This window comes from Desertivirga xinjiangensis, from assembly GCF_024436435.1.
GTDB lineage: Bacteria > Bacteroidota > Bacteroidia > Sphingobacteriales > Sphingobacteriaceae > Desertivirga > Desertivirga xinjiangensis.
Genome location: NZ_JAFMZP010000001.1, coordinates 1 through 115,343, shown reverse-complemented (window position 1 = coordinate 115,343; position 115,343 = coordinate 1). Strand labels below are relative to the sequence as shown.

105 protein-coding genes and 1 tRNA gene (1 of these 106 running past the window's edge) are annotated in these 115,343 nt (G+C 41.7%); 48 read left to right on the top strand and 58 right to left on the bottom strand.

The annotated features are described in order from the left end of the window. From J3P37_RS00530 to J3P37_RS00520, 3 genes are all read right to left on the bottom strand, one after another. Positions 1-1,447: the 5' portion of a DUF5689 domain-containing protein gene (locus J3P37_RS00530; RefSeq protein WP_256009026.1), read on the bottom strand. It extends 116 nt beyond the left edge of the window; 1,447 of the gene's 1,563 nt are visible here — the first part of the coding sequence; it begins with the start codon at positions 1,445-1,447; its stop codon lies beyond the left edge, outside the window. A gap of 107 nt (positions 1,448-1,554) precedes the next feature. Beyond that, positions 1,555-3,105, bottom strand: a complete 1,551-nt coding sequence (locus J3P37_RS00525; protein WP_256009025.1) for a SusD/RagB family nutrient-binding outer membrane lipoprotein — start codon at positions 3,103-3,105, stop codon at positions 1,555-1,557. 67 nt (positions 3,106-3,172) lie between these two features. Next, positions 3,173-6,484, bottom strand: coding sequence for a SusC/RagA family TonB-linked outer membrane protein (locus tag J3P37_RS00520; RefSeq protein ID WP_256009024.1), 3,312 nt, complete (start codon positions 6,482-6,484; stop codon positions 3,173-3,175). Positions 6,485-6,812: 328 nt separating this feature from the next. Here J3P37_RS00520 and fabG point away from each other — a divergent pair, with 328 nt between their 5' ends. Both fabG and J3P37_RS00510 read left to right on the top strand, forming a co-directional pair. Beyond that, positions 6,813-7,556 carry a 3-oxoacyl-[acyl-carrier-protein] reductase gene (gene fabG / locus J3P37_RS00515; RefSeq protein ID WP_256009023.1) on the top strand — a complete coding sequence of 248 codons (744 nt, stop codon included), beginning with the start codon at positions 6,813-6,815 and terminating at the stop codon, positions 7,554-7,556. Positions 7,557-7,621: 65 nt separating this feature from the next. After that, a complete protein-coding gene (locus J3P37_RS00510) occupies positions 7,622-9,709 on the top strand; it encodes a vWA domain-containing protein (RefSeq protein WP_256009022.1) in 2,088 nt (695 codons plus the stop codon). An 8-nt stretch (positions 9,710-9,717) separates the two neighbouring features. Here the strand turns inward: J3P37_RS00510 and J3P37_RS00505 are convergent, their stop codons facing one another. The 7 genes from J3P37_RS00505 to J3P37_RS00475 all read right to left on the bottom strand — a co-directional run bounded on the left by J3P37_RS00505 (position 9,718) and on the right by J3P37_RS00475 (position 14,530). Then, positions 9,718-10,113 carry a hypothetical protein gene (locus J3P37_RS00505; protein ID WP_256009021.1) on the bottom strand — a complete coding sequence of 132 codons (396 nt, stop codon included), beginning with the start codon at positions 10,111-10,113 and terminating at the stop codon, positions 9,718-9,720. A gap of 80 nt (positions 10,114-10,193) precedes the next feature. Then, positions 10,194-10,508 carry an FtsB family cell division protein gene (locus J3P37_RS00500; protein ID WP_256009020.1) on the bottom strand — a complete coding sequence of 105 codons (315 nt, stop codon included), beginning with the start codon at positions 10,506-10,508 and terminating at the stop codon, positions 10,194-10,196. 41 nt (positions 10,509-10,549) lie between these two features. Further along, positions 10,550-10,981, bottom strand: a complete 432-nt coding sequence (locus J3P37_RS00495; RefSeq protein ID WP_439648950.1) for a methionine-R-sulfoxide reductase — start codon at positions 10,979-10,981, stop codon at positions 10,550-10,552. An 82-nt stretch (positions 10,982-11,063) separates the two neighbouring features. Then, positions 11,064-11,705: a hypothetical protein gene (locus J3P37_RS00490; RefSeq protein WP_256009018.1), complete on the bottom strand. Its 642-nt coding sequence runs from the start codon at positions 11,703-11,705 to the stop codon at positions 11,064-11,066. Next, positions 11,671-12,471 (bottom strand): metallophosphoesterase family protein, encoded by an 801-nt coding sequence (locus J3P37_RS00485; protein ID WP_256009017.1) that lies wholly within the window; start codon positions 12,469-12,471, stop codon positions 11,671-11,673. The genes J3P37_RS00490 and J3P37_RS00485 overlap by 35 nt, the downstream gene beginning before the upstream one ends. A gap of 213 nt (positions 12,472-12,684) precedes the next feature. Then, positions 12,685-13,440 carry a LytR/AlgR family response regulator transcription factor gene (locus J3P37_RS00480; RefSeq protein WP_256009016.1) on the bottom strand — a complete coding sequence of 252 codons (756 nt, stop codon included), beginning with the start codon at positions 13,438-13,440 and terminating at the stop codon, positions 12,685-12,687. After that, complete coding sequence (locus J3P37_RS00475; RefSeq protein WP_256009015.1) at positions 13,421-14,530, bottom strand: sensor histidine kinase; 1,110 nt, start codon at positions 14,528-14,530, stop codon at positions 13,421-13,423. The genes J3P37_RS00480 and J3P37_RS00475 overlap by 20 nt, the downstream gene beginning before the upstream one ends. 122 nt (positions 14,531-14,652) lie before the next feature. Between J3P37_RS00475 and rlmH the strand changes: the two genes are divergently transcribed. Then, the gene (gene rlmH, locus J3P37_RS00470; RefSeq protein ID WP_256009014.1) at positions 14,653-15,126 is read left to right on the top strand and encodes a 23S rRNA (pseudouridine(1915)-N(3))-methyltransferase RlmH; all 474 of its coding nucleotides are present in this window, start codon (positions 14,653-14,655) and stop codon (positions 15,124-15,126) included. Between the two features lie 265 nt (positions 15,127-15,391). Here the strand turns inward: rlmH and J3P37_RS00465 are convergent, their stop codons facing one another. Further along, entirely contained in the window at positions 15,392-15,892 is a 501-nt protein-coding gene (locus J3P37_RS00465) for a DUF5606 family protein (protein WP_256009013.1), read from the bottom strand. Positions 15,893-15,908: 16 nt separating this feature from the next. Beyond that, complete coding sequence (locus tag J3P37_RS00460; protein ID WP_256009012.1) at positions 15,909-16,349, bottom strand: peptidylprolyl isomerase; 441 nt, start codon at positions 16,347-16,349, stop codon at positions 15,909-15,911. A gap of 162 nt (positions 16,350-16,511) precedes the next feature. Here J3P37_RS00460 and J3P37_RS00455 point away from each other — a divergent pair, with 162 nt between their 5' ends. Further along, entirely contained in the window at positions 16,512-17,732 is a 1,221-nt protein-coding gene (locus tag J3P37_RS00455; protein WP_256009011.1) for an asparagine synthetase B, read from the top strand. Between the two features lie 59 nt (positions 17,733-17,791). Here J3P37_RS00455 and J3P37_RS00450 read toward each other — a convergent pair whose 3' ends face one another. From J3P37_RS00450 to lpxK, 3 genes are read right to left on the bottom strand one after another with little or no spacing between them, the layout of a single operon-like run. Continuing rightward, the gene (locus tag J3P37_RS00450; protein ID WP_256009010.1) at positions 17,792-19,765 is read right to left on the bottom strand and encodes a putative porin; all 1,974 of its coding nucleotides are present in this window, start codon (positions 19,763-19,765) and stop codon (positions 17,792-17,794) included. Further along, positions 19,766-20,581 (bottom strand): purine-nucleoside phosphorylase, encoded by an 816-nt coding sequence (locus J3P37_RS00445; protein ID WP_256009009.1) that lies wholly within the window; start codon positions 20,579-20,581, stop codon positions 19,766-19,768. It lies immediately after the preceding gene. Further along, positions 20,562-21,614 carry a tetraacyldisaccharide 4'-kinase gene (gene lpxK / locus J3P37_RS00440; RefSeq protein ID WP_256009008.1) on the bottom strand — a complete coding sequence of 351 codons (1,053 nt, stop codon included), beginning with the start codon at positions 21,612-21,614 and terminating at the stop codon, positions 20,562-20,564. The genes J3P37_RS00445 and lpxK overlap by 20 nt, the downstream gene beginning before the upstream one ends. Before the next feature lie 428 nt (positions 21,615-22,042). Between lpxK and pruA the strand changes: the two genes are divergently transcribed. The 11 genes from pruA (at position 22,043) to J3P37_RS00385 (ending at position 35,357) form a co-directional block, all read left to right on the top strand. Beyond that, on the top strand, positions 22,043-23,677 hold the full coding sequence (pruA, locus tag J3P37_RS00435; protein ID WP_256009007.1) for an L-glutamate gamma-semialdehyde dehydrogenase: 1,635 nt from the start codon (positions 22,043-22,045) through the stop codon (positions 23,675-23,677). A 7-nt stretch (positions 23,678-23,684) separates the two neighbouring features. Further along, a complete protein-coding gene (locus J3P37_RS00430; RefSeq protein ID WP_256009006.1) occupies positions 23,685-24,296 on the top strand; it encodes a 1-acyl-sn-glycerol-3-phosphate acyltransferase in 612 nt (203 codons plus the stop codon). A gap of 3 nt (positions 24,297-24,299) precedes the next feature. Then, positions 24,300-25,391, top strand: a complete 1,092-nt coding sequence (locus J3P37_RS00425) for a glycosyltransferase family 2 protein (protein WP_256009005.1) — start codon at positions 24,300-24,302, stop codon at positions 25,389-25,391. Positions 25,392-25,424: 33 nt separating this feature from the next. Then, a complete protein-coding gene (locus J3P37_RS00420; protein WP_256009004.1) occupies positions 25,425-26,273 on the top strand; it encodes a 4-hydroxy-3-methylbut-2-enyl diphosphate reductase in 849 nt (282 codons plus the stop codon). A gap of 51 nt (positions 26,274-26,324) precedes the next feature. After that, on the top strand, positions 26,325-26,993 hold the full coding sequence (locus J3P37_RS00415; protein ID WP_256009003.1) for a fatty acid desaturase: 669 nt from the start codon (positions 26,325-26,327) through the stop codon (positions 26,991-26,993). Between the two features lie 168 nt (positions 26,994-27,161). Beyond that, positions 27,162-28,178, top strand: a complete 1,017-nt coding sequence (hemH, locus tag J3P37_RS00410) for a ferrochelatase (protein ID WP_256009002.1) — start codon at positions 27,162-27,164, stop codon at positions 28,176-28,178. 141 nt (positions 28,179-28,319) lie between these two features. Continuing rightward, positions 28,320-28,904, top strand: a complete 585-nt coding sequence (locus J3P37_RS00405) for a TetR/AcrR family transcriptional regulator (protein WP_256009001.1) — start codon at positions 28,320-28,322, stop codon at positions 28,902-28,904. A 57-nt stretch (positions 28,905-28,961) separates the two neighbouring features. After that, complete coding sequence (locus J3P37_RS00400) at positions 28,962-29,651, top strand: TetR/AcrR family transcriptional regulator (RefSeq protein ID WP_256009000.1); 690 nt, start codon at positions 28,962-28,964, stop codon at positions 29,649-29,651. A 20-nt stretch (positions 29,652-29,671) separates the two neighbouring features. Then, positions 29,672-31,006, top strand: a complete 1,335-nt coding sequence (locus J3P37_RS00395; RefSeq protein ID WP_256008999.1) for a TolC family protein — start codon at positions 29,672-29,674, stop codon at positions 31,004-31,006. A gap of 4 nt (positions 31,007-31,010) precedes the next feature. Beyond that, on the top strand, positions 31,011-32,075 hold the full coding sequence (locus tag J3P37_RS00390; protein ID WP_256008998.1) for an efflux RND transporter periplasmic adaptor subunit: 1,065 nt from the start codon (positions 31,011-31,013) through the stop codon (positions 32,073-32,075). Positions 32,076-32,177: 102 nt separating this feature from the next. Continuing rightward, a complete protein-coding gene (locus J3P37_RS00385; RefSeq protein WP_256008997.1) occupies positions 32,178-35,357 on the top strand; it encodes an efflux RND transporter permease subunit in 3,180 nt (1,059 codons plus the stop codon). A gap of 166 nt (positions 35,358-35,523) precedes the next feature. Here J3P37_RS00385 and J3P37_RS00380 read toward each other — a convergent pair whose 3' ends face one another. The 3 genes from J3P37_RS00380 to J3P37_RS00370 form a co-directional block, all read right to left on the bottom strand. After that, complete coding sequence (locus J3P37_RS00380; protein WP_256008996.1) at positions 35,524-36,546, bottom strand: acyltransferase; 1,023 nt, start codon at positions 36,544-36,546, stop codon at positions 35,524-35,526. Positions 36,547-36,647: 101 nt separating this feature from the next. Continuing rightward, positions 36,648-38,051: a dihydrolipoyl dehydrogenase gene (gene lpdA / locus J3P37_RS00375; protein WP_256008995.1), complete on the bottom strand. Its 1,404-nt coding sequence runs from the start codon at positions 38,049-38,051 to the stop codon at positions 36,648-36,650. Between the two features lie 61 nt (positions 38,052-38,112). After that, entirely contained in the window at positions 38,113-39,270 is a 1,158-nt protein-coding gene (locus J3P37_RS00370) for a GNAT family N-acetyltransferase (protein WP_256008994.1), read from the bottom strand. A 95-nt stretch (positions 39,271-39,365) separates the two neighbouring features. Between J3P37_RS00370 and J3P37_RS00365 the strand changes: the two genes are divergently transcribed. Then, positions 39,366-41,021, top strand: coding sequence for a M1 family metallopeptidase (locus tag J3P37_RS00365; RefSeq protein WP_256008993.1), 1,656 nt, complete (start codon positions 39,366-39,368; stop codon positions 41,019-41,021). A gap of 39 nt (positions 41,022-41,060) precedes the next feature. Here J3P37_RS00365 and J3P37_RS00360 read toward each other — a convergent pair whose 3' ends face one another. The 4 genes from J3P37_RS00360 to J3P37_RS00345 all read right to left on the bottom strand — a co-directional run bounded on the left by J3P37_RS00360 (position 41,061) and on the right by J3P37_RS00345 (position 47,553). Continuing rightward, positions 41,061-41,765, bottom strand: coding sequence for a DUF2490 domain-containing protein (locus J3P37_RS00360; protein ID WP_256008992.1), 705 nt, complete (start codon positions 41,763-41,765; stop codon positions 41,061-41,063). Positions 41,766-41,846: 81 nt separating this feature from the next. Further along, the gene (gene odhB, locus J3P37_RS00355; protein ID WP_256008991.1) at positions 41,847-43,364 is read right to left on the bottom strand and encodes a 2-oxoglutarate dehydrogenase complex dihydrolipoyllysine-residue succinyltransferase; all 1,518 of its coding nucleotides are present in this window, start codon (positions 43,362-43,364) and stop codon (positions 41,847-41,849) included. A gap of 26 nt (positions 43,365-43,390) precedes the next feature. Continuing rightward, positions 43,391-46,183: a 2-oxoglutarate dehydrogenase E1 component gene (locus tag J3P37_RS00350; RefSeq protein WP_256008990.1), complete on the bottom strand. Its 2,793-nt coding sequence runs from the start codon at positions 46,181-46,183 to the stop codon at positions 43,391-43,393. Positions 46,184-46,278: 95 nt separating this feature from the next. Further along, the gene (locus tag J3P37_RS00345; RefSeq protein ID WP_256008989.1) at positions 46,279-47,553 is read right to left on the bottom strand and encodes a DASH family cryptochrome; all 1,275 of its coding nucleotides are present in this window, start codon (positions 47,551-47,553) and stop codon (positions 46,279-46,281) included. Positions 47,554-47,751: 198 nt separating this feature from the next. On the opposite strand from J3P37_RS00345, the gene J3P37_RS00340 reads away from it, so the two are divergent. Further along, positions 47,752-48,180, top strand: coding sequence for a CBS domain-containing protein (locus J3P37_RS00340; RefSeq protein WP_256008988.1), 429 nt, complete (start codon positions 47,752-47,754; stop codon positions 48,178-48,180). Positions 48,181-48,182: 2 nt separating this feature from the next. Here the strand turns inward: J3P37_RS00340 and J3P37_RS00335 are convergent, their stop codons facing one another. Next, complete coding sequence (locus tag J3P37_RS00335) at positions 48,183-48,530, bottom strand: (2Fe-2S) ferredoxin domain-containing protein (protein WP_256008987.1); 348 nt, start codon at positions 48,528-48,530, stop codon at positions 48,183-48,185. Between the two features lie 32 nt (positions 48,531-48,562). Here J3P37_RS00335 and J3P37_RS00330 point away from each other — a divergent pair, with 32 nt between their 5' ends. Both J3P37_RS00330 and J3P37_RS00325 read left to right on the top strand, forming a co-directional pair. Further along, positions 48,563-49,480 (top strand): TIGR01777 family oxidoreductase, encoded by a 918-nt coding sequence (locus tag J3P37_RS00330; RefSeq protein ID WP_256008986.1) that lies wholly within the window; start codon positions 48,563-48,565, stop codon positions 49,478-49,480. After that, positions 49,458-50,771 carry a cryptochrome/photolyase family protein gene (locus J3P37_RS00325; RefSeq protein ID WP_256008985.1) on the top strand — a complete coding sequence of 438 codons (1,314 nt, stop codon included), beginning with the start codon at positions 49,458-49,460 and terminating at the stop codon, positions 50,769-50,771. Before J3P37_RS00330 ends, J3P37_RS00325 begins: the two co-directional genes overlap by 23 nt. A gap of 51 nt (positions 50,772-50,822) precedes the next feature. On the opposite strand, the gene J3P37_RS00320 is transcribed toward J3P37_RS00325, so the two are convergent. Both J3P37_RS00320 and J3P37_RS00315 read right to left on the bottom strand, forming a co-directional pair. After that, a complete protein-coding gene (locus tag J3P37_RS00320) occupies positions 50,823-51,815 on the bottom strand; it encodes an FKBP-type peptidyl-prolyl cis-trans isomerase (RefSeq protein ID WP_256008984.1) in 993 nt (330 codons plus the stop codon). Between the two features lie 6 nt (positions 51,816-51,821). Beyond that, positions 51,822-52,289, bottom strand: a complete 468-nt coding sequence (locus J3P37_RS00315; protein WP_256008983.1) for an FKBP-type peptidyl-prolyl cis-trans isomerase — start codon at positions 52,287-52,289, stop codon at positions 51,822-51,824. Positions 52,290-52,468: 179 nt separating this feature from the next. On the opposite strand from J3P37_RS00315, the gene J3P37_RS00310 reads away from it, so the two are divergent. Then, on the top strand, positions 52,469-52,951 hold the full coding sequence (locus J3P37_RS00310) for a hypothetical protein (protein WP_256008982.1): 483 nt from the start codon (positions 52,469-52,471) through the stop codon (positions 52,949-52,951). A gap of 135 nt (positions 52,952-53,086) precedes the next feature. Here the strand turns inward: J3P37_RS00310 and J3P37_RS00305 are convergent, their stop codons facing one another. The 11 genes from J3P37_RS00305 to J3P37_RS00255 all read right to left on the bottom strand — a co-directional run bounded on the left by J3P37_RS00305 (position 53,087) and on the right by J3P37_RS00255 (position 65,139). Then, positions 53,087-54,661 carry a M28 family peptidase gene (locus J3P37_RS00305; RefSeq protein WP_256008981.1) on the bottom strand — a complete coding sequence of 525 codons (1,575 nt, stop codon included), beginning with the start codon at positions 54,659-54,661 and terminating at the stop codon, positions 53,087-53,089. Between the two features lie 383 nt (positions 54,662-55,044). Next, entirely contained in the window at positions 55,045-55,482 is a 438-nt protein-coding gene (gene rpiB, locus J3P37_RS00300) for a ribose 5-phosphate isomerase B (RefSeq protein ID WP_256008980.1), read from the bottom strand. 52 nt (positions 55,483-55,534) lie between these two features. Further along, positions 55,535-56,416, bottom strand: a complete 882-nt coding sequence (gene tatC / locus J3P37_RS00295; RefSeq protein ID WP_256008979.1) for a twin-arginine translocase subunit TatC — start codon at positions 56,414-56,416, stop codon at positions 55,535-55,537. A 74-nt stretch (positions 56,417-56,490) separates the two neighbouring features. Then, positions 56,491-57,840 (bottom strand): acetyl-CoA carboxylase biotin carboxylase subunit, encoded by a 1,350-nt coding sequence (gene accC, locus J3P37_RS00290; RefSeq protein ID WP_256008978.1) that lies wholly within the window; start codon positions 57,838-57,840, stop codon positions 56,491-56,493. 85 nt (positions 57,841-57,925) lie between these two features. Then, positions 57,926-58,411, bottom strand: a complete 486-nt coding sequence (gene accB / locus J3P37_RS00285; RefSeq protein ID WP_256008977.1) for an acetyl-CoA carboxylase biotin carboxyl carrier protein — start codon at positions 58,409-58,411, stop codon at positions 57,926-57,928. A gap of 134 nt (positions 58,412-58,545) precedes the next feature. Next, positions 58,546-59,535 (bottom strand): beta-ketoacyl-ACP synthase III, encoded by a 990-nt coding sequence (locus J3P37_RS00280; RefSeq protein ID WP_256008976.1) that lies wholly within the window; start codon positions 59,533-59,535, stop codon positions 58,546-58,548. 12 nt (positions 59,536-59,547) lie between these two features. Continuing rightward, positions 59,548-60,486, bottom strand: coding sequence for a phosphate acyltransferase PlsX (gene plsX, locus J3P37_RS00275; RefSeq protein WP_256008975.1), 939 nt, complete (start codon positions 60,484-60,486; stop codon positions 59,548-59,550). Positions 60,487-60,501: 15 nt separating this feature from the next. Continuing rightward, on the bottom strand, positions 60,502-60,693 hold the full coding sequence (gene rpmF, locus J3P37_RS00270) for a 50S ribosomal protein L32 (RefSeq protein ID WP_256008974.1): 192 nt from the start codon (positions 60,691-60,693) through the stop codon (positions 60,502-60,504). Between the two features lie 17 nt (positions 60,694-60,710). After that, entirely contained in the window at positions 60,711-61,256 is a 546-nt protein-coding gene (locus tag J3P37_RS00265) for a YceD family protein (protein ID WP_256008973.1), read from the bottom strand. 189 nt (positions 61,257-61,445) lie between these two features. After that, the gene (locus J3P37_RS00260) at positions 61,446-62,567 is read right to left on the bottom strand and encodes a hypothetical protein (protein WP_256008972.1); all 1,122 of its coding nucleotides are present in this window, start codon (positions 62,565-62,567) and stop codon (positions 61,446-61,448) included. Between the two features lie 10 nt (positions 62,568-62,577). Then, positions 62,578-65,139 (bottom strand): TonB-dependent receptor, encoded by a 2,562-nt coding sequence (locus tag J3P37_RS00255; RefSeq protein WP_256008971.1) that lies wholly within the window; start codon positions 65,137-65,139, stop codon positions 62,578-62,580. Between the two features lie 611 nt (positions 65,140-65,750). On the opposite strand from J3P37_RS00255, the gene J3P37_RS00250 reads away from it, so the two are divergent. The 8 genes from J3P37_RS00250 to J3P37_RS00215 all read left to right on the top strand — a co-directional run bounded on the left by J3P37_RS00250 (position 65,751) and on the right by J3P37_RS00215 (position 75,147). Further along, entirely contained in the window at positions 65,751-66,701 is a 951-nt protein-coding gene (locus J3P37_RS00250) for a hypothetical protein (RefSeq protein ID WP_256008970.1), read from the top strand. A 234-nt stretch (positions 66,702-66,935) separates the two neighbouring features. Further along, positions 66,936-68,324, top strand: a complete 1,389-nt coding sequence (lpdA, locus tag J3P37_RS00245) for a dihydrolipoyl dehydrogenase (RefSeq protein WP_256008969.1) — start codon at positions 66,936-66,938, stop codon at positions 68,322-68,324. A 136-nt stretch (positions 68,325-68,460) separates the two neighbouring features. Beyond that, positions 68,461-69,297, top strand: a complete 837-nt coding sequence (locus J3P37_RS00240; RefSeq protein ID WP_256008968.1) for an MBL fold metallo-hydrolase — start codon at positions 68,461-68,463, stop codon at positions 69,295-69,297. Positions 69,298-69,561: 264 nt separating this feature from the next. Next, positions 69,562-70,422, top strand: a complete 861-nt coding sequence (locus J3P37_RS00235; RefSeq protein WP_109415596.1) for a sigma-70 family RNA polymerase sigma factor — start codon at positions 69,562-69,564, stop codon at positions 70,420-70,422. Positions 70,423-70,510: 88 nt separating this feature from the next. Next, positions 70,511-71,113: an SGNH/GDSL hydrolase family protein gene (locus J3P37_RS00230; protein ID WP_256008967.1), complete on the top strand. Its 603-nt coding sequence runs from the start codon at positions 70,511-70,513 to the stop codon at positions 71,111-71,113. A 20-nt stretch (positions 71,114-71,133) separates the two neighbouring features. Then, positions 71,134-71,862 carry an esterase family protein gene (locus J3P37_RS00225; protein ID WP_256008966.1) on the top strand — a complete coding sequence of 243 codons (729 nt, stop codon included), beginning with the start codon at positions 71,134-71,136 and terminating at the stop codon, positions 71,860-71,862. A 69-nt stretch (positions 71,863-71,931) separates the two neighbouring features. Further along, complete coding sequence (locus J3P37_RS00220) at positions 71,932-74,505, top strand: BamA/TamA family outer membrane protein (protein ID WP_256008965.1); 2,574 nt, start codon at positions 71,932-71,934, stop codon at positions 74,503-74,505. Positions 74,506-74,514: 9 nt separating this feature from the next. Next, positions 74,515-75,147: a phosphatase PAP2 family protein gene (locus J3P37_RS00215; protein ID WP_256008964.1), complete on the top strand. Its 633-nt coding sequence runs from the start codon at positions 74,515-74,517 to the stop codon at positions 75,145-75,147. Between the two features lie 6 nt (positions 75,148-75,153). On the opposite strand, the gene J3P37_RS00210 is transcribed toward J3P37_RS00215, so the two are convergent. Further along, a complete protein-coding gene (locus J3P37_RS00210; protein ID WP_256008963.1) occupies positions 75,154-75,669 on the bottom strand; it encodes a hypothetical protein in 516 nt (171 codons plus the stop codon). A 134-nt stretch (positions 75,670-75,803) separates the two neighbouring features. On the opposite strand from J3P37_RS00210, the gene J3P37_RS00205 reads away from it, so the two are divergent. Further along, positions 75,804-76,394, top strand: a complete 591-nt coding sequence (locus J3P37_RS00205) for a methyltransferase domain-containing protein (RefSeq protein WP_256008962.1) — start codon at positions 75,804-75,806, stop codon at positions 76,392-76,394. 151 nt (positions 76,395-76,545) lie between these two features. Here J3P37_RS00205 and J3P37_RS00200 read toward each other — a convergent pair. After that, positions 76,546-76,618 (bottom strand) — tRNA-Phe (locus tag J3P37_RS00200). 326 nt (positions 76,619-76,944) lie between these two features. Between J3P37_RS00200 and J3P37_RS00195 the strand changes: the two genes are divergently transcribed. Then, positions 76,945-77,436: an ABC transporter ATPase gene (locus J3P37_RS00195; RefSeq protein WP_256008961.1), complete on the top strand. Its 492-nt coding sequence runs from the start codon at positions 76,945-76,947 to the stop codon at positions 77,434-77,436. Between the two features lie 7 nt (positions 77,437-77,443). Here J3P37_RS00195 and mtgA read toward each other — a convergent pair whose 3' ends face one another. The 4 genes from mtgA to rpsF all read right to left on the bottom strand — a co-directional run bounded on the left by mtgA (position 77,444) and on the right by rpsF (position 79,343). Then, a complete protein-coding gene (mtgA, locus tag J3P37_RS00190; RefSeq protein ID WP_256008960.1) occupies positions 77,444-78,175 on the bottom strand; it encodes a monofunctional biosynthetic peptidoglycan transglycosylase in 732 nt (243 codons plus the stop codon). Between the two features lie 78 nt (positions 78,176-78,253). Continuing rightward, entirely contained in the window at positions 78,254-78,697 is a 444-nt protein-coding gene (rplI, locus tag J3P37_RS00185) for a 50S ribosomal protein L9 (protein WP_256008959.1), read from the bottom strand. A gap of 17 nt (positions 78,698-78,714) precedes the next feature. Continuing rightward, positions 78,715-78,978, bottom strand: coding sequence for a 30S ribosomal protein S18 (rpsR, locus tag J3P37_RS00180; protein WP_256008958.1), 264 nt, complete (start codon positions 78,976-78,978; stop codon positions 78,715-78,717). Continuing rightward, complete coding sequence (rpsF, locus tag J3P37_RS00175) at positions 78,978-79,343, bottom strand: 30S ribosomal protein S6 (RefSeq protein WP_256008957.1); 366 nt, start codon at positions 79,341-79,343, stop codon at positions 78,978-78,980. Before rpsF ends, rpsR begins: the two co-directional genes overlap by 1 nt. Positions 79,344-79,565: 222 nt before the next feature. Between rpsF and J3P37_RS00170 the strand changes: the two genes are divergently transcribed. Next, the gene (locus J3P37_RS00170; protein WP_256008956.1) at positions 79,566-80,942 is read left to right on the top strand and encodes a methyltransferase RsmF C-terminal domain-like protein; all 1,377 of its coding nucleotides are present in this window, start codon (positions 79,566-79,568) and stop codon (positions 80,940-80,942) included. A 2-nt stretch (positions 80,943-80,944) separates the two neighbouring features. On the opposite strand, the gene J3P37_RS00165 is transcribed toward J3P37_RS00170, so the two are convergent. Beyond that, positions 80,945-81,307 carry a CoA-binding protein gene (locus J3P37_RS00165; RefSeq protein WP_256008955.1) on the bottom strand — a complete coding sequence of 121 codons (363 nt, stop codon included), beginning with the start codon at positions 81,305-81,307 and terminating at the stop codon, positions 80,945-80,947. A 6-nt stretch (positions 81,308-81,313) separates the two neighbouring features. Further along, on the bottom strand, positions 81,314-82,867 hold the full coding sequence (locus J3P37_RS00160; RefSeq protein WP_256008954.1) for an NAD(P)/FAD-dependent oxidoreductase: 1,554 nt from the start codon (positions 82,865-82,867) through the stop codon (positions 81,314-81,316). A gap of 90 nt (positions 82,868-82,957) precedes the next feature. On the opposite strand from J3P37_RS00160, the gene J3P37_RS00155 reads away from it, so the two are divergent. The 7 genes from J3P37_RS00155 to J3P37_RS00125 are packed head-to-tail and all read left to right on the top strand — an operon-like array spanning position 82,958 to position 87,530. Beyond that, the gene (locus J3P37_RS00155) at positions 82,958-83,548 is read left to right on the top strand and encodes a LemA family protein (RefSeq protein ID WP_256008953.1); all 591 of its coding nucleotides are present in this window, start codon (positions 82,958-82,960) and stop codon (positions 83,546-83,548) included. Between the two features lie 14 nt (positions 83,549-83,562). Next, positions 83,563-83,988: a TPM domain-containing protein gene (locus J3P37_RS00150; protein WP_256008952.1), complete on the top strand. Its 426-nt coding sequence runs from the start codon at positions 83,563-83,565 to the stop codon at positions 83,986-83,988. 60 nt (positions 83,989-84,048) lie between these two features. Next, on the top strand, positions 84,049-84,849 hold the full coding sequence (locus tag J3P37_RS00145) for a TPM domain-containing protein (protein ID WP_256008951.1): 801 nt from the start codon (positions 84,049-84,051) through the stop codon (positions 84,847-84,849). Positions 84,850-84,878: 29 nt separating this feature from the next. Beyond that, entirely contained in the window at positions 84,879-85,289 is a 411-nt protein-coding gene (locus J3P37_RS00140) for a hypothetical protein (RefSeq protein WP_256008950.1), read from the top strand. Further along, entirely contained in the window at positions 85,282-85,833 is a 552-nt protein-coding gene (locus tag J3P37_RS00135; RefSeq protein ID WP_256008949.1) for an NUDIX hydrolase, read from the top strand. The genes J3P37_RS00140 and J3P37_RS00135 overlap by 8 nt, the downstream gene beginning before the upstream one ends. 12 nt (positions 85,834-85,845) lie before the next feature. Further along, positions 85,846-86,652, top strand: a complete 807-nt coding sequence (locus tag J3P37_RS00130; RefSeq protein ID WP_256008948.1) for an MOSC domain-containing protein — start codon at positions 85,846-85,848, stop codon at positions 86,650-86,652. Between the two features lie 20 nt (positions 86,653-86,672). Then, complete coding sequence (locus tag J3P37_RS00125) at positions 86,673-87,530, top strand: bestrophin family protein (protein WP_256008947.1); 858 nt, start codon at positions 86,673-86,675, stop codon at positions 87,528-87,530. Positions 87,531-87,682: 152 nt separating this feature from the next. Here the strand turns inward: J3P37_RS00125 and dnaA are convergent, their stop codons facing one another. The 4 genes from dnaA to J3P37_RS00105 form a co-directional block, all read right to left on the bottom strand. Next, positions 87,683-89,110, bottom strand: a complete 1,428-nt coding sequence (dnaA, locus tag J3P37_RS00120; RefSeq protein WP_256008946.1) for a chromosomal replication initiator protein DnaA — start codon at positions 89,108-89,110, stop codon at positions 87,683-87,685. 98 nt (positions 89,111-89,208) lie between these two features. After that, a complete protein-coding gene (locus J3P37_RS00115) occupies positions 89,209-89,595 on the bottom strand; it encodes a hypothetical protein (protein ID WP_256008945.1) in 387 nt (128 codons plus the stop codon). After that, positions 89,561-89,749 carry a 5'-nucleotidase C-terminal domain-containing protein gene (locus J3P37_RS00110; protein ID WP_256008944.1) on the bottom strand — a complete coding sequence of 63 codons (189 nt, stop codon included), beginning with the start codon at positions 89,747-89,749 and terminating at the stop codon, positions 89,561-89,563. Before J3P37_RS00110 ends, J3P37_RS00115 begins: the two co-directional genes overlap by 35 nt. Before the next feature lie 211 nt (positions 89,750-89,960). Beyond that, positions 89,961-90,494 carry a DUF7935 family protein gene (locus tag J3P37_RS00105; RefSeq protein ID WP_256008943.1) on the bottom strand — a complete coding sequence of 178 codons (534 nt, stop codon included), beginning with the start codon at positions 90,492-90,494 and terminating at the stop codon, positions 89,961-89,963. 95 nt (positions 90,495-90,589) lie between these two features. Between J3P37_RS00105 and J3P37_RS00100 the strand changes: the two genes are divergently transcribed. Then, positions 90,590-90,937, top strand: coding sequence for a HesB/IscA family protein (locus tag J3P37_RS00100; RefSeq protein ID WP_256008942.1), 348 nt, complete (start codon positions 90,590-90,592; stop codon positions 90,935-90,937). 72 nt (positions 90,938-91,009) lie between these two features. Here J3P37_RS00100 and J3P37_RS00095 read toward each other — a convergent pair whose 3' ends face one another. The 5 genes from J3P37_RS00095 to J3P37_RS00075 all read right to left on the bottom strand — a co-directional run bounded on the left by J3P37_RS00095 (position 91,010) and on the right by J3P37_RS00075 (position 96,205). Next, the gene (locus tag J3P37_RS00095) at positions 91,010-91,750 is read right to left on the bottom strand and encodes a tyrosine-protein phosphatase (protein ID WP_256008941.1); all 741 of its coding nucleotides are present in this window, start codon (positions 91,748-91,750) and stop codon (positions 91,010-91,012) included. Next, on the bottom strand, positions 91,750-92,802 hold the full coding sequence (gene rfbB / locus J3P37_RS00090; protein WP_256008940.1) for a dTDP-glucose 4,6-dehydratase: 1,053 nt from the start codon (positions 92,800-92,802) through the stop codon (positions 91,750-91,752). The genes J3P37_RS00095 and rfbB overlap by 1 nt, the downstream gene beginning before the upstream one ends. A 70-nt stretch (positions 92,803-92,872) precedes the next feature. After that, the gene (gene galE / locus J3P37_RS00085) at positions 92,873-93,901 is read right to left on the bottom strand and encodes a UDP-glucose 4-epimerase GalE (protein WP_256008939.1); all 1,029 of its coding nucleotides are present in this window, start codon (positions 93,899-93,901) and stop codon (positions 92,873-92,875) included. Between the two features lies 1 nt (position 93,902). Continuing rightward, entirely contained in the window at positions 93,903-94,892 is a 990-nt protein-coding gene (locus tag J3P37_RS00080; RefSeq protein WP_256008938.1) for a UDP-glucuronic acid decarboxylase family protein, read from the bottom strand. Next, entirely contained in the window at positions 94,892-96,205 is a 1,314-nt protein-coding gene (locus tag J3P37_RS00075) for a UDP-glucose dehydrogenase family protein (protein WP_256008937.1), read from the bottom strand. The genes J3P37_RS00080 and J3P37_RS00075 overlap by 1 nt, the downstream gene beginning before the upstream one ends. Before the next feature lie 65 nt (positions 96,206-96,270). Here J3P37_RS00075 and J3P37_RS00070 point away from each other — a divergent pair, with 65 nt between their 5' ends. The 5 genes from J3P37_RS00070 to J3P37_RS00050 all read left to right on the top strand — a co-directional run bounded on the left by J3P37_RS00070 (position 96,271) and on the right by J3P37_RS00050 (position 101,521). Further along, entirely contained in the window at positions 96,271-97,512 is a 1,242-nt protein-coding gene (locus tag J3P37_RS00070) for a 3-deoxy-D-manno-octulosonic acid transferase (RefSeq protein WP_256008936.1), read from the top strand. A 56-nt stretch (positions 97,513-97,568) separates the two neighbouring features. Next, a complete protein-coding gene (murB, locus tag J3P37_RS00065) occupies positions 97,569-98,585 on the top strand; it encodes a UDP-N-acetylmuramate dehydrogenase (RefSeq protein WP_256008935.1) in 1,017 nt (338 codons plus the stop codon). 167 nt (positions 98,586-98,752) lie between these two features. Then, positions 98,753-99,292, top strand: coding sequence for a sigma-70 family RNA polymerase sigma factor (locus J3P37_RS00060; RefSeq protein ID WP_256008934.1), 540 nt, complete (start codon positions 98,753-98,755; stop codon positions 99,290-99,292). 196 nt (positions 99,293-99,488) lie between these two features. Then, positions 99,489-100,460 carry a polyprenyl synthetase family protein gene (locus J3P37_RS00055; RefSeq protein ID WP_256008933.1) on the top strand — a complete coding sequence of 324 codons (972 nt, stop codon included), beginning with the start codon at positions 99,489-99,491 and terminating at the stop codon, positions 100,458-100,460. Between the two features lie 2 nt (positions 100,461-100,462). Then, positions 100,463-101,521, top strand: coding sequence for a TerC family protein (locus tag J3P37_RS00050; protein ID WP_256009880.1), 1,059 nt, complete (start codon positions 100,463-100,465; stop codon positions 101,519-101,521). Positions 101,522-101,570: 49 nt separating this feature from the next. Here the strand turns inward: J3P37_RS00050 and J3P37_RS00045 are convergent, their stop codons facing one another. The 3 genes from J3P37_RS00045 to recJ are packed head-to-tail and all read right to left on the bottom strand — an operon-like array spanning position 101,571 to position 105,548. Then, positions 101,571-103,085: a GH3 auxin-responsive promoter family protein gene (locus tag J3P37_RS00045; RefSeq protein ID WP_256008932.1), complete on the bottom strand. Its 1,515-nt coding sequence runs from the start codon at positions 103,083-103,085 to the stop codon at positions 101,571-101,573. Continuing rightward, complete coding sequence (gene lptB, locus J3P37_RS00040; RefSeq protein WP_256008931.1) at positions 103,082-103,837, bottom strand: LPS export ABC transporter ATP-binding protein; 756 nt, start codon at positions 103,835-103,837, stop codon at positions 103,082-103,084. Before lptB ends, J3P37_RS00045 begins: the two co-directional genes overlap by 4 nt. Before the next feature lie 10 nt (positions 103,838-103,847). Next, positions 103,848-105,548, bottom strand: coding sequence for a single-stranded-DNA-specific exonuclease RecJ (recJ, locus tag J3P37_RS00035; protein ID WP_256008930.1), 1,701 nt, complete (start codon positions 105,546-105,548; stop codon positions 103,848-103,850). A 139-nt stretch (positions 105,549-105,687) separates the two neighbouring features. On the opposite strand from recJ, the gene J3P37_RS00030 reads away from it, so the two are divergent. After that, entirely contained in the window at positions 105,688-106,470 is a 783-nt protein-coding gene (locus J3P37_RS00030; protein WP_256008929.1) for an MBL fold metallo-hydrolase, read from the top strand. A gap of 134 nt (positions 106,471-106,604) precedes the next feature. Continuing rightward, positions 106,605-107,219 (top strand): DUF2652 domain-containing protein, encoded by a 615-nt coding sequence (locus J3P37_RS00025; protein WP_256008928.1) that lies wholly within the window; start codon positions 106,605-106,607, stop codon positions 107,217-107,219. Positions 107,220-107,228: 9 nt separating this feature from the next. Here the strand turns inward: J3P37_RS00025 and J3P37_RS00020 are convergent, their stop codons facing one another. After that, positions 107,229-108,437 carry a Pycsar system effector family protein gene (locus tag J3P37_RS00020; protein ID WP_256008927.1) on the bottom strand — a complete coding sequence of 403 codons (1,209 nt, stop codon included), beginning with the start codon at positions 108,435-108,437 and terminating at the stop codon, positions 107,229-107,231. Between the two features lie 90 nt (positions 108,438-108,527). Between J3P37_RS00020 and J3P37_RS00015 the strand changes: the two genes are divergently transcribed. Further along, entirely contained in the window at positions 108,528-109,430 is a 903-nt protein-coding gene (locus J3P37_RS00015; RefSeq protein WP_256008926.1) for an SdiA-regulated domain-containing protein, read from the top strand. Then, positions 109,420-113,175, top strand: coding sequence for a metallophosphoesterase (locus J3P37_RS00010; RefSeq protein WP_256008925.1), 3,756 nt, complete (start codon positions 109,420-109,422; stop codon positions 113,173-113,175). Before J3P37_RS00015 ends, J3P37_RS00010 begins: the two co-directional genes overlap by 11 nt. Before the next feature lie 60 nt (positions 113,176-113,235). On the opposite strand, the gene J3P37_RS00005 is transcribed toward J3P37_RS00010, so the two are convergent. Then, positions 113,236-114,969, bottom strand: coding sequence for a S8 family peptidase (locus tag J3P37_RS00005; RefSeq protein ID WP_256008924.1), 1,734 nt, complete (start codon positions 114,967-114,969; stop codon positions 113,236-113,238). Positions 114,970-115,343 lie beyond the last annotated feature (374 nt).

The following is a 115,343-nucleotide window of genomic DNA, read 5'->3' as shown; positions in this document are numbered from 1 at the left end:
TAGTGTCATAAACACCGCCGAAGGCCTGAAAATTCCCTAAGTTTGCAGGTTCGACGTAAGGAAAGCCGATAGTATTAGTTCCGGCACGATAATACTCCTGCGGAGCGCCAGTCGCCGGGTCTAACCTGTCATAAATATCGGTGGTTGTGATACGATAGCCCTCAACCGGCGGACCTGCACTATAGATCTGACCGCCCGTTCCAATAAAGATCACGTCTACGGGAACTGTATTTTTATCGACTACGGTACCTGTAAACACCGCTACCCCAGAGGCGTTACCGCTGTTTGCAAGCAAATTATTGGTTTTGTTTCCTCCAGCCAGGTTAGCCCCGTTCAGAAGGTCACTGGCATCCTTGGTGTAATCATATGACCGGATCCATTTAGACGATGATATATCAGAAGAGCCTGCCCCATTAATCTGTTTCTTCGTACCACCCACATAAAAATACTCGCCTTTAGCTACGGTACCCGACGTAAGATCGAATTTATAAGTTCTTGCACCAGCGGTAGCCCATCCATGTAACGGTGTGCCGTTACTCCCCGCATTATTAGTGGTCACAACAGAATAATTCTCGGTTGAAAAATTAATATCCCGCAAGGCTTTAAACTGAATGTATTCATAATCAGCATCAGTACCTATAGGATCCGGGCATATTCCTGAAATGACGAAAGCAGGCGGCTCAGGAGGCGAAAGGATCAAGACATCTGCCCCACTGCGCATTCTTAAGTGCGGAATAAGCTTACCGCTGGCATCTTCTGTCAATACAACCACACCAGTGTAATTACCGAATTCATTTGGCTTGTCATTTGCAAAGGTTGCTTCCGCATCTGTCCGCAAGACAAGATTGCCTGGCCCGTCGTTTAACACTTTATCTCCCGAATAAGTCTCATTCGGTCCTAGTACCGGATTGAACGTAGCTTTAGATACAGTGACCTGGGAACTTTCGTAAAGTTTCGGATCTGCCAGAATTTCTGCTGTAGTTGCCTTATTCGTCTGGATTACATTTCCGGATGATACTTTGACGATGTCTGATTCAGAAACCTCAATCACCTGAAGCATCCCGTTGCGCCGGGTAAGTGTTTTTCCCTCCACTTTCACGCGTACTAGATCACCCACCTTAAAATTTGCCGCTGCGGCGCCGGCTGCAATTGCAATCCCCCTGATAGAGTCGGCAGAAGATATTTTCCGGGCATTTTGAACCATCAGGTATCCATCAAGCATATTTCCGGAAGTATGATCTGAAACGACAACTCCTTGTATCGAATTGGCACCTCCCATGTTTTTGGTCGTAAGCACCACATCAGTTCCTTTATGGATCTTAAGCACATCAAATACAAAAATGTACGGACTGGGTACACCACCATCGTACGAATTTTCATCATCACAACCTGACCAGACAACAGCTGCGGCTACGAGAAGGAAACATTTGAATAATATCTTTTTCATTAGTGAAGTTTGTTCTTTAATGGTAATAGGCTTCGATAAGTCATTATATCTTTTTATAAGCAGCGGCTTATCAAGGTTTCATTTGAATAAATTGATTGCCCGTTGAACTATGGTTTCTGCCACCAGATTTGAGTATTAATCTCGTCCGGTCCCTGTATTGCTACAGCAGCATTATAGTTATCCGTGTTAGCTGTTTGAGCAATAACCGGGTAATACAAGCGCGCAGGCATCTTACCACCGTTTGAAAACGAGGTACCAGGCAAATCTGTCTTAAAAGCAGGATATCCGGTGCGACGCTGTTCTGCCCATTGTTGCGAATCAACCAGGAATAATGCATAGTACTTTTGCAGTTGAAGCGCTTCCAATTTATTTTCGAATGATTGTCCATCTTCCCAGCCGATATCTGCTGCGGTTATATGCGCTGATAAATTAGCGGCCGGATAAGCCGGAATCCAATATTGGATCATGTCTAAAATACCCTTGTTATAATATTCTTCTGCCGAGCCTGTTATCCATCCTCGCAAAACCCCTTCAGCAAGTATGAAATCAACTTCGGCCACATTCATAATAATGCCGGTATAAGGGTCATTCTGGAGCGTATATCCAGGGGTTTCAGTAGTACGACCTGGAACATTATCATGTGAGTAAAATGAGGATTCACCAGAACCTATACTGCCAGGAGAAAATCCACTTGGTATACCTACAAGGTTTCCTCCAACTCTGCTTATTCCCCATCGGTTAACGCCACCTCTGCCATAAGTGTTACTCACAACTGGATGGTTCCAGTTACGCAAATTATCTAAAAAGAATTGCGATAATGCGGATCTGAAATCAAGGCCCCGGATACTTGTATATGGCGACGAATATAATGCAGTACTAGTGACCGAAGTGGTCCAGAGCAGGTTTGCAGTGTCGTCATTTGTTTCCATGATCGGATACTTTACCGGGTTATTAACTATCTCTTTGAATTTGTCGATTACAGTTGCTGAAACTTCTGACTTTCCTGAAATACGAAGTAATAACCGCAGATATAGTGAATTGCCAAGCTTACGCCATTTTACAACATCTCCATTGAAAACCGGATCGCTGTCTTCTGGAATAGCTTTTGCCCCGGTTAACAGGGAATTAGCCTCTTCCAGGTTTTTGAACAGGTCGAGGTAAATGTCTTTCTGCCTGTCAAATTTAGCTTCAACAATCCCCTCCTTACCTTTGTTGGCCTCCGTGTAAGGAATATCTCCATAGGTATCTGTTAAAATGGAGAATCCGTAAGCTTCGAGAATTCTTGCAATACCCATAAACGAGTTACTCTGGTCCTCCGGCTGGCTGGCAAGCGCATAGATGTCGCGGACATTTGTTAACTCTGTATACAAACCATTCCAGGTATAATCAGCCCAGTTACGGCGAAAGTCATACCGGTTCACTGTTCCTTCGGCACTGCTGGTCGATACCGATACCTGCATAAGCTCATTGTTAAATGTCCGTCCCCGCAGCATGTTTACTGTAAGCAAGTTCACTAGTGAAGGTGCCAGCAATTTGCCAGGTTCTGTTGTTGGAACACCGATCGGGTCGGTATTCACTTCCTCGAAATCTTTACATGACGACATCAAATTGCCGGCAATTAAAGCGATACAGACTAATTTTATTTTAATACTTTTCATCAGAATATTTTTTTTATGGAGATGATCTGCATGAGCAAACATACAAACTTCATTTTTTCTTATTCTATTATATACCCACCACTAAGCGAAATCCATAAGTGCGTGTCGACGGAAGTTGCCCCACCTCAAAACCGGTTACAATATCAGTACCTGCTAAGGACCCGAACTCAGGGTCGAATACAGGCCATGGGGACCAAATGAACAGGTTACGTCCAAAACCACCGATCGTAAGCTTGCTCAGGCGCATTTTCCGTACAATACGCGTTGGTAACGTATAGGTGAGACTAGCTTCACGGAACTTAACAAAGTCGGTGCTGAACATAGAACCTTCAGCATTATCATAATAAGTCGCTTTATAATACGCTGGAACATCCGTTGCAATAACATCGTTCGGACGGAAGGAGCCATCGGCATTCTGCGCAACACCTTTACCAATGATACCATTATACCGGCCAGGAAGCGTAAGAGCAGACTTTCCGTTCTCAGCCGAACGGGCAATAGAAAAGGCATTGCCGACTGCTCCAAACTGGGCATCGAACAACACGCTCAAACTTAAATTCCTGTAGTTGAACTGGCTTCCCAAACTTGTCTTAAATTTAGGAATAGAGTTGCCAAGATAAACCGGATCGGGAGCAATCTGCGGCATTCCATCTTTGTATACAATGTCGCCATCAGGAGAACGAACAAAGCCAAGACCATACATATCTCCCATACTACCTCCCACGTTTGCAATTACCTGTGCGTTAGCGATCGGACTGTTACGAAGAACTACCGAGCTATCAACCAATTCCCTAATTTCATTTCTGTTGGCAGAGAATGTGGCAAAGGCTGTCCATTTGAAAGGATTTTTACCTTTTGTTTGAAGAGGCGTTCCGTTTACGCCGATTTCGATACCTTCGTTATCAACCCTTCCTGCATTAATAACAGCAGTTGCAAAGCCCGATGAGCGATCTAGTACGCGGCTTAGTATCTGATTTTTAGTATTTCCCTTGTATAAAGCTACATCGATATTTAAGCGGCTCTTAAGCATCCGGATGTCTGTTCCCACTTCGTAAGTTGTGGTCATAAGTGGTTTCAGATCCAGGGCAGGAAGAACTGTAGGATTGGCGGTCGAGCCGTTAGGATACAGTCCGTTAGCAGCAGGTGAATAATTATATGCAGTAAGATAAGGAGTGGTACTACCGCTACCTACCTGTGAGTAAGACGCCCTCAACTTGACAAAATCAAACACTTTTGGTAGATTCCAAAGATCTGAAGGAATAAAGGCCATGTTAACCGACGGGTAAAAGAAACTGACATCTGCATCCTTTAGTGGAGATGCTAAAACACTGCTCCAATCCTGACGACCGGTAACATCTAAAAACAAATAGTCTTTATACGATGCAGAGACAAGCCCGTATACACTGTTGAAATGGTATCTAGAAGTATCAGGAATCGAAAGTATTGGATTAAGGTTGTTAGACAGATCGTAAATTGCTGGCTCTTTCAAACCATCGGCCCGTTGTTCGTCTTTCCGGTATTCGTTTCTCAGCATGCTACCTCCTCCGGATATATTCAGCTGAACGTCTTTACTGAACCTGGTGTCATACTTCAGCAAAACATCAGCATTTTTCTCAAAAGTTATAGCATTCTGGATACGGTATGAACCTTGTGCGAATTTTGCTCCGGCAGCATCGTAAGGGCGTAGCTGCTCGGTTATATTCCTGTTTCTATCGAGCGAAGCACGTACTTGTGCGGTCAGTCCTTTTGCAAGCTGGTACGAAAGCTGGACATTTCCTACAATTCCTTTACGGTTTTGCGGGTTTAAATACTCATAGGATATTGCATAAGGCGACTCCAGAGTACTTGTGGTGATATTAATGAACGCGCGATCCTCTGACCCGCGAAGCCAGTATTCTTTATAATAGTTGGGGTCTACGTTTGGTTGTGAGAAATACACCCAGTACATGTACGATTGGTTACCAAAACCTGTCGTAGGCAAATTTTCGCTGGTTCTTCTATTATAAATAGCTTTACCCGTGAGAGTCAGCTTCTTAGTAATCTTAGAATTCACCGACAGAGCCACTTGATTGCGTTCGTACCCGGTATTTGGCGCGATCCAATTATTATCATTATGACTTATTGCCAGGCGCAGGTTTGTATTTTTTATGTTCCCATCTATGCTGGCAGTGGTATGGGAGTCAAAACCTCTTGTAAAAAAAGCATCTATTGGATTCTCTTTCGCTACCCAAGGAGTACGGGTAAGTCCGGTGTTCTGAAGCTCAGGATCAAACTGGAAGTAATATTGTCCGTCAAATTTAGGCCCCCATGCCGAGCTTGTCCCGTTAGTATTTGGCCCGTCTGCCGATGCGCCCCTCGAATAATAAGCAGCGCCACGAAGTCCTTGTCCGTATTCTCTCTGCAAATCCGGTTTCCGGTTAATGTCTTCAAATGATAAGTTAGAGGTAAGGTTGATGCTTACCCCTTTTTGTTTCCTGTTTCCGGATTTGGTTGTAATCAATATTGCACCGTTAGCGCCACGTTGTCCGTAAAGAGCCGATGCTCCAGGTCCCTTCAACACAGTTACACTTTCAATATCTTCGGGATTTAAGTCGGCAAGGGCATTTCCGTAGTCAACCGGCATGTTGTCACCTGATACACCATAGACTCCTCCTGATGGAGATGTGCTCCTTGATCTGCTGGAGCTGGCCACCACCCCGTCAATAACGATCAGTGCTTCGTTATCCCCGGTAAGATTGTTCTCGCCCCGAAGAATGATTTTATTAGAACCTCCCGGGCCACTGTTGCGAACAAGATTTAATCCTGCAACCTTTCCCGACAGAGCGTCTGTCCAGTTACTGGAAACAGCATTTGTAAGAGCCGTACTATCAACGACAGATACAGCGTAACCAAGGGATTTTTGTTCCCGTTTAATACCAAGTGCTGTAACCACAACTTCATTCATCGTATTTGAAGCAGATTTCATACGAATAGCTATAAGGTTCTGATTAGATGAATAGGTAGCAGTAAACGTCTCGTACCCGAGAAAATTAAACCGAAGTTCGGTGCCTTTGGGAACCCTGACCGTGAATGCACCGTTCCCATCGGTAATACCAAAGCTCCGACGTTGTGCGTCGGAAATAGATACTCCTGCCAAAGGCATCGAGTCACTATTATCGATCACGGTACCTTTCACAGTTATAATTTCCGCCTGCTGAGCAAACGATGAAATGACCATTGGCGGTGCTACCTGAGCGACGATCATCAATGGTAGAATGACATACAGGCGCATGTTCAGAGAACCGCCTAAAAAGCTTGCTCTCCATGTGCCAAACTGCTTGCTTAAATGCAGAGCGGTCTTAAAAAGCGCCGTACTACATTTAGTAAAAGTTCTGTTCATAATACAAAAAAGTTCTAGTCGGCTATTGCGTTTAGTGTCAATAACCGGGCGCAAAAGTGCATTGCCAATATTAACATCAGATTAGCTTTGTATTATGTTGAGCTTAACAAAATGGCCTTTTGAGACCGTGAGAAACGTTTTTTTGACGTAAGACAGTTTTATTCAGCTTAGTTAATAGAATTTCAAAGCTGCACAATAAATTCCCTCAGACATATTCGAGACTCATTCATACCTCCTGTCTTAAATACTGCGTGTTTAAGCAGTCGCCCATAGTTGGTTTTAATCTTTATTCAAAAATCTATACCTTCACCCCCTCAATAATATAACAATGAAATTACTTGAAGGAAAAACCGCTTTAGTTACCGGAGCATCAAAAGGTATCGGCCGTAAAATCGCTGAAAAGTTTGCCGAACAAGGGGCTAATGTTGCCTTTACATATTTGTCATCCGTAGAAAAAGGTCAGGCTTTAGAGCAGGAGTTACAGGCTCTGGGCACGAAGGTAAAAGGCTATCGCTCTGATGCTTCCAAATTTGATCAGGCTGAGCAACTAATCACCGATATAGTAGCAGATTTTGGCACAATTGACGTTGTGGTAAACAATGCCGGAATAACTAAAGACGGACTATTAATGCGAATGAATGAGCAGCAGTGGGATGAGGTACTTGAAGTTAACCTCAAATCTATCTTCAATGTAACCAAGGCTGCTTCAAAAATCATGATGAAAAACCGCAAAGGCGTTTTCATCAATATGAGCTCGGTAGTGGGTGTTCAGGGCAATGCCGGACAGGGTAATTACGCCGCCTCAAAAGCCGGAATCATTGGATTCTCTAAATCGATGGCGAAAGAGCTTGGCTCAAGAAATATTCGAACAAATGTAGTTGCTCCTGGTTTCATAAAAACTGAAATGACCGAAGTGCTCGATCCTAAAGTTGTTGAAGGCTGGGAAGCAGGAATACCGTTAAAGCGTGCTGGCGAAACGGAAGATGTAGCTAATGCATGCGTATTTCTCGCTTCTGATCTAAGCGCCTATATTACAGGCCAGGTTATCGCTGTTGACGGCGGCATGTTATAATCTCATAATATGTTATAAGCGTTATATATTTTCAATAAAAAGCGGCATATTTACGTTCAGTACATATGCCGCTTTTATTTCAGCTACAATTTACCACCCCTTCCGTTCTGTGGATAGTCTTCAGTCTTATTCTAGGACTGGGATATGCAGCCTTATTATATAAAAGTCCAAAGGCCGAACTGTCTACTGGTCTTACCCGGCTGCTTTTTGTTTTACGCGCGGTCGTGGTCGCCCTGATATGTTTCCTATTTTTTGCTCCCTATGTCAAAACCACCAATAAAATCCTTGAAAAGCCGTTGGTCTTTCTTCTGCAAGATAATTCTGCATCGATAAGTATAGCGCGGCCCGCAGGTTTCGACCTCTCAGCATATTCCCAGCAATTAAAAAACCTTGAGACAAGTTTAAAGAACGACTATGATGTGAGGACTTTAAGTTTTGGAAGCAAGGTTTCTGAGGGACTTAGTTCGGAGTATCCGGGAAAGGGAACAAATATTAGTGCCGCCCTTAAATACATTAACGAGGGTTTCTCAAATCGTAATATCGGGGCGGTTATCCTGGCCAGCGATGGCATTTATAACCAGGGCGGCAATCCGCAATACATAGCCAAGAACATCAAATCGCCAATTTATACTATTGCATTGGGCGATACGATACCAAAGAAAGATCTGCTGATCAGCAATGTCAATTACAATAAGCTGGTTTACCTGGGAAACGACTTTCAAATCGAACTGAACATTGAAGCGCACCAAAGCAAAGGCTCCGCTGCACGAATAATTGTAACGGGACAATCAGGCCCACTTTTCACAAAATCAATAAGCATTAACTCTAATGAGTACAGAGCTTCGATACCGGTTACATTGTCGGCCAGAAAAAAAGGCATCCAACGTTTCACTGCCACAATCACTGGTATTCCGGGAGAGCTTTCCAGGGAAAATAATACTCAAACCTTTTTTATAGAGGTTATAGACGGCAGGCAACAGGTATTTATTCTTGCAGCTTCACCACATCCGGATATCGCTGCACTGAAACAAAGTATTGAGAGTAATAAAAATTACGAAGTAAAATCGGGTTTCATCAACGACTTTAACAGGGGCGACCTCGGTCAGGCCGATCTCACCATCCTTCATCAAATTCCCTCACTTGCTGTACCAGGCTTGAACCTATCGTCGCTTCTCAACAAAAAGAATGTTTGGTATATTCTTGGCGCCCAATCAAACACCCAAGCGTTTGCATCGTCGCAAAACGTCCTGAACATTGTATCCGCGGGTGCTATTCAGGAAGTCTTCCCGACAGTGAATCCTCAATTTTATGAATTTACACTCAGTGAATCTACGGCAAAAAAATTGTCGGGGTTCCCTCCTCTACTTAGCCCATTTGGAAACTACACGTTAAAATCCCAGGCTTCAGTGCTGCTAACTCAAAAAATCGGAAAACTAGATACCGATAGGCCATTGCTTGCATTTTCCTCAGACGGAACAAGAAAAACCGCGGTACTTTCAGGGGAAGGAATCTGGCGCTGGCGATTGGAAGACTTCAAAGAAAATGGTGATCATGCCGCTATAGATGAGTTGCTTAGTAAAGCAGTGCAGTTCCTTTCGAGCAAAGAAGACAAGCGAAAGTTCCGGGTCTATGCAGGCCGCAATTCGTTCGATGAGGGAGAACACATAGTTCTTAATGCAGAGTTATATAATGACGCTTATGAACTGGTTAATACCCCGGAAGCCCGGGTCGTCATTAAAGATCGAACCAAAAGTTACCCGTTCACCTTTTCCCGTACAGACAAATCATACATTCTTGATGCGGGTGCTTTACCCCCTGGTGAATATTCTTTTAATGCGCAAACGCAATTAGGAAAAATCAAATATACGGCTGGCGGGCAGTTTGTTATTACACAACAGCAGGCTGAACTTAGCCAAACCACTGCGGACCATCAGGTGCTGTTCAACCTGGCTGATCAAAGCGGCGCCAAACTCATTCTTCCATCTGAGATAAAAAACCTTCCGGCTCTGATCAAAGAGAACGAGCTTGTTAAAACAATTTCATGGGAAGATAAACGCTTTGAGGAGCTGATAAATATCAAGTGGATATTTGCACTGATCCTTACGCTGATAAGCCTTGAGTGGTTTGGCCGGAAAAGGAACGGAACGCTATAACTTATAACTTAAGAAGGGCGAAGATAGAACAATCGGGTAGTGTTTTTACTTTTCCAGGTTCCTGTAATTCCCCCATCGGGTGCCTGCTTTCCGCTGAAACTAAAAATCGGCTGATTGTCTTTATTGAAACATATAAACGTCCAGGTCCTGAGCTCCGGATCAAAATCTCCTGTAACAGGATAAAATTTCCCACTTACCGACTCATAGTATGACCCTTTGTATTTTAAGACTTCTGAATTGCCTGCACCGTAGATAGAGGGAGTATGAACGGGCTGAAGCTTGATCTTTATGTATGATTTACCTTTTATTTCACCGATATATAACAGTTGCTGTGCTAAGCTATCAGTTACCGGTCTGTACTCTCCAGAGGTTAGTACGTCATTCTCCTGGGGTTGAGAGGGCATTGGCGACTGAGCCCTTGAAAGGACTGTAAAAAAAAATCCAATTAAAAATATAACAGCACGTAGGGGCATAACATCAGAATCTAAAATAAAGATCTCTCTTTTTTTACCTTCTCTTTTATGATAACGTAAACATCTTCATTTTCCTTCTTCATGAAATACTTTTCCCGGGCAAACTTTTCAAGCATTTCCCTGTTGGATGTCAGTTCTTCCAGATCCTTTTTAACCTGTGAAGTTTCGCGGGTGTAAAACTCCTTTTCCTCTTCTAACTTTGCCAACTGAGTCCGGTATTCATATTGGGATAAAAGGTCGTTTCTGTCAAAAAACAACATCCAGGCAACAAAGAAAACTGTCACCAAAAAATATTTATTGCTGATTACCCCAACTGTCCGTTTCATAATGACAAATATAGTATAGAGTCAGTCATTAAAGCAAGGCATCACTTTTTTTCATCCGGAATAAAACTCATAGAAACCGAGTTAACGCAATGTCTGGTATTTTTGGCAGTAAAACCTTCACCTAAAAACACATGACCCAGGTGACCACCACAGTTTGCACAGATGATTTCAGTCCGCATACCATCTGGATCGGGAATCCTTTTGACAGCTCCTTTAATCTCATCATCAAAGCTGGGCCACCCGCAATGAGAGTCAAACTTTGTTTCAGAACGATAAAGGGGGGCATTACACCGGCGGCAGATATAGGTCCCGGTTTCTTTGTTATTAAGTAGTTTTCCTGTTCCAGGGTACTCGGTCCCCTTATGAACTATAACTCTTTCTTCTTCAGGCGTTAGCTTATTATATTCCATCTTTTCTACTTTTGAATTGCCTTGTCCGGTAGATTTATCCTGTCCGCAGGATGTCAAGACCATAAACAAAAGACAAGTAAAAATACCGAAAGTTTTCATATCAGTTTTTAAAGATAACGTTTAATCCCTGATTTTTATTCTAACGCTAATGCCAGTCGAAGTTCATTCTCACACCGATTCCTAATTTGATGATATCTCCGAGGGACAAAACACCACCACTTTTAACCTGACTGACAAAATACAATTCGTTGGTATTAAATTCCGAATAAATGCTTAGTGATTTAATCCGTGAAGAATGCAGAAGCTTTTTTGTATTAAGGCTTAACTCTGTACTTAGCGAAACATGTGGCCTTATGGCCGGCGACCACCAGTAATAGCCTTTTACATATTGATCTTTATCCCAGGTAATTTCCCATTCTTCGCCGGCCGTATAACTAATAAACACTCCCGGGTTGGCCGGATAGACTTTGGCCCAATCATTTATATTAATTTCGAAGGGCCTGTAGTTAAACTTGGCTGTAACAATATGCAATTCTCCGCCCTTATTTTCGGGAACATATCCATACCTGAATTCTAATGCCCCTCTATTATTTTTGAACAGATCGTAGCCTACGCCTGCACTTAAATAGCCAATACTGCCGGCATATTGTAAGGCAGCCGACTCTGGCAACAAAGCTTTAATAGATTGACCTTTGGCTCGTTGACTAATTACAGTGGAGATGATCAGTAGCGAAAAAAGGTAAAAACCTGATCTAATATTTGATATTTTTATAACTGAGCGTTCCATTAATTATTTCTACTAGCAGAAATTCCCTGTTAATCATAGCATTGGTAACTACATAGGGAATGTTCTGATTATGTGGATAGTGAATACTATAACTATGATCATGCGCATAAAAAGCAGCCCGGGTTTTGGGATTCCCATTAATAACGTTGATATATTGTTCCGTTAGAGAAACATCAAAATCCCAGGACAAAGGCAAGATATGGGCAATTGCTACATAGTTATCTACTCCCGGTTCCGGTAAAAACTCCTCTGTCAGCCAGTTCAGATCTGGTACTCTGCCATTAAATTTGAATTCCCTGCTATTTGTATTATGACAAATGAATTTCGTACCATGGTATACAAATGAAAAATTGAGCTTTCCAAACATCCGTTTAAATACCTGGTCTCCATTTCCCACAAAATCATGGTTACCCACCACTGTTATGTATGGAATAGTAAGCTTTTCCAACAGCTCATTGATCTGTTCCATCTCTTCCAGCAGCCCAAACTCTGATATATCACCAGCAAGCAAAAGCATATCTATGTTAGGTATCTTGTTTACTGTATTCACAAGGTCCCTGGTATTCTTGTACTGACGCTGGGTATCGCCAGCCACAACAAAGCGTATAGTGTCGTCTGCCGGAGCCGCAAATAATTTATCCAGGTTTTTATTATTAAGATCTGTGGGAGTGTTTTTATCGAATGCCTGGTTGGGACTATACTCCAAATTATCGCATCCGCTTATTCCCAGAAGAAAGATTAGAGAAATATATATATATAGTTTCATTGTTGCCTTGACAATACGAAAGATCACCCTGTTTGATAACAGTCCGATTACAGAATTCTCATCAAAATTAGGTCCAACATGAGCAACACGAACAGGCAAAATGACCGAAGACGATTTTTTGACATCTGAAGCGGTCAAAATTCTCGCCGAAATGACAAAATATGAGGCATGCCAATTTTTCTTAAAGTTCAGACACGGTATCTATCCAGATATCTATCTATCTAACCAGTGTTTAAAGCTGCTGGCCTTTTCACGACTAATAAAGATCTCTTCATCCATTTTTTGATTTAGAATCACTTTTAGCTTGCCGTTAAAATAATTATGGATGCTTTTGATACTTTCCACATGAATAAGATGTTGCCGGTTCGCCCGGAAAAAGATCCCAGGATCCAACTGTTCCTCCAATTCGTCCATGGTTTGCAAAACAGGGTGTATGCTTCCATCTTTTAGAACTATATGTGAGATCTTAAACTCGGAATACATATAATCGATATCATGAACAGCAACCGTTTTATATCCGTCGTGGAGTGGGATGAGAAAACGCGACCTGTAAGCTACGTCCTGTTTCTTCATCAGGTCGGCGAGTTCATGGATCAGATCGTTTGACTGCAAAGGAGCAAGTTGTTCATATTTGCTTAAGGCCCCTGCAAGTTCCTGTTTATCCACCGGCTTCAGCAAATAGTCAATACTGTTAACTTTGAAAGCCCTGATGGCGTATTCATCATAGGCTGTAGTAAAAACTACAGGAGTTTTAAATTTGGCGGCTGAGAATATCTCAAAGCACAAGCCATCCGTCAACCTGACATCCATCAATATCAAATCCGGCTCCTTGTTACCAGCGAACCAATCTATGCTATCTGCTACGCTTTCCAGCATATCAAGAATCACCGCCTGCGGCTTGATCTCTTTTACCAGGTTTTTCAAGCGGTTAGCATTAAGCTGCTCGTCTTCAATGATCAGTATCTGCATGAACTCCGATGCTAAGTAAAGGTAGTTTAACACTGAATGTATCTTCAGTTTCTGTGACTTCGGGAACCCTGCTAGATAATAAACCATACCGGCTTCCGATGTTTTTCAGTCCAGTACAGGTAGAAGGGATATTGTAGTTGAGCCTTTGCAGGGAGTTTGAAATGATGAGATTTCCCTGGTCGTCATTACTTATCAAAATGTGCAGCGGTCTGGAACGCGAGGCTGTATTATGCTTGATCGCATTTTCGATAAGCAGTTGCAAAGTGATTGGAGGGATGCCTTTTTGACTCAGTTCATCCTTGATATTGACTTCCATCTTCACGTTCTCCCCCAACCTTATTTTAATAAGATAGAAATATGCCTTTGCAAAGCAGATCTCTTCTTCCACGGAAATAATATTCCTCTTTATATTAACGATCATGTAACGGTAAACCCGCGACAAGTTTTCAAGAAAGTGTTGCGCCAGACATTGATCTTCCTCTATCAGGGCAGATAGTGTACTAAAATTATTGAACATGAAGTGAGGATCCAGCTGCATTTTGAGCGACTGCAGTTGAGCCTCAAGAGCGATCTGCTTAAATTTTGAAGCTTTCAGATTGAGCTCAGCACTTTCCAGCAGTGCCGCCTTCCATTTCTGAAAGAAAAAGTTGCCTGTGAACACCAGACTAATCAGGATGGATAACAGGATGCTCACACCGAATGCCTGGCGAACAACGAGCTCATCGAGGTCTGTAGATATCTTAGTTTCGGCTAATGCCAGCAAACAGGCATGCAGGTACAAATATAACAATACAATTGTTGTGATGATCTGTATGCTGAATTGCACCAAAAATCTTGTTAGTGGATACGACACCCAGGAAAGCTTCGCATCCAGCTTCCTGGATATCAGCAAGCTGACTTCGGTGAGGATCCAGCAGAAGCCCAACACGAAGATCCACTCCGCAGCTATTTCGAAGCTGGTTCGTTTGAAGTATTCGGTCCACAGCCTGTAAGGATCGATCAGGAAAGTCAGCACATAAAATCCAAGAAAAACAGCTGGAATGATGATAAGCCTGAAATATTTATAAAAGTCCTTCTTTTGTTTTATCAAAGCATTCTTTAATTTTTATACTTAATATGGCCACTCAACTGGCCAAACAATGTATCCAGATCCTAAAAATAAGAATAAATAAATATATGCTTGTGCAGATGTTGCTTTACCTTTGTATTCTAATGAAAATTACACTTTTGGTTATAGGTAAAACGGAAGATAAATACCTTAAGGAAGGTATTGATAAGTACCTGAAGCGACTTAAGCATTATATCCGGTTCGAAATTATAGAAATACCTGAGCTGAAAAACACAAAAAATCTGTCTGAAGAACAACAGAAAACTAAAGAAGCCGAGTTACTGTCTAAGCATCTGTCGTTCAATGATCATATTGTTTTACTGGACGACAAAGGCGAAGAATTCACTTCCACACAATTCTCTGGATTTATCAACAAAAAGATGCTTGGCAGCCTGCAAAACCTTGTGTTTATTGTTGGTGGGCCTTACGGCTTTGATCCATCCCTTTATGCTCAGGCAAAAGATAAGCTATCCCTATCCCGCATGACCTTTTCGCACCAGATGGTTCGGCTTTTCTTTGTTGAACAACTTTACAGGGCCTTTACAATTTTGAAAGGCGAACCATACCATCATGAATAAAACAACGTTAAGCAATTATGATAGAAGGATTTAAACCGAGAAACTACCGCTATAAAGGTATTAATCCAGGTTCTGAGCAGAAACGCTTTTGGCTAGCTATTGTTATAGCCATTGTGCTGGCGGCCTGCATTATTTATTTATTTTAAGTCATTAGCGACCCTTCGTAAACTGTAGGACGGCTTTCAATTAGGAGTGTTGCACATGCGACACGCGTGCGCCAGCAACTGTTACTTGCCGGATCACGCGTGCCTCGTGGACCCTGGATCTAGCTATTATCAGCTGAACCAGCTTTTTTCTTAGCAGCTTTCTTCGGAGCTTTTACTTCTTCAACTGCAGCAATAACTTCTTCTTCAGGAACCTGCTGGTTCCCGTCTGCTACTTCTGCCTCTTCAGTAAATAAGGGCAACTCCTTAATAATGTTATACCAGGTGATGATCTTCTTCATATCGGAAGCATACACCTTTTCTTCATCATGATCAGGAGCTATTTCACGGAAGAAATCACGCAAAACTTTACCATCAGCCTTTGGATCAGGCACGGAAGCACTATCCTTCATTTTAGCAAAGATATCAACCAGTTTCAGATCTTCGTCCTCACCAAATACCGTAATATCTTCTAACGATGCAAGTTTAGCGGTTGATAAATTCACTACAAGCTTTACCTTCTGAGCATCCAAACTCTCTAGCACAAAACCAGATTTGTTTTGGCCTATCACTTTAAACAAGCCCGGTTTTCCTGAAACAGATACTATTCCTCTTAAATTCATATTATTGTATGGTCAATTACCCTTCTTCGATGATCTCGATGCCTAAAATCTTATCGCCCTGACGAATATCGTCAACCACGTCAACATTTTCAATCACTTTCCCGAAGCAGGTATGATTACGGTCTAAATGGGCGGTATTATTACGGCTGTGGCAGATAAAGAACTGTGAACTTCCTGTATCACGTCCTGCATGAGCCATAGATAATACACCTCTGTCATGGTATTGATTTCCACCTGTAAGCTCACATTTGATGCGTGTGCCTGAGCCGCCTGCACCAGTACCTGTTGGATCTCCCCCCTGGATCACAAAATCAGGAATTACGCGGTGAAAGGTCACACCATCATAGAATCCTTCTTTAGCAAGCTTCAAAAAGTTTGCTACGGTATTCGGTGCATCCTGATCATAGAACTGTACGGTCATGTCACCTTTTTCTGTTTTTATAATTGCTTTACTCATGTTTGTTCTTTTTAGATTAGAGCGTGCAAAGTTAATTATTTCAGTTACAATGCATCTAACCTTTTAAAAAATCGAAGATTAGAGGCCTTTTTATAACTTAGAGCAGCGAATTACGTTATTTATCTTATGCTTAAATTCCATTGTTTACTGACTCTGTTGTTAATGGCTTTTTGTTCAAAGGCTGCCTCAATTCTTATTCCAATGGATGAAAACCAGCAAAATCATCTCAAAGCATATGGGATTACATTCTGGACATTGAAAAACGGACAGGAAGCTGACTGGCTTTTAAATTACCGTGGAGGCAGCTTTATGATGAAATATGTAAAAGACATCGAAAACGAATGTAAGATCAGAGGAGTGTCGTATGAGGTGATTGCGGATGCAAAGGTAACCGCTATTCTCAACGAAATAACGGACCCTTCAGCTAACATGGATCTGGTGAAGTTAGAAAAAGCGCCTAAAATCGCCGTTTATTCTCCTAAGAACAAGCTTCCCTGGGATGACGCAGTAACCATGGTGCTAACTTACGCTGAGATCCCATATGACGTTGTTTACGATGAAGAGGTGTTAAAAGGCGAACTGCCTAAATATGACTGGCTGCACCTCCACCATGAAGACTTTACCGGTCAGTTCGGGAGATTTTGGTCTGTATACCGTACCGCATCATGGTATATCGAAGACGTTAAGCTTCAGCAGGCAACTGCAAGCAAACTGGGATTTAAAAAAGTCTCACAGATGAAGCTGGCCGTAGCTAAAGGCATCGCTAACTTTTGCTCCGGCGGAGGTTTTTTATTCGCAATGTGTTCCGGAACGGATAGTTTTGACATCGCCCTGGCGGCCGAAGGTGTCGACATCTGTGAAAGTATGTATGATGGCGACGGAGCCGATCCGCAGGCACAGGCCAAGCTGGATTTTTCAAAAACTTTCGCTTTTCAGAACTTTAAACTTGATCCGAATCCAGCTAATTACGAGTTTTCAAACATAGATGCCACCCCAACCCGCATGCTTAATCAAAGCAATGACTTTTTTACATTGTTCGATTTTTCAGCTAAATGGGATGTAGTGCCCGCGATGCTTACACAAAGTCATGATAAAGTGGTGAAAGGGTTCATGGGGCAGACGACGGCGTTTAGAAAAGAGTTGATTAAGCCGGATGTTCTTGTAATGGGAGAAACCAAAACTTCTAATGAAGCCCGGTACATTCATGGCGAATTTGGCAAAGGACAATGGACCTTTTACGGCGGACACGATCCGGAAGATTATCAGCATGCTGTTGGTGATCCCCAAACCGACCTGAACCTGCATCCTAATTCTGCAGGATACCGTTTGATTTTGAATAACGTATTGTTCCCGGCTGCAAAGAAGAAGAAACAAAAAACATAGTGGATTGAAAATTGGTACACGGGCACGCGTGCCCCGTGTGCTGGTTGCAACCCTCAGCTTTAATCGTAAAAATTCCACATTACCCCGAACTTAAATAAAGAGTTCGGCATTGGGTAGCGATTGACAGTATAATATCCTTTAGAAAACAAACCCTGATTAGCGTAATCATAACGCACAAAAATGTTTGCCCGGTTTAAGGCGAAACGCGCCCAAACGTCTACTATCGGGAAAGAATCAAATCGTGCAGGATTAGCATCGTTGTAAAACTGACTTACGTTGATTGCGTACGCCGGGGCGTAAAATTTCGAGTTCCAGCGAATATCGAAACCGGCATTTGCAGCAACCGACTTAGAAAACCGTCTCGCATAGTAAAAACTATTGTACGTATACAGATCCGGCGTCCTAAGGATCCGCCCAAAATCCGTTTTCTGAAGAGCAACAAAACTCTCCAGGTTAAATCTTCCAAACTGAAAATTTTTGTTTACCGTCACCTTCACCATATTTATCACATCCCCTGCCTGAACAGGTAAGATTGTACTATCTGGCTGCCCTTCGAAATAAAGGTATTTCCCGATCAGAAAGTACTCCGCCCTGGTTTTAAACTTAAATTTAGGGTTCAGGTAGGTGAAAGACAGGTTATTGACCTTGGTATTATCAAAGCTCTCGTTCCAGTTGTTATAAGTATAGTTACTCTGTTCAAAGATATGTTCCGGCGATTTATTCTGAATGTAAGCGCCAAGCACTATGCGACCAACAGACTTGCTTAACAGGAACTGGGTTTGGGCGTCATAAAAATAGTCGCCTGCATTGCGTCCCTGCGCTATCTGCTGGATCTTTCCGGCAATAGAAACCCGGTCGCTGAAACGATAGCCTATATCACCTTTCACCATCAGGTTCTGAAATGAAAACTTTTGATGGGTTACGTCGACCTGGGCTTGTTCATATCGATAAAGATCATGCTGTATGCCCACATCCAGTTTCAGCTCGTTCTTTATAAAGCTCAGAGAGCGTCCCCGGAGGTAAAAACTATACATAAACTCGTTACGTATATTGGTCACATTGGTCGAATCCTTTACCAGATCGGGCTCATCAAGTATATCCGGGAAAGCTTCGTAAGGGTCATCCTGGTTTTTATAAAACTTATAAGAATCTGAGGAATAGCTGAAAGCGTGAGATATCCTCTGCGTAGGTAAAACGTTCGATGCCGGATTTGCATTTTTGGCAGTATCTAGACGCCCCAGATAGTAAAACTGTTTCAGAAAAAAGTTTTTCTGCTTCCAGGTATTCTTTACCGCATCCCTGTCATTTAGTCTTACCGTCACGGGGATGTTATTATTTATATCTTCTTCAAAAATATTATCATTAATAATAGAGCCGTTCTCTGCAGCCTTTAATGTATTAAATATGGCATTAGCCAGTAAGTTGTACCTCTTTTTCGGCGATTCATACCATGTAAAAAAAGCACCGTTAAGATGATCCGACTTCTGATTGGTATAAAACCCTTCAGCCGTTATCCTGAAATAATTGGCTCCTATATTCCAGTTCGGTTTTATGTTCTGAGAATGTGTTACCCTGAACACTTGTTCGGCGCGTGTACCATTAACATAGTACATAGAAGTGTAGGGGGTCCGGGCTCTATAATATTTGAGCGAGTCCTGCGTAAGGCGATAAATATCAAGGGAATGAAACCCTGGATCAAAGCCAATGTTCTTCCTGGGTTCAAACAACATCTCCCGGTAGGCTAAACCCATATTGCCCAGACCTATGGTAGGCCGTTCAGGTACGACGAGAGGGTTGTATTGATGAAATCTGTTCAGGGTGGTATCTAAGGGGATTGTCTGAGTACTATCCTGTAGCAGACCTAGCGTCGTATACCTGATAAATTTCGCGGTAAAAATAACAGTATCCTGCTTTCCTTCCTCCAGCTTTCGCAGGGAGTCCAGTTCAGCATCTGCATCCCGGCCCACACGAACCTGAGCTTGTACTCCAAGCCCAAACAACAATCCGCAAACGAGTAAAAAAAGACACTTCATTTAAAATGAGCCAAGTAGTTCTTTAAGGATGAGAGTCATCTTCGGTTCAGCCTCCTCGGCCACTTTCAGGATCTGCTCCACAGAAACCGGCTCGAGCTCTTCATGATAACCTTCATCAGTAATGACTGATATTGCGAAGACGGGCAATCCCATATGTTTTGCCACTATAACCTCCGGTACGGTACTCATTCCTACAGCATCACCACCGATGATACGCAAGTAACGATATTCCGCCTTAGTTTCAAGATTTGGGCCCGCCACAGACACATAAACGCCGGTATGACACCTGATGTTATGCTGCTTAGCTATCTCTGAGGCTTTTTGTATAAACTCTTTGTTGTAAGGCTGACTCATATCAGGAAAGCGGGGCCCCAGCTCCTCATAGTTCCTCCCTCTCAGCGGATTATCATGCTGAAGGTTAATATGATCTTCAATGATCATCAGATCTCCTGTTTTTATGTCAGGGTTCAAGGCGCCACTGGCATTTGATACAAAAAGCTGCTTAATTCCAAGCATTTTCATCACCCGTACCGGAAAAGTGATCTGTTTCATATCGTAGCCTTCGTAATGATGCAAACGCCCTTGCATAGCTACCACCTTTTTTCCTTTCAACATTCCGAAGATCAACCGGCCTGAGTGAAATTCAAGCGTTGAGATCGGAAAATTAGGTATATTCGAATACATCAGCTTGTGCTGGATCTCTATTTCGTTTACCAGTGCCCCCAGGCCGGTCCCCAAAATCACGCCTATCTCCGGCTCAAAATCACCTATCCGGCGTTTAATATATTCGGTTGTACTATATATGTTTTGTAGCATATCTCTCTATCATCTCATTGAACCGCATAACATCAGGTTCATGTATTTTCGCCATAACGGGCAAGTAATAAACGGGCTGTTTAGCCAAAAGTTCTTTCAGCTCAGGCAGCTGCAAACGCTGCGCATCTTTTTCTGTGGTAATAATGATTTTATCCTTACCAGATGCTTCTTTGAAATCACTTACAAGTTTAAGAATATTTTTTTTGCTGAAAGGGTGATGATCCGGATAATCATAGTGTTTAACATTCTTACTGGTATTTTTTAGCTTCTCTACCAGGGGATATGGATTTGCGATTCCCGTTAGCAGAAAAACCAGGGTATCTTTATGAAGAGCCTGTACTGCTTCGGGCTGAACATCATAAACCGGGACCAGTCCTCCATATTCCAAATAAGAAAAAAACACTTGCTGGTTGTTGCAGGGCCTAAGTCTGTTGATGATCCGGTCCTTTTCCTGTTGATCAAGATTATCCGGAGTTTTAGTTATTACGATGATATTTGCTCGCTTCCTTCCGGAAAACGGCTCCCGGAGATTACCCGCGGGAAGCATGAGCAAAAATTCATCAAGTCGGGTATAGTCGAACAGCAGGATGCTTAATCCAGGATCCACGGCCCGGTGTTGAAAAGCGTCATCCAGCACAACCACCTCATGATTCTTTTGCAGGATATTAAGTCCGATAACTCTTTTTTCGGAAACAGCAACCGTAATATCCTTAAATTTCCTTCTAAACTGCATGGGCTCATCGCCTGCTTCCAAAGTTGTGTCCGTCTGCCCTACCAATCTGAATCCCTTTGTTTTCCGCCCGTAACCACGACTTAGAACTGCTACCTTGTGGCGCTCATTTAAAAGGCGAATAATATATTCCGCCATCGGGCTTTTACCAGCTCCGCCAACCGCCAGGTTACCAATGCAAATCACGGGGATATTAAACTTTTTCGATGAAAAGACACCTGAATCATAGGCTTTATTTCGTAGCCAGATAATTAGTCCATATAGAACCGAAAAAGGAAGCAACAAAAGTCGCAAATACTGCATGGCCGCAAAGATAGCGTTTTAGCGATTAGGGCGGCTAACTGATCTTCTCTGCCGAATTGTTCAAAATCTTTTCTGCGGCAGCTTTTCACGGACCAGCGCTGCCCTTATTTCGTCGTGCGCTCGACTGAAAATATTTGAAAGTGATCTCAAAGCTGCCTCCAGCAGATCATCGTCTGCCTGGTCACAAAGCTGCTCTGCTTTGGGCCCAGCAAAACGGAGTCCGAGACTCCTTTTATTTCTGAATCCTTAGAGCTCCTCCGGAACTCCTAAGGACAGACGAAAGCTTAAATAACGACATTGCGAGTTCGCCAGCAAGGGATGAACGTTTGCGCACAGGCAATAAGAAATCTGCTCCAAACTTTCATCTCCCTTTACGAGTTTCACTCATGCTGGTTTTTATGTAAGTTTGATCATAAGCGTCATCTGATATGAATAAAGGATTTTTTAAAGTGCCGGTTCCGGTTAATGAACCCGCCTTAAGCTATGCTCCGCAAAGTGCAGAACGGGAAAAACTTAAGCAGGCTATTGCTGAAGTGTACCTGCACCAGGCCGATATTCCGATGCATATTGGCGGCCAGGACGTTTATACCGGCCAGCGTATAGAGATCCGTCCTCCTCACAATCATAAACAGGTGGTCGCACAATTTCACCGTGGCGATAAAAGCCATGTCCTGGATGCTATTAATGCAGCTTTAACCGCTAAAGCTTCCTGGGAAACGCTTTCCTGGGAACACAGGGCATCCATATTTTTAAAGGCGGCCGACCTTATCGCCGGCCCCTATCGTTTCAAATTGAATGCACTCACCATGGTAGGGCAATCTAAAAATGCCTACCAGGCAGAAATCGACTCCGCCTGCGAATTGATCGACTTTTTGCGCTTCAACGTTCAGTACATGTCCGAGATCTATTCGCAGCAGCCCCCTGTTTCGCCGCGTGGTACATGGAATCGTGTAGAACAACGTCCCCTTGAGGGCTTCGTATTTGCACTAACCCCTTTCAACTTTACAGCCATCGCAGGCAACCTGCCTTCTTCGGTCGCTCTTATGGGAAATGTGGTAGTATGGAAGCCTGCCGATACCCAGATCCTTGCTGCTAACATGATCATGCAGATTTTTAAAGAAGCCGGTTTACCAGATGGAGTTATTAACCTGATATACGTGAATGGGCCCGATGCCGGAGAAGTGATTTTTAACCATCCGGACTTTGCAGGCATTCATTTTACGGGGTCTACCAAAGTATTCCGGGAAATCTGGCAAACCATCGGCAACAACATACATCTGTACAAAAGCTACCCTCGCATAGTAGGCGAAACCGGAGGAAAAGATTTCATACTGGTGCATGATTCGGCAGATGTAAAAGCAGCCAACACCGCCATTATTCGTGCCGCTTTTGAATACCAGGGACAAAAGTGTTCTGCCGCTTCGCGTGTGTATATCGCCCGTTCAGTCTGGCCTCAGATCAGAGAGTTGATGTTGGCAGACCTTTCTTCCTTAAAAATGGGACCTGCCGAAGATTTTAGCAATTTCCTGAATGCCGTTATCGATGAAAAATCCTTTGATAAGCTGGCTAAAGCTATTGACGAAGCGAAAGCAGATCCTACCCTTGAAATCATTTCAGGCGGGAACTACAATAAAGCCGAAGGTTACTTTATTGAACCAACGGTGATCGTCACCAAAGACCCGCATTATGTCACGATGTGCGAAGAGCTTTTTGGGCCGGTACTAAGTATTTATGTTTATGAAGATACCGACTTTGAAAAAACGCTTCAACTTATCGACCAAACATCCATTTACGCTCTGACAGGGGCTGTCATTGCAAAAGACCGCTATGCTATAGAGAAAGCCAGCCATGCTTTGCGCAATGCCGCCGGCAATTTCTACATCAACGATAAATGTACGGGTGCAGTAGTGGGTCAGCAACCTTTTGGCGGAGCCAGGGGTTCGGGCACTAACGATAAGGCCGGCTCCATGATCAATTTACTGCGCTGGGTATCATCAAGGGCGATAAAAGAAACCTTCGACCCACCTACAGATTACAGATACCCATTTATGCACGATAAGTAAATTGCATATGATAAAAAGGCTTGTATACATTTTCTTTAATAAATATATCAGTTTTTTAATTAGCCGGAACTTCGAATCCTTTACTTTCAACACTGTCACGTTGAATGAAAGCAAAGCTATTCTGCTTGTTGCTAACCACTTCTCGTGGTGGGACGGCTTTCTTATGTTCCACCTCAACAAAGTTTTTTTCAAACGAAGGTTCCATGTCATGGTAACAGATGAAAATTATAAAAACATATCTTTTCTAAAATATCTGGGAGCATTTCCGATAAAAAAACAATCGAGGGATATGTTACATACTTTGGTGTTGGCCGGACGACTGCTTAACGATAAAAACAACCTGCTTCTCATCTTCCCCCAGGGAAAACTATTCTCAAACCACCTGGAGCAAATAGAGTTTGGCAAAGGATTATCCAGAGTAATAGATCATTCTTCCAAAAATTTTCAATACCTTTTTGCTGCTACTTTCGTTGATTATTTTGACACACCGAAACCACTGGTAACTTGTTATCTGCAGAATCATGATTACGCAGACTTAGACAATTTAGCATTGATACAAAGTGCCTATAATGTTCACTATAAAAACTCACGGCAGCAGCAATGCCGGATTACAATATAAACGATGCTCATATTCTATGTTGTTTTTTTCTTTCTTATACTGAGGTTTACAGTTACGCTGTTCAATTTCATTTCTAACCCGAAGCTTACCGCAGCATCCAGAACCTATGATCATTTGGTTTCCATACTTATACCCGCCCGTAACGAGGAGGAACGCATAATAACATTGTTGCAATCGCTGAAAGATCAAAATTACCAGAATATTGAGGTGATCATCCTCGATGACGATTCTACAGACAATACTTTTGATGTGTGTTATAACTTCTGCCGAAGCGACAGCCGTTTTAATGTAATCAGGGGAGATGAACTACCTGAGAACTGGCTTGGAAAAAACTTTGCATGCCATCAGCTGGCCTTACAGGCAAAAGGTAAATATTTACTCTTTCTGGATGCTGATGAGATCGTTAAAGACGGGCTGATAAATAATACCTTACACCGAATGAAGATCGGCAAGCTAACTTTGTTAAGCTTGTTTGCTAACCAGATCATGGCTTCTGCGGGAGAACGTCTGGTAGTGCCCCTCATGCATTTTTTACTATTAAACACCCTCCCGCTTCGTCTTGTCCGGTTATCCGATAAACCAGCATTTTCCGCTGCCAGCGGCCAGTTCATGATGTTTGATGCTGCAAACTATCACAAGCATTTGTGGCATGCCCAGGTAAAAGATAAAGTGGTCGAAGATATCGAAATTATGAAACTCATTAAAGCTTATCGCTATAAAACGGAGTCGCTTTTAGCTAATGGCTATCTGTTTTGTCGCATGTATAGGGGTTATAGCGAGGCTTTGGATGGCTTTAGTAAAAACCTTCTTGCAGGGTTTGGAAATAATATAGCAGGCCTTCTTTGTTATTTACTATTGGTAATGGCCGGCCCTGTCTTTATAGCTATTTATTTGAATACCGGGCTACTTTCATTTGCCCTTACCTTAATAATCCTAAGCCGCATCATGATCTCATTTGCCAGTGGACAGAACGTATTTTTAAATATCTTTCTCCATCCGCTTCAGATGGTATCATTCATCATACTGTCAGTAATCTCAGTAAAGAAACACGTTACTAGAAAAGTTAACTGGAAGGGAAGAACTATTAGTACTTAATTTTCTCAATTTTTTTTTGTTTAATTTTGCATTATGGCTTATAATCTTCAGGTAAAGATAGATCAGGATTCAGGTTTCTGCTTCGGTGTAGTGTACGCGATAGATATGGCGGAGGAGATCCTTGACGAAGACGGATATCTGTATTGCCTGGGCGATATCGTCCACAACGATGAAGAAGTGGCACGTCTCAAAGCGAAAGGCCTCCGGATTATAAAGCATGAAGACCTGGAGTCTTTATCAAACGAAAAAGTGCTTATCCGTGCACATGGAGAAGCACCCGAAACTTACAAAGTAGCACTGGAGAAAAACATAACGCTTATTGACGCGTCTTGCCCAGTTGTGCTTAAACTACAGAATCGCATAAAAAACTCTCACGATGCAGAAGAGAAGATCCTCATTTTTGGCAAACATGGCCACGCTGAAGTGATCGGCTTACAGGGACAGACAAACAATGAAGCACTTGTTTTCCAGGACATCAGTGAATTAGATCATGCCGAGCTCCCCTCAAAATTTACGCTTTACAGCCAGACCACCAAAAGTACCGATAAGTTTTATCAGATCAAGGCTGAACTTTTAAGTCGTGGTTACGAAGTAAAAGCAAATGATACCATTTGCCGCCAGGTATCAAACAGGTATGACGACCTGGCTAAGTTTGTCAAAAACTTTGATAAGATCGTGTTTGTATCTGGAAAGAAATCATCCAACGGAAAAGTTCTTTACGAAGTTTGTAAACAGCATAACCCTGAGACCATGTTCATTTCCCAGCCGGAAGAATTAAATATCTCCATGTTCAATCCTGGTGATAGAGTAGGAATTTGCGGCGCAACTTCCACTCCCATGTGGCTTATGCAAAATGTAAAAACTCTCCTGGAGACTTTTTAGTTATATAAGCCCGGGGCAACACCGGCTTAATTTAACAATATACCGTTTTGCATGCAGTTTAAATCCTACACGGGCGTCTTAATAGCCATACTGCTTATAACCGCCTGGGCTGTAAGCCTTTGCCTGCTGTTAAGCTGGAACTTTTCTTTTAAAAATCCTCTTACCTATCTGGCGATCCTGCTGCAGATGCATTTATACACAGGCCTGTTTATTACAGCCCACGACGCAATGCATGGCACCATATCTTCCGACCGGCCCCTAAACAGAGTCATTGGTCAGATTTGTACTGGCTTGTATGCTGCGTTTCCCTTTAACAAACTGAACACAAAACATCACCAGCATCACCGCCACGTTCACTCTGAAGATGACCCTGATTATCACAATGGCAATTTTGTTTCCTGGTATGTTAGGTTTATGAAAGAATACCTTTCCATCTGGCAGATTCTCATTCTCGCGCTGATTTTTAATATCCTTAAGACCTGGGTAGATGAAATAAACCTGCTTCTTTTCTGGGTTATACCCTCTTTGCTGAGTACCCTTCAATTGTTTTACTTTGGCACCTGGCTCCCCCATCATGGCCAGCACGTCAATAAGCACCATTCACGTACACAAAAAAAGAATCATGTAGTGGCATTCCTGTCCTGCTATTTCTTTGGTTATCATTATGAGCACCACGATTCGCCTGGCACTCCATGGTGGCTCTTATGGAAACTTAAATAATTGTGTTTATTAAGTCAAAACCTTTCATCTTTTGATTGCTATATGTTCCGTCCATTCTATATTTGCATTCTGAATAAAAACCTTCATGAGCAGCGCTCACATACGGAGGATGAAAATGTTTGAAGGTTCTTGCAGCCTTTAAAAAACAATTAGACTTTCATAAAAAAGATGAGAAAACAAGGAGTGCTATTAGTAAATCTGGGAACGCCTGACAGCCCTTCAGTCCCTGATGTACGCCGTTATCTGGATGAATTCTTAATGGATGAAAGAGTAATCGACATTAATCCAATCAACAGAACACTTCTTGTTAAAGGCATAATTGTTCCCTTTCGGGGACCGAAGTCTGCGAAGATCTATCAAAAGGTTTGGTCAGACAAAGGCTCGCCGCTTCTTTATTACAGTGAAAGACAAAAAGAACTATTGCAGCAGGCCTTAGGAAACGATTATGTGGTTGAATTGGCCATGCGCTATCAAAGTCCGTCGATAGAGTCAGCGCTGGAATCGCTAAAGAAGAAGCAGGTGTTGGGCATAAAAGTTATTCCACTGTTTCCACAATATGCTTCTGCCTCAACCGGTTCGGTTAATCAGAAGATCATGGAAATTGTCAGTAAATGGCAAACCATACCGGATATATCCTTCATCAGCTCTTTCCATGATAATGAAGGAATGCTCGAAGTTTTTGCAGACAATGCAAGGAAACATCAGCCTGAAAACTTTGATCACGTACTCTTTAGTTTCCACGGCCTGCCGGAGAGACAACTGCTTAAAGCAGATGATACGGGTAAGTATTGTTTGCAGGTACCCGACTGCTGTTCGCGATTTAACGATGCAAATCGCATGTGCTACTCCGCTCAATCGCATGATACCGCACGGCTTCTTGCCCAAAAGCTGAATATTCCTAAAGAAAAATATACGGTTTGTTTCCAATCCCGTTTAGGTAACTCACCATGGAAGAAGCCTTACACGACCGACGTCCTCAAAGATCTTGCAGCGAAAGGCGCCAGGCGACTGCTGGTTTTCAGTCCGGCTTTTGTGGCCGACTGCCTGGAAACCCTTTACGAAATTGTAGAAGAGTACCATGACGAGTTTGTAGCCCTTGGTGGCGAAAAGGTACAGCTCGTTGAAAGCCTTAACGACAATCCAAAATGGATTGCAGCCCTGGAGAAAATGGTAAAGGGCTCATAACCCTTTACCGGCAAACCAACCTGGTGATGGGAGATCTTACTGTTTTTTCCTTCTTCATGTATCCTGTCATCTCAAAAAATTATATTTTTACAGCAAATGGAAAATCAGGACTTCCATTTCAAAATCCAACTTTTTAGGTAAATGGAAAATCAGGACAGGAAAAGAGAACAGATCATCGAAGCTGCAGTAAAACGTTTTGCTCATTTTGGTTTAGCTAAAACTACTATGACCGAAATCGCTTCTGACCTTTCCCTGTCTAAAGCCCTATTATATTATTACTTTCCTGATAAAATAAACCTCTACGCTGCAGTTTTAGAAAATATCATCAATATCGTAAGTACAGACATCGAGGAAAAAATGCGCAGCATTAAGGATCCACAAGAAGCACTTGCATTTTATATCGACCGCCGCCACTACTATATAAAAAAATACTATAACATCCTTGATTTCCTCCGCACTGCGGGAACCGACCTTCCTCCACAAGTGATAAAAACACTTGAAGATGCCAGGAACACCGAAGTCAGACAAATCTCTATGGCTATTCAAAAAAAGGAGATTGATCTGGCGAAGGCTACTGAAGCAGCCTCACTCCTGATCGATGCATTCCTGGGAATGCGAATGGCCTTATTTAGTAGGAAAAAAACTTTTCTTATAAACGATGAGGAATTTGACATCGTACTGCGCCGGCAAAAGCAATTAGGCCAGATCTTCATGAACGGCCTGTAACAAATCGTCATTAACCTGTAATCTTAACGACTTACCATTGCTTTTTCAATATTTCTATTGACTGCAATTTCTATTGTTTGTACTTTTGACTATTTAATTAAAAAAGTCAAACAGTCTAAAAGTAGAAAGGTAAAAGTGATAGAAGCTGCAGATAAAAAACGGGAGTTGATTTTAGACAAGGCCTTATTGCGTTTTGCGCATTTCGGCATCAATAAAACGACTATGAATGATATAGCAGAGGACCTGGCGATTTCGAAGCCATCGCTTTACTATTATTTCCCCGACAAGATCAGCCTGGTGATTGCTGTTGCAGAGAGAATTTTCAATGAGTTCTTTACCCGGCTTGAACATATAATACTCAAAAGCGCGACAGTGCAGGAAGCACTAAACGAGACTATTGAACTAAGAAAAATCTTCTTCAAAAAATACTTTATGCTCCATATAGGTGATACGCCTTCGGATATGAACCTTAACCACGAAGGGATTAAAGCACTTATGCAGCAGACCAGGGAAAAAGAAAATGTCCTTATCAAAGATCTTTTTGAGACTGGTATAAAGAGAGGCGAATTGAAAGCTAATGAAAGCAAACAAATCGCGGAACTCTATATGGACTCCATAATCGGTCTGGGTATGTGCGTGATGGGGAAACAGGAAAAGCAACTGATGCCGGAGAGCAAAGGCTTTGAAGAAGTATTAACGAAGCAGAAAGCTCTGACGGAGATCTTTCTGAACGGATTAAAAAACTAAACATCACGAATATAATAACAATGAACACAAAAAATTTTAAATCGATAAAGGTAGCATTGGTGCTGCTGGCGATCCTCAGCGGGAGCCTGGCGAATGCACAAACTGTTACCCTGACATTAAAAGATGCATTGAATTATGCGATTCAGAACAATGCCACGGTACGCAAGGCCAAGCTCGACATTGAGAATGGACGACACAGAGTAGCGGAGATACGAGCTGAAGCTTTGCCTCAGATTTCCGGTACAGGCAATTTGACTTATAATCCTGTCATCGGTCAGTTGGTAGTTGGGGACCAGGTTTTTCAAATGGGCCGGGAATGGAACTCGTCAGCAGGTGTACAGCTAAATCAACAAGTTTTTAACCAGCAGGTTTTTACAGGACTAAAAGCGGCAAAAGCCAGTGAAGATTATTATAACCTGAGTGCAAATTTGAGTGAAGAGCAGATCATTGAACAGGTTTCTGCAGCTTATTACCAGGTTTTGGTTAACAGAAGACAGCTTGCCGTTATTGAGACAAACATCAAAAACGCCCAAAGAACCGAGAGTATTATTGCTTCGAAATACAAAAATGGCCTGGCTAAGAAGATTGATCTCGATCGCGTGAAGGTGAATATTTCAAATTTAAGTATTGAAAGAGAGAAATTGTCTACCGCCATAACCGAGCAGGAAAACACTCTTAAGTTTAACATTGGTATGCCGGTAGAAAACACTATTATTATTCCTGAAATAGAATTGTCGACCATATCGACGGTTGCTCAGTTGCAGGATAGTATCAATCTATCTAATCGCATAGAATACAAGCTGATTAGAACTCAGGAAAATTTACTTGATCTTCAGAAGAAAGCCTATAAAGCTGAGTATTATCCAAGCCTGGCCTTAACCGGAAACTTCACGTCTACAGGACAAAGTGATGCTTTCGATTTGTACAGGTCAGGGGGAAGCGCCATTTGGTATGATGCTTCTTCTATCGGCTTAACATTACGTATACCCATCTTTAATGGCAACGCAACCCGTTCCAGAGTAAGACAGGCTGAAGTTGAAATTCAAAAAAACAAGGAGGATATCCGCAACACTGCTCAGACACTTAACCTGGAATATGAAAATGCAAAATTGAAGATCAGGAACAGCTTAAACACTATAAACTCTCAAAACGAGAACGTTAAGCTTGCCCAGGAAATTTATAACAGCACTCAAAACAATTACAATAACGGGCTGGCAACATTAACCGATCTTCTCAATTCTGAAGACGCTCTTACCTCAGCACAGAGCAATTACTCACAGGCCTTATTGAATTATAAAGTAGCTGAAATACAGCTAATAAAATCGAACGGAAACATAAAATCACTCTTAAACTAATACGATGACAAAGAAAGGTATAATATCGATAGTGGCAGTTCTTGCAACGCTGGCATTGATAATTGCGGTATTACAAAAAAATAAAAAGAAAAATGCGGAAACTACAGCTGTTGTAGCCGAAGGAAGCACTGGCGCAGTTGCTGTAAATGTTGAAAAAGTAGCGAAATCTGATATCAATCTTGATTTCAGCTCTAATGGCACTTTTGCTTCGAATCAGGATCTCACACTTTCAGCTGAGAATTCAGGACGTGTAACAAGGATCCTGGTGGATGAAGGTTCAAGGGTCAGCAAAGGGCAGGTCCTTGCCCGCATTGACGACGAGCTTCTTGACGTTGATGCACAAACAGCACAGGCAAACTATCAGAATGCTTTACGTGATCTTGAACGCTATGAAAGTTCATTCAAAACGGGAGGTGTTACACGGCAGGAGCTAGACAATGCACGCCTCAAAGTTCAAACCGAAAAATCAAAGGTTCAGTCTGCAAGCCGTAAATCAAACGACGCAAATATTAAAGCACCGATCTCTGGTATTATAAATAAGCGTTTTATCGAACAAGGCTCTTATGTAAACCCCGGTGCGCAACTATTTGAAATTGTGGATGTATCCAAACTTAAGCTTAAGGTTACCGCTAATGAGAACCAGGTAGTAAACCTGAGAATGGGCGACAGGGTAATGATAAAATCGAACGTATTCCCGAACAGCTCGTTCGGCGGAAGAGTGAGTTTCATCGCACCTAAGGCTGATGCCAGCTTGAACTTCCCTGTTGAAGTTGAAGTGAGCAACAGTTCAGGCAGCCAGCTAAAAGCAGGGATGTACGGAACCGCGGTATTTGACTTCCCCAAACAGAATGCGGCCTTAACAGTGCCACGTACTGCGTTTGTTGGCAGTGTAAATAGCAATAAGGTATATGTACTTGAAAACAACCAGGCAAAGGAGCGCCAGGTTACGGCGGGCAGGATCCTTGGAGACCGTGTTGAAGTGCTGGACGGAATTAAAGAAGGTGAAACGGTGATCACCAGTGGACAGATCAACCTGGTCGATGGCACTGAAGTGCAGGTAGTGAAATAGTTCTAAGTGATAAGTTGTAAGTTATAAATATGGGCGCCTTAAAATTCGCTGTGCATACTGAACTTAGAACTTAAAACATAATACTTAAAACTTAAAGAAAAAATGAAGATAGCTGAAATATCAATAAAACGACCAACCATAGTTGTGGTACTGTTTACAGTGCTGACTTTGTTAGGAATAATAAGCTACAAATCACTTAACTACGAGATGCTTCCAAAGTTCTCACCGGCAGTGGTTTCAGTATCAACAATATATCCGGGAGCTTCTCCTAGCGAAGTGGAAAATACCGTAACGAAAAAGATCGAGGATGCGGTGTCTTCTATGGAGAACATTAAAAAGATCCAGGCAACCTCATTCGAGAGTTTATCGTTAGTTACCATCCAGCTAAAGACAGGGACCGATGTAAACATATCTCTTAATGATGCACAACGTAAGGTCAATTCAATTTTATCCGAGTTGCCGGATGACGTTGATCCTCCCTCACTGAATAAGTTTTCATTGGATGATCTCCCTATCATTACCATGTCAGCTACAGCCAAAATGGATGATGCTAAATTTTTCGACCTTGTTGAAAACCGGATCGTACCAAGCATCTCCCGGGTGGAAGGTGTTGCCCAGGTGAACATTATCGGTGGTCGGGAACGTGAAATTCAAGTAAATATAGATGAAAACAAACTCGAAGCGTACGGATTGTCTTTACTTTCTGTACAACAGGCGATTCAATCGTCTAACCTTGATTTCCCTACAGGAAGTATCAGGACTGAAGACCGCGACATCCTTGTGCGTCTTGCGGGCAAATACGCGTCGGTTTATGAATTAAGAAATCTGATCGTTTCCGACAGAGAGGGCATACAGGTTCGCCTGATCGATATTGCCGACGTTCAGGATGCTCAAAAAGACGTTGAAAAAATTGCCCGTGTTGATCGTAAGGCTTCTATCGCTTTGCAGATCATCAAACAGTCTGATGCCAATGCGGTGTCTGTGAGTGAAGGTGTTAAAGCGAGTATAGCAACTCTAAAATCAGATTATGCTAATATTGCCCTGGATCTTACCATCGCAAACGACAGCTCGGTTTATACACTGGAATCTGCTGACGCAGTTATCCACGATTTATTTATCGCGGTTATCCTGGTAGCATTTGTAATGTTATTCTTCCTTCATAGCTTACGTAACGCGGCCATAGTAATGGTTTCGATCCCGGCTTCACTGATCGCCACATTTATCGGAATTAACATGCTTGGCTACACCCTTAACCTGATGTCTCTTCTTGGATTATCCCTGGTAGTTGGTATTCTGGTGGATGATGCTATTGTGGTACTGGAGAACATTTACCGTCATATGGAAATGGGCAAGAACCGGGTACGGGCAGCTTATGAAGCTACCAAGGAAATTGGATTTACCGTAACATCCATCACGCTGGTGATCGTGGTAGTGTTTTTCCCCATCGCAATCAGTACAGGTTTGGTATCCGACATCCTTCGCCAGTTCTGTATGGTGGTAATTATCGCAACGCTTTTAAGCTTACTGACCTCGTTTACCATCGTTCCCCTGCTTTCATCGCGCTTTGGGAAACTGGAACATATTGAAGGTAAGAACTTCTTTGGACGGATCATTCTGAGCTTTGAAAGGGGCCTTGACAAGTTCACAGCATGGATCACCAATATTTTAACATGGTCGCTTGGGCATAAAAAGACCGTGCTTTTTGGTACCGCGGTCTTGCTATTTGCATCATTTGCACTATTGGGAAAAGGGTACATCGGTACTGAATTCTTTCCAAAAAGTGATAGGGGTGAGTTTATTGTTCAGATTGAATTACCTAAAGATGCTTCAATCGAACAAACAAACCTGATTACTACCAAAGCAGAAGGTATTCTCAGCAAAAAACCTGAAGTCGTAAGGTTAATCACAACCGTTGGTCAATCCAGTGATGGATCAGGTGCGCAACAGTCCCCAGCTTATTCTTCGGAGATCACCGTGCGCCTGGTTGACAGAAAAGACCGGGCAGACCGGGCAGACGTGTACGCTGCAAAGATCAAAAAAGAACTGGCCCCGCTTCTTGTAGGAGCCAAAGTAAAAACTACCCCTGTAAGTATATTGGGTAGCGCAGAACGAGCTCCTGTTGAGGTTATCGTAAGAGGTAGTGAGCTTGACAGTGTATTAAAGTTTGCTAACGTAGTAAAAGGGCAACTTCAGGGCATCAGCGGCGCCACAGAGGTGAAGCTTTCTGTTGAAGGTGGTAACCCGGAAGTGAAGGTTCAGGTAGACCGCGATAAAATGTCGGCACTTGGTTTAAACCTGCAAACCGTAGGTGCAACCATGCAGACCGCCTTTAACGGTAATACTGATGGCAAATTTCGTCAGGGTGAGTATGAGTACGATATTAATATCCGGCTGGATAACTTTAACCGGAAAAGCATAAATGACGTAAGAGAGCTTACCTTTATTAATGGCTCCGGACAAAAAATACGTTTGGATCAGTTTGCCACAGTTAACGAAAGCTCAGGACCGTCTCAGTTAGAGCGTCAGGACAAGACTACGAAAGTGTCTGTTCAGGCTCAGGTTGTGGGTAGACCTTCCGGTACTATTTTCTCTGAGCTTGACACTAAGATCAAAGATCTGAAACGTCCTGCAGGCGTAAGTTATATCTTCGGTGGTGACATGGAAAATCAATCTGAAGGTTTTGGAACCCTGGGTATTGCCTTATTGATGTCAATTGTATTGGTTTACTTAATTATGGTTGCCTTATACAATAATTATGTCCACCCGTTCGTTGTATTATTTTCCATTCCGCTGTCAATTATTGGGGCATTGCTGGCATTGGCTTTAACAAACAACTCGCTGAATATCTTTACCATATTGGGATTGATCATGCTGATTGGTTTGGTGGCAAAAAATGCAATCATCCTGGTAGACTTTACAAATCAGCAGATTGAGGAAGGTAAATCTGTCCGTGAGGCGCTTATTGCAGCCAACCATGCACGGTTACGCCCGATCCTGATGACGACAATTGCGATGGTGATCGGTATGCTTCCTATTGCGATTGCACAGGGTGCAGGCGCCGAATGGAAAAATGGTCTGGCATGGGTTATTATAGGGGGATTGGTGAGTTCTTTATTCCTTACCCTGATCATTGTACCACTTGTTTACGAAGCCTTTGACAAGATCATAAAGAAAGTAACAAGAAATAAAGAGTCGCATGACATCGAAGCACTCATGGAAGAGCCTTATACAGGCGAGATCATGGACGAAGAATATGAAATGCTCGAGATTAAGAATAATTGAACTGGTTAGTGAAAAAAATATAAGATGTCCGGCATCAAAGATAATTGAACTGGTTAGTGTAAAAAAATAAAAGATGCCCGGCATCAAAGATAATTGAACTGGTTAGTTTAAATTGAGTGAGAGTGATGGGGGATGCTGGAGAGCATCCCCTTTTTTGTGTAGGTTTTTATCCCGCAATGTACTTGCCATAAGGCAATCTGCTAAGCAGCCAGACGATCAAGCCCGAGATTGACAAACAGGCTATGAGCGTCAGCAAGATTCCGACCAGGGGATTAATTAAAGACCAGTTTACCCCAAGTTTATTAAGTTCTGTAAGGATCAGTACATGACTAAGATAAATACCATAACTATGCTTACACAAAAAATTGCGAACTCTTTCTGAAACAGAGAATCTAAACTTATAGTTAGAAATAAGCATAAAGATGCCGACAGAACTGATCATAACATTCGGGGTCTGATATCGGTATAGTATAGTCGAAAACTTTCCTCCCTGGCTCGTTATAAAATAAGTTCCTGCTGCAGTAAGCAGAGCACCTGCGAAGAACAGGCCAAGCGGCAACCGTACCGGCCAATCTTTGCCGACATATTTTCTTCGTGATAAATAATATCCAAGCACCAGGTAGCCTATATAACCAGAAAAATAAGAAAGCTGGAATGTTGGTTTATAGTTGTCAAGCAACGGCAGATTAAAGAATAAGGTAATAATCCAGATCAAAAGAAAGTACCTTAATTGGTTCATTGAACAAGCGCGGATCCATGGTCCCAAAACAGGAATAAACAAGTACAGTCCTATGATCATATAAATATACCAGAGATGATAGGAGGCCCCATGTATCAGCTGGTTGGCGATAAATCGCCCGGCGGACTGAAATTCCAACCGGCTATTGGTCAATTTGTAAATAATGTAGATCAAACTCCAAAACAGAAAAGGTATTATAACTCTGAATAAACGCTTGCGCATGAATTCACCCAGCGTATACTCTTTTTGAAATAACAGAGCTCCGGACAACATCACGAACACCGGAACACAAAATCTTAACATGCTATCCAGCATATTCCCAGAATGCCATAACACATTCCCGACAACATTAAACTTAGGCAAAATAGGAGCAACGATATGAAGCAGTACCATACTTATGGTAGCCACTACACGCAAGTTATCAGGCCAGGTACTTTTAGAATATCCCATACGGTGATTACAGCTCAATAAAAGACTATCTGAGCACGACAATTACTATAAAAAAAGGCTCCGGAAAACCAGAGCCTTAACTATTAATATCAGCAGCGAAATCAGATATGCAGAGCCCGGTTTTCAGTGGCAGCTAGAGCTGCTTCTTTGAAGGCTTCTGTAAATGTAGGATGCGCATGGCATATACGACCGATATCTTCAGCCGAAGCCCGGAACTCCATAGCGACAACTGCTTCTGCAATCATATCTGCAGCACGTGGCCCGATCATATGAACACCCAGGAGCTCATCTGTTTCGGCATCGGCCAATACTTTCACTAAACCATCTATATCCATACTGGCCCGCGCACGACCGCTCGCTTTAAATGGAAAAGATCCGGATTTATATTTTTTACCCTGTTCTTTTAATTGCTCTTCTGTGTATCCAACACTTGCAACTTCGGGCCAGGTATACACAACACCAGGAATCAGGTTATAGTTCATGTGCGGCTTTTGCCCGGCAATAGTCTCTGCAACATAAACTCCTTCTTCTTCAGCTTTGTGGGCAAGCATTGCCCCGCGAACTACATCTCCGATGGCATAAATACCTTTAACAGGTGTTTCGAGGTGATCATTTACCGGGATCTTTTTCCCACGTTCCTCTAACTGAATACCTATCTTGTCCAGACCCAAACCTTCAGTATACGCTGTCCTTCCTACCGCAACAATGCAATAGTCGCCTTCTATAGTTATTTTCTCACCTTTAGGACTATCGGCAGTAACGGTAACCTTTTTTCCCTTTACACTCGCACCGGTAACCTTATGACTTAACAGGAAATCAAATCCAAGCTTCGTAAGGGATTTTTGAAGTTCCTTACTCATCGTTTTATCCATGGTGGCGATAATTCCATCCATAAATTCAACTACCGTAACTTTAGCACCTAAGCGAGCATAGACAGAACCTAATTCCAACCCGATTACACCTCCACCAATTACGATTAAGTGTTTTGGCACCTCAGGCAGGTTTAAGGCTTCGGTTGAAGTAATGATACGGCTTTTATCAATCGGAAGAAAAGGAAGCGCTGTTGGCTTTGAGCCGGTAGAAATGATCACATTTTTTGTACTGATGGTTTCTTCTGCACCTTCTGCTTTTGAAACTTTGATCGTATTCTTATCCACAAAAGAGCCTACGCCCTGATACGTGGTAATTTTATTTTTCTTCATCAGGAAAGTAATACCTCCTGTTGTTTGCTCAACTACTTCATTTTTCCGTTTAATCATTTGTGGCAGATCAACGCTAAGATCCTTCAGATTAATACCGTGTGTTTTAAATGTATGAGTTGCGTTATAAAAATGCTCTGAAGAATCCAGCAGCGCCTTCGATGGAATACAACCTACATTAAGGCAGGTTCCGCCAAAAGTGCTGTATTTCTCAATAAGTGCTGTTTTAAGTCCTAACTGGGCACAACGGATTGCGGCTACATATCCGCCCGGACCACTGCCTATAACTGTAACGTCGTATTGCATGGGAATGATTTTGGTACGCCCAAAGTTAACGGATTAATGCTCTTTCGAAAAAGAAAATGAATTATATATCCGGATGCCTTTCAAATTCTTTACTTCTGTCAAACAAATACCGATAAGTGTGATGTGTTTTGTAAATTCTTGCGCCAATTTGTTCAGCAACATGCATCATTCTCGGGTTAAAGTCTCCAATCCAGTTCATTTGGATATTACTATAGGGCACTTTATTACGCATGGCATCCGACGCCGCAGAAATCAAGGCAATTTCTACCCCTTTTCTCTGATGTTCCGGAATTATTCCAAACACTAAGCCATACATGGATTTAGTGTTCCCTCTCCATTTATTATAGAGTAACCTTAGTTTTCCAAAAGTATCCAAACGACCATTAACATACTTTACAAACAGTTGGTTTAACTCAGGAATACTCACAAAAAACCCTATAGGCTTTTCATCATGGTAAGCAAACCAAATAATCCGCTCGTCAATCACCGCTTTTAATGAATGTATCAGTTTCCGGGTTTGTTCGAAACTCATCTCACCTACTCCCTCGTGCTTCACCCAGGCCTTGTTATATATAGTTCTGAAGTCCTCTGCAAACATGTCCAGGTTATCCAGGCTAAATGGCCTGAACGTATACTCAGGATGGCGGCTCACGCGTTCAGCAACCGCCTTAAGGACTGGCTTCAGTGGTTCATGGACATCCCTGATATAAGTGTATTGCTTGAAGTAAAGCTGAAATCCGTATTCTTCAAACATCTCCTGGTAATACGGCGGATTGTAGTTGCAACAATAACAGGGTGGATGAAACCCATCCACCAGCAAACCCCACCACCGTTCTCTGCTTCCCAGGTTAACCGGGCCGTCAGCGGCTTGCATCCCCTGCTTTTTAAGCCAATTTACAGCCTCATCAAAAAGCATAAAAGCGGCCGTCCTGTCATTGATACAATCAAAAAATCCGATTCCTCCTGTCGGGATTTCTGAGCTATACGCTGTTGATGGATCGACGAAGGCTGCTATTCTTCCTATCACCTTGTCCCCATCAATGAGTATCCAGCGTATACACTTGCCTTCTACAAGAAGCTTATTTTTTTCTTTATCGAAAACACTTGTAACATCCTCATCGAGAGGGCGTATATATGCTGCATCATCTTTATGAATAAACAATGGAAGCTCCAAAAAATCTCTTTCATCCTGACTATTTTGAACTTCTGTTATCTTCATTTAAGGTCTCTGATATTAATCGTTAATTTTATTTGAAAAATTGGGGACAATTTAGATGTTTATTAACCGTTTTCAATAATCTACCGTTCGAAAAAATGAAAAGATTTAATTTTTTATTATTACTCCTGCTTCTTTTCAGTCTGCATACCTTTTCGCAAAGCAATTCAAGCTCTAAAACCTTCACACGCGCCGACTCGCTCCGCGGAACTCTTAGCCCACTTCGCGCCTGTTTTGATGTAAACTATTATCATCTTGATGTGAAAGTCGACGTTGACAAGCAATATATCTCCGGATCAAACCTTATACGCTTTACTGCTACACGGGACTTCAACAAATTGCAGGTAGATCTGTTCGATAATTTTGAAATTCAACAAATAACCTTTAAAGGTCGAAAACTGAATTTCACAACAGAATACGATGCTATATTTGTAGATTTTCCTGAATTGATAAGAAAAGGTGCAATAGAAGAACTGACTGTATTTTATTCAGGAAATCCTCTTATAGCGCCGAATGCTCCATGGGATGGAGGCTTTATTTTTACCGAAGACTCGGGTGGGGCTCCCTGGGTAGCAGTAGCCTGCCAGGGTCTGGGTGCCAGCTCATGGTGGCCAAACAAAGATCATCAAAGTGACGAGGTTGACAGTATGCTGATCAGCATCACCGTTCCCCGGGGTCTTCAAAACATCAGTAACGGTCGCCTCATTTCCAAAGAGGTCCAGGCCGATGGCAGCACCAGGTTTAATTGGTTCGTGTCTTATCCCATAAATAATTACAACGTAACTTTAAACATTGGTGATTTTGCGCACTTTTCTGACACTTATGAAGGAGAAGAGGGGAAGCTCTCACTAGATTATTATGTCCTCCGCGAAAACCTGGAGAAAGCAAAACAGCATTTCAAAGATGTTAGAACCATGTTGAAATGCTTTGAATACTGGTTTGGCCCCTATCCTTTCTATCGTGACGGGTATAAGCTTATTGAATCGCCTTATCTTGGTATGGAACACCAAAGTGCCGTTGCCTATGGAAACAAGTATCAAAAAGGCTATCAGGGCAGCGACTGGTCAAAAACCGGGCTTGGCTTGAGCTGGGATTACCTCATTATACATGAATCAGGACATGAGTGGTTCGGCAATAATATTACGGCTAAAGATTTTGCAGATCTCTGGATCCATGAAGCATTTACCACTTATTCTGAGGGTTTATTTGTTGAATGTTTAAAAGGTAAAAAAGCAGGAGCTGCTTATATAAAAGGCGAGCGATCGGCTATTAAAAATGACGGTCCTATCATTGGTTCCTACAATGTCAATAATGAAGGCTCTGGCGACATGTATTTTAAGGGTGCCAACCTTTTACATAGCATACGTACGATTATTAATGACGACGATAAATGGAGAAACATTCTCAAGGGCCTCAATCACACTTTTGGCCTAAAAACAGTTACAAGCGCAGAGATTATATCTTATATAAATGAAAAGTCGGGAAGAAACCTTACTAAGGTATTTGAGCAATATTTAAATCATGCTACCATACCTACCCTGGAAATTAGGAGGGCCAGTGCCAGCACCATTTCATACCGCTGGAAAGCAGATGTGAGCAATTTTGATATGCCCGTAAAAATTAAATTGCCGGGCAAGGATGAATGGCAATTCATTTACCCGGCAAGTAATAAGGCCCGAAACCTTAATTTCAAGGGCGCTGTATCTTCGATACAGGTTGACACCGATAACTTTTATATTGATGTTATAAAATAATAAGGAGCGTAATACTTACTTACAACTTATAACTCAGCACTAGAACCTCGTATATAATGCCAGCTGCCCGGCATGATTGACAGTGTTTGAACCTAAGCCATCAACATACTGGTTAAGATAGCCGGCTTCAAGGTCAAACCTCCGGTTAACCCGGTAACCAATGGCAACGTAAGCCCGGTTTTGGTCAAAGACCTTGTCATTCAATTTATTCTTATTCTGCAGGTTTAAGAACACCTCATTTTGAAGCGCAGCAAATACACCTTTGTTGAATGCAGCCTTGTCTTTTTTGAATGGCACCATTACCCTGGCGAAGTATCGAAGACGCTGTGAAAAAATGTCTTCGGCAGGCCGTTCAATAAAACGCTGCTCCAGTCTAAAACGATGTGTCAATGGCAGTCCTTTAAGCTTATAGGATAAAACATATTGTTCCCATATGCGGTGTTCGGTTAAATTCTTGTCAGTACTCAAATCAGGATTATCAAATGTTTCAATCCAGGCATACCCTGCAGTTACGTTTTGATTTTGATTAATGTGGTAGGTTAATCCTGGCCTAACCAAAAGGTTTCTGGAGTAATCAAGGTCGTCTGCGCTTCGTAATTGTACATCTAAATGCATGGCCCAGCGTTCTTTAAGTTTGTAGCTGTTAAACCAGGCCAACCAGCCTGTCTGCTCAACCGTTTGAGAGAAAGCAGAAAAAGGGAAAAGTAAAATAGCTCCCAAAGCTATTTTAAAGCATCGATTCATAATTCGTGTGTATTTGGTGTAAAATAAAAACCCGTCTCCAATGGGGACGGGTCGAAATTACTTATTTTTTTATAAACAGGATTAAACCCCTAGCAACAATCTTGTTGGATCTTCGAGCAATTGCTTAACCTTAACAAGGAAACCAACAGACTCGCGACCGTCGATGATACGATGGTCATAAGACAATGCAATATACATCATAGGACGTATAACTACCTGGCCTGCAATAGCCACAGGGCGTTCGACGATATTATGCATACCTAGTATAGCCGATTGAGGCGCATTAATGATCGGCGTCGACATCATTGAGCCAAACACCCCACCATTAGTGATCGTGAAAGTACCACCAGTCATCTCTTCAATAGTTAACTTGTTATCACGCGCCTTTCCTGCAAGGGCCACTACAGCCGATTCAATACCAGCTAAAGACAATTGCTCTGCATTACGGATAACCGGGACAACCAGACCTTTAGGTGCTGATACCGCGATCGAGACATCCACGAAATCACTGTATACGATCTCTTCGTTTTCGATACGTGCATTTACTGCTGGAAATGACTTCATGGCTTCGCAAACCGCTTTGGTAAAGAAAGACATGAATCCTAAACCAACACCGTGTGTTTCTTTGAACTTATCCTTGTACTTCGCACGGATATCCATGATAGGCTTCATATCCACTTCGTTAAAAGTGGTAAGCATTGCCGTTTCATTTTTAACAGTAACCAAACGTTTCGCAATGGTTTTGCGTAGACCAGACATTTTCTCTCTGCGCTCATTTCTGGCGCCCGGAGCTGCTGCCTGTACAGGAGCCGTTTTCGCGCTTTCTGATTTTGCAGGTTCTGCTTTCTTAACTTCCGCTTTAACAGCGTCATCCTTGGTGATACGTCCGCCAACACCTGTTCCACTTATGGAACTGGCGTTAACCCCTTTTTCAGCAAGTATTTTAGCTGCCGATGGAGATGGAGTACCAGCAGCGTATGATCTATCGGACTGAACAGATGGCTTAGCTTCCGAAGCAGCAGGCGCTTCCTTAGCCGGCGCAGCTGCACTTGCTCCCGACTCAATAGAACATACTACTGACCCGATCTCTAAAGTATCTCCTTCGCTGGCTACGTACTTTAATACACCAGCAACTTCTGCAGTAAGCTCAAAAGTAGCTTTATCTGACTCTAGCTCTGCAATTTGCTCGTCCATAGCCACCACAGAACCTTCAGGCTTCAACCATTTTGAAAGTGTTACTTCAGTTATAGACTCGCCTACCGGCGGAACTTTTACCTCTACGGTTTTAGTTTCCGCAGATGAAGACGGCGCAGCTGATGCAGACATACCGTCAGCTTGTGGTGCAGCCGAAGCTGATGATGATCCGCCTTCTTCTACTGTACAAACTACAGCACCAATTTCTAATGTATCGCCTTCCTGTGCGATAGTTTTTAGTGTTCCTGCTTTTTCTGCTGTAAGCTCAAAAGTGGCTTTATCAGATTCAAGTTCAGCGATAACTTCATCCATTTCAACATGATCACCATCCTTTTTTATCCATCGGGATAAGGTTACTTCTGAAATTGATTCGCCTACCGGCGGAACTTTGATCTCTAAACTCATAGTTTTTTATATTCTTGGTGATACGATTAATCTACGTTTACAACTTTTTTAGTCGTTTTTACAATTGCCTTTTCAACCTCTTTGCCCGCTCTGTCTTCAAACGCTTTGCCAACAATATACATCTGTTGGGAGATATGCTGTTTAGCATAGCCAGTTGCAGTGCTGCTGGCTTCTTTTCGTGAGATGACTTCCAGGTTAAGGTCGGACTTTCTGAACTTGCGGCAGATATATGGCCAGGCACCCATGTTCTCAGGTTCTTCCTGAACCCAGAAAAACTCAGCACCCGTATATTTGGCTTTTAACTCTCTTAATTGAGTATATGGAGTAGGGAACAATTGCTCTACGCGCACAATAGCAATGTCTTTACGCTGGTCAGCCTGTTGTTTCTCCAGCAAATCATAGTAGATCTTACCAGTGCAAAACAACACACGTTTAACATCACCCTCTGATACAAAAGTATCATCAATAACTTCCCTAAAAGAGCCTTGAGTAAATTCATCAATGTTAGATACGCAATTGGCATTACGTAAAAGACTCTTTGGAGTAAACACAACCAATGGCTTACGGAATTCGCGCTTGAGCTGACGACGCAGCAAATGGAAGTAATTACCTGGAGTGGTAATATTCGCTACCTGGATATTATCGTTGGCACACAGCTCAAGGAACCGCTCAACGCGGGCTGAAGAGTGCTCTGGACCCTGGCCTTCATAACCGTGCGGCAATAGTAACACCAAACCGTTTGAGCGCTGCCACTTCGTTTCGGCACTTACCAGGAACTGGTCGACAATGATTTGGGCGCCATTAAAGAAATCTCCAAACTGCGCTTCCCAGATGGTAAGCGACTGTGGATTAGCTAGAGCGTAACCATACTCAAATCCAAGCACTCCGTATTCAGAAAGATGTGAATTGTAAATATCAAATTTAGACTGGGCGCCACCGCTTTTTATTTCCGCTAATGGGATAAATTCCTCTTCAGAATCTTCCATCTTAACCACTGCGTGACGATGCGAGAACGTACCGCGTTCCACATCCTGACCGCTTAACCTAACCCGGAAACCTTCATTTAATAATGTTCCGTAGGCCATTAACTCACCCATTGCCCAATCGAACGTACGATTCTCAACCATTTTCTTCCGGTCGTCGAAAAGTTTTTCGATCTTTTTGAAGAACTTTTTATCCTTCGGCAAAGTGGTTAAGGTTTCAGCTACACTCAGCAAGGTTTCTTCAGAAACTTTAGTGTCTGCTTTAGTTTCAAAGTCGCCGGGAACAGACATCCGAATACCCGACCAGGCTCCTGAGAACATTGGATTAGGCTCATAGACATTGCTCTCTTTGGACTCATTCAGGCGTTCCTGAAGTAAAGCCCTAAAGCTTTTTTCCATTTCTACAGCAAGGTTGGCGTCAACGCTTCCTTGCTCCATCAGCTTCTTATTATAAATCTCCCTTGGATTAGGGTGTTTTTCAATGGTCTTGTATAATAATGGCTGAGTAAACTTAGGTTCGTCAGACTCGTTATGCCCGTAGCGGCGATAACACAGGACATCGATGAACACATCATTATGGTACTTCTGACGATATTCAACTGCCATGTTAACCGCGTAAACTAAAGCTTCCACATCATCGCCGTTCACGTGGAAAACCGGAGAAAGTGTAACTTTGGCAATATCTGTACAATAAGTAGATGAACGGGCATCTTTATAATTGGTAGTAAAACCTACCTGGTTATTAATTACAAGGTGAATGGTTCCGCCGGTTTTATAACCGTCTAATTTAGCCATCTGCAAAACCTCGTAAACAATACCCTGGCCAGCCACCGATGCATCACCGTGAATCAGGATAGGTGCAATACGCGTATTGTCACCAGCATATTTGAAATCGATCTTAGAGCGGGTGATACCTTCCACCACCGGATCCACCGTTTCAAGGTGAGAAGGATTCGGGCAAAGGCTTAAGTGCACTTTTTTCCCCGCATCAGTTGTTACGTCTGTGGAGAAACCTAAGTGATACTTTACGTCGCCATCAAAAGGTTTGGTTTCATCATAACCCTTACCTTCAAATTCTGCAAAAATATCTTTGTAGGTTTTGTGCATAATATTGGCAAGCACATTCAAACGCCCCCGGTGCGCCATACCAATCACAAACTCTTCAATACCCAGGTCCGCACCTTTTTCAATAACTGAATCGAGAGCAGGAATAACGCCTTCAGCCCCTTCTAATGAAAATCGCTTCTGACCTAAGAACTTTGTACCAAGGAAGTTTTCAAATACAACAGCTTCGTTTAGTTTCTTAAGGATACGTTTTTTAGTTTCAATGGAGAACTGAGGCTTATTGCGCTCCTTTTCCATCCTGTCCTGAAACCATTTTACTTTCTGCGGATTGCGGATATAAGTAAACTCTGCACCAATAGACTGGCAATAAGTTTCTTCGAGAAGATTTAATATATCTTTGAGTCTGGCAGGACCTAAGCCAACCTCAACACCTGCATTAAATACAGTATTCAAATCGGCGTCGCTTAAGCCAAATGTGGAAAGTTCTTTTCCTGGAAAATATCTCCGGCGCTCCCGTACAGGATTTGTTTTAGTAAACAAATGTCCCCTGTCACGGTACCCGTGAATCATGTTTAACACTTTAATTTCTTTAAGGAAGTGTTCAGGGGTTTCACCGCCTGCGACATTAGCCTCCGAACCCCGACCAAAGTCGAAGCCCTCAAAGAACTTCTGCCAGCCAAAATCTACTGATTCAGGATCCTCCTGATATGACTGGTAAAGTGAATCTATATAAGCTGAATCTGCGTTACTGAGATAAGACAAATTATCCATGTATTTTTAATTCTAAAGGTAGCGGCAAAAATAAAAGTTTAACCTTATAATAAGCCACTTATTTAAACTTTTCTGATTTATTAATGTTTTCTATTTTAATTCTGACTAGTTAGTTCGGAAAACCATCTTTTCACTCCAAAATCTTCAGCAATTTCATCAGATTTTATGGTCAACGGGCGATTTATCGACATAATTTCGCTATCAATAATATAAGCCCAGTTTCCCCAGTCGCTCGCAGGAGAATAATCTATCGCCACTTCTTCAAAAAAAGCTGCACCAGCTTTCCAAAAAACTCCTAGTTCCTTAACCAAAAAAGAGGATACGTATTGCTTAACTTTGTCATTTAAATACCCACTCGAAACAAGCTCCTTCATACAGGCATCAACTAAAATTGTTCCGGTTTTTCCGTCCCGCCATTTTTCGAAGTTTTTTAGTTCGCTTTCGCTTAAGTCACGTCCCGTTTCTTTATCATCCAAAATTGAACTGCCATGCTTTTTAAGCATAAACCGAAAAAAGTCTCTCCACTGAAGCTCAATGATCAACTTCGAAGCAGTATCATTGACCGGCTGACGGCTCTTATGCTTTTTAACAGCCCAATAAACTTCACGTGAAGACAAACAGCCCAGAGATAACCACGGTGATAGTCTGGAAGTGGACATGGCGTTTCGGCTGCCTTTTACTTTTGGCTCTTCAGTAAATAAAAACTTGTTCAGGCGCTGTAATCCCTCCTGCTCGCCCCCTATAAAGCCCTGCTCGGATTCATGCAGCAGTTCTTCATCCAGATTCAGATCCGAAAATGAAGGCAGATCGCCAGTTTCCATATTTTCCGGGATCCTGATAAATCCAGGAGTATCAAAACAAGGTTTTACAACACTGTCTCTTTCGGTTTTTTTGCGGAACGCCGCAAAGTCGTTCGGAATATTTTTTATCGGAAAAGGAAGATCTTCCTTATGATACAGGGTATGTCCGATAAAGTGTTTAAGATTAATTTGTTTTTTCCAAAGAGCTTCTTCAACTATTGCAGATATATCTGTTTCGAACGACGCAACCTCTCTGTGATGATAAACTTCTGCGACTTCATACTGAGAGCAGATTTCAGGCAGGATATCCTCAGGCCGCCCTACTTTAACTATCAGTTCTCCTCCCAGCTGTTTCAAAGATTCCCTTAATCCGTTTACGCTTTCCAAAAGGAACTTAGCCCGTAATTCACCTGTCTTTTTGGTACCGTACCTGGATAATTCAAAGTACCTTGGATCAAAGCAATAAACAGGCACAATCTGTTCTGCCCGTCTTACTGCTTCAAGCAAAATTTCATTGTCATGAATCCTTAAATCGTTACGAAACCAAACAAGGATGGTCTTCCCACTCATAAAGCCTTTAGTAAGGCTCGCAAATTACTGAAAATTCCGCGATTACTCTATCGTTAACAAGTTTTCAATTCTAATAATTACATCCATTAGACATAAAGTATTAACAAGCAAACTCTGCCCGGCACTGTCTAAATTTTCCGGGCCTCCTATTGATTATACGGAAAAAACCTTATCTTTAAACTACTTACCAATGGTCTTATGAAAACAGTACAACATATTCTTCAAAACAAAAAAAGAGGCATTTTTTCTGTCCGCCCGGAACTATCAGTGTACGAAGCACTTGAAGTAATGATGGATAAGAACATAAGTGCTCTTCTGATAACAGAAGGCAAAGTACTCCTTGGCATCTTTACCGAAAGAGACTATGCCCGCAAGATCATCCTGCAGGGCAAAGCTTCAAGAGAGACCAGCATTAAGGATGTAATGAGCCGTAAGGTAATGACTGTAACGGTGAATACAACTATTGATGAATGCATGAAGATCATGACAGAGAACCATATCCGGCACCTTCCAGTGGTGGAAAACACTGAAGTCACCGGTATGATTTCAATTGGCGACCTGGTAAAATGCATTATGGAAGCACAAGAAGCCACCATTAAGCAGCTGGAGAACTATATCAGCAGTTGAGTTTAGCCGTTCTCCTTTTTTCTCAAATACCAGGGTAGTTTATCAAAGTCCATTACTAATCGATCAACAACCCTATTATTTTCAAGATGCTCACTCACGATTTCCTCAACATCGTCCAATTGAACGTTGCCATAAAAAACACCCTCAGGGTAAATAACGATACTGGGCCCTGCCTCACAGGCCTCAAGGCATCCTGTTTTTTGTGCCCGGATTTCGGTGCTCAATCCTTTGTCTTTGATCAACTTTTTAAATGCAGCAACCAGTGCCAATCCATGACCTTCACCACAACTTACCCTGGAACCTTCCGGGCGTTGGTTAGTACAAATAAAAACGTGTTTGGTATATAGCATATCACCAAAAGTAGCAATATCCTTATAAGGAAATGAAAAAAACTATTCTCATAACCGGAGGAAGCGGCTTAATCGGAAAATCACTTACTGAGCTTTTATTGCAAAGTGGTTATGAGGTTTTTCATTTGAGTCGAAACCACCGGGCTATACCAGGGGTAAAAGTTTTCCGCTGGGCCCCTGAGGAAAACGAGATAGACACTGCTTGTATTCAGGGCGTACAAGCTATTGTTCATCTTGCTGGAGAAAACATCGGCGCCAGGCCCTGGACAAATGATCGAAAGAAAAAGATCATCGAAAGCCGGACCCAATCCATCAGGCTAATTTATAATCTGCTCGAGAAGCATCCCGAACATCAGGTACAGTCGGTTATTTCAGCATCTGCTGTTGGCATCTACGGCGACCGCGGCGATGAAATTCTTACTGAAACAAGCAGTCCGGGCAGCGATTTTCTAGCAATCACATGCAAGGAGTGGGAGAGAGCTGTCGACGAAGCTAAGGGCCTGAGGGTGGTAAAATTACGAACCGGAGTAGTGCTGTCTAACGCTGCTAGTGCTTTGCAAAAAATGGATAAACCGGTAAAACTAGGTATGGGATCATCACTTGGATCGGGTAAACAATGGATGCCATGGATACATCTCGACGACATTACAGCACTTTATCTCTTTGCGCTCGAAAACGAAACTCTGACTGGTGCATTCAATGCTGCCACAAGTAATCCTCTTACCAATATTGACCTCACCAGGGCCATTGCTTCACACTTAAATAAATCCCTGTGGGCACCCGCAGTTCCTGCATTCATCCTGAGAGTCATTCTTGGACACATGAGCGCTATCGTATTAAACAGCACCAAAACATCCAATGGTAAAATCAAAGAGGCCGGTTTCCGGTTTAAGTTTGACACAATAGATCAAGCTTTAAAAAACATCTATGCTGGAGAAAAAAGCAGTTAGCCTGTTCTGGTTCAGAAGGGATTTGAGATTAGACGACAATGCCGGACTTTATCATGCGCTTAAATCGGAATGGCCGGTGATGCCTCTTTTTATCTTTGACCAGCTCATTCTAAGCAAGCTGGAGGACAAAGACGACGCCAGGGTAAGCTATATTTACGAAGCTATTGATAGACTCAATGCCGACCTAAGAATGCTGGGATCCTCTTTGCTTGTAAAACATTCCACACCCGCACTTGCCTGGCAGGAGATCCTTGCGGAGTTTAATGTACGAGCCGTTTTTACAAACAATGATTATGAGCCGTATGGAAGAAGTCGTGATCAGGAAATCAGTGCGCTTTTGAAAAGTCATGAAATCCCTTTTTATTCCTTTAAGGACCATCTTATTTTCGAAAAAGACGAAATAATTAAAGAAAACAACAGTCCCTACACGGTTTTTACTCCTTACAAACGCAAATGGCTTGAAAAATTAAACGATGAGTTTCATTTTAAAGCTTATTCATGTAATAGATACCATAACAATTTTAGTCAGGATGAAAGCCGAAACATTCCTTCATTAAAAGATCTCGGCTTCACAACGAGCTCGCTAACATTTCCTTTGCAGGATTACAAGGAAATCATTGAAAAGTACAAAGAAACCCGCGACTTTCCTGCAGTGGCGGGTACAACGCTCATCGGTGTGCACCTACGGTTCGGCACTATAAGTATACGCCAGGCTGCAAGAGCTGCCTTTCAGGCTCATGACAAAACCTGGCTGTCAGAATTGATCTGGCGCGATTTCTATGCGATGATATTATGGCACTTTCCGTATTCGGCTCACTCCTCTTTCAAAAAACTGTTTGACAAAATAATTTGGCGAAACAATGAACAGGAGTTTGAAGCATGGTGCACAGGAACTACCGGCTATCCCATTGTTGATGCAGGGATGCGTCAACTGAACGCCACTGGCTGGATGCATAACCGGGTGAGGATGATCACAGCAAGCTTTCTCTGTAAACACCTTCTGATAGATTGGCGATGGGGTGAAGCCTATTTTGCACGAAAACTTATTGATTACGACCAGGCCAGTAATGTAGGCGGCTGGCAATGGGCTGCCGGAACTGGCAATGATGCAGCACCTTATTTCAGAGTATTCAGTCCGGATCTGCAAACAAAAAGATTCGATCCGCACCTGGAATATATCAGGAAGTGGATCCCTGAATTTGATGAGCCGTTTTCATATCCTCAACCCATAGTTGAACATCGTTTCGCCCGCGAGCGGGCCCTTGAAGCCTACAAACGGGCTCTCCAATAACAAATAAAGCCGCCTTTCGGCAGCTTTATTTACTTTAGGTTTCGTTGTCTTCTACGGCGCTACATCAGTAACTTTAACTTCAAAATCAAGACACGAGGCCGTTGGGATAGTAACAGTACCATAGTCGTTTCTGCTTCCCGCAAAGCCGTAGGCCAGCGTCGAAGGTATAAGTAGCCGGATACTTCCGCCACCCTTAATCATCGGGATACTTTTTTGCCAGCCAGGTATAACATTCGACAAAAGGAAGCTTGCCGGATTAGAACTTGCTGCCTGGTCGAACACCTGTCCGTTGAAAAACTTGCCTGTATATTCGGCTGTAATTGTAGAATCTAAGGTTATGGGGCTTCCGCTGCCCGCATCATTTATTTTATAATAAAGCTTCGTTTCAACGGAATCTGTGGTACCGGCACGATCCGGATTTCTTACATTGACCTTCATCGATGAAAAGCCGGTTAAACCATTCGCCTGCATATACTTATTGATACTTTCGTCATCATAAGCGACAATATCATTCTCGTTAAGCACTTTTATAGAGTAATCAAGCGAAGCATTGCCAGGTATAGTACCCAGCCCATTTCTGCCATAGGCCTCTCTTGAAGGAACAATCACCCGGATCTCTCCACCTCTCTTTTTAAGGATCTCAACTACGGCAGTCTTTAAAGCTTCAGGATAACGTTTCTCACGACCAAAGTACCCAAGAAAATCACTCGGCACAACACCCGCGTAATAGGTGTTTGCTCCAAATGCTCCATAACGATTCCCGGTAGAAAACGTATCAGAAGACACGTACTGCCCGTCTAAAGATCGTACGGTAAAAATTACCGGCACTACTTCCTTGTATGTTAAGTCGGCTCCGGTCCCTGGTTTAATAATCTGATAACGAATACCATTACTGGTCTCAATCTGCAAATTATTGCTCGTGATATATTCTTCTATGTTCTTCTCATCCAGTTCTTCTATACTTTCGTATTCCTTTTTACAGCCAAAACAAAGCAGTAAGGCTGAGATAACTAATATAGATCCGGTATTCAGATTCAATTTCATCTTTAATTAATATACAATCTCTAATAATTCAATATCAAAATCAAGCACAGCGTTTGCAGGGATTCCACCCTGACTTTGCTGCTGGTAGGCATACACAGAAGGTACAAGGAGGCGGATCTTACCGCCTGGCTGGATCTTCTGGATTCCTATTTGCCATCCGGGAATAACGTTTCCCAACGTAAATTTTACTGGTTCTGTCGTCTGTGGAATGACGGTTCCATCTAACAGCCTTAACGTATACTTCACTTTGACTTCTGTCGAAGCCGTATATTTCACATTCCCAGAACCACCCCTGGTGACTATATAATAAATCCCTGAAGTATCACGCGAAGCGTTCAGATCATTTGCTTTCAGAAAATCTTTAATTATTTGTTCATCGATCTGCAACTGTTTAGCAGCATCGTAGGGCTCTGATTTCTTACAGGAAGTAAGTGAGGCAATAAGAACCAAAGCTAAAAATAATACCTTTTTCATCTATTCGTTAAGGACACAAACTTACATAAAATTTCATAGTTCTCTCATCCGGAAAAGACAACATAAACGCTAAAAAATGTTAAATAACGCAGGACTGAAGATTCATTTTATAAACCCGCGTAAGAAAATACTCAAACAATACTAGATTTGCACTGTATTCTATCAAATTTATCAAGTTTATGAAACAATTATTCTTATCAATCCTATTCGCATCATTTTTAATGTTTGCTTCTACATCTACTAAAGCTCAATATAAAAACGCTTTGGGTGTGAGGCTTGGAGATGCTTATGGCGTTACATTTAAAACCTTCCTTCAGTCAGATAGAGCTTTAGATTTCATCCTCAATATTCGTAGCAGGAGCAATTATTCCGAATTTCGTTTAACCGGTCTGTATGAGGTACACAATGCGATTCAGGGAGCTCCCGGCCTAAGATGGTATTATGGTGGCGGTGGTACCCTTGGTAGTGTGGACTACAAAAATGATTGGCGTGATAGAGACAATGATCTTCTTTTAAGCGTTGATGGCGTGCTGGGTCTTGATTACAAATTCGACGGCGCACCGATCAACCTTTCACTCGACTGGAAACCTGCTCTTGAACTGGCTCCAGATACTGATTTTGACCCGCGGGGTGTTGGCTTATCGGTAAGGATAACGTTCTAGTTAACAACAATAAAGAGAAATGGCTTGACATTAGATATCAAGCCATTTCTCTTTTATGCGGATCACAGATCCTATGATATTGCTTCGGGATTTATAAATCCCAAAGAGCGGGAGTCCCGAAGAGCGTAGAATTCATCACTCTTTACGCACATCCACCACTGGCCTTTTATCCCGGTTGGCCAAATCCCAGGCAGTGAAGAAAACCAGTTGCGCGCGCTTTACTAACAACGGAAAGTCTATTTTAGATATTTCGTCTCCAGGTTGATGGTAGTCTTCATGAATTCCGTTGAAATAGAAGATGATCGGAATATTATGTTTTGCGAAGTTGTAATGGTCTGAGCGGTAATAGATCCTTTCAGGATCGTCCGGAGCATTATATTTATAGTCAATATCGAGTTTGGTATAAGTTGCATTGGTACGTTCGCTGATCTTATGCAGGTCAGTACTTAACTTATCCGAACCAATTAAATAACAATAATCAGCTTTATTCTTATGTGCAGGGTCAACCCGGCCTATCATATCAATATTCAGATTTGCAACTGTATTTTTTAAAGGAAATACAGGATGGTCTGAGTACCATTCTGAGCCTAAAAGGCCTTTCTCCTCGCCCACTACAAGAAGAAAAAGCATGCTTCTCCTTGGGCCCTTACCGTCTTTCTTCGCTGCTGTAAAAGCTTCTGCCATTTCGAGCACTGCAGTAGTTCCGGACCCGTCATCGTCGGCTCCGTTAAAGACAGTGTCGGCTCCGCCGGGGTTTAATCCCACATGATCGTAATGTGCAGAAACCACTACCAGCTCATCTTTCAGGTCGCTTCCTTCCAGATATCCAAGTACGTTAACCGCTGGTATTTTGCTGTTTTGTGAGAGAAAACTTGCGGCAAAGCGGGACATCACTACTTTTGAAGCTGGCGTTCCGGTTTTGGCGATCAAACTTTTTAACTGCTGAAGAGTTGTTTTTGAGGGCGCTAAGAATTTATCAGCAGTCTCGGCAGTTATTGATACTACCGGCACTTCCGTTTGCACTTCTTTGGCTGATCTGTTAATTGCAATTGAGGGTTTTTCCAGATGTGCCCTGCTAATTTTTAACGACGCATTCAGTTCCTCTTTTATAAGAAGTATCAAGGCCGGCTTTTTTAATTTCAGAGCATCAACCCTTTTATTCAGAGAATTGCTCCAGTCAGAGAGTTCAGTTCTCCCGGTGATCACAGACTTCCCTGCTTTTACAGGTTCTCCCTTCGCGATCAGCATCACCACTTTCCCCCGTATATCAACACCAGCATAATCGTTGTACTTCTCATTGCTGATGCCATACCCGGCAAACACAACTTCCTTAACGTCTACCTTGAAACTTCCCAAAAAACCTTTGATGTAAAAATCATGTAAGTGTTCCAGTGGCTTCCCGTTGACAGTAAACCGTTTTACTGTCAGTGAATTTTCAATTAAATCTACGTTCTGAAACCAGCTATTATTTACCGGGGCTTTCAGTCCAAGCTTCTTAAATTCTCCGGCCAGATAATTTGCAGCTTTTGTTGCACCAGGTTTTCCGGTTTCACGTCCCTCAAATTCATCGGAAGCCAGTATGCTCAAATGTTTATAGGATGTTGCAGTATCAATTAGCCTGCTGTATCTAAGTGCCTCCGGATTTTGCTGCGCAAAACCCAGAAAGGCCAGACTTAAAGCAAAAAAACAAGAACCAAGCTGTAATTTCATAATAGCGTTAAGTGATAAATTGTAAGTTCGTTTGTCCGTTGTCTTGCGAGAAGGATCTATGCGCCGGGAGACTACGGATTAATCAATAAATGAGAGCCTCCGACTCGATTAAGCCTCAGATATGGTGCGTTAGTGAGTCGCGGAGACTCTTTTCTATTAAGGAGTCCATTGAGACCCTGCGGAACTCTATGGACAGCCTATGATATAGTGGATAGCGGAAAGTTGCGGGCTTTCTTTCTTCGTCATCCTGAACTTGTTTCAGGACCTCTTGCCTGAACTTGCCCTTCATGCATCGTTCAAGAGATGCCGAAGTAAATTCGGCATGACGATAGGCGTTAACATACTTCGCCCCCAACTTTTCCGCTTGATCGAATAAAATCTCATTAACATGAAATTTTCCCCACCCGGGTCGCATGTCTGCCACCTTCAAATTCTGTTTCGATAAAAGTAGTCGTAATAGATTTTGCTGCATCCTCAGATACAAAACGAGCTGGTATACACAACACATTAGCATTATTATGCATACGAGCCAATCCGGCAATCTCTTCAGTCCAGCAAATGGCGGCACGTATACCCTGATGTTTGTTAGCAGTGATAGCAACTCCATTGGCACTTCCACATACGAGTATACCAAGTGTAAACTCTTCCGCTTCGATGGCTGAAGCCACCGGGTGTGCGAAATCAGGATAATCCGCAGAGTCTGAACTGTAAGTTCCGAAATCTTTCACATTAAAATCCTTAAGAAATTCTTTTAATAATTCCTTGTATTCAAAACCTGCGTGATCTGCACCAATGGCTATCGTCACCTTTTTAGTATCCATCTGTATTGTAATATTATATTTAAAGATTTACTAGTTCATCGAGCCGTATCGATTAACTTCTCGAATAAAAATCCAGTTCGGCCTTTTTCCTTCTAGCTTCTACCCTGCCCGAAATAATTATACTAACCTCATATAACAGGAACAGAGGAAAACTAACCGTAAGCATTGTTAACAGGTCGGGCGTTGGAGTAACAACTGCGGCAATGATCAGTATGATTACCGTAGCGTATCTTCTCGAAGAACGCATAAAAGCGGGCGTCATTATCCCCAGCTTAGATAATATAAAGATCACTATAGGCAACTCAAAAGTAATACCAGCTCCTACCGTTAAAGTGGCAACCGACGACAAATACGAATCGATGGTGATCGTATTTTCGATAAGCGTGCTAATATTATAGTTGGCCAGGAAATTTATTGACAGCGGTGCTATAACATAGTAGCCAAACAGTATTCCTAGCATAAACAGCAGGGTCGCGTAAAAAACGAATCCACTTGCCGAGCTGCTCTCTTTTTCGGTTAAACCAGGTTTTACGAACCTCCATATTTCATACAAAAGGTACGGGAAACCCAGTATTATACCTATTAACAAAGAAGAATTAAGCTGAAGCGTAAACTGCCCGGCCATCTCCGTATTGATAATCTTAAAAGGGATCTCCCTGATACAAAAGTCAGGTCCCAGATTAAACCTCTCCCCAAGGGAACACATCATTCTGTATGTCCAAAAATCAGGGTGCTTGGGTCCAAGGATAAGCGTATCAAAGATCCAGTCGTAGTAAACAAAAGCAAGGCTGGTAAAAAGAACTATGGCTATTGCCGAGCGTATCAAGTGCCAGCGAAGTACCTCCAAATGATCAAAGAACGACATCTCCGCATCAATAGTCGTTCCCTTATCTTTTATAGCCTGTATCAGATCGGTTGTTCGTTTTTCGCTCATTATTTTGAAACAACTGTACTAAACAAAAAATACCACCCTACAAGGTAGAGTGGTATTTACATTTATTTTTTTTCCTAGTTTCCACCATCGCTCAGATCGAAACTTTCCATAAACTTGGTGGTAAAGTTTCCAGCCCTAAAGTTAGGATCTTTTAACAATTTTATGTGAAAAGGAATGGTAGTTTTAATACCCTCAATTACAAACTCGCTCAAAGCCCGTTCCATAGTAGATATAGCCTCCTCCCGGGTTTGTCCGGTGCAGATCAGCTTGGCAATCATCGAATCGTAATTAGGAGGTATCTGATAGCCTGCATACACATGAGTATCGACCCTTACGCCATGACCACCTGGAGAATGGAAATGAGTGATCTTTCCCGGAGAAGGCCTGAAGCCGTTAAACGGATCTTCAGCATTGATACGACATTCCAGAGCGTGTTTTTCTGGAAAATAATTTTTACCCGAGATAGGTATTCCAGAAGCGACTTTGATCTGTTCTTTGATAAGATCATAGTTGATAACTTCCTCTGTAACCGGGTGCTCTACTTGGATACGGGTATTCATTTCCATGAAATAGAAGTTTCTATGTTTATCCACAAGAAATTCGATGGTACCCGCACCTTCATAATTTACCGCTTTTGCTCCTTTTACGGCAGCTTCGCCCATTTTTTCGCGGAGACTGTCGGTCATAAACGGCGAAGGAGATTCTTCAACCAGTTTCTGGTGGCGACGCTGTATAGAACAATCACGTTCGGAAAGGTGAGATACAGAGCCATATTGATCCCCGATCACCTGGATTTCGATATGACGCGGATCCTCTACAAATTTCTCAAGGTAAATACCATCGTTACCGAAAGCTGCCCCAGCTTCCTGGCGTGCGGAATCCCATGCCGGTTCAAACTCCTCATCTTTCCAGACAATACGCATGCCACGACCACCACCACCGGCGGTGGCTTTAAGGATCACCGGATAACCAATTTCGTTAGCTACCTTAATACCCTCTTTAACATCGTTAAGCAAACCATCAGAACCAGGTATAGTAGGCACACCCGCATTCTTCATTGTCTCTTTTGCCGACGCCTTGTCGCCCATATCATTGATCTGCTCGGGGGTGGCGCCAATAAATTTAATCCCATAATCACGGCAAATGGCCGAAAACTTCGCGTTTTCCGACAAGAAACCGTAACCAGGATGTATAGCGTCAGCATTAGTTAGTTCTGCTGCTGAAATAATATTAGGGATATTTAGATATGAGTCTTTGCTTGCCGGAGGCCCGATACATACGGCTTCATCAGCAAATCTTACATGCAAACTCTCTCTGTCGGCCGTAGAGTAAACCGCAACAGTTTTAACTCCCATTTCTTTACAGGTGCGGATAATACGCAAAGCTATCTCGCCACGGTTTGCAATTAGTATTTTTTTAAACATAATATAAAATGTGCAAATAAGACAATGTGCAGAAGCGCCGATGGACAACCTTCAACGCATTTGCACACTTTATAAATTATTTATCTTATGCTGGTTCTACAAGGAATAACGGTTGATCGTATTCAACCGGGCTCGAATTTTCTACAAGCACTTTAACAATACGGCCTGAAACTTCAGATTCAATTTCATTGAACAATTTCATTGCCTCGATAATGCAAATCACCTGGCCTGCTTTCACTTCATCACCCACATTCACAAATGAAGGCTTATCAGGACTGGCAGAGCGGTAGAAAGTACCGATCATTGGCGACTTTATTGTAATGTAATTTGCGTTTTCCACTGGCTGGGCTACCGCAGCTGGAGCTTTTACTTCTGCTACCGGTTGTGCCACCGCAGCAGGTTGTGGTGCTGCAGCCGCAGGCATGACAGGAGCAGGCACTGTCGCATTTATATACGTTGGAGCCTGATTGGTTTTTATGGTGATCTTAAAATCTTTCTCTTCTATAGAAACTTCATTTACACCTGATTTGGAAACAAATCGGATTAGTTCCTGAACCTGTTTAATATCCATTTTATTGGTTAAGCTTGTTTTTATTTTAAAAATCCAAAAATCAAATTATTTCTAAAAGCAATTCAACTTTCGACTCACTAATATAACTTACTACTTTCAATGTAGCACTATAAGTTATAATCTGGTACTTATAACTAATACGCCCACTTAAGGTACGCAGCGCCCCAGGTAAAACCTCCTCCAAAAGCAGCTAATATCAAATTATCTCCTTTTTTCAGTTTACTTTCCCACTCCCATAAACAAAGAGGAATAGTTCCGTTGGTAGTATTTCCGTAGCGATGAATATTTATCATCACCTTGTCAGAGCTTACGCCGCAGCGGTTTGCAGTGGCATCAATAATTCTCTTGTTCGCCTGATGAGGCACAAGCCAGGCAATATCCTCAGCCGTAAGGTTATTACGCTCCATTACTTCAGCTGCCACGTCTGCCATATTAGTAACGGCAAACTTAAACACAGCCTGTCCTTCCTGATAAGCGAAATGCTCTTTATTATCGATAGTTTCGTAGGAAGCAGGGCGCAGAGATCCACCAGCTTTTAAGTTGAGGAACGGACGCCCGGAGCCATCGCTCTTTAAAACAGAATCAACCAGACCGAAGCCTTCTTCATTTGGCTCAAGCAGCACAGCGGCGCAGCCATCACCAAAAATAATACAGGTTGTACGGTCTTCATAATTCACAATGGATGACATTTTATCGCCACCAACCACTAATACTTTTTTGTGTTTCCCTGATTCGATAAACTGAGCTCCTGTGGTTAAGCCAAAAACAAAACCAGAGCAAGCCGCCTGCAAGTCGTACCCCCAGGCATTTTTAGCCCCTACCTTGTCGGCAAGAATATTTGCCGTAGCCGGGAAAACCATATCAGGAGTTGATGTACAGAAGATAATAAGATCTATTTCCTCTGCTCCGATGCCTCTCTTTTCAAGAAGGCCTTTGACGGCAGGAACCGCCATATCAGAAGTTGCAAGGCCTTCGCCTTTCAATATTCTTCTTTCTTTAATACCCGTACGAGAGGTGATCCACTCATCGTTGGTATCGACCATTGTTTCCAGTTCATGATTAGTTAACACATAATCTGGAACATAGCCATGAACCGCTGTTATCGCAGCGTAGATTTTTTGCATAATCCGTATGAACTATTTAAAAGCAGATGTAATTTTTTCCACAAGTTTAGTTTGTATCATACTTCGGGATAAAAGAACCATGTTCTTAATTGCTTCCGGAGTAGATATACCATGCCCAATAATTACCGGTGCATTAACACCCAAAATAGGGCTTCCACCATATTGTTCATAGTTAAACTTGGCAAAAAAGTCATCTTTAAAACCTTTTTTAAGAGTAAGAACGTAAAATGTTTCCGCGAGCTTAAGCATTACATTTCCGGTAAAGCCATCACAAACTACCACATCAGCTTTATCCTCGAATAGATCCCGTCCCTCAATGTTTCCAATAAAATTGAACATATTGGTATCTCTCATCAAAGGATGCGTAGCCTGCATCAGTAAATTGCCTTTCTCTTCCTCTTCACCAATATTGATCAAACCAACTTTTGGATTAGAGATGCCCATGATATTTTCGGCGAATAATTTGCCCAAAATACCAAATTGTAGAAGAGTATCGGGTTTACAATCAGCATTAGCACCAACATCAAGCATAATACCAAAACCGCTTTTTAGTTTTGGCACTATCGATGAAATAGCAGGTCGGATCACTCCCGGAATAGTTTTAACGCTAAACATTGCGCCAACAAGCATAGCCCCGGTGTTACCTGCAGAAGAAAACGAGTTGATCGATCCTTCTTTAAGCATTCTGAAGCCAACGCTGATACTCGAATTAGGTTTTTGAGTAATAGCTTTTGTAGGGTGTTCGCCCATACCCACAACTTCTGTAGTATGAACAAACTCGAAATGATCCGGGTTAAATTCCTGTTCCTTGAATATAGGAAGAGCTAACTCTTTGTCTCCAATTAGAACAAGCTTCTGACTTGGATCTAAAGATTTATAGGCCGCAATTGCTCCCAAAACTGTTGCTTTGGGAGCAAAATCTCCGCCCATTATGTCTAAGCCAATTTTCATTTCAGAAAATTAAGCTTAAGCAATTGAGGTATTTTCTATAACTAATTTCCCTTTGTAATACAGGTTACCGTCAACGTTGTATGCACGGTGAGCTAAGTGAACCGCACCTGTAGTTTTGCATGTAAACAAGCCTGGAGCCTCAGCCTTATAGTGAGTTCTTCTCTTATCTCTTCTTGACTTGGATATTTTCCGTTTTGGATGTGCCATGTTCCTGTTTTATTTAATTAATTGTTTTTTATATTCTTTAAAGCGTCCCAGCGTGGGTCCGCAGCAGTATTCTCTTCTTCTTCGTCTTTTTGATTTCCTGAAAGCTTACTCAACTTTTCAACCATCTCTTTATCACACCACTGAGTATTTCCCTGATCGTCACAGCGGTGAAAATAAGGAACAGCCAAATTTATATATTCATAAATCAGCGTTGAAACATCAACCTCATGCTCGTTTTTTCCCAGAATGATGATTTCATCGGTATCATGTTCCAGGTTCTCATCATCACTGAACTTTACGATCTGCTGCTCCCTGGAGTCAACAACAGTTGGAAAGTCAGAAAGACATATATCGCAGTTAAGAAAAATGCTTCCCTTAATCACGAATTGCAGGATGAGCATTGTTTCCTGCTTATCCAACTCCAGCTCCACTTTCAATTGACCATTTTTAACAAGAGAGTATTCAAACTCATTAAAAAAGCGCTGATCAATATCAAACTCAAACTGATGCTTCCCTTCCTTCAACCCGGTAAACGGTATATGATATTCCTGTAACGATTTCAAAGCACGTCAATTGAGCCTGCAAAGTTAGCTAAAATATATTATTAGGGAAAGTTTTTTCTAAAGGTTTTTTATGGAGCCATTTAAGGCAAAAAGTCTTAAAATTTTACTAATATGAACCTATGCATTCTCTCCAACGTAAAAGCCGCCTCTTTTGTGTGAGACGGCTTTTATCTAATAGATCACTGCTGATTATTCAACTTCTTCGTAAGCGCCGCTGGCATTCAGTATAAGATGTAGCTCCTCAGTACCAGATGGATTAAATGTTTTAAAAGTAATCAAATATTTCTGACCAACTTCTGAAGCCGGATATTTCGATTTCAACCAGGCCCCCAAATATTTTATGATATCTTCATCAGAGGATAATCTCTTATCAAAGTTCCCATATCTTGTTATACTGGCTTTAGCTGCTTCATTGGTTACAAGTGCTCCGATAGCTGTGTAATCACTGCTTGCCAGACTAAGCTTGATCGTATTGTCGGGAACCCACTGTCCACCATCATGGCCGAACTGCAAGGTTTGCTTAGTTACGTCTTCAACTGCAAGCCATTTAGCTCCATCGTATTTGAATATAACAAGGTTATCTTCATTATGACGGACATTATTAGCATCCGTGTATGAATACACATAAATTGCAGCACGGGTATCGCCGGTTTTGTTATAAGGAAATAGTTCACCAAAGTAAATGCCTAAATTCTCTTTAGCAGTGGTGCGATTTCCGAAATTGGAGAAATTTTGTGCCATCGCCTTATAGTCATTGGCAGAGGGAATAAAAGCAATATACCAGGTGTCGCCGATGTAAACCAGTCTGCTGGTTTGCGTAGTGGTTACCCCTGAGACACGGTATTCGTACGTCAAAGTAACCACATCATATTGAGCAGGGTTTGGATACTTATATCTCACTGCACTTAGGATCTGAGCCTCGCTACTCAAATTGGGAAAATTGATACCTATGGCAGTGTAGTCCGAAGCAGTTAAAGTAAATGAAGCAGTTTGTTTTATTTTTATAGCATTATAATAATCATAAGTCACCAAAGCGGAAGAACCTTTACCCAACTGCGGGAACTTTTTACTTAAAATTACAGGGACAAATGTTTTAACAGAATCGATGTGGTTGAAATTATTGTTTTTTACTATGTTTCCAGCCCCACTGACTCCATTCAGCAATGAATAATCGGCAGAAGCTAATGGAACAACAAGATCATATCCTTTTTCACTGTTGGTTTTATCCAACTCATTATAAGTATCTTCCAACGGATCGCAGGCTGTAATAGCCACCAATACTAAAGAAAGTAAATAAATAATTTTTTTCATATCTATAGTTTTAGAAATTAACTTTTAAACCAGTGGTCCAGGTTCTGCCTACGCCAAAAAACACTGTTGAATTCGATGCGTTGTTAATGCCATCAGTACCAAATTGGGCAGTTGAATCAGAAATATACTCGGTATTGAAAACATTGTTTACGTTTCCAAATAAAGAGGCATTTAATCCATTTATTTTGAACCTGATTACTGCATTAATGTCAAACAATCCATAATCTGGCACAACCCATGGCTTTAATCCCTGGGTATTTAAATTAAGCACATTAAAATCTGAAGTAAAGTTGCCATAGTAGTTATAGTCAGCACCAATTTTCAGCTCCCTTGTAACGTTGAAGTCCACACCTAAAGCAGCCGTAGTTTGGGCCGCGTCACCCACGTTTATGTCCTTGGTATACACGTTCACAGTTTCAATTAAGTTCTGATTATCATCATACAGGGTTACACCTTCCAGGTTATTCTTCCACTTCCAGTCACCTACCGATAACATTCCTGTTATAGTAACTACATTTAAAGGTTTATATCTGAAATCAAGCTCCACGCCCTGATGAAGCGCATCGACTCCCAAAAGATTAGCTACTAACCGCTCATTGCCCTGGCCATAATAAGTTTTCGTAAAAGCCTTGTCATTCCACCTGGTGCGGTAAAGGTTTACGTTAGCAGACAGCTTTGCGCTCCGATAACCGTATCCTAATTCATAACTAAGGATCTTCTCGTTCTTTGCATCCTTGTTAGCAACGTTAGCATTATTAACATATACCGCGTTAAAAAAGGGCGCTTTTTCAAAATATCCAAGATTAGCAAATACATTATGCTTAGCATCAAGATTGTAATTTGCACCCCCTTTTGTCTGGAAGCCAATAAAGTTTACAAAATCTGTTTCCCGCAAAGGGTCTGATTCTGTGTATTTGAAATAATCTATCCTTTTATAGGAAGTATTGGACAAAGCACCGGAAATAAATGCAGACAAAGGCCCTTCAGAGTATTCTCCTTGAATAAATCCACCTTGCCAAAGGACAATTCCTTTATCATTGTAACTCCATCTGTCGCCTATTCCTTTTCTTGAATTAGGATTATTTACATCAGTGGTATTTAAAATGTAATCGCCTCCCCAGGGATCTATCACTTTTTTGTAGTGTTCACCCTCATAATACCTCAAATCAAGTCCGGCTAGCAGATTTAGTCTATCGGTTACTTCACGCTGATAAGTACTTAAAACGCCGTACCATTTATGATCGTTGCGAGTTTCGCTTAACCAGGCCAGTGATCTTCCATCAGCTGAGTTTACGTTCATCTGAACAATCGTATCAAGGTCAATGGGAGAATATTCATCGCCTGTTCTAAAATCAGTGAGTGCAGGAAACGATGAACTCTTTTCATCCAGTCTGGAGCCCCCTCGTCCTATTGAAACGTACGCTGCTGTAGACAAAGACGATTTTTCGTCTATGGTCCAGTAATGGTTTAATGAAAACTGTGGTTTATGGTAAAAATTCACACCCAGATTAATTGTTTCGCCATTCAATACTCCCCTGTCATCGGCATTATATCTTATACCTGCAGGAGCGTCTCTATAGGTCTGAATCGTTTGGCGGAAGTATCTTTGAGCATGAGTTTGAGGAGCACCAAAACCTGTCAGAGACAATGTATGATTAGAGTTTATAATTTTTGAGACGTTAAAAAAGTAATTATACCCTTCGAAGTCTAACCCCTGCGCCCAACCGTCACCTTTAGTCTTTGCACCGGAAACTGAAAAAGCCCATCCCTTTTCAGACAAACCGGACGAATAGGAAAATGTCGTTTTGTTATAGTCATTATTCCCAAACCCTTGATATATCGATCCGCCTTTTTCGGTATCGGTACTCCGGGTGATAATATTAATAGTACCACCGACAGAAGGTACAGCTACTTTCGAAGCTCCAAGCCCTCTTTGTACCTGCATCGATCGTGTAACGTCGGTTAATCCAGCCCAGTTTGACCAATAAACGGCTCCGTTCTCCATTCCGTTGATCGGAATACCATTGATCATCACTGCGATATTTTCACTTTGAAATCCTCTTAGGTTTATTCTTGAATCCCCGTAACCACCTCCCGCTTTCGTAGCGTAAACACCCGGCGTTGATTTTAGTAATTCCGGAAACTCCTGATTGCCCAGCTTCTCTTCAATTTGTACTGATCCCACCGTTGATACAGCTACCGGAGTTTTCCTGTCAATGGCAATGTTATTAGCTGTTACTACTACCTCAGTCAAAGCCGAGCTCGACTCCAATGAAACAGTTCCTACATTTTTAGTTCCGGAAATTTCGTAAACGGTAAGCTCTTTTTGTACATATCCAACATAACTTATTACTATTGTTACATCTGATGTCTCTGCTTTTATTGAAAATGACCCGTCAAGACTAGTGGGAGCCGCCGTTGATGTGCCTCTTATAACCACAGATGCTCCAGGAAGAGATTCTTTAGTTACGGCATCAATTACTTTTCCCTTTAGTATTCCCTGAGCAAATCCTGTCGTTACAGTCAACATAAGAATGTAAACTGTAATTATTGGAACGTAAACTTTCCTCATACTTTGCTGATTTTTTATTTTGTGAATGTTGCCAGCAAATGTAAGGATAATTGATAAATTTTAAATCGAAGCAGCGATATAATTAAAAAATAATAATAAATTCACGAATAATTAACGAAAATGTAATTTAACTATTTTTTATTAACGAAAACAATTTAAGACATCCCTTTGAGACAACTTTTTCGAAGGAAGATTAAAAACTTAGCATTTTTAATGCAAGGGTTGGAACTTAAAGTAAATAACTTGTTAAGGTTAATTTCAAGTTAAAAAAGGAACAGATATTGCAGTTCCAAAAGCCAATCTAACATCCAACTATCCCTACCCCTAGCGTCACCCGCGGTTCCTCGCATCCTCCCCAACTTACCCCCAACTTATGTATGTCTCTATTTTAAATCAGGGCTGTGTGCCGGATGAGTCCGCGTTTCTGGTAGTGAAACCCGGACTCGGTGCTGATTAAACAATGATAACTATGTGAGACATACATATTTCGTTTAGGAGTTGGGGGTCTGAGGGGGGCTCTTTGGTCAGGATCTTTTTTTTATCAAATATGATCTGCGTCATTTAAATCTCCTGCCTCCCTGTGTATCTTTCTGTTATATTTCTTTTTCATCATGGCAATAGTAGACAAGTTTGGCGGCATCCATGGAGCTTTCTCCAATTTGGTATATCGTACTTATCGCAATATGCGGATTCTTCAGATGAAGCCTAAAAAGGTTAAGCAGACAAACAATTCCAAGCAAGCGGGGAAGGAATTCGGCTTATGCGCCACCACCGGGCGAATAATGCGCGATGTTTTTCATCATATTTATGCCGGTTATGATGGTGAGATGGTTAACCGGCTCTGCGGTGTGTTGCGGCAAAGTATTACAGCCAGCAAAACGAAACAAAGAGGGGAAAGGGATCTTCATGACGGAGAACTGAGCTTCCTGGAGGGTTTTCAGTTTAATAAAAATTCGCCGCTGGATAAAGTGATGAAAGTGCGTCCCGCTGTTTCATTAAACCAGGAGGGTAAAGTTCAGGTTAATTTACCGGCTATCCGTAAGGATCAGCTTTTTACAGGCCCCAAACAGAATCACCGATGGTATACTTTAAGGCTGACACTGGCATCGTTTGATTTTAAAAAGGAGGTCTACAGTTATATAGGGTACCGGGATCTCCGTATCAGACGCGGAATGGCTGTGGATGCGCAGGAATGGGTGTTCGATGAAGTTTTGCCTGCTAACCGGGTGATTGTGCTGAGTATGTCTCTTCATGCCTATAAGGAGGATAAACTGGATGGACTCCAAAGTATCAATTCAAAAGAATGGAGCCCTGCGGAGATCATAGGGGCATGGCATACTCCCCCTGTTCAGGAAAGTAATCCGGATGAAGAACTAAAAGTGGAAGAGAAGCTGGAGCCAATGAATGATTATCTGGGCAACAAAATACTTCAGGATATATTAGCCTTACAGGCTCTAATCCCGCCGCCGGAGCCAAACGGACTTCGCGAAAAGCGTAAACCCAGGTATATCGAAGAGCCTGAATTTGATCTGCCCAATGGGGATATTAAGTTTGAAAAATAAAAAATAAGCAGATACTCTCGGCAAGGATACTGATGCAAGCAGTAACTATTCGAATCGTTTAGATAAAAAGGTTCTACACGAAACTGCAATGTAATCGGATTTCTTTTTGTAAACCCCACACAATTTGTAGATTTGCCACAACAAAAATTTTAAACATTGAAATTCAGATGAAACCTGCCAAAATCAGGTAAGCAGGCAGGCACATCAGGCAATAAAAAACAAATAAATATTCTGATGAATTACGACTTAATAGTTATTGGAAGCGGCCCGGGAGGTTATGTGGCTGCAATTCGCGGAGCGCAGCTTGGATTAAAAACCGCTGTTGTAGAGCGCGAATCGCTTGGTGGTATCTGTCTTAACTGGGGCTGTATCCCAACCAAGGCCCTTTTGAAAAGCGCGCAGGTTTTCGAATATATAAATCATGCAGAAGACTATGGAATTAAAGTTCAGGGTGGAGAAGCTGACTTTGGCGCTGTTGTTAAGCGTAGCCGCGGCGTAGCCGATGGGATGAGCAAAGGCATCCAGTTTCTGATGAAAAAGAACAAGATTGACGTGATCATGGGGACTGCTAAAATTAAAAAAGGCGGTAAAATTGAGGTTAAAGCCGCTGATGGATCAGCTAAGGAATATACCGCTAAACATACCATTCTCGCCACTGGCGCCCGCTCACGCGAATTGCCCAACTTAAAACAGGATGGCAAGAAAATTATTGGTTATCGCCAGGCTATGAACCTTCCTGAACAACCTAAAAGCTTAATAGTGGTAGGTTCAGGCGCAATTGGAATCGAGTTAGCCTATTTCTATAATGCAATGGGTACCAAGGTAACCGTAGTTGAGTTTATGGACCGCATTGTGCCGGTGGAAGACGAAGAAATTTCGAAACAACTGGAACGCAGCCTGAAAAAAGCAGGTATCAATATTCTAACAAATGCGAACGTTGAATCTGTTGATACTTCAGGAAATGGCTGCAAAGCTCAGGTTAAAACAGCAAAAGGTGTTGAAACTTTGGAGGCAGATATCGTGCTTTCGGCTGTTGGAATTACTCCAAACATCGAAAACATCGGTCTGGAAGAAGTTGGTGTTAAAACCGACAAAGGACGCGTACTTGTTGACGACTTCTACAAAACCAATATTGAAGGCGTTTATGCTATTGGCGACATTGTGAAGGGACAGGCCCTGGCACACGTTGCCTCGGCTGAAGGTATCATTTGCGTTGAAAAGATTGCAGGCCACCATCCGGAGCCTTTAAATTATAACAACATCCCCGGATGTACCTATTGCTCTCCTGAAATTGCTTCAGTAGGTTTCACTGAAAAAGCAGCTAAGGATGCTGGCTATGAAATTAAAGTTGGAAAATTTCCTTTCTCTGCTTCGGGTAAAGCAAGTGCAGGCGGCAACAAAGATGGCTTTGTTAAAGTGATCTTTGACGCTAAATATGGTGAGTTCCTGGGTGCACATTTAATTGGAGCTAATGTTACTGAAATGATAGCAGAGGTTGTTGTTGCCCGTAAATTGGAAACTACAGGAATGGACATCGTCAAAACGGTTCACCCACACCCAACCATGAGTGAAGCTATTATGGAAGCTGCTGCAGATGCATACGGTGAGGTCATCCACTTATAAAAACCTATAAAATAAGCAATAGAATCATCTTTATATATCCGACCTGCCTTAGTGGCAGGTCTTTTTTATTATAGACATCTCCATATTTTGGGAGATGACACGCATTTAAACATTAATACAACGCTTCATAACTTCTATGAAACTTTACAGCATTGAAACCGGAAACTTTAAACTGGATGGAGGAGCTATGTTTGGGGTGGTGCCAAAAAGTATCTGGCAAAAAACTAATCCGGCCGATGAAAATAATCTTTGTGACCTGGCAATGCGCTCTTTGCTTGTTGAAGATGGCAACCGGCTGATTCTTGTTGATACAGGGATTGGCAACAAACAGACTGAAAAGTTCCTAAACTACTACTATCTGCATGGAAATTCTAGTCTCGAAAAATCTTTAGCGGAATATGGATTTCATAAGGATGACATAACCGATGTGTTTCTTACGCATTTACACCTTGACCATGTTGGAGGTGCTATTGAACGACAACAGGATAAGTTAATTCCAGCTTTTAAAAATGCTGTGTATTGGACAAATCAGCGACATTGGGACTGGGCGATAAATCCTAATGAGCGGGAAAAAGCCTCTTTCCTAAAAGAAAACATTGTTCCGATACATCAATCCGGACAGCTAAAGTTTGTAAATGAGCAAATTGCCGGCTTTATTCCTGATTTCAACATTCGCTTCACCTACGGCCATACTGACGCAATGATGCTGCCGCAGCTGACATACAAAGACAAAACGATCGTTTTTGTTGCCGACCTGATTCCTACAGCTGGTCATATTCCGGTGCCTTACGTTGCCGGCTACGACGTTTTCCCTTTAACCTCAATGAATGAAAAGAAAAGTTTTTTAGAAGAAGCTTTTAAAAATAATTACATCTTGTTTTTTGAGCACGATGCGGTGAACGAATGCTGCACCTTAGTAGAAACTGAAAGGGGACTGCGCTTGGGTGAGTCATTCAAATTAACTAATATATAAAACCTATTTAAATTCCTTCGAACCTTGATGCAGAGCTTTGGTTTTCAATGCATCATGTTGAAAGCAACGTCACATTAGAAGATTCGCAGCCTAATGTTATAAAGTGTTAAAAGGGGATTTTTTTTCTGTAAATGGAATGATTTTTGCTATTTACATATTGCATTATTAAAAATTTTTTATTACAACTTTTCGCACATTTTACCGTTAAAAGCAGTAAAAGTTTTTAACTTTGCGCACGCTTAAGAAAGGGGTATCATACTTTAAATGAGACAACTCAAAATTACACAATCGATTACCAATCGCGAGTCGCAGTCACTCGACAAGTACCTGCATGAGATTGGTAAGGTAGATTTGATTACTGCAGAGGAAGAAGTAATCCTTGCACAAAAAATTCGTGAAGGTGACCAGGCTGCCCTGGAACGCTTAACAAAAACTAACTTACGTTTCGTTGTATCCGTAGCAAAACAATATCAGAATCAAGGCCTTACATTAGGCGATTTGATTAACGAAGGAAATCTTGGCTTGATTAAAGCCGCTAAACGTTTTGACGAAACTAAGGGTTTTAAATTTATTTCGTACGCTGTTTGGTGGATTCGCCAATCGATACTACAAGCTATTGCCGAGCAGTCGCGTATTGTACGTTTGCCATTGAATCAGGTAGGATCTCTAAGTAAGATAAGTAAAGCTTTTTCAAAGCTTGAACAGGAATACGAGCGTGAGCCTTCTCCGGAAGAATTGGCAGATATCCTTGAAACAACAGTTGATAAGATCTCTGACACATTGAGCAATTCAGGCCGTCATGTTTCTATGGATGCTCCATTTGTTCAGGGAGAGGAAAACACGTTACTGGATGTACTGGAAAATGATGACCCAAATACAGACAGTAATCTGATCAATGAATCGCTGTCGGAGGAAATTAAACGTTCTCTACAAACTTTAACTGAACGCGAACGCGAAATAATCGTATTGTTTTTTGGTTTGGGAACCAATCATCCATTGTCTCTTGAAGAGATTGGAGAAAAATTCAACCTTACCCGCGAACGTGTACGTCAGATCAAAGATAAAGCGCTTCAGCGTCTTCGTCATACTTCCAGAAGTAAAATTTTGAAATCCTACCTTGGATAGTATTTTCTGAAACAAATTGAGAGGCTTCCCTGATACGGAAGCCTTTTTTTGTGAACCGTTGTGTTCTTGATTATTTATACCTATTAACATGTACTGGTACGAAGAAGAAGTCCAGCGTTTGGAACGCGAAAGGCAAGCACTAAAATACACCCCCAGAACTCTTTTTTATGGCAGTTCGTCTATCCGCTTATGGTCTGACCTCTATCAGCAATTCAAGGAATTAGTACCCGTCAACCTTGGCTTCGGCGGTTCTACCATGGCTGCATGTGTTTGGTTCTTCGACAGGATAGTCCCGGCTTTCAAGCCCGAACTCATCGTCATTTACGCTGGCGACAATGATCTGGGAGATGGCAGGCATCCCGAAGAAGTGTTTATCTTCTTCCAGCACCTCATGACCAAAATCCGGAAAAGATTTGGCAATATACCTGTATTCTTTATATCTATTAAACCAAGTATCTGTAGACGAAACATTTTAGACCGCATCAGGTTTACCAACCAGATTATCAATGAAGAATTATCAAAAGACCCTGATGCCTGCTTTATTGACGTTTATCACCAAATGCTGGACAAGTATGGGCATCCCGTTGGAGCTTTTTTCGAAGAAGATGGCCTGCATCTTAATGAAAAAGGTTATGAGCTTTGGAAAGCAGTTATTTCACTGCACATCAAATCGTTTTTCAAACAAATGTAGTCTTAAAAGCTGCTTAAAACATGCATAGAGAATATCACAAATGGTATAGTGAACATCTTAACAAGGAAATGGAGCTGCTGATTTTTGGTCTTTCCGGAAAACCAGTCTTATTGTTCCCCACCCGCTGCGCACGTTTTTTTGACTACGAAAACTGGCAAGTACTGGATGGCATAAGAGACAAGATAGATCAGGGCTTGCTACAGGTCTACTGCGTAGACAGCGTCGATAAAGAAAGTTTCTATAACGATGATATACCTGGAGAAGAGCGATTAAAAAGACATCTTCAGTATGAAAATTATATTATCCGGGAGGTTCTTCCACTTATCCGGTTAAAAAACCACGATCCTTTTCTTATTTCCGCCGGCTGTAGTATGGGAGCTTACCATGCGGTGAATGCCGCTTTTAAGCATCCGCATATATTTTCTAAGGTGTTAGGTATGAGTGGTCGCTACGATCTTACCTACGCACCCGGTCACTTTAATGACCTGCTGAACACCCACTGGAGTGAAGATGTTTATTTCAATATGCCTAGCCAGTATTTATCCAATCTGGCTGACATGAGTGTAATTGAGCAGATCCGGCGAATGGAGATCATCTTGGTACTGGGCAAAGACGACCTCTTCCTCAGCAACAACCTACTCCTCAGTAAACTACTCCAGGAACGGAACATCCAACACCAGTTGCACCTATGGGAAGATGAGGCTCATAAACCCTGGTACTGGAAATTGATGCTGAACGAGTATCTTTAACTTAAAAGGCTGTCGTCCTGCATCAAACATCTCACAGAATACTGCTGTTACTATTGCACGTTATTGTGAATGAAACAGACAGCCACTTTCTATAAGATTTTTCTATTACTCTTGCTCGGAAGAACAGCCGCAGCTCAAACGTCTCTGCAGTTTACCGACAGCATCGAAGCTCGTGCAAATCCTATGTACGACATGGTTTCCTCCACTCACCGTGCGCTTTTTGGCGAAAACTACCGGAAAGAATGGGCCGCAGCTACCAGGTTACCCATAATAAAGCTGTCTCAAATCAGGGGAGGATTAAGCCCTACGGAAGCTGGAGGTGGCCATCAATCAAACTCATTGAGATTAAAAGATAGCTCCGGAAGGGAATGGGTGCTCCGCAGTGTAAATAAATCTACTGAGAAGCTGGCTCCCGACATGTTGCAAGGCACCGTGTACGAAGAATGGCTGGAAGATAATTTTTCTGCGCAACACCCGTACTCGGCGCTGATAGTCCCCGTACTGGCTAATGCGGTGAGTGTGCCGCACACAAACCCCGTTATTGGCTGGGTGGCGCCAGATAACATACTGGGCAAATATGAAAAAGATTTTGCAGGTACACTTTGTTTGCTTGAAGAACGCGAGCCGGAAGGAGATTCAGACAGTACTCCGACAATGTTATCCAACCTGGAGAAAGATCATGACAACCGGCTAGACAGCATCACGTTTTTCAAGGCACGTTTACTTGACCTGCTCATAGCGGACTGGGGGCGACATGCAGATCAATGGCGCTGGGTCGACAACAAAGACAGTAAAGATGCTGGCAGCGGCATAAATTACCTGACAGTGCCAAGGGACAGGGACCAGGTATTTTATGTAAATGAAGGAATTATCACCAGGCGAGCATCAGGGCTCGCGCCACTTGCCTTCCTTGAAGGCTTCAACGCAGAATACAAAGATGTTAATACCGCACTGCTTAACGGGGGCACACTTAATCAGCAATTTCTGAACCAGTTCTCCTACCAGCGTTGGATGGAGCTAACCAGAGAGTTTGTTGCTGCCTTACCCGACCCTGTTTTGAAAAAAGCAATTGAGCGCCTGCCGGAAAGCTCCCGCCGTCTTCGAGGCGACGAGCTATTGAACAAGTTAAAGAGCCGTCGCGATAACCTTATCCCTGCAATGGATACCTACTACCGCTTTTTGTATCGTATAGTGGATATCAGAACCTCCAATGAAAACGAATGGGTTGATATTTATGATCACCCGGGTGGCGCCATAAGCGTTGTGATTTCCAAAGGCAGTGCTATGGGGACTAAGGGCGAAGTGATATTCCATAATATCTTCAAACCGGATGTAACCAGGGAGGTCAGACTATTTATTGGCAAGGGGCAAGATAAGATAAACGTTAACACTCCCGAAACTGAGATTAAGCTACGTATTATCGGCGGCGAAGGCCAAAAAAACTATAATGTTAAATCTTCAGCAAGAAAGATCCATGTTTATGAAGACCGGGGTGATGATATCTTCACCAACCCTGGCAACGACCTTTTCAAACACCTTTCCAATGACACCCTTAATGTCAAAAAAGAATTTACCAACCTCTATCCAAACTCTGGTTTATCACCAGCGGTAGGTTTTCGATCAGACGACGGCCTACTTCTTGGATTATCTTACAAGTTAGAGAATGAGGGCTTCCGAAAAAAACCCTATGGAAACGTTCAAAAATTCACGGCTTTGAAAAGCCTTACAACAAAGACAGTACGTTTTAAATATGAAGCCGAATGGCTAAAAATAGCCAAGAAAACTGACTTCCTGATTAACGGCTATGCCGATGTGCCAAGTAACAGGTTTAACTTTTTTGGTCGCGGGAACGAAACGGTGTTTAATGACTCAGGCGACTTCCGGGACTTTTACCGTGTGACATTCAATTTCTTTACTATTGAACCGGCTTTTCGATATCGTTCAGGCAAGCATTTAACTTTTAACACCGGGCCCTCTTATCAGTATTCAAAGCTAAAGACTAAAGATAACACCGGTCGTTTCATCAAAATTCCCGAACTTGCTGAAACCTATATCGGCACTAATCTTACTAATGAAAAAGCTCATGCAGGTGCCTTTCTTAAGATCGACTATGATACCAGGGATTCCGAAATGTTCCCAGCGAAAGGGCTTCACTGGAGTTTCCGCCTGCATGCTTACGAAGGACTAAACAACTATTCTGATGATTTTATTCAGGCATTTCCGCAACTGTCCTTCTACCAGGCGCTAGATAAGGATGCAAACATTGTATTGGCTAATCGCAGCGGAGGAATACTGACAAAGGGACAAACTGCTTTTTATCAGAGTGCCTTTCTGGGAGGTCATGACAACCTTCAGGGATTTCTTAAATTCAGGTTTGCCGGCGACCATGTCATTTATAACAACCTCGAACTCAGGATTAACCTGCCAAACTTCTTGCATTATACTCTGCCGGGCAAGTTCGGCTTAGTCGCTTTTTACGATATAGGCAGGGTTTGGGTTAAAGGTGAAGAGTCTCAAAAATATCACCACGGAACTGGTGGAGGAATCTACATCGCCCCGTTTAAACGCTTTTTGGCCCGTGGTATACTTGGTTATTCAGAAGAAGGTATTTTCCCCAATGTTTCTTTTGGGCATCGCTTCTAAACTTAAGTTATGATTTTACAAAGAAAACGGATTATTTTTTATGTTTTGACACTACTGTTAAGCGGTTTCATTCTGCTCACGGCTTTCATTTCATTCTTTCCGGAATCGATGCTCGACCGTGAGTTTTCTGAAGAGGTTCAGGAACATCAGCACCCTTTGGTAGACACTCTGATGAAAGCGATCAGCTTTCCCGGGCAAAGACCTTACTCCATTATTATGATTGTACTGACCTCCTTCTCCTTCCTACTTTTCCGGTTTAAGAAAGAAGCGCTGTTTATGCTCTTCACCTCCTTTTCAGGCTTGATCAGCCATTCGCTCAAAATACTTATTGATCGCCCCCGTCCAACAGACAGCTTCGTTAGGATTATCGAAAAGGCCGAACATCAGAGTTTTCCTAGTGGGCACGTCCTTTTCTATGTAATATTTTTTGGTTTTTTAGTGGTTTTAATGTACCACCTAGAAGCAATTCCTAAGACGATCCGCTTATCGATTTCAGGGGTCGCATTATTTTTGATCTTCACCGTTCCGCTTTCGCGAATTTATTTAGGTGCACATTGGTTTACTGATGTTACTGCAGCCTTTCTCCTGGGCTTGGTGTGTTTATTTTTCCTAAGCTACTTTTATTTAAAAAAACAAGCTTAGCCTCTGTTAAGCCTGAAGACTTAACCGCGTTTCAGTCTGTTTAAGCAGGTCCTGCAAGGAGGCATGATCGAGAAAACGTTCAAAACACAATCCTTCGAGTGAAAATTTCAGAATATCAAACATCGCTTCCTGATCGTACGATACAAGCTGCTCTTCACCAGAATTATTACAGGAGCACAAAAAACTTTGACATCTTTCGCAAAGAAACAGATAGGCCAAAACAGTTGCATCACTTTTGCCTTCCTTAACTTCAGTAGTTAGACGGTCATTTGACAGAATACGCTGTTGAATCTCATTGATAAGCCGGTTGAAAATAGAAGGCCGGATATATCCATATTTAAACTCATATTTATTTAAAAAGGAAGTACTTATTGCATCAAGAGCTTTTAATATTTTCCGCTTCTCTTTATTGCAATTTCCCCTGACCAACGCTTTGTAAGTTTTCTTAACCTTTCGAAGTACTGGATGATTGAAATTCACGAACTTATATTTATAACTATACAAGCTATTTGCTATATTCACATGGCGAAGGTAATAAGTTTGCCTTTATATTTATTAACAATTTTCAGGTTTTTTCACCCTAATATTGTCAGTATCGCACCAGCAGAAAAGATTTATTCAATTTTTTAAATAAATCGACAAAAAAGAAAAGAAAGATGGAAAAAATATCGAGATCTGAGTTTACCGGAAGTGATACAGGATTTGACAGCTTTTTTCCTCAATATATCAGGGAGTTATCTCATAGGCACTGGACGCCCTTTTCAGTAATTCTCGAAGCTGCCGACTTTCTGGCTCAAGGAGGCGGACGAGTGCTTGACATTGGAAGCGGCATAGGGAAATTCTGCCTTCTGGCAGCCCATCGTTATCCGGAAGTGACGTTCTGTGGTGTTGAACAGCGGGAAGACCTTGTTGAGCTCGCCATTCTGGCAAAAGATTTTTATAAGATTGAGAATACCGACTTCCTTCCCGGCAATTTCAAAGACCTCAACTTTGATTTGTATGATCATTTCTATTTCTACAATTCTTTCTTTGAAAACCTGGATGATACTGATGCCATAGATTCAGAGCTTGATTACTCACGAGGGTTATATACGCTTTATTCTAATTTACTGCTAAAGCAGCTGGATGCTAAACCTTCGGGAACGCGACTGGCGACTTTTGATGTAAATATTAGCCAGATACCGGGGAATTACAAATTAGCAAAGATCTCGAAGTCTGACCATTTGAAATTGTGGATAAAGCACTAGCTTATCCCCATTTCTGAAAGCTTCGATACAGGCAAAAGAACACCTTTTTAACATCTACCCCACAACTTTCACGCTTGATCCGAGACTTGCAAGTAATGTGAAAACCTACACAAACTAAAAAACCTCCAGAAATCTGAAGGTTTTTAGTTTGTGGTATCAGCTGGAATCGAACCAGCGACACAAGGATTTTCAGTCCTTTGCTCTACCAACTGAGCTATGATACCATCCCGTTGGGGTTGCAAATGTAGTTTCTTTTTTGGTTTAAAAAAACTTTTTTGAAAAAAAGATCCGCCCGTTCAAATACATGAACGGGCAACCTTATATTAACACATTGATCATTTTAGAAGTTAGGTATGAGGGCATAACTTCTGAATCAAAACTATGTGCAAAAACAACACAGTACAATACCTACTTCTTGGTATTTTTACAACAGCTCCACCACTCGCTAACAGTTCTTCATCAGAAGACCACCGAAATCTGCTACTGGCAACAAATAAACTTTATGAAACTGCCCTGAAACTTGAACCGTTAATTTTACTTATTTTTACATATGCAAATTTCAGAAGACTCAAGAGTTTGGATTTATCAGGCAGACAGAGCTTTTACCGGGGCGGAAAAAGAACAGATTGAAGATGCGTTGAAAGACTTTACATCTCAATGGCAGGCCCATGGCTTTCAGTTAAGCGCAGATGCTGAAGTACGATACAACCGCTTTATCATTTTAATGGTAGACGAAGCTCAGGCTGGCGCCACTGGCTGCTCGATTGACAAATCGGTAAGAATGATCAAAGACTTTGAACAGCAATTTAATGTAAACCTCTTTGATCGCCTGAACATAGCCTTCCGCAGAGGAGACGATATTTTATCTTTGGACCGCGACAGGTTCGAACAGGAAATACAGAGCGGGCGTGTAACAGAAGACACCATTGTTTTTAACAACCTGGTTCAAACTAAAAAAGAACTGGATACTAACTGGGAGACTCAGTTCCGCAATAGCTGGCATGCAAGAGTATATGAAAGCATTCTTGCTGCAGGCAACTAACATTACTTCATTGATGCTGTTTAAACGGAATCTTCCCGATTGTCCTCATATTTCTCAGGATGAGCTGCTGCTTATAATAAATATAGGGCGTCGGCTTTGCTGGCGTCCATTTACGCGGGTTGGGTAACACCGCAATAAGCAGGGCCGCCCGCCTTTTTGTGAGACGCGTGGCAGCCTTGTTAAAATACTCTTGCATTGCAGCCTCTGCACCGTAAATACCATCGCCCATCTCTGCGACATTCAAATAGACCTCCAGTATGCGTTCCTTGCTCCAAAGCAGCTCGATCAGAAGGGTAAAATACGCCTCGAACGCTTTCCGGATATACGACCTTCCAGGCCATAAGAACACATTCTTAGCCGTTTGCTGGCTGATCGTACTTCCGCCCCTTATGGGCTTACCTGCTTTGTTTTTTGCATAGGCCTTTTGAATGGATTTCATATCAAACCCATAGTGTTTCATAAAGTTGGCATCCTCGCCTGCTACAGCGGCATATTTAAGATTATTTGACAACTCATCAAAGCTGCGCCAATCTTTTTCAAGTTTCCATTCCTTTCCGTCAAACTTCCGCTCAAAGCCACGTTGAACCATTAGCCAGGTTAAGGGAGGATTTACGAAACGGTATAAAATCACCCATATAATCGTAACAGCGAAATACCAGAGAGCTAGCTTCCTGGTTATTCGCAGAATATTCTTAAATCTATTTTTTGATTTAGTTGGTTTTCTTTTCGCTGGAGGCATATGGGTAAAAATAAAAAGTGCTCCTGAAAAATCAGGAGCACTTCAGTATATTTCTTTGAATCTTAAAAAGAGTACTGATTACTCAGCAACAACTTCAAAAGGAACCTGAACTTTAACTTCTTTGTGTAAGTTTAAGTTAGCTACATATTCGCCAACAAATTTAGGTTCAGTTTCAAAAGTGATACGGCGACGATCAACTTCGAAGCCTTCTTTCTTCAATGCATCAGCTACCTGAATGGTATTAACTGCACCAAAGATTTTACCACTTTCACCAGCCTTAGCACCAATAGTAAGCTTAACGCTTTCTAAACGGGCAGCAATAGCAAGAGCGTCATTTTTAATCTTCTCTTGTTTGAACTGGGCTTGTTTTAAGTTTTCAGCAAGTACTTTTTTTGCAGAAGAAGTTGCAAGAGTTGCAAATCCTTGTGGAATAAGATAATTGCGTCCGTAACCTGGCTTAACGTTTACAATATCGTCTTTCTCACCAAGGTTCTTAATATCTTGTTTTAAAATAATTTCCATTTCGTATTTACCTCCAATTATTTTAATGAATCAGTAACATAAGGTAAAATACCGATATGACGAGCACGTTTAACAGCCTGAGCTACTTTACGTTGAAACTTCAATGAAGTACCAGTTAAACGACGAGGCAATACTTTACCCTGGTCATTTACAAACTTCAAAAGGAAGTTAGCGTCTTTATAATCGATGTATTTAATCCCGTTCTTTTTGAAACGGCAATATTTTTTACGGTTATCCTCTACTTTAGGGGCAGTTACGTATTGAATTTGATCTCTTGCCATTATCCTGCTACCTCCTCAGTTTGTTGTTTTTTCTGATTGAAAGCTCCGCTGCGTTTCTTCTCGCTGTAAGCACGTGCATGCTTGTCAAGCGCAACCGTTAGGAAACGTAAAACACGCTCATCACGTCTGAATTCAACCTCCAGTTTATTAATTAATTCACCCGGAGCCTTGTATTCAATTAGGTGATAGTATCCTGTCGTTTTCTTTTGAATAGGATACGCAAGTTTCTTCAAACCCCAATTATCTTCGTGGATAATTTCGGCTCCGTTATCAGTTAGAACGCTGCGGAATTTAGCAATTGCTTCTTTCGCAACTTCATCAGATAACAACGGGGTTAGAACGATTACTGTTTCGTACTGTTGCATTGTCTGTTTGTTTTCAATTATTTACCCTACAAATAGGGAGCGCAAATGTAAGCATTTATAATTTAACTACAAATAGTTTTAGCTTTGCTTTTGTTGTCTGGCGGCTGAATTAAGAAACCGGCGTTCACCGGCGAATGTTATGAACTGGGCGCGCAAAAGGACCTTCAAAGTGCCAGATCTCAAAAACTTTTAGCAAACAAAAACTATCGGTATTTTTGCCGCATGAGCAATAAACTTCCGCCTGCCCTGATCAAAAGCTTAAAGGAGAAATACAACATTGAAGAGGAGCTGTTTTTTGAAGTGCATGAAGCTGCGGAAGCTATTACTTCTATCCGGTTGAATCCGCTAAAGCCTATTACAGAATTTGAACAAGGCGAATCGATCCCCTGGGCCTCACAGGGCAGATATCTGGCAAAAAGACCTTCATTTATTGCAGACCCCTTGTTTCATGCCGGATGTTATTATGTGCAGGAAGCCTCCTCTATGTTCCTGGAACATATTCTGAAACAAAGCTGCGATTTGAATGCTGATCTCCGTGTACTTGATTTGTGTGCCGCACCAGGGGGCAAGAGCACATTAATTGCTTCCCTTATTAGCCAGAGCAGTCTTTTGGTCTCCAATGAGATAATCAAGACGCGAGTCCCTGTACTCACAGATAACATGACTAAGTGGGGCGTTTTGAATTCAGTGGTTTCAAATAATGATCCAAAAGATTTCCAAAGGCTTGAAAGCTATTTCGATGTAATGGTTGTTGATGCTCCTTGTTCTGGTTCCGGAATGTGGAGAAAAGATCCCGACACCGTTAATGAGTGGTCTGAAAGCAACGTGCTTTTATGCAGCCAGCGTCAGCAGCGAATTTTGGCCGATGCCTATCCGGCGTTGAAGGAGGATGGTTTGCTTATCTATTCAACATGCTCATACTCGACGGAAGAAAATGAAGATATTGCCGACTGGCTTTGTGATACGTTTAACCTGGAAACCGTAAAAATAGATATTGATCCAGCCTGGAATATTGTACTAACTGAATCATCGAAACATAAGTGCTTCGCCTACCGGTTTTATCCGCATAAAGTAAAAGGAGAAGGTTTTTTTGTATCATGTTTCCGCAAAAAAGAAGGACAAAATTCTAGTTTCAATGCCCGAAGCAGGTCGCAGAAGCCTGTTAAACAAGATCTGGAAATTGTTGAAAGCTGGCTTAATATGAAAACCGGAACTCTTAAAGCAATGCCGGTAAAAGACGGGTACTCAATTATTAATCATGCTCATTGGGATGACATTCATTTCCTGCAGTCAAAGCTCTATTTAAAAAAATCGGGGGTGTTTGCTGGCAAGATCATCGGAAAGGGTCTGATTCCAGCTCACGAACTCGCATTAAGTCTGATAGTAAGTGAACATGTCTGCCGGGCAGAACTCACATACGACCAGGCCATCGCCTTCCTAAGAAAAGACGATTTACGTTTAGACAATGCTCAAACCGGCTGGAGCCTAATGTGCTATCAGGGTTTCGGCCTGGGGTGGGCTAAAGTATTACCCAACCGGATAAATAATTACCTTCCGAAGGAGGTGCGGATTTTAAAGGAAATTAAGGATCGAAAATAATATCAGAAGTTTCCTATCGACAGCATTACCAGAGTGCAGGCATATAATGTCTTAATACCTCTCTCATTGGCCATTTGCTCTAACTCGCGGTTCTCGGTACCGGGATTAAATATAATACGTTTCGGATGAGTTGCCAATATATAGTCGTAAAGGGCAATTTGATTTCTGGGACCCACATACAAGGTTATCGTATCAACATCAGAATGTATTTCATTCGGAGGTTCTATCGGCACTCCTGCTGCTTCGCCTTTTTTTAAACCTACATTGATAATAGGGTGCCCATGTCTAACCAAGGAATTTGATGCCAGGTAGGCATAGCGGCCGGTATCAGGCGTAGCACCTAGAACTAATGTTTTCTTCGCCATATTCGATCAGTTTTTAATTAACTTCAATACTGCTTCTGCACAATTCATGCCATCAATAGCTGCTGATACTATTCCTCCGGCATAGCCGGCGCCTTCTCCACAAGGGAATAAGCCCTGTAATTGCGGATGTTGGTAGTTGTCCCGGTCGCGGGGTATACGCACGGGCGAAGATGTTCTCGATTCTACCCCGGTGAGAATCGCCTCATTTGTAAAATAGCCTTTCATTTTTTTTCCGAATACCGGTAAAGCCTTCTTAAGGCGATCATAAACAAATGACGGAAGTACCTCTTTTAGATCCGCACTTTTGGTTCCAGGCAAGTAAGAGTTTTCCGGAAGATCTACTGACAGTTTTCCCTTTACAAAATCCTCCATACGCTGTGCAGGAGCTACCAGCTTCCCTCCTCCCGCCAGGTATGCTTTTTGTTCCACTTCCGCCTGAAAATTCAAGAGTCTAAATGGATCTGAATCATCACCTTTAACATCTTCGAAGTTAATCTGAACAACAGTACCTGAGTTTGCAAAAGGATTATTTCTTTTAGAGGGCGACCAGCCATTTACCACGATTTCGTTAAAATCTGTAGAACATGGGGCAATGATCCCACCAGGGCACATACAAAATGAAAACACCCCCCTGTTATCAACCTGCTCTACCAGACTGTAATAAGAAGGTGGCAAATATGGATCCCGGATATCGCAATGATACTGAGCCTGGTCTATTATAGATTGAGGATGTTCAATTCGCACCCCTAGTGCAAAAGGTTTAGCCTCCAGCAACAGGCCTTTTTTGTTCAAAATATGAAAAATATCACGTGCTGAATGTCCCGTAGCAAGAATAACCGCATCAGACTTCAATACATTCCCCTCTGCTGTTTCTACGCCGGCTACCTTGCCAGAGTTTACAAGTAAATCAGTTACCTTACAATCAAAGTGTAATTCACCACCTGCGTTTAAAATACTTTCCCGCATAGCAGTTATGATCTGCGGAAGTTTATTGGTACCAATGTGAGGCCTGGCATCTATCATAATGTCTTCTGCCGCACCATGAGCAACAAAAGCTTTCAACACATAGTTTACGTCTCCCCTTTTGTTTGAACGGGTATATAATTTACCGTCCGAATATGTCCCGGCACCTCCTTCTCCATAACAGTAATTAGATTCCGGATTGATCAGACCATCCCTGTTAATAGCTGCCAGGTCGCGCCGACGCTGCTTAACGTCTTTTCCCCTTTCGAGGATGACAGGCTTCAGTCCCAGCTCGATGCAACGAATCGCTGCAAATAAACCTGCGGGCCCCGCTCCAACTATTAAAACCGGCTTTTTGTCGCTGACATCCTGAAAATTAACTGTAAAAACTTCAGGTATATCATTTTCTTCAATAAATACATTTACCTTTAATCTGAATACAGTTTTACGGCCTCTGGCGTCTATTGAACGTTTCAGTACTTTGATAGATGTTATACTTTTTTCGCTGATCTTCAGGGTTTTCGAAGCAGTTTTAAGCAAGATAGATTCGTCAGAAGCTTCATGAGGAAGAAGCACAAGTTCGATTTCTTTTACCATAATTTGCCTGGTTTTTATCCGGGACAGTAACAAAGGTATGAAATTTGATATCTAAGATGTAAATTGAAAAACTTTTAACCATTACAACAAATGAAACACACATCCTTAAGAAGATTATTAACAATAGTTGGTTTATTCAGTATTCTTTCTCTTTCTTCCTGCGGCTACAATACCATGGTAGAACTTGACGAACAAGTTCAGTCGCAATGGGCACAAGTAGAGAACGTATATCAACGCCGGGCAGATCTGATTCCTAATCTGGTAAATTCCGTAAAGGGTGCGGCTAACTTTGAACAGGAAACCTTAACCAGGGTTACAGAAGCCAGGGCTAAAGCAACTGCCGTGAATGTGGATCCAGCTAAATTAACCCCGGAAAGCATTGAGAAGTTTCAGCAAGCGCAGGGAGAACTAAGCTCTGCTCTGGGAAGACTGATGGTAGTTACTGAAAACTATCCTCAACTTAAAGCCAATCAAAACTTCCTTGAGCTACAGGCTGAAATAGCTGGTACCGAGAACCGTATTTCTGTTGAACGGAGAAAATTTAATGAGGTAACTCAAACTTATAACTCAAAAATCCGCTCTTTTCCAAACAACTTAATGGCTGGCATGTTCGGATTTGAGAAAAAAGGCTATTTCCAGGCTGAAGCGGGCTCAAATAAAGCTCCCAAAGTTGAATTCTAATCCCTGTCCCTGAGATGAGATTATTCACAGAAAAAGAAGAGGAAGATATCCGGAAAGCTGTAGAAGCTGCGGAAGACAAGACTAGTGGAGAAATAAGAATTTGTGCGGAAAAAAAATGTCCGGAAAATCCCCTGGACAGAGCCGCCAATTATTTTTCTAAACTGAACATGAATCAAACCGCTCTGAGAAATGGCGTTTTGATTTATATTGCCACCGAAGACCATAAATTCGCCATCATTGGTGATGCAGGAATTAATAAAGTAGTTCCTCCTGATTTTTGGGACACCACAAAGGATGCAATGCTTGATCACTTCAAAAAAGGGGAACTCGCAGAAGGGATAATAACGGGAATTCACCTGGCCGGCGAGAAACTTCAGGCTTACTTTCCTCTTTTAGATGGTGACAAAAACGAACTCTCAGACGACATTTCCTATATGTAAATAAAGCTGTTGGTTTACCTCAGGTGGCTAACCGGAAGCTGACAGCTAAACAGAATAAAAATGGTATTTAAAAAAATAGCTTTCTTAGTTTCCTTTCTCTGCTTTCTATCAATCACCTCGTGGTCGCAGGATTTCCCTGAGAAACCCAACCGTTTAGTTAATGATTACACCGGCACTCTTTCTGAAAGTGAAGTTTCCTTCCTCGAACAGAAACTGGTTGCATTTGATGATTCAACATCAACACAGATTGCCGTTGTATTAATCAGGTCGGTAGGTGAGTATGATATAACCGACTATACGGCACGACTTGGAGAGAAATGGGGTGTTGGAGCTAAGGGTAAAAACAATGGCGTAGTGATACTTGCCGCTATAGAGGATAGGAAAATTTCTATTCAAACTGGCTATGGGGTGGAAGGTGTTTTACCCGACGGGATCACGAAACGCATTATTGAAAACGAAATTAAGCCAAGCTTTAAGCAAGGCAATTACTATCAGGGACTTGACAATGCAACTAATGCCATCATCTCCTATACAAAAGGTGAATATAAAAACGATAAGCCTAAAAAACAGAAGACAGGCTCGGGAGGTTTCCCTTTTGGAATACTCATCATTATCATTATCGCAATTATCATATCCAGACGAGGTGGCGGTGGTGGTGGTCAGGTTATTGGTGGGCGCGGCGGCGCGAGTCCGTTCTGGTGGATGTTAATGGGTTCTCAGATGGGAAGAAGCAGCAGAGGCAGTAGCGGCTGGGGTGGTTTTTCTGGCGGTGGTGGCGGATTCGGCGGAGGCAGCGGCGGTGGTTTTGGCGGCTTTGGCGGCGGAAGCTTTGGTGGCGGTGGCTCAAGCGGAAGCTGGTAGAAGAATTAATATCTATAAAATGAAATAACATGATTAGGAAAGACTTTATTGACGCAGAAATTCAAAAGCTGGCACAGGTACTGGCTAAAATAATCGGATTGAAAAATGATGGCAATGTTGACGATGCCACGGCTCTTGCAAAGCAGGTTGTAAGCACCGAATTTGGATTAAGCGAAGAATTTCTGCAATCAAACTCTGTTGACGAGTTCAGAGAAATATTAAAAAACGAGGACTATTCTGCAGAAAAATTAAATTTACTGGGTGCAATCTTGTTTGAAAGTGTACATCCTTTTATAGAATCAAAGGAAACAGAAACGGTTCTTCGCAAGACAGCGCTAGTTTTAAATATGCTCGAAACAGAGTATCACCAGCAATCCTTCGAAAATTTACACCGAAGGGAAATGATAGACAAATTTTTAAGTAATCTTCAATATGAGTAACCTTAAGTGGGAAAAATTATCTTCAAAATACTTAGTACAGGAAAAATGGGCGACATTAAGGATTGACGCCTGCAAAATGCCGAATGGCACTATAATAGATGATTACTACGTTCTTGAATACCCTGATTGGGCAAATGCTGTTGCTATTACAGAGGACAATCAGGTAGTTCTTATTAGACAGTACAGACATGCCTCTGGTGAGGTTATTTTAGAAATCCCTGGCGGTTGTGTGGACGAAGGAGAAGCCCCCGAAGCTGCTATTAAACGTGAACTGCTTGAAGAAACCGGTTACCAGTTCGATTCTATCGAACTTATTTCCACGGTATATGCCAACCCCTCTACTTCCGCAAATAAAACCTGGTGTTACCTCGCAAAAGGCGGCAAAAAAGTTGCCGATCAACATCTTGATGGTGGTGAAGAAATAGAAGTACTGACAGTAGGAATGGAGGAATTAAAACAACTTTTACTCGAAAATAAATTCGGCCAGGCCCTTCATACCAGTGCAATATTTTATGCTTTAGTTAAATTAGGCGTTTTAAAATAGAATACGCCTAACATGCATGTACAGGATCTTTACATCTATCCCGTTAAATCTCTTGCAGGAATAAGTTTACCGGGGGCACAGGCATTGCAAAAAGGTTTTGAATTCGATCGTCGCTGGATGTTGGTAGATGAAGACGGCAAGTTCATAACCCAAAGGACAGAACACCAACTTGCATTAATACAAACAAAGATCACTGAGGCCGGGATTGTAATTCGACACAAACACCATATGTCTGAACTTACAATCCCGTTTAATATTCCCTTAACTCGTACGTTGGAGGCCTCTGTCTGGGACGACCAGATAGAGGCTTATCATATAAATGAGGAGTTCGACGACTGGTTTACCAAGCAGATAAAAAAGTCGTGCAGGTTGATCTTTATGCCTGAAAACACTATCCGGTCTGTGGATCCCCGCTATACTGTAAACAATGAAAATGTCAGCTTTGCTGATGCTTTTCCTTTCCTTCTTATCAGCCAGGCGTCTCTAAACGACTTAAATAGCCGCTTAGCTAATCCGGTTCCGATGAACCGCTTTCGTCCAAACATCGTAATATCCGGAACTGAACCTTTTGAGGAAGATATCTGGAATGAGATTCAGATCAGCGATGTTAGGTTTAAGGTAGCGAAGCCCTGCGCCCGCTGCGTCCTTACAACTGTAGACCAGGATACAGCAATAAGAAATAAAGAACCTCTTCTTACCCTGTCCAAATACAGGTCGCTCGATAATAAAGTCCTTTTTGGCCAAAATCTCCTGGCCCTTAATGAAGGCCATATTAAAACCGGAGCTCGGGTCGAGGTACTTTCCTTCAAAACATCTTAAGTTAATTAGCCTGTCATTACATGATAAATTACAATCCAAAAGAATGGCTGCCTTTTATCTTCAGGTTCACAAAAGAAGATACGTTAAGAAAACTAATGCCGCTCATGTTGTCTGTCGGCCTTTATTCAGGCCTTGTTGCTTATCTTGAAATAGAATTTATGCAGCTATCAAAAACCAGTTACATCAGCAATATAGGCTTGATGCACAGTGTCCTTGGCTTTGTGATCTCCCTCCTCCTCGTATTTAGAACAAACACGGCGTACGACAGGTGGTGGGAAGGTCGAAAATTGTGGGGGCAGCTCACAAACAATTCCCGAAACTTCGCTATCAAGTTACATAGTTTCATTAAGCAGGAAGAAGATATCCACTTTTTCAGGCTGATGATTCCAAACTATGCTTTCGCCTTAAAAAATCACCTGCGGGAAAATGAAAATTTCACAGAACTTGACGCGGTGCTTGATCTCAAAAGAAACCATCATCTTCCAAATCAGATCGCAACCAAAATATTCAAAAGACTCTCAGACCTTCAGGCTCAAAACAAGTTAAGTGCAGAACAGCTATGGCTCGTTAATGAGGAATTTAAGTCTCTAACAGATATATGCGGGGCCTGCGAGCGGATAAAAAATACTCCGATCCCTTTTACTTATAGTGTCTTCATTAAAAAATTCATTTTCCTATACGTATTGACTCTACCTTTCGGCTGGGTTTATAGTCTGGGATATTTTATCATTCCGGTTATTATGTTCATTCTGTATGCATTTGCCAGCCTTGAACTTATTGCTGAAGAAATTGAGAATCCTTTTGGAACTGACCCGGATGATTTGCCGATAGATCAGATGTGCCATAATATCCGGAAGCATGTAAGTGAAGTGCTTTGATGATAACGTTAAGTAGGTTCGAAATTTAAGTTCCGCGCGGCACTCGCGCACCTGCCTTCGCAGCAGGGAGACCTGCAAAGACCCAAAAAAAGAAAGCCAGCTGTTGTAAGTATCAACAGCTGGCTTTCTTATCTGATCAGAATATACGTAACTTAACTCATTTTGAGTTTCTTTTGTATATCATGAACATATGCTTTGAATTTTTTGTCGGTATCGATCAGATCTTCTACAGTCTGGCAGGCATAAATAACTGTCGAATGATCGCGTCCTCCGAAGAATTGTCCTATAGACTTTAATGAAGTTTTTGTATGGCTTTTTGCCAGATACATGGAAATCTGTCTAACCTGAACAATCTCTCGTTTGCGAGTTTTGGATTTGACCATTTCAACAGGCACCTCGAAGTACTCGCAAACCAATTTCTGGATATACTCCATTGAAATTTCCTTGGAAGTATTTTTAATAAAGTTCTTAAGCATAGACTTAGCTAACGCCAAATCTATCTCCTTCTTATTTAAAGTTGACTGGGCTAGCAAAGAAACCATAGCCCCTTCCAGTTCACGTACGTTATTGTCAATGTTATGAGCAACGTATTCAATCACTTCTGTCGGCAACTCAATACCATCCGTATACATCTTCTTTTTAAGGATAGCCATACGGGTTTCCAGATCAGGGACCTGCAAATCGGCGGATAAGCCCCATTTAAATCTGCTTAACAATCGTTCTTCCAGACCTGCCAGGTCTTTAGGAGCCTTATCAGAAGTTAAAATAACCTGTTTGCCCGACTGGTGCAAATGATTGAAGATGTGGAAAAAGATATCCTGCGTTTTTTCTTTGCCGGCGAAGTTATGTACATCATCCATGATGATCACATCCATCGCCTGATAAAAATTCACAAAATCATTGATCGTGTTATTCTTCAATGAATCCACAAATTGCTGGCAAAACTTCTCACAAGAAACATATATAACCAGCTTATCTGGATTGCTTCTTTTAATCTCGTTTCCTATCGCTTGTGCCAGGTGGGTTTTACCCAAGCCAACGCCCCCATATAACAATAGAGGATTAAAGGACGTTCCTCCCGGCTTGCCGGCAACAGCATAACCAGCTGACCGTGCTAAACGATTACAATCACCCTCTATAAAGTTTTCAAAATTGTAATTCGAATTTAACTGAGGATCTACCTGTAATTTTTTCAATCCGGGAATTACAAAAGGATTTTTAATATCCTTATTTAAAGCCACCGGAACCGGCATTGACTGATTCTTTGCTTCTGACCCATTACCGTTAGACGGCATATTGGTGGTATACGGCTTATTATTCGATGATTTCTCAACAACAATATTGTATTCCAAACGCCCCTCATCACCTAACTGCTTTTTAACAGTTTTGCGTAAAAGGCCAACATAATGCTCTTCAAGCCACTCGTAAAAGAACAAACTTGGCACTTGTATGGTCAGGACATTTCCTTCCAAACGCAAAGCCTTGATCGGTTCAAACCAAGTCTTGTAACTTTGCGCTGGAATATTGTCTTTTATGATTTGAAGGCAATGATCCCATACATTTGTACAAGTTTTTTCCATATTATAATTTGTAATAATCTGATTTACAACAAACCCTGATTTAATTTTTCTACCGGGTTTGGAACATCGAATATTCTAAAAATATTCTGTTAAAAAAACTAATTTTTCAAAAAACTATTAACCGGTTCTACTACAGAAGCATAGCTCCTTTTGCCTCTTGTATTCCTTTCGAATACAAAATCCAGGCGTCCAAGATTCAAGCCGGCAAAGCCAACCTGATTCACCAACACTTGTTTTCCTTTGCTGTTTTTCAACACATCAGGAGCACTAAGAAAGGTATGAGTATGCCCCCCGATTATTAGGTCAAGATAGGTGGATTTTTCGGCAATTACAATATCTGAAACCCTCTCATTCAAGTATTTGTATCCCAAATGAGAAAGACATATAATAAAATCACACTTCTGTTCATGCTTCAGATACAACTCCAATTCCAGCATCTTTTTAACCGGGTCAAGATATAGCCTTTGAAATCGGATCTCCTCCATTGGCAGCCATATAGTCGAACAGCGTTTTCAGCTGATCACCGGTTAATTGTAAGGTAACTAAATAGTTTTCGAAGGGCATCAATTCAAATACGTGATACGTTTCCGGTTGGCTTCTTGTTATTTCAACTTTTGAAATGCCGACAATAGTGTTCATCTGAGAATCTAAACCAGCTTTAAAGGACGGTAAAACTCTATGATGGCAGGGTCTGGAGCCAATCCCTGATGGACGGAATAGAGTTGATTATTGATTGTTTTTATATGATAACCCGATTTACATCCGCCAATGGTAAATACAAGTATAGAACATATATAGCACCATATGTGTACGTTTTGGCCAACTTTAAAATTGGATATCATATATCTCTTTAAAAATACTCCTGCAAATCCGACTTAATTAAAGTCAGGGCCGCATCATAAGGATTCTCCTCAACGGATGCCATGTGCGATAAAATTGTTTTGTTAAGTTCAATTGCTGCCGCATCATAGGGCAACCCTTTCGCACTGTTGTTAATGAGCCGCACAGTATCATCTTTCAAGCGCCTGACCATATTCCATGCCTGAGCACTAACATACACCTGCTGAGTGACATTATGTTGAAACTCATTTTGAATTTCGGCAGTTAATAGCTGCTGCATTTGCAGAACGCTTAAGCCTGGTGAATGTAAACGCACAAGCAAATTTGAGGGATTTATTCGTTCAATGAGCAAGGATATCCGTTCATAGGCCTGTAAGCGTAAAGGTAAAGTGGTCGATAATGCAGCTTTTTTCAATTCGATAATTTTAAGTCGCTGCCTGTTCTCGATCAAAGGTTTCAAAACCGAATAAGCAATAAAAAACACTGCTGTACCTGCAAGTGTAAACTTCAAAATATCCAGAAGAAATGTAATTAAAATGTCCATTAGCGTTTTGTTATATAAAGGTCATATCGGATCAACCGCAGCAAAAGTGATCAATTTCACGTATATTTGTATCAACAAAAAGAAAGAAAAAAAGTATGGAAACAATCACTTCAATTTTACCGGTTTCTTTTACTGAAGGTGCAAAAAAGGAGTTACGTAAATTAAAAGATCAGCAGGAACTAAGCAATGAATTTGGTTTACGGGTTGGTGTAGAAGGAGGCGGTTGTGCCGGAATGAATTATGTTTTAGGCTTCGATCAGAAAAAAGACGGAGATCAGGAATATGACGTTGATGGGATTAAAGTTTTTATGCACAAAGCACATGGCTTGTATCTTGCTGGGATGGAGGTTGATTTCCAGGACGGACTTAACTCCCGTGGTTTCACTTTCAGCAATCCTAATGCGGCTAAGACTTGCGGCTGCGGCACCTCATTCTCTGTATAACAATTAAACTCTATAATTAGCCCTGCTTTTGAAAGATAGCAGGGTTTTTTCTGGTGTTATTTCCCCGCTATTTTAAACCAGCTCGTTTTGCAGTTGATATTCGGTTAAAAGCCTGTGGACATATGGCATTTTTAAGGATTGGTAAAGCATGTCGGCATGTTTCATCCTGTGCATATCACTTCCAATAAAATCTACCAAGATATTATCAACCATCTCTTCTGCTATCTTTTGAGTGAGCTTGCCATAATAGCCCGTGAGCGAAATGGTGTTCAATTGCAGATAACAGCCCGACTCCTTTATTTGCTGATAATTTTCAATAGCCGAACTCAGATAGGGGTATCTTTCAGGATGGGCTAAGAGCGGAGTATAACCTTTGTCTTTAATTTTCTCAATGATATCAAAAAGATTTTTTGGGTAATTCACAAAAGACAATTCAAAGAGGACATATTTCCCTCCTACTGTCAGGATATCACCTTTATCTAATCTATTCTCAAAAGTTTCATCAAGATAATACTCTGCCGCAGCTTCAACCTCTACATGAATATTTCTGACAGAAAGTTCGTTTCTAAGTCCATCCAACCCTTTTAATATAATATCAGTAGTATTGCGGTAATAATCCGCCATGATATGCGGGGTAGTAACGATCTTCTTAAAACCAAAATCCATCATTCTGGTAATCAGAGTGATGGATTCGTCCATATCCTGCGCTCCATCATCAATTCCGGGAATCAAATGAGAATGAAGATCAGTCTTTATTGAAGAAAAATCAATTTCAGGTTTCTTATCCTTCTTTTTAAACAGGTTGAATAACATTAGCGATTGGCATATTGTCCTTCGTAATAAGCCTGGTAATTGCCGGACGTAACATCATTGAGCCAGTCTTCATTGTTCAGGTACCAGTCAACGGTTTTCTCCAAGCCCTCCTCAAACTGCAAACTAGGCACCCAACCAAGTTCTTTCTGCAGCTTGCCTGAGTCAATGGCATAACGCAAGTCATGTCCGGCACGGTCGGTAACATAAGTGATTAGCTTGGCAGACGTTCCCTGCTCCCGGCCCAGCTTCCGGTCCATTATCTTACATAACAAGTGGATCAGATCAATGTTTTTCCATTCGTTATGACCACCTATATTGAATGTGGTACCTGGTGCCGCTTTGTGAAAAATCACATCAATCGCACGCGCGTGATCTTCTACCCACAGCCAGTCGCGAACATTTTCTCCCTTACCATATACCGGCACTGGCTGGTTATTCTTAATATTATTTATAGCAAGAGGTATAAGTTTTTCCGGAAAATGGTGTGAACCATAATTATTAGAACAGTTTGAGATTACGGTATCCATTCCATAAGTGTCGAAATAAGCCCGTACAAAGTGATCGGAACTTGCTTTTGACGCTGAATATGGACTGTGCGGATCATATGCTGTTTCCTCTGTAAACATGCCTGTCTCCCCTAATGTACCATAAACCTCATCAGTGGATACATGATAGAAGCGTTTGGAAGAATACTCCTCTTTCCACAGCTTACGGGCAGCATTGAGCAGATTAACTGTTCCTACTACATTCGTCATTACAAAATCGATCGGACTACTGATGGAGCGGTCAACATGAGACTCTGCTGCCAGGTGTATCACAGCATCAAATTTTTCCTTATCAAAAAGACTATCCACAAAGCCGGCATCAACAATATCACCTTTGATAAACTGATAATTCGGCTTGTTTTCTACATCTCTGAGGTTGGCTAGATTACCTGCATAGGTAAGCTTATCCAGATTTACAATTTGGTAGTCTGGATAGGTGTTTACAAAACGTCTTACAACGTGAGATCCTATAAATCCGGCGCCTCCGGTGATAAGTATTTTCTTCATTGCTTTATCTAAAATGAACAAAGATCGATCATTATGACCAATCTTTGCTTAACTATCTCTTAAACTAGTATTAACTAAAAGAGTTATCTTTTATATAATTCTCCCAAGCCCAGGCAGATTTCATCATATCTTCCAGACCCAGTTCAGCTTTCCAGTTCAATTCTTTTTCAGCTTTTGACACATCTCCCCAAACTTTCTCCACATCACCGGCTCTACGAGGCCCGATCTTATAATCAAGTTTAACACCGGTGCTTTCTTCAAAAGCCTTAATAACTTCAAGAACAGTACTTCCTTTACCTGTGCCAACATTGAAGATTTCAAAGTTTTTTTCCATTCTGCCTTCCTCCTGACGTTTCAGAGCCGCAATGTGAGCCTTTGCAAGATCAACAACATGAATATAATCTCTCACACAACTTCCATCAGGCGTGTCGTAATCATTTCCGAACACTGTTATAGCGCCTCTTTTACCAATCGCACTTTGAGTAATGAAAGGCACAAGATTCTGAGGAACCCCAATAGGAAGCTCCCCGATCAATGCTGATTTATGAGCACCAACAGGGTTGAAATATCGTAGCGAAATAACATGATAGTTCTCGCTTACAGATGCTGTTTCTACAAGAATCTCTTCAGCAATTTGCTTAGTATTGCCATAGGGAGATTCTGCCTTCTTTACAGGCGCAGCTTCAGTTACCGGCAACACATCAGGCTGACCGTAGACGGTACAGGATGACGAAAAAACAAAGTTCACCTCTTTACCTGCAAAAGCAGAAAGCAGATTTATCAAGGAAAAAAAGTTGTTCCGGTAATATTTAAGGGGCTTGGCGACCGACTCACCTACGGCCTTGTGAGCTGCAAAATGAATTACGCCGGTTATATCCTGGTTCTTGCTGATAAAGTCAATAACCTGTGTTTCATCGCATAAATCGAATTGATGAAATTCCGGTTTCTTGCCACTAATCTGAGTGATCTGATCTAAGATCTGAATACTCGAATTATCCAGATTATCAACTATCACCACTTCATAGCCTGCATTTTGAAGCTCAACTACGGTGTGAGATCCTATATAGCCGGTACCGCCAGTTACTAATATCTTGCTCATATTATTTATTATAAGTTGAAAAATCTTTATGCTCGATCTTTTCAATCAAATCTTGCGGAAGTGATTTAAAGTAATCATAAGTGATCTTCAAACCTTCTGCGCGGGAAACTTTCGGCTCCCATCCCAATAGCTCTTTCGCTTTGGTGATATCCGGACGACGTTGTTTCGGATCATCTGTCGGCAAAGGTTTAGTAATTAACTGTTGTTTAGTACCGGTCAGTTTAATGATCTCTTCACCAAACTCCCGGATAGTGATTTCGTCAGGATTTCCAATATTTACAGGATAGGCATAGTCTGAGAACAGCAACCGGTAAATTCCTTCAATAAGGTCATCCACATAGCAAAATGCTCTAGTTTGAGATCCATCTCCGAAAACAGTTAAGTCTTCTCCCCTGATAGCCTGGCCAATAAAAGCCGGTAAAACCCGCCCATCGTTCAGTCGCATCCGCGGCCCATAGGTATTAAATATCCGTACGATACGGGTTTCTAATCCATGGAAGGTATGGTAAGCCATAGTGATAGCCTCCTGAAAGCGTTTAGCTTCGTCGTAAACACCTCGGGGGCCAACCGGGTTTACGTTACCCCAGTATTCCTCTGGTTGAGGGTTAACGTTCGGATCGCCGTAAACTTCTGATGTCGAAGCAATAAGAATCCGGGCTTTTTTATCTTTTGCCAGACCTAATAAGTTATGGATTCCTAATGATCCTACTTTCAAAGTTTGAATAGGGATCTTCAGATAATCAATAGGACTTGCTGGTGATGCAAAATGAAGGATGTAGTCAAGCTCCCCGGAAACGTGAACAAACTTGGACACATCGTGATTATAAAATTCAAAATTCTCAAGCGGAAACAAGTGCTCAATATTTCTCAAATCACCAGTAATCAGATTGTCCATTGCGATTACATGGAAATCTTCTTTGATGAAACGATCGCACAAATGCGAGCCCAAAAAGCCAGCAGCCCCAGTAATCAGAATACGTTTTCTTGCCATTATGCTTCAATAATTTTACGTCCGATACTATTATAGTAATAACCGCAATCTATCATTTTTTGAAGATCATACAAATTACGACCATCAAAAATTACTTTAGATTTTAAGGATGCCTCTATCTTATCAAAGTCAGGGGTGCGGAACAAAGGCCACTCAGTTACAATAATTAAAGCATCGGCGTCCTGTAAAGCTTCATAAGGATCGTTTGCATAAGCAATAACATCTCCTTTTAATTTTTTTACGTTCTCTGCAGCCTCTGGGTCATAAGCAACAATTGAGGCACCTTCTTTAACTAATTCGTCAATTATATATAATGCCGGAGCTTCCCGGATATCATCAGTCTCAGGTTTAAAGGCCAGTCCCCATAAAGCAAACTTTTTACCTTTAAGATCTCCTTTATAATACTTACGCATTTTTTCAACGATCACCGTTTTCTGAACTTCATTTACGGTAATAACTGAATTTAGTATCTGGAAGTCGTAATCCACTTCAGCAGCCGACTTAACCAAAGCCTGAACATCCTTAGGGAAACAGCTGCCGCCATATCCTACTCCAGGGAAAAGGAAACGTTTGCCGATACGTGCATCTGAGCCAATTCCTCGGCGTACCTGATCTACATCAGCGCCAACCAATTCGCAAAGATTTGCAACCTCGTTCATGAAGGTAATTTTGGTAGCTAAGAATGAGTTTGCAGCATATTTGGTCAACTCGGAAGAACGCTCATCCATAAAGATGATCGGATTCCCAGAACGAACATACGGTGCATACAGCTCTTCCATAAGTTTTTTGGCTTTCTCACTGCTTGTACCTACTACCACCCGGTCAGGCTTCATAAAGTCTTCTACAGCGACACCTTCTCTCAAAAATTCAGGGTTGGAAACAACATCTACTTCCATGGAAGTATTCTCACTGAAAACCGCTTTAACTTTATCGGCAGTACCCACAGGCACTGTAGATTTAGTAACAACAACTTTGTAATTCTTTACAATTTTAGCAATATCTTTTGCTGCGCCTAAAACAAAACTAAGATCGGCTGAACCATCGCCGCCCGGAGGCGTTGGCAATGCTAAGAAGATGATTTTAGCTTCTTCAATGGCTTCGGCTAAATTTGTTGTAAACTTTAACCTGCCTTGTTCAATGTTACGGTGGAATAAAATGTCAAGCCCAGGTTCATAGATTGGAATCTGCCCTTGCTTCATCTTTTCCACTTTTTCCTGATTAATATCCACGCAGATGACAGTGTTTCCAGTTTCAGCAAGACATGTTCCGGTTACCAAACCAACATATCCTGTACCAACTACTGCAATTTTCATATATCGAGTTTAATTAAGAGATTTAACAGTATTTTCGGCGAAGATAAAATATTTACGCAACTATTATGCTCCTTCTTTACAATTTTGGCATCAAAATTTACTACTTTTTAGTATATCTGTTCCATTTCCTAAACAGCAAGGCAAATTACTGGATTAAGGGGAGAAAAAATATCTTTCAAATAATTGAGAAAGAAGTAGATGCAAGCAGTCCCTGCGCCTGGTTTCACTTCGCCTCCCTGGGCGAATTTGAACAGGGGCGACCAGTTATGGAAAACCTAAAAAAGCGCGAACCCGGACTGAAAATTATCATTACTTTTTTCTCTCCCTCAGGATATGAATTACGTAAAAATTATTCAGGTGCCGAGCATATTTTCTACCTCCCCCTGGACACAAAATCAAACGCTTCAAACTTTATACGGCTAATCAATCCCACAATGGCCGTTTTTACTAAATACGAATTTTGGTACCACTACTTTAATGAGCTTAACAAAAGGCAAATACCACTTTATATAATATCTGGAATTTTCAGACAAGGTCAGCCATTTTTTAAATGGTACGGAAGGTTGAACCGGAAAATTCTCTCGTTTGTTACTCACTTCTTTGTTCAGGATGAAGGCAGTGCAAAACTACTTAATTCGATTAACCTAACGAATGTAACTGTCAGCGGCGACACTCGTTTTGATCGGGTGGCCGAAAACGCCCTACAGCCAAAACAGTTCAATGAAGTTAAGGACTTCTGCTCTGACCGAAAGATATTTATTGCCGGTAGTACCTGGCCCGAAGATGAGAAACTGATCAGCAGACTGGTTGAGTTATATCCGTCATGGAGGTTTATCATTGCTCCGCACGAGATAAAAGAAGAAAAAATTAAAGCGTTCATCAACTTGCTGCCAAACGGAAGTGCGGTCCGGCATTCTCAGATCATCAGGCACGATAGCGATATCCCATTTTCGAAATCTACCTCTGTCCTTATAATCGATAACATTGGCATGCTTTCTTCCCTATATCAATATGCACAGGTTGCATATATAGGAGGAGGATTTGGTGTTGGCATTCATAATACTCTAGAAGCCGCTGCATTTGGAATTCCGGTAATTTTCGGACCGAACTTTCAGAAGTTTCTCGAAGCAAGAGCCCTGCTTAAGATAGGAGGTGGATTTACCATCGGCAATTCAGCTGACCTGGAAGATCTAATGATGCGATTGCAGGATCAAGAGTTCAGAATGAGAAGCGGTAACATTGCCGGAACTTTCGTGCGGACTCAGCAGGGAGCAACCAGCACTATTTTAAATTTCATTAGCCGTTAAAGTTAAAACACAATTCGAAGATAATTGCCGAACTTCGCCGGTAAATTAATACCCTTATGCCCAAAATTTTTGAAAACGTCTCTCTTAAAAAATTGAACACTTTTCGAGTTGAAGCCAAAGCTCGCTGGTTTACCGAAATAAATTCAGAACAAGAACTGGCGGAACTTTTTGCTGATCAACAATGGCAAAATACTGAACGACTCGTGATCGGCGGAGGCAGCAACATTCTTTTTACCAAAGATTTTGAAGGATTGGTAATATGCATGAACATCAAAGGAATCATCGATAAAATAGTGCATGATGATGTCTTTGTCACAGCAGGTGCCGGAGAAGTATGGAATGATGTGGTAACACACTGCGTAGACAGGGAATTTGCTGGCATGGAAAACTTAAGTCTCATTCCTGGTTCAGTGGGAGCATCGCCAATACAAAACATCGGGGCCTATGGCGTTGAACTTAAAGACGTATTTCATTCCTGTAAAGCTTTTGACATTGAAACCGGGGGGCATCTAACCTTTTCCAATCAGGACTGCCAGTTCGGTTACCGGGAAAGCATTTTTAAGAAAGAACTGAAAGGTAAAGTGATCATTACTTCTGTTACCTACAAACTTTCTACGAAGCCCTCTTTGAATACCAGCTATGGCGCTATCGCAACGGAATTGCAAAGTAGAGGCATCGGGCAACCAACTATAAGAGATATTTCTAAAGTTGTCTCAGATATCAGGGTCAGTAAACTTCCTGATCCATCCACGATCGGAAATGCCGGAAGTTTTTTTAAAAACCCCATTGTCTCGAAGCTAAAATGTGAACAACTACTGTCTGATTTTCCAAACACTATACATTACTGTCTACCAAACAGTACAGTTAAACTGGCCGCTGGATGGCTTATAGAGCAGTGCGGTTGGAAAGGTAAAAAAATTGGTGAAACCGGCACTTGGAAGAACCAGGCACTAGTACTTGTTAACCACGGAAATGCAAAAGGATCAGACATTTACAACCTTTCTGCCGCGATTATCAGCGATGTTAACAGCAAATTTGGTGTTCTTTTAGAACGAGAAGTCAATACCATATAACAGATATTTTGATCAGTTTTCCCTAAAATCTAAACATATAACACGCAGAATTCTATAAAGTTTAAGGTTTAGCACAGTTGTTGCATTGGTCTATGCAAGTTTGTTTTACAAATGACTGCTTATAGATTAACAATAAAAAAACAATCACCCTTAAGACCTTAACAAATATGACTAAGATAGAATTCAACACAATGGTTATGCGCCAGGCAAGTTCTCTAAGAATGTATGCTTTACATTTCACTCACGATGCCGATGACGCTAACGATTTGGTTCAGGATACCTTATTAAAAGCTATAACTTACTACAATAAATTTAAAGAAGGTACAAATCTTAAAGGTTGGTTGTACACAATAATGAAGAACACTTTCATTAACAACTATCGTCGTTTTGTGAAAATTAGTTCTTTTGTGACTAAATCTGACGAAATCTCTTCTGCGAACCTGGTTTTCAGTTCCACAAAAAACCAGGGAGAGTCAAAATTCATAATGGATGATATTAAATTAGCTCTTGGAAAACTTCCGGAAGAATATTTTGTTCCTTTTAGTATGTATTTTGAAGGATTCAAATATCATGAGATTGCGGATCACCTCGCAATTCCAATTGGAACCGTTAAAACTCGTATACACGTAGCTCGCAAGCTTCTTAAAAAGAGCTTAAAGCCATATGATAATGGTGTGAAAAAACCAATCTATGCGGAGCTCGATTAATTAGTGCCCCTTTTCTAAACTCATCATACTAGAGAGCGTACAGGTGCCAGCCTGGCGCTCTTTTTTTTTGTTACTTGCAACGAAACTTATTCTTATTTGATCAACTAGATCTAAAAATATACATTTTTAAGCTATGTTTGCAGCATATTTTGCGGGGTGCAAATTATCAGCTTGCAAAGCATGTACTAAAAGCTTGATGTCAAGGTTAGACGAGATTAAAAGACCCATAGAAAAAGAGCTGGATGTCTTTGAGGAAAAATTTAAATCCTCGATGAAAAGTTCTGTGCCCTTACTCGATCGAATTACGCATTATATTGTAAAACGAAAGGGAAAGCAAATTCGTCCCATGTTTGTCTTCTTTTCTGCCAGTTTGTGTGGCGAAATTACCGAGACAACCCACCGCGGAGCAGCCCTAGTAGAGCTATTACACACGGCAAGTCTGGTGCATGACGATGTGGTGGACCAGTCATACGAACGCCGCGGCTTCTTCTCTGTAAACGCTTTATGGAAAAACAAAATAGCCGTGCTGGTTGGCGACTTCCTTCTGGCTAAAGGTCTGTTGCTATCCGTAAACAACAATGATTTCAATCTCCTGAAAATCGTATCTGACGCCGTTCAGCAGATGAGTGAGGGAGAGCTTCTTCAAATCGAGAAAGCCAGGCGCCTCGATATTGATGAAAGTGTCTATTATGAAGTTATCCGGCAAAAAACGGCCTCCTTAATAGCATCATGCTGTGCCAGTGGGGCTGCCTCAACTGGGGCTGATCAGGAGACCATTGAAAAGATGCGGCTGTTTGGGGAGAAAGTAGGATTAGCCTTCCAGATTAAGGATGATCTGTTCGACTTTGGCACGGACGATGTTGGCAAACCCCTGGGTATTGACATCAAGGAAAAGAAAATCACTCTGCCCTTAATCTACGCCTTAAGTAAATCAAGTAAATCGGAAAAACACAGGATTATAAACCTGGTTAAAAACCATAATGAAGATTCACAAAAGATCGCTGAAGTGATTTATTTTGTAAGAAACAGCGGGGGGCTTGCATACGCTGAAATGCAAATGCACCGCTTCCAGGATGAAGCATTTGAAATTTTAAATAGTTTTCCGGAAAATGATGCCCGGACTGGCCTGGAGCAACTTGTTAGGTTTACCACTGAAAGAAAAAAATAATGATATCAAACGAAGTACTTTTTTTCGGAGGGTTTTTACTCTTCGTTATTCTTATGTTAGCAATTGATCTGGGCATATTCAATAAAAAAGATCATGCTGTAAGCTTGAAAGAAGCTGCAATCATGAGTTCTATTTGGGTTGCTTTTGCTCTTGGCTTTTATGTGCTTCTTGTTACAGAAGGACATAAACTCCATGGAATAGAAAACTTCGCCCAGCTTGAGAAAATCACGAAAGACCATTTCCATAATATTCGTTTGAACCCTGATGATTTTCTAGCCAGTCTGCAAATCTACAAACAGAACCTGGCACTCGAGTTCCTCACCGGATATGTAATTGAATACGCGCTGTCAATCGATAATATATTCGTTATGGTACTTATTTTTACGGCTTTCGCGGTCGAAGAGAAGTACTACCACAGGGTTCTGTTCTGGGGTATTGTCGGGGCGGTAATAATGCGTTTCCTGTTCATTTTTGTGGGAGCAACCCTTATAAATCAATTTGGATGGATCCTGTACGTTTTCGGTGCATTCCTGGTGTATACGGGTATTACCATGTACCTGAATAGAAATGCAGATGAAAAAATCGATCCTGAGAATCACACGATGGTTAAGTTCGCATCAAAGTACTTCTCGGTGCATCCCGAATTTGTTGGTAACAAGTTTTTCATCAAAAAGAATGGAAAAAGGATGATAACGCCCTTATTCATCGTTCTTTTGATCGTTGAGTTCACCGACCTGATTTTTGCTGTTGATTCTATCCCGGCTATTTTTGCCGTTACAAAAGATCCTTATATCGTCTTCTTTTCAAACATCTTTGCCATACTTGGACTACGTTCCATGTTCTTCCTTTTAGTGAACATTATTCATAAATTCCACTATCTAAAGGTTGGGCTGGCTTTTCTTCTGATGTTTATTGGGATAAAAATGTTGGCGCATCACTGGCTTCACACCTGGGGGTTCACAACAACACACTCATTGATAGTGATTGTCCTGATACTGACTATCAGTGTGGTTGCATCCCTAATGTTCCCTAAGAAGATGGGACACCCTGCGAAGCATTAAGGCGTTAATATATCAATGAGCATTAATCAAGGGACTATATTCCATATCCTTAATTAATGCTCATTGCAAGAATTTCCTCAACGTATTTTCGTTCATTTGCCAGGCGGGGCACTTTATGCTGACCTCCCAGCTTCCCTTTATTTTTCAGCCAGTTGTAAAAAGTCCCTTCTTTGGCCACATGTATAAGGGGTCTCCGCAAGGCCATATCTTTAAATCGTTTGGCATCATAGTCTGAATTTACCTGACGGAGAGTATCATCCAGAATATCAGTAAACCGGTCAATAGTCTCGGGATGTTGCTCAAATTCAATGATCCACTCATGGCCGCCGGCCTCGTCTCCCTGAAAATAAATGGGGCAGGCAGTGTAATCCCTGATAATTGCTCCTGTGGCCTTGCAGGCTGCCGTTAATGCATTTTCTGCGTTGTCTATAATTACTTCTTCCCCAAAAGCATTAATGAAGTGTTTCGTTCTTCCGGTGATCTGTATCCTGAACGGAGACAGGGAAGTAAATTTGATTGTATCACCGATCATGTACCGCCATAAACCACCGTTGGTCGAAATAATAAGTGCATAATTTTTATTTAACTCTACTTCATCCAACCTGAGCGTTTTTGGATTCTCTTCTTCGAAATTCTCCATTGGCAGAAACTCGTAGAATATACCATAATCCAGCATTAGCAGCATCTCCTCTGAATTTGATTGGTCCTGAATACCAAAAAAGCCTTCTGAAGCATTATACGTTTCCAGATAATACATATTAGCCGAGGGGATCAGTTTTTTAAACTGCTCACGGTAAGGCGTAAATTTTACGGCACCATGTATATATAACTCAAGGTTAGGCCAAACTTCCAGGAGGTTATTCTTTCCGGTAATTTCCAAGAGATGTTTTGCCAGCACTACGGTCCAGGTGGGAACACCTGATATGTTGGTTACATTTACATCCATTGTAGCTCTGGCCATCTTTTCAATTTTCTCCTCATAATTATCCATTAGAGTAATGGACATATCCGGAGTTCGATAAAACTCTGCCCAGATTGGCAGGTTTTTGATCAATACTGCTGAAAGATCACCAAAGTATACATCACTGCTGGCCTGGTTCACCTGGTGGCTTCCTCCCAGGGCCAAAGCCTTGCCGGTAAATATCTGCGCATTGGGTCGATTATTACAATAAAGAGAGAGCATATCCTTCCCGCCTTTGTAATGACATTCTTCCAACGATTCCGGGCTAACAGGAATAAACTTACTACGATCGTTGGTTGTTCCGGATGACTTAGCAAACCAATGAATTTCTGTACCCCAAAGGATATTTTGTTCCCCTTTCAACATCCGTTCAATATAAGGCTTTAACGTGTCATAAGTCTGTATGGGAACCCGTTCCTTAAACTGTTCCTGGTTAAGAATAGAGTTATAATCGTATAATTTCCCCCATTCTGTATTTCGGGCGCCAGAGAGCAAATTTCTGAAGAGTTCATCCTGCACGTCATGCGGATATTTGATAAACAGCTCTATCTGGTGCATCCGCTTCTTCATGAACCAGTTAAAAATGGAGTTTACTATGGTCATATAGGTTTAGTCGTGTCTGTCGTCTTTTTCTTTCGTAACTCAAAATTTTGCCCTAAATAAAACTTACGCGCCATTTCATTACTCGCAATTTCCATTGGAGTTCCGGTCAGCATGATCTTTCCTTCGGTCAGCAAATAAGCCCTGTCTGTGATCGAAAGGGTTTCCTGTACATTATGATCTGTAATCAAAATGCCTATGTTCCGGTGCTTTAACTTTGCTACGATGGTTTGTATCTCCTCCACTGCGATCGGATCTACGCCCGCGAAAGGCTCATCCAATAGTATAAAATTAGGATTGGCAGCCAGAGCGCGTGCAATTTCAGTACGTCTGCGCTCTCCTCCTGATAACAAATCCCCCCGATTCTTCCGAACCCTGTGCAAGCTGAATTCAGTTAACAACTCTTCCAGCTTTTCTGTTTGCTCCGCTTTACTTAGGTTGCGCATTTCCAGAACAGCAAGGATATTATCTTCTACAGACAGCTTTCGGAAAACCGATGCTTCCTGAGCGAGATAGCCAATACCTTTTTGTGCTCTCCTGTACATCGGGTCTTCGGTGATGTCTTCCGTTTCTAAAAAAACATGACCTTCCGTTGGCTTGATCAGTCCCACAATCATATAAAACGACGTTGTTTTCCCTGCTCCATTAGGGCCAAGCAAACCAACAATCTCTCCTTGTTCTACATGGAAAGACACATTATTTACAACTGTACGCTGTTTATATTTTTTTACCAGATTCTCTGCTTTCAGTATCATGCTTTTATTCTTACGTCGTGCGTCTTATCCCTTTAACACATACCTGAATTGAGCGTTTGTCTTTCCAGTTATTTTCTTCAAGAGTATAACACACATCAAATGGGAGCCCCTGATTAATTAAATTGGCATACTGCCCAAGTCCAAACCCAATACAGTCAAATATAGCTGAATTCCCTTGTCTGATGTTCATTTTTAAATGATTATTACCGACAACTGATGCCCTTCCAACTACATTAACATTCTTACTAATAAAAACCGGCGCCAGGTTTTGCGGGCCAAATGGGGCGAACTGGTTAAGAACCCGGAAAAACTTTCCATCGATATCCTTCAGATCAAGTGGTGCATCTATATAGATTTCCTGGGTTAATAACTCCTCCGGGATGGTTCTCGACACAACATCCTCAAAACGCTGTTGTAAGGCGGGAATATTTTCGGCCTTCAACGTTAGTCCTGCTGCATATTTGTGCCCTCCAAATTGTTCGAGCAGATCACTGCAAGAACTCAGTGCTTCGTAAAGATCAAAACCGAGCACTGACCGGGCCGAGCCGGCAACGTGTCCGTTGGATTGCGTTAAAACAATAGTGGGGCGATAGTACTTCTCGGTTAACCTCGAAGCCACTATCCCTATAACTCCTTTATGCCAGTCTTCGTTGTAAACAACCGTAGTTTTTCTCTTCTGCAGGACAGGATCACCATCAATCATTGCTAAAGCCTGCTCTGTTATAGACAGATCATGTTCCTTACGCTCGATGTTTTTCAGATTGACTATCAAACTCTGACTTTTAGCTATATTTGCATCCTCTGCGATAAGCAGGCTCACGGCATGTTTGGCATCATCGATACGGCCGGCTGCATTAATACGCGGGCCTATCATAAATACGATATCTGAAATAGTGTATTGCTTTTTCCCCGAGAGCTCTATAAGAGCCGCTAAACCATTGCAAGGATTTTCATTCAGCCGTTTAAGCCCATACCATGCAAGTACCCTGTTTTCACCTGTTATCGGAACAATATCCGAGGCAATACTTACCGCTACAAGATCAAGGTAGCAGCATATCTCATCGAAAGGAACGCCATGCTTTTGAGCGTAGGCTTGTACCAGCTTAAAGCCAATGCCGCATCCTGATAATTCTTTATAGGGATAATCGCAATCTGCTCTTTTCGGGTCAAGTACTGCAACTGCGCCTGGCAAGATGCTTCCCGGAAGGTGGTGATCGCAAATGATAAAATCTATGCCGAGGGTATTCGCATAATCAATCTTGTCAACCGATTTGATACCACAATCTAAAGCAATGATCAAACTAAAACCATTTTCAGCAGCATAATCAATTCCCTGAAAAGATATCCCATAGCCTTCCTTATACCTGTCGGGAATATAATATTCAATCTCCTGATGGATTTTTTTGAAAAAACCATAAACTAAAGAAACTGAAGTAGTCCCGTCTACATCATAGTCGCCGTATATCAGGATCCTTTCATTTCGTTGCAGGGCTGTTTCTATTCGCTGTACAGCCTTCACCATATCCTTCATTAAAAAAGGGTCATGAAGGTGACTAAGCTCGGGCCTGAAGAAATAACGCGCTTCTTCGAAAGTATTTATTCCCCTGTTTACGAGCAAAGCAGCCAAAACCTTTTCAATATTTAGCAGGTGTTGTAGCTCCTCTACCGCATTTGAGTTAGTTATATCCTGCTCTGCCCACCTTTTTTGCATATATTTGTTAGGTTTGAGGGGTAAATATAATACTAAATAAACTATTTGCCTCAAGGCTGTTTTATAAGCAATTCATTATCAATATACATTTTTATCCGGGACAACGATCTGTTGTTCCAACATCAGATAACTGCAATTAATGAAAGTATTCCCACTACACGAAGGTTCTTACTCAGTTGATAGTTCAAAAAAATTCATACCGTTCGACCCTGCAATCCACAGCCCTAAAGATCGCCCGGCCTCTCTCTTTGTTTACGTTCAACCCTTTTTGATCGAAACTTCAGATAGTTTAATTGTTATTGATGCTGGCCTTGGATATAAAGACGATGATGGCGAATTGATTATTCATAAAAATATCCGTCAGGCGGGCTACCATCCCGGGGACGTTAACCTGCTGCTTATGTCTCACCTTCATTTTGACCATTCAGCAGGAATGATCTATGAAAAAAATGGCAGGCACGAACTTACTTTTCCCAATGCGGAATATGTTATCAATCGCCATGAATGGGAAAATGCTTACAGTCATCCGTCAAAATCTTATCGCACAGAAATATTCGATGTAGTACAGCGAAGTGGTAGTATTCACTTTATTGAGGGTGATGGCCGCTTCAACGATAAAATCACTTATGAAGTAACTGGTGGGCATTGCGAGTTTCATCAGGTTTTTCACCTGGAAGATAAAGATGAAAAAGTCTTTTATGGCGGCGACATTCTGCCAGAGCCTGAACAACTTCTAAGAAAGTTCAAAGCTAAATACGACTTTGATGGCGCCCGGGCAATGGAATTGCGAGAGCAGTACGGAAAACAGGCTGCTGACAACAATTGGCTGTGCTTATTTTATCACGCCAAAAGCGAAGCCATGGGAAGAGTTGAGTATAGCGGGGATGCTTTTAAGGTAATAGGAGAACAGCTGGGTAGGTAATATACATATCGCCTTAACAGTATAAATTCAAAAATCACCGGACTCTTTGAACCGCCCAAACCCTAAATCAGTTTTTACATAAGCACCGAAAACAAAATAATCGTTTAAACGCTTATCGTATATCCTTTGCATATATGGAAAAAAATGACGATACCTTGCCTGCTTTCTTTTGCGTACCTGACATTACAGGCTTTACCAGATTTATTGCAACCGCTGACATTTCCTTTAGTAAAGATTTCATAGCAGGGCTGCTGCGCAAGTTAATTAATGCCAACATTTTAAAAATGAGCGTTGGCGAAATTGAAGGTGATGCTATTTTCTTTTACAAGGTTGGACGGTTGCCTTCTGTCAATCAGGTGGCCAAGCAATGTAAGGTATTATTTAAAGTTTTCTATGATTATGTACGTGAGGTAGAAAAAGAAGATCCGGAAAATCATGAAAAACATTTCGCCGATGGTCAGATGGGTTTAAAGATCATTATTCATTACGGACAAATAAGTTTAGCAAATATTAAAGGCCGCACCAAATTGATTGGAGAAGACGTAATTATCACTCACAAGTTACTAAAAAATAGCATAGAGGAGGATGAGTATATCCTTCTTACTCAAAACTACCTTGACAAAATCCGAAAGAAAGACGTTAGTTCATGGTTTCATTGGGACGATCTGAAAAAATCTTCTGATGTATACGATCATATTGGCGAGATTGAATACTGGTATATTCCTTTTGGGGAAGACTCCGCTATTTAGGTTTTCTCTTTAACTATCATAAGAAAAAAGCATTATCACAACGAAGCCGACCGCACATAGCACCAAACCTCCCATGAAAATATTGTACGACCAGCTTAACAACCGATATTTTTTGACTAACACTGCCCCCAAATGATAGATATCAATACTCATGCTGTCGTAAAGCTCTTCTTTTTCTTTCTTTAACTCTTTAATTCTGTTCACGAACTCGTGTAAATGCAACTGGGCAAAATTCCCAAAAAACAGAATACTGCTATCCTTCTTTTTTAATTCATAGCGCTCTTTAGAAGTCACATTTGGCCTTGAGGAAAGAACTGCAAAGACCACCGCAAGTAAACTGGTAATTAACAGAACAGCCATCGGAATAACAAAACGCAGACTTCCAAACTCATTCTGTCCTGAAAATGTATAACCAGAACCGAACAAAGTGATCACGAGAGAAATAATTATGGTATTTATACTGATCATGATATTAGCTTTATTGTCAGCAATAGAGCTAAGGTTGATATGGTACTCATACAAAGAACGGTATAAGGTCTCGATACCCCTGCCTTCTTTCTGCACTTTGTTTTCGGGAGAGGTTTTATCCAGCTTCGCCTTTAACTTTTCACCCTCAATTCTTAAAAGTTCGATTTTCTCGCGTTGAATTCTTATATTCTCCTCCCTTGTGCCGTCATATTTAAGAATTGCCTCTTCAGTAATATACGATTTACATATCAAAAAATTTAGTTGTTCTTCTGCCCATTCAAGATCACTATAAGTCTTTCCCAGGACCCTTTCCCATTCGATACGCAGTAATTCCGCCCGTTGGCTAAACTTTTTCTTGCCAATATTTATATAATCGGCATCATGGAGTATTTCCTGTAAAGTTCCATTCGGAGTATGTAAGGCACTGGTCGACAAAATCAGCTCTTCTATTTTTTTCAGATCTTCCAGCGGATAATCGTTTCCTAAGAACTCTTTCAAAATCCTCACACTTGCCTCTTCGTGACCTTTATATACTTCTGTATAACCTGTATCATGGAATAATGCAGCAAGCATCAATATTTCGTAATCCCGACTCGTAAGATTGTAAGCCTCGGCTAGTTCTTTACATGCTTTAGTTGTTTGTAATGTATGTTTATAGTTGTGGTATACGTAATCCGATTGTAGCTTTTCTCTGAATAAATTAAATACAAATTCCTGAGCGCTTTTAACAATTGGGTTATTATTCTTCATACTTGCCTATTAATATGCTTGAAAACTATAATCTATAAAAAGAGTTATTATACAGCTTAATGTTACAACATCAAATTGTGTGATACCCCTATGAACAGAATATACATACTTTTGTTAGTAGCTTTTTTTTATTCATGTGAAAACAACGGGAAAAAAGCAGACAGTACCAATAGTACAGCCGGACAGAAAACTCTTGAACCTATTGGCGGTAAACTCTATTCCGTACCTGAAGAACTCAAAGAAATTTCAGGAATATCCTTTGTTAATGATACTCTTTTAGTATCCATTCAGGATGAGGAGGGCATTTTATACTTTTATAGTCTTACTACTGAGAGCGTTACCCGAAAGTATGAATTTTGGAAAGGAAAGGACTATGAGGATATAGCAGTGGTAGGGAACGATTTGTTCATTGTAAATAGTTCAGGAACAATTTATGAGCTCAAAAACTTTAATACAGGTCCTTCCAAGCCAATAGTTCACAAAACTGCTCTGACAGAAGAAAACAATATTGAGGGTTTAGCGTACGATGCTAAAAATTCACGGCTCCTGCTGGCTGTTAAAGATAAAAGCCTCGACGATGACGAAAGCAAAAAAGACATCTATGCGTTTGATCTGAAAACGAAGAAGCTAGATACACGTGCAGCCTACTCCATCCGTCTTTCACAGGTTGAGGATTATTTTGCAGGAGACAAGCTGGAAGAGATCTCCAAAAAATTACTTAAAAAACTCGGCAATCAGAACTTAAATGAAGTATTTAGAACCTCAGCACTCAACTTCCATCCCCACACGGGCAACTTGTATGTACTTTCATCTTTAAACAATATTATCGCGGTACTTAGTCCGCAGGGAAAAATCTTGGAGATTCTCGAACTGGACGGTAAAGAGTTTATTCAGCCTGAAGGTTTGGCATTTACAAGTGATGGACGCTTATTCATTTCAAACGAAGGAAAAAACAAACAAGCAAATATTATCGAAATAAAATATGAAGATTAATTCTATTAAGAACTTAGGATATATAATATTTTCATTAATTGTATTCAGTGGCTGTATAAGCCTTAAGCCCTACTATGCTAAAAGTCAACTCGATTGGCAAAAAGCTACCCCTCCTGACTCGCTGAAATTGAAATACTCAGTTTTTATCATTGGGGATGCGGGCAAACCCGACGATAATAAGCAGGAACCTTCTTTGAAGTTGTTACAAAGTCAGCTCTATGACAGTACCAGAATAGTTAAGGGCGACACGTCATCAAATATCTCGCGGCCTGAAGACGTTGTCATTTTTGCCGGTGACAACATTTATGAAACTGGGTTGCCAGAGCCAAATGCACCTGACAGGAAAGAGAAAGAACGCCGCATTATAGAACAAATGAATGTTGTTAAAAACTTTAGGGGTCGTAAAATTTTCATTCCGGGTAATCATGACTGGAATGAAATGCGGCCCGGAGGTCTTGCCGCGGTAAATCGTGAAGAAGAGTTCGTAGAAAACTACCTGGATTCAAGCGACGTATTTATACCAAGCAACGGATGTCCCGGGCCGGTAGAAATCCAGTTGAATAAGGATCTGGTAGTAATCGTGTTGGACAGCGAATGGTGGTTGCATAAGTATGAGAAACCCATAGCACCCGACAACGGCTGCACTGCCGGAAGCCGGGTAGAAATAATGGAACAAGTCAAAGATATCTTGCTACGGAACAAGGGTAAGAACATTTTGATCACCCAGCATCATCCCTTATTCTCCAACGGTACCCATGGCGGCTATTTTACACTTAAAGACTATATATTTCCGTTAACCCTGGTTCGCGACCGGCTTTACATTCCCCTCCCCATAATCGGATCGATCTATCCTCTTATGAGGAAATACGGAGTTTCCAGGCAAGATCTATCTAACAAAGATTACCAACAGTTAAAGCGCGGACTGTTATCTATTCTGGGAGATGAAGAGAATGTAGTGTTGGCTACCGGGCACGAACATGCTTTACAGTTTAATAAGTTTGAGAATCTTAATCACATCATCAGCGGTGCGGGGGCGAAGTCCAATCCTGTGGTGAAGGGCAACGGCGCTCTCTTTGCTCATGGTCATAAAGGCTTTGCGCGGTTAAATTACTATGACAACGGACAAAGCTGGGTAGAATTTTGGGAACCTGTTGGTGATGGATCGACAGGAAAGTTGATTTACAGGGCCCCTCTGTATGCTATTCCTCCAAAAACAAATAGGGACATCCGTGAAGAAAAACAAATCAATTACGGAGACAGTGTAAAATTAATTGCTGCAGGCGAAGAATATAAAGCAAGCAGGTTCAAGCGCAATTTATTCGGTGAACACTATCGGGAAACATGGGCTACCCCTGTTTCTGCCCCCTATCTGGATCTTGCAACGTTTGCAGGAGGCTTAACACCGTTAAAAATGGGAGGGGGAAAACAAACCACATCCCTCCAGCTTCAGGGAAAAGACGGAAATGTCTATCAATTCAGAACCATTAGTAAAGACCCAAGTGCACTACTTCCGGAAGGGTTGGTCAAAACCTTTGCTGAAGACTTCCTCCAGGATCAGATCTCATCCGCCCATCCCTATGGTGGAATCATCATTCCTGGTATGGCGAAAAGAATCGGTATTTACTATGTCAGCCCGCAATTGGTCTACATGCCTCATAGTCGCTTACTCGGTCCTTATATTCAACAGGTAGGTGGTGAATTAGGAACAATAGAAGCACGTCCGGATGAGGATGTCTCCGACTTTAAGTCGTTTGGAAACGCAAAAAATGCTGTTAGTACAAGAAAAATGTACGAAGAAGTTTTGGAAGACAACGATAATGAAGTCGATCAGTTGATGTTCTTAAAAGCCCGGCTTTTCGACATGCTTATTAATGATTGGGACAGGCACGAAGATCAATGGAGATGGGCTGAATTTAAAAAGGATAAAGGATCTATTTACCGTCCAATTCCGAGGGATCATGACCAGGCGTTTTCAAAGTATGATGGCTTTTTTCCACGTCTGATGTCAAAAGTTACTCCCGGGCTACAAACATTCGGCAATGAAATTGCAGATGTCAAAAAACTGAATACAGCTGCAAGGGACCTCGACAGAAATTTCCTTAACAAACTTTCCAGGAGTCAATGGATCGATTGTGCAGAACAGATAAAAAAAGCACTAACAAACGAGGCAATTGACAGTGCAGTTAAAAGTATGCCTCCGGAAGTTTTTGACAGATCGGGCGCTGAAATCAGTAATAAACTTAAGTCAAGGAGAGATGGTTTGACCGAGGCTGCTGTAAGATACTACGAGGTATTAGCAAAGGAAGTTAATATAACCGGCTCAGACAAAAAAGAGTTTGTTCGTGTACAATCGCTTGGAGACAGCACAACCGTCACTATTTGCAAGATAAACAAAGATGAAAAGGTGGAAAAAACCTTATATCTCAGAACATTCAACCGGAATGAGACAAACGAGATTCGGATTTTCGCACTTCAAGGCCGCGACAGTATCGTCGTGGAGGGAGAAAAGTCGCCAATTAAGGTCCGGATAGTTGGAGGCGAGGATAAAGACTATATTGCTGATCACTCTAGTCCTGGAACTGGGAAGCCAGTTAAATACTACGATAGCGACGAGGGCAATACCATCATTAAAAATGACAATGTACGGTTACGTCTATCTGCCAGCCCCTCTGTAAATACTTACGAACAAAAATGGTTTAATTACGATAAGGCAGGTATTATCCCCTCTGTGGATTATAACGCAGACGACCAGTTTTTCATTGGTGCGGGCTACTCAATTACCCATTATGGTTTTCGAAAAAAACCCTATAGTTACAACCAAACAGTAAAGGGAAATTTTGCGCCAAAAACAAATGCTTACACAATAAGATATCGGGGAACGTTCCACTCGCTTTTTAAGGAGAATCATGATCTGATACTACATACAGCATATAATGGACCGAAATATACCTTCAACTATTATGGTGAAGGCAACTCGACGCCTAATGTGGGCGATGATGTTGATTATTTCAGAGTTCGTACTAAGAACTTCAGCATTGCAGCGGTATACCAAAGACGGTTTACTCAGGCCTTTAGCGTTGGAATTGGCCCCGGCTATGAGCATTATTGGATGGAAAAACAACCGAATAAATTCCTGACGAGTGAACAGTTCTTTGACAAGGAAGACATCAACAACCCATCAAGATTCGCTGTGATCAGATCTTATGCAAATGTTAACTATGTAGACAATGAAATCTTTCCGACAACAGGAGTCAGATGGTTTAACAACGCCAGTTACTTCAGTGAAATTAAAGGCATCCGGAAGGACTTCATGCAGTTGAAGAGCAATGTATCATTCTTTGGTACCCCTAACTTTAACTTTCCGATCACGCTGGCATTAAATGTAGGCGCGGCTACAAACATCGGTGACTATAAATTTTTCCAGGCCAATTCATTGGGAAGCAACACTTACTTAAGAGGTTACCGTAATAACCGGTTCTCTGGACGGAGCGCGCTATACAGCAATACCGAACTCCGTTTTGCGGTATCAAGTATGAGAAATTATATCCTCACTGGTAATTACGGCCTATTTGGATTCTTCGATACTGGAAGGGTCTTTTCCGATAACCCTGAAAAAGGCATCTGGCATACCGGATATGGTCCGGGTGTCTGGATTAATTTCTATAATAAATTCCTGGTATCAGCAGGATATGGAATGTCAAAGGAAGGGGGTTATTTTTCTTTAAATACAGGTTTTGCATTCTAAAGCTACTCACAAAAAAGGAGGTTTTACAACCTCCTTTTTTGTGAGTAGCTTAGTTTAAACTTACAGGCTTGCACTTACTTTGGACGCCATCTGAAGAGCATTATAAGCATTAACAACGCCTCCGGATATACAAATATCAGCCAATTTGACTTTCTTTCTTTCTCCATCCTCTCTGATCTTAACTTTCTGCTCAACCTTCACAACAGATTTAAGAATGATGTCCTTTACCTGCGCAGCCGTGAGGTTGGGATAGTACGAGCGGATTAGAGCTGCAAGTCCGGCAACAACAGGAGAAGCCATACTCGTCCCATCTTCCTCCTTATATTTAGATTCTGGAATTGTGGAACTAATTTTCATCCCTGGAGCAAACACATCTACTGTATAGCGTCCGTAATTAGAAAATTCAGCCACAAGATTTTCATCATTTTTCCAGCCACTCGCTCCTACCTCGATCCAGTTGTTTACTTGCGGACCAAAGAACCGGGCTGAATCAATTCTAGGCTTTTGCGGCAAAGCAGGTCTCATAATTCCGCCAATCCCGTTTGACTGTTGCCGGTTCTGACCATTCATAAAGGGATCTGGACGGCTTTGAGGGAGATTAGCAAAGTTCGCATTGGTGGTGTCGCTTAAAAATTTATTCGGAAAGTTATTACTATGATCGTTGTTCTTTCCGTCATTTCCTGCAGCATGCACTATTAGCACATCCTTTTGCTCTGCGTATCTCACTGCACTGTCTACAACTGCCTTATCCCACGAATAACCTTTACCAAAACTCATGTTAATAACCCGGGCCCCATTGTCAACCGCATACCTAATAGAGTTAGCTATATCTTTATCACGTTCGTCCCCATCAGGCACAGCTCGTAATCCCATAATTCTAACGTTGTCTGCAACCCCATTAATGCCCTTGCTATTGTTTCGAACTGCGCCAATGATACCTGCTACATGTGTTCCATGGTAAGCATCAGGCCCTGTGACGTCTCCGTTTCCGTATAACCGTTGTCTACTATCCGCGTAATCATCTCCTATTGAGTCTCGTGGATCATACATAAGATTCAGATGATAATTTAACTGACTATAATAATATTTGTAAACATCGTTGAGCTCTTCCCGAACCTTTTTGAAGTCCTGTTCCTTTTTAAGCTCGGATTTTACGAGCTTAAGAACCTTCTGCTCATTTCCATTTTTTGCGTCATACTTTTCAATATCTGTTGCAGTAACTTCCTTCTTTCCAATCTTCAATACGATCGAATCAAGAGTCTTTTTTACTATAGAAAAATTTTCATAACCTATTCTCGCATTTTGCATCTTATCCATATGCTCTGTTACGAGTTTCTTATACAGTGAAAACTCTTTTCTTTCCTGCGCCGATAGCGGTGTGGAATTAAGTACAGAAGCGTATTTATCCTGATAGATTCTTATTAAACGCACCAGTTCAAGATTGTCATATCTGACATTTCCCTTTGCTGATCCGATAAAATTCCAACCATAAATATCATCGGTATAACCGTTTTTATCCTCATCGACCTTGTTGCCTGCAACTTCCTTCGGATTTTTCCACATTATTGATTTCAAATCCTCATGGTCTTCATCGATGCCGCCATCAATCACTGCAACAATAACCGGGCTACTCTCCCTTCCCTTTAGCAGATCATAAGCTTTCTCGGTGCTGATCCCAAAAACACCATCCTTCTGTAAGTCCAGATTCTGCCAGTTCGGCTTCGGCTGATCTTGTGCCATTACACCAAGTGGAAGTAATAGACTAATGAAAAATATCTTCCTGAAAAACGTCATAGTTTAAATTTTATCTAAGTGAATCTCTAACGAAAAATGTTGCTATTAAATTATTAAGTATTTATTTAAGGACAAAAACTATACAATCAATATCCTCTTATTTAGCATATTTTAACACTTCAATCGTGGAAATGATTTCAATATATCGCTATAAGCACACGCGGCATGCGGGCGCTAGTCAAATGACTTAGAACGTTCGCCTGCCTACGCACGCGTGTTCTCGCTGGCGCGCGTGTGCCGCGTGCTCCCCTGGCCATCTTAACCAGCTGCATCCCAGCCATGGAAAAACAAAAAAGCCCGTTAGTATAACTAACGAGCTTCTGTTTTTAATAAAGATTTGGCACCGACCTACTCTCCCACATGTTACTGCAGTA

Coding starts and splice junctions, on each gene's coding strand:
- recJ (WP_256008930.1), bottom strand. CDS start 105,548: ATGCAAAAAAGGTGGGCAGAGCAGGATATAACTAACTCAAATGCGGTA.
- lpdA (WP_256008969.1), top strand. CDS start 66,936: ATGAATTACGACTTAATAGTTATTGGAAGCGGCCCGGGAGGTTATGTG.
- J3P37_RS00010 (WP_256008925.1), top strand. CDS start 109,420: ATGAAGATTAATTCTATTAAGAACTTAGGATATATAATATTTTCATTA.
- J3P37_RS00325 (WP_256008985.1), top strand. CDS start 49,458: ATGCTGGAGAAAAAAGCAGTTAGCCTGTTCTGGTTCAGAAGGGATTTG.
- J3P37_RS00260 (WP_256008972.1), bottom strand. CDS start 62,567: ATGAAAAAAATTATTTATTTACTTTCTTTAGTATTGGTGGCTATTACA.
- J3P37_RS00460 (WP_256009012.1), bottom strand. CDS start 16,349: ATGAGTAAAGCAATTATAAAAACAGAAAAAGGTGACATGACCGTACAG.
- J3P37_RS00430 (WP_256009006.1), top strand. CDS start 23,685: ATGATAAAAAGGCTTGTATACATTTTCTTTAATAAATATATCAGTTTT.
- J3P37_RS00150 (WP_256008952.1), top strand. CDS start 83,563: ATGAGATTATTCACAGAAAAAGAAGAGGAAGATATCCGGAAAGCTGTA.
- plsX (WP_256008975.1), bottom strand. CDS start 60,486: ATGAAAATTGGCTTAGACATAATGGGCGGAGATTTTGCTCCCAAAGCA.
- rpsR (WP_256008958.1), bottom strand. CDS start 78,978: ATGGCAAGAGATCAAATTCAATACGTAACTGCCCCTAAAGTAGAGGAT.
- rfbB (WP_256008940.1), bottom strand. CDS start 92,802: ATGAAGAAAATACTTATCACCGGAGGCGCCGGATTTATAGGATCTCAC.
- J3P37_RS00510 (WP_256009022.1), top strand. CDS start 7,622: ATGCCGCTTTTATTTCAGCTACAATTTACCACCCCTTCCGTTCTGTGG.
- J3P37_RS00255 (WP_256008971.1), bottom strand. CDS start 65,139: ATGAGGAAAGTTTACGTTCCAATAATTACAGTTTACATTCTTATGTTG.
- J3P37_RS00140 (WP_256008950.1), top strand. CDS start 84,879: ATGATTAGGAAAGACTTTATTGACGCAGAAATTCAAAAGCTGGCACAG.
- J3P37_RS00025 (WP_256008928.1), top strand. CDS start 106,605: ATGGAAAAAAATGACGATACCTTGCCTGCTTTCTTTTGCGTACCTGAC.
- J3P37_RS00370 (WP_256008994.1), bottom strand. CDS start 39,270: ATGAAGATAACAGAAGTTCAAAATAGTCAGGATGAAAGAGATTTTTTG.
- rpiB (WP_256008980.1), bottom strand. CDS start 55,482: ATGGATACTAAAAAGGTGACGATAGCCATTGGTGCAGATCACGCAGGT.
- J3P37_RS00155 (WP_256008953.1), top strand. CDS start 82,958: ATGAAACACACATCCTTAAGAAGATTATTAACAATAGTTGGTTTATTC.
- J3P37_RS00070 (WP_256008936.1), top strand. CDS start 96,271: ATGCTCCTTCTTTACAATTTTGGCATCAAAATTTACTACTTTTTAGTA.
- J3P37_RS00095 (WP_256008941.1), bottom strand. CDS start 91,750: ATGTTATTCAACCTGTTTAAAAAGAAGGATAAGAAACCTGAAATTGAT.
- J3P37_RS00145 (WP_256008951.1), top strand. CDS start 84,049: ATGGTATTTAAAAAAATAGCTTTCTTAGTTTCCTTTCTCTGCTTTCTA.
- J3P37_RS00240 (WP_256008968.1), top strand. CDS start 68,461: ATGAAACTTTACAGCATTGAAACCGGAAACTTTAAACTGGATGGAGGA.
- J3P37_RS00310 (WP_256008982.1), top strand. CDS start 52,469: ATGAAACAATTATTCTTATCAATCCTATTCGCATCATTTTTAATGTTT.
- J3P37_RS00105 (WP_256008943.1), bottom strand. CDS start 90,494: ATGGACATTTTAATTACATTTCTTCTGGATATTTTGAAGTTTACACTT.
- J3P37_RS00195 (WP_256008961.1), top strand. CDS start 76,945: ATGCAAATTTCAGAAGACTCAAGAGTTTGGATTTATCAGGCAGACAGA.
- rpsF (WP_256008957.1), bottom strand. CDS start 79,343: ATGCAACAGTACGAAACAGTAATCGTTCTAACCCCGTTGTTATCTGAT.
- accB (WP_256008977.1), bottom strand. CDS start 58,411: ATGGATATTAAACAGGTTCAGGAACTAATCCGATTTGTTTCCAAATCA.
- J3P37_RS00365 (WP_256008993.1), top strand. CDS start 39,366: ATGAAAAGATTTAATTTTTTATTATTACTCCTGCTTCTTTTCAGTCTG.
- J3P37_RS00220 (WP_256008965.1), top strand. CDS start 71,932: ATGAAACAGACAGCCACTTTCTATAAGATTTTTCTATTACTCTTGCTC.
- J3P37_RS00395 (WP_256008999.1), top strand. CDS start 29,672: ATGAACACAAAAAATTTTAAATCGATAAAGGTAGCATTGGTGCTGCTG.
- J3P37_RS00320 (WP_256008984.1), bottom strand. CDS start 51,815: ATGAAATTGAATCTGAATACCGGATCTATATTAGTTATCTCAGCCTTA.
- dnaA (WP_256008946.1), bottom strand. CDS start 89,110: ATGGAAAAAACTTGTACAAATGTATGGGATCATTGCCTTCAAATCATA.
- J3P37_RS00110 (WP_256008944.1), bottom strand. CDS start 89,749: ATGAACACTATTGTCGGCATTTCAAAAGTTGAAATAACAAGAAGCCAA.
- J3P37_RS00315 (WP_256008983.1), bottom strand. CDS start 52,289: ATGAAAAAGGTATTATTTTTAGCTTTGGTTCTTATTGCCTCACTTACT.
- J3P37_RS00250 (WP_256008970.1), top strand. CDS start 65,751: ATGGCAATAGTAGACAAGTTTGGCGGCATCCATGGAGCTTTCTCCAAT.
- accC (WP_256008978.1), bottom strand. CDS start 57,840: ATGTTTAAAAAAATACTAATTGCAAACCGTGGCGAGATAGCTTTGCGT.
- J3P37_RS00490 (WP_256009018.1), bottom strand. CDS start 11,705: ATGGAACGCTCAGTTATAAAAATATCAAATATTAGATCAGGTTTTTAC.
- lptB (WP_256008931.1), bottom strand. CDS start 103,837: ATGATACTGAAAGCAGAGAATCTGGTAAAAAAATATAAACAGCGTACA.
- J3P37_RS00080 (WP_256008938.1), bottom strand. CDS start 94,892: ATGGCAAGAAAACGTATTCTGATTACTGGGGCTGCTGGCTTTTTGGGC.
- J3P37_RS00125 (WP_256008947.1), top strand. CDS start 86,673: ATGATAAATTACAATCCAAAAGAATGGCTGCCTTTTATCTTCAGGTTC.
- mtgA (WP_256008960.1), bottom strand. CDS start 78,175: ATGCCTCCAGCGAAAAGAAAACCAACTAAATCAAAAAATAGATTTAAG.
- J3P37_RS00445 (WP_256009009.1), bottom strand. CDS start 20,581: ATGCTACAAAACATATATAGTACAACCGAATATATTAAACGCCGGATA.
- J3P37_RS00115 (WP_256008945.1), bottom strand. CDS start 89,595: ATGGAGGAGATCCGATTTCAAAGGCTATATCTTGACCCGGTTAAAAAG.
- lpxK (WP_256009008.1), bottom strand. CDS start 21,614: ATGCAGTATTTGCGACTTTTGTTGCTTCCTTTTTCGGTTCTATATGGA.
- J3P37_RS00390 (WP_256008998.1), top strand. CDS start 31,011: ATGACAAAGAAAGGTATAATATCGATAGTGGCAGTTCTTGCAACGCTG.
- J3P37_RS00480 (WP_256009016.1), bottom strand. CDS start 13,440: ATGCAGATACTGATCATTGAAGACGAGCAGCTTAATGCTAACCGCTTG.
- J3P37_RS00280 (WP_256008976.1), bottom strand. CDS start 59,535: ATGCAAAAAATCTACGCTGCGATAACAGCGGTTCATGGCTATGTTCCA.
- J3P37_RS00235 (WP_109415596.1), top strand. CDS start 69,562: ATGAGACAACTCAAAATTACACAATCGATTACCAATCGCGAGTCGCAG.
- J3P37_RS00405 (WP_256009001.1), top strand. CDS start 28,320: ATGGAAAATCAGGACAGGAAAAGAGAACAGATCATCGAAGCTGCAGTA.
- J3P37_RS00495 (WP_439648950.1), bottom strand. CDS start 10,981: ATGGTCTTGACATCCTGCGGACAGGATAAATCTACCGGACAAGGCAAT.
- galE (WP_256008939.1), bottom strand. CDS start 93,901: ATGAGCAAGATATTAGTAACTGGCGGTACCGGCTATATAGGATCTCAC.
- J3P37_RS00165 (WP_256008955.1), bottom strand. CDS start 81,307: ATGGCGAAGAAAACATTAGTTCTAGGTGCTACGCCTGATACCGGCCGC.
- J3P37_RS00330 (WP_256008986.1), top strand. CDS start 48,563: ATGAAAAAAACTATTCTCATAACCGGAGGAAGCGGCTTAATCGGAAAA.
- J3P37_RS00425 (WP_256009005.1), top strand. CDS start 24,300: ATGCTCATATTCTATGTTGTTTTTTTCTTTCTTATACTGAGGTTTACA.
- J3P37_RS00170 (WP_256008956.1), top strand. CDS start 79,566: ATGAGCAATAAACTTCCGCCTGCCCTGATCAAAAGCTTAAAGGAGAAA.
- J3P37_RS00130 (WP_256008948.1), top strand. CDS start 85,846: ATGCATGTACAGGATCTTTACATCTATCCCGTTAAATCTCTTGCAGGA.
- fabG (WP_256009023.1), top strand. CDS start 6,813: ATGAAATTACTTGAAGGAAAAACCGCTTTAGTTACCGGAGCATCAAAA.
- J3P37_RS00205 (WP_256008962.1), top strand. CDS start 75,804: ATGGAAAAAATATCGAGATCTGAGTTTACCGGAAGTGATACAGGATTT.
- J3P37_RS00225 (WP_256008966.1), top strand. CDS start 71,134: ATGCATAGAGAATATCACAAATGGTATAGTGAACATCTTAACAAGGAA.
- J3P37_RS00500 (WP_256009020.1), bottom strand. CDS start 10,508: ATGAAACGGACAGTTGGGGTAATCAGCAATAAATATTTTTTGGTGACA.
- hemH (WP_256009002.1), top strand. CDS start 27,162: ATGAGAAAACAAGGAGTGCTATTAGTAAATCTGGGAACGCCTGACAGC.
- J3P37_RS00045 (WP_256008932.1), bottom strand. CDS start 103,085: ATGACCATAGTAAACTCCATTTTTAACTGGTTCATGAAGAAGCGGATG.
- rlmH (WP_256009014.1), top strand. CDS start 14,653: ATGAAAATTACACTTTTGGTTATAGGTAAAACGGAAGATAAATACCTT.
- J3P37_RS00455 (WP_256009011.1), top strand. CDS start 16,512: ATGGCTTTTTGTTCAAAGGCTGCCTCAATTCTTATTCCAATGGATGAA.
- tatC (WP_256008979.1), bottom strand. CDS start 56,416: ATGAGCGAAAAACGAACAACCGATCTGATACAGGCTATAAAAGATAAG.
- J3P37_RS00060 (WP_256008934.1), top strand. CDS start 98,753: ATGACTAAGATAGAATTCAACACAATGGTTATGCGCCAGGCAAGTTCT.
- J3P37_RS00030 (WP_256008929.1), top strand. CDS start 105,688: ATGAAAGTATTCCCACTACACGAAGGTTCTTACTCAGTTGATAGTTCA.
- J3P37_RS00340 (WP_256008988.1), top strand. CDS start 47,752: ATGAAAACAGTACAACATATTCTTCAAAACAAAAAAAGAGGCATTTTT.
- J3P37_RS00380 (WP_256008996.1), bottom strand. CDS start 36,546: ATGGGATATTCTAAAAGTACCTGGCCTGATAACTTGCGTGTAGTGGCT.
- J3P37_RS00505 (WP_256009021.1), bottom strand. CDS start 10,113: ATGCCCTCTCAACCCCAGGAGAATGACGTACTAACCTCTGGAGAGTAC.
- lpdA (WP_256008995.1), bottom strand. CDS start 38,051: ATGCAATACGACGTTACAGTTATAGGCAGTGGTCCGGGCGGATATGTA.
- J3P37_RS00465 (WP_256009013.1), bottom strand. CDS start 15,892: ATGAATTTAAGAGGAATAGTATCTGTTTCAGGAAAACCGGGCTTGTTT.
- J3P37_RS00055 (WP_256008933.1), top strand. CDS start 99,489: ATGTCAAGGTTAGACGAGATTAAAAGACCCATAGAAAAAGAGCTGGAT.
- J3P37_RS00350 (WP_256008990.1), bottom strand. CDS start 46,183: ATGGATAATTTGTCTTATCTCAGTAACGCAGATTCAGCTTATATAGAT.
- rpmF (WP_256008974.1), bottom strand. CDS start 60,693: ATGGCACATCCAAAACGGAAAATATCCAAGTCAAGAAGAGATAAGAGA.
- J3P37_RS00525 (WP_256009025.1), bottom strand. CDS start 3,105: ATGAAAAGTATTAAAATAAAATTAGTCTGTATCGCTTTAATTGCCGGC.
- J3P37_RS00420 (WP_256009004.1), top strand. CDS start 25,425: ATGGCTTATAATCTTCAGGTAAAGATAGATCAGGATTCAGGTTTCTGC.
- J3P37_RS00485 (WP_256009017.1), bottom strand. CDS start 12,471: ATGAAACTATATATATATATTTCTCTAATCTTTCTTCTGGGAATAAGC.
- J3P37_RS00305 (WP_256008981.1), bottom strand. CDS start 54,661: ATGAAATTACAGCTTGGTTCTTGTTTTTTTGCTTTAAGTCTGGCCTTT.
- J3P37_RS00020 (WP_256008927.1), bottom strand. CDS start 108,437: ATGAAGAATAATAACCCAATTGTTAAAAGCGCTCAGGAATTTGTATTT.
- J3P37_RS00520 (WP_256009024.1), bottom strand. CDS start 6,484: ATGAACAGAACTTTTACTAAATGTAGTACGGCGCTTTTTAAGACCGCT.
- J3P37_RS00160 (WP_256008954.1), bottom strand. CDS start 82,867: ATGGTAAAAGAAATCGAACTTGTGCTTCTTCCTCATGAAGCTTCTGAC.
- J3P37_RS00230 (WP_256008967.1), top strand. CDS start 70,511: ATGTACTGGTACGAAGAAGAAGTCCAGCGTTTGGAACGCGAAAGGCAA.
- J3P37_RS00100 (WP_256008942.1), top strand. CDS start 90,590: ATGGAAACAATCACTTCAATTTTACCGGTTTCTTTTACTGAAGGTGCA.
- rplI (WP_256008959.1), bottom strand. CDS start 78,697: ATGGAAATTATTTTAAAACAAGATATTAAGAACCTTGGTGAGAAAGAC.
- J3P37_RS00415 (WP_256009003.1), top strand. CDS start 26,325: ATGCAGTTTAAATCCTACACGGGCGTCTTAATAGCCATACTGCTTATA.
- J3P37_RS00450 (WP_256009010.1), bottom strand. CDS start 19,765: ATGAAGTGTCTTTTTTTACTCGTTTGCGGATTGTTGTTTGGGCTTGGA.
- J3P37_RS00135 (WP_256008949.1), top strand. CDS start 85,282: ATGAGTAACCTTAAGTGGGAAAAATTATCTTCAAAATACTTAGTACAG.
- J3P37_RS00345 (WP_256008989.1), bottom strand. CDS start 47,553: ATGAGTGGGAAGACCATCCTTGTTTGGTTTCGTAACGATTTAAGGATT.
- J3P37_RS00385 (WP_256008997.1), top strand. CDS start 32,178: ATGAAGATAGCTGAAATATCAATAAAACGACCAACCATAGTTGTGGTA.
- pruA (WP_256009007.1), top strand. CDS start 22,043: ATGAATAAAGGATTTTTTAAAGTGCCGGTTCCGGTTAATGAACCCGCC.
- J3P37_RS00015 (WP_256008926.1), top strand. CDS start 108,528: ATGAACAGAATATACATACTTTTGTTAGTAGCTTTTTTTTATTCATGT.
- murB (WP_256008935.1), top strand. CDS start 97,569: ATGCCCAAAATTTTTGAAAACGTCTCTCTTAAAAAATTGAACACTTTT.
- odhB (WP_256008991.1), bottom strand. CDS start 43,364: ATGAGTTTAGAGATCAAAGTTCCGCCGGTAGGCGAATCAATTTCAGAA.
- J3P37_RS00075 (WP_256008937.1), bottom strand. CDS start 96,205: ATGAAAATTGCAGTAGTTGGTACAGGATATGTTGGTTTGGTAACCGGA.
- J3P37_RS00335 (WP_256008987.1), bottom strand. CDS start 48,530: ATGCTATATACCAAACACGTTTTTATTTGTACTAACCAACGCCCGGAA.
- J3P37_RS00005 (WP_256008924.1), bottom strand. CDS start 114,969: ATGACGTTTTTCAGGAAGATATTTTTCATTAGTCTATTACTTCCACTT.
- J3P37_RS00360 (WP_256008992.1), bottom strand. CDS start 41,765: ATGAATCGATGCTTTAAAATAGCTTTGGGAGCTATTTTACTTTTCCCT.
- J3P37_RS00215 (WP_256008964.1), top strand. CDS start 74,515: ATGATTTTACAAAGAAAACGGATTATTTTTTATGTTTTGACACTACTG.